This is a genomic window from Paenibacillus spongiae (genome assembly GCF_024734895.1).
Taxonomy (GTDB): domain Bacteria; phylum Bacillota; class Bacilli; order Paenibacillales; family Paenibacillaceae; genus Paenibacillus_Z; species Paenibacillus_Z spongiae.
In genome coordinates this window covers 753,871-869,213 of record NZ_CP091430.1, presented here as the reverse complement: position 1 = coordinate 869,213, position 115,343 = coordinate 753,871, and the positions used below count along the sequence as shown (strand labels likewise).

General features: G+C 49.4%; 82 protein-coding genes and 3 pseudogenes (1 of these 85 running past the window's edge). 9 read left to right on the top strand and 76 right to left on the bottom strand.

The features are described 5' to 3' along the window. The 8 genes from L1F29_RS03770 to L1F29_RS03735 form a co-directional block, all read right to left on the bottom strand. Positions 1–1,090, bottom strand: partial view of an ABC transporter ATP-binding protein gene (locus L1F29_RS03770; RefSeq protein WP_258387054.1) — the 5' portion only. Its footprint begins 773 nt before the window's first position; only the first 1,090 of its 1,863 coding nucleotides appear in the window; it begins with the start codon at positions 1,088–1,090; the stop codon falls past the left edge of the window. After that, positions 1,087–1,689 carry a PadR family transcriptional regulator gene (locus tag L1F29_RS03765; protein WP_258387053.1) on the bottom strand — a complete coding sequence of 201 codons (603 nt, stop codon included), beginning with the start codon at positions 1,687–1,689 and terminating at the stop codon, positions 1,087–1,089. Before L1F29_RS03765 ends, L1F29_RS03770 begins: the two co-directional genes overlap by 4 nt. Before the next feature lie 232 nt (positions 1,690–1,921). Further along, positions 1,922–3,352, bottom strand: coding sequence for a glycosyltransferase family 2 protein (locus L1F29_RS03760; RefSeq protein ID WP_258387052.1), 1,431 nt, complete (start codon positions 3,350–3,352; stop codon positions 1,922–1,924). Between the two features lie 36 nt (positions 3,353–3,388). Beyond that, positions 3,389–4,435: a HEAT repeat domain-containing protein gene (locus tag L1F29_RS03755; RefSeq protein WP_258387051.1), complete on the bottom strand. Its 1,047-nt coding sequence runs from the start codon at positions 4,433–4,435 to the stop codon at positions 3,389–3,391. After that, entirely contained in the window at positions 4,432–7,590 is a 3,159-nt protein-coding gene (locus L1F29_RS03750; protein WP_258387050.1) for a hypothetical protein, read from the bottom strand. The genes L1F29_RS03755 and L1F29_RS03750 overlap by 4 nt, the downstream gene beginning before the upstream one ends. A gap of 34 nt (positions 7,591–7,624) precedes the next feature. Continuing rightward, positions 7,625–9,655, bottom strand: a complete 2,031-nt coding sequence (locus L1F29_RS03745; protein ID WP_258387049.1) for a family 2 glycosyl transferase — start codon at positions 9,653–9,655, stop codon at positions 7,625–7,627. 360 nt (positions 9,656–10,015) lie between these two features. Then, positions 10,016–10,669, bottom strand: a complete 654-nt coding sequence (locus tag L1F29_RS03740; RefSeq protein ID WP_258389600.1) for a M48 family metallopeptidase — start codon at positions 10,667–10,669, stop codon at positions 10,016–10,018. Between the two features lie 72 nt (positions 10,670–10,741). Continuing rightward, the gene (locus L1F29_RS03735) at positions 10,742–11,497 is read right to left on the bottom strand and encodes an MBL fold metallo-hydrolase (protein ID WP_258387048.1); all 756 of its coding nucleotides are present in this window, start codon (positions 11,495–11,497) and stop codon (positions 10,742–10,744) included. 118 nt (positions 11,498–11,615) lie between these two features. On the opposite strand from L1F29_RS03735, the gene L1F29_RS03730 reads away from it, so the two are divergent. Beyond that, positions 11,616–12,026: an Lrp/AsnC family transcriptional regulator gene (locus L1F29_RS03730; protein ID WP_258387047.1), complete on the top strand. Its 411-nt coding sequence runs from the start codon at positions 11,616–11,618 to the stop codon at positions 12,024–12,026. A gap of 98 nt (positions 12,027–12,124) precedes the next feature. Here L1F29_RS03730 and L1F29_RS03725 read toward each other — a convergent pair whose 3' ends face one another. The 9 genes from L1F29_RS03725 to L1F29_RS03685 form a co-directional block, all read right to left on the bottom strand. Continuing rightward, positions 12,125–12,847, bottom strand: a complete 723-nt coding sequence (locus L1F29_RS03725) for an ATP-binding cassette domain-containing protein (RefSeq protein ID WP_258387046.1) — start codon at positions 12,845–12,847, stop codon at positions 12,125–12,127. Then, the gene (locus L1F29_RS03720) at positions 12,844–13,653 is read right to left on the bottom strand and encodes a hypothetical protein (RefSeq protein WP_258387045.1); all 810 of its coding nucleotides are present in this window, start codon (positions 13,651–13,653) and stop codon (positions 12,844–12,846) included. The genes L1F29_RS03725 and L1F29_RS03720 overlap by 4 nt, the downstream gene beginning before the upstream one ends. Then, on the bottom strand, positions 13,646–14,197 hold the full coding sequence (locus tag L1F29_RS03715) for an RNA polymerase sigma factor (protein WP_258387044.1): 552 nt from the start codon (positions 14,195–14,197) through the stop codon (positions 13,646–13,648). Before L1F29_RS03715 ends, L1F29_RS03720 begins: the two co-directional genes overlap by 8 nt. 26 nt (positions 14,198–14,223) lie before the next feature. Further along, on the bottom strand, positions 14,224–14,904 hold the full coding sequence (locus L1F29_RS03710; RefSeq protein ID WP_258387043.1) for a hypothetical protein: 681 nt from the start codon (positions 14,902–14,904) through the stop codon (positions 14,224–14,226). Next, entirely contained in the window at positions 14,901–17,024 is a 2,124-nt protein-coding gene (locus L1F29_RS03705; RefSeq protein WP_258387042.1) for an ABC transporter permease, read from the bottom strand. The genes L1F29_RS03710 and L1F29_RS03705 overlap by 4 nt, the downstream gene beginning before the upstream one ends. A 2-nt stretch (positions 17,025–17,026) precedes the next feature. Continuing rightward, on the bottom strand, positions 17,027–17,902 hold the full coding sequence (locus tag L1F29_RS03700; RefSeq protein WP_258387041.1) for an ABC transporter ATP-binding protein: 876 nt from the start codon (positions 17,900–17,902) through the stop codon (positions 17,027–17,029). Between the two features lie 229 nt (positions 17,903–18,131). Then, positions 18,132–19,031, bottom strand: coding sequence for an aldo/keto reductase (locus L1F29_RS03695; protein ID WP_258387040.1), 900 nt, complete (start codon positions 19,029–19,031; stop codon positions 18,132–18,134). 404 nt (positions 19,032–19,435) lie between these two features. Then, a complete protein-coding gene (locus L1F29_RS03690; RefSeq protein ID WP_258387039.1) occupies positions 19,436–23,140 on the bottom strand; it encodes an S-layer homology domain-containing protein in 3,705 nt (1,234 codons plus the stop codon). Between the two features lie 500 nt (positions 23,141–23,640). After that, entirely contained in the window at positions 23,641–24,543 is a 903-nt protein-coding gene (locus L1F29_RS03685) for a helix-turn-helix transcriptional regulator (RefSeq protein WP_258387038.1), read from the bottom strand. A gap of 106 nt (positions 24,544–24,649) precedes the next feature. Here L1F29_RS03685 and L1F29_RS03680 point away from each other — a divergent pair, with 106 nt between their 5' ends. Further along, complete coding sequence (locus tag L1F29_RS03680; protein ID WP_258387037.1) at positions 24,650–25,483, top strand: phytanoyl-CoA dioxygenase family protein; 834 nt, start codon at positions 24,650–24,652, stop codon at positions 25,481–25,483. A 419-nt stretch (positions 25,484–25,902) separates the two neighbouring features. On the opposite strand, the gene L1F29_RS03675 is transcribed toward L1F29_RS03680, so the two are convergent. The 24 genes from L1F29_RS03675 to L1F29_RS03565 form a co-directional block, all read right to left on the bottom strand. Continuing rightward, positions 25,903–26,400, bottom strand: a complete 498-nt coding sequence (locus tag L1F29_RS03675) for a YlbF/YmcA family competence regulator (protein WP_258387036.1) — start codon at positions 26,398–26,400, stop codon at positions 25,903–25,905. Positions 26,401–26,528: 128 nt separating this feature from the next. Further along, entirely contained in the window at positions 26,529–28,280 is a 1,752-nt protein-coding gene (locus L1F29_RS03670) for an ABC transporter ATP-binding protein (RefSeq protein ID WP_258387035.1), read from the bottom strand. A 188-nt stretch (positions 28,281–28,468) separates the two neighbouring features. Then, positions 28,469–28,714: a glutaredoxin family protein gene (locus L1F29_RS03665; protein ID WP_258387034.1), complete on the bottom strand. Its 246-nt coding sequence runs from the start codon at positions 28,712–28,714 to the stop codon at positions 28,469–28,471. A 189-nt stretch (positions 28,715–28,903) separates the two neighbouring features. Beyond that, positions 28,904–29,899 (bottom strand): NAD(P)/FAD-dependent oxidoreductase, encoded by a 996-nt coding sequence (locus L1F29_RS03660; RefSeq protein ID WP_258387033.1) that lies wholly within the window; start codon positions 29,897–29,899, stop codon positions 28,904–28,906. 136 nt (positions 29,900–30,035) lie between these two features. Next, positions 30,036–30,269: a ferredoxin gene (locus L1F29_RS03655; protein ID WP_258387032.1), complete on the bottom strand. Its 234-nt coding sequence runs from the start codon at positions 30,267–30,269 to the stop codon at positions 30,036–30,038. Positions 30,270–30,552: 283 nt separating this feature from the next. Next, positions 30,553–30,756, bottom strand: a complete 204-nt coding sequence (locus L1F29_RS03650) for a heavy-metal-associated domain-containing protein (protein WP_258387031.1) — start codon at positions 30,754–30,756, stop codon at positions 30,553–30,555. A 29-nt stretch (positions 30,757–30,785) separates the two neighbouring features. After that, the gene (locus L1F29_RS03645) at positions 30,786–31,406 is read right to left on the bottom strand and encodes an NAD(P)/FAD-dependent oxidoreductase (RefSeq protein WP_258387030.1); all 621 of its coding nucleotides are present in this window, start codon (positions 31,404–31,406) and stop codon (positions 30,786–30,788) included. Positions 31,407–31,453: 47 nt separating this feature from the next. After that, the gene (locus tag L1F29_RS34625; RefSeq protein ID WP_507765289.1) at positions 31,454–31,639 is read right to left on the bottom strand and encodes a DUF8832 domain-containing protein; all 186 of its coding nucleotides are present in this window, start codon (positions 31,637–31,639) and stop codon (positions 31,454–31,456) included. A gap of 2 nt (positions 31,640–31,641) precedes the next feature. Next, positions 31,642–34,023 (bottom strand): heavy metal translocating P-type ATPase, encoded by a 2,382-nt coding sequence (locus tag L1F29_RS03640; RefSeq protein ID WP_258389599.1) that lies wholly within the window; start codon positions 34,021–34,023, stop codon positions 31,642–31,644. Between the two features lie 80 nt (positions 34,024–34,103). Then, positions 34,104–34,304: a copper ion binding protein gene (locus L1F29_RS03635; RefSeq protein ID WP_258387029.1), complete on the bottom strand. Its 201-nt coding sequence runs from the start codon at positions 34,302–34,304 to the stop codon at positions 34,104–34,106. Further along, positions 34,301–34,636 carry a metal-sensitive transcriptional regulator gene (locus L1F29_RS03630; protein WP_258387028.1) on the bottom strand — a complete coding sequence of 112 codons (336 nt, stop codon included), beginning with the start codon at positions 34,634–34,636 and terminating at the stop codon, positions 34,301–34,303. Before L1F29_RS03630 ends, L1F29_RS03635 begins: the two co-directional genes overlap by 4 nt. A gap of 120 nt (positions 34,637–34,756) precedes the next feature. Next, positions 34,757–35,089 carry a metal-sensitive transcriptional regulator gene (locus tag L1F29_RS03625; RefSeq protein WP_258389598.1) on the bottom strand — a complete coding sequence of 111 codons (333 nt, stop codon included), beginning with the start codon at positions 35,087–35,089 and terminating at the stop codon, positions 34,757–34,759. A 257-nt stretch (positions 35,090–35,346) separates the two neighbouring features. Beyond that, positions 35,347–35,805 carry a YlbF/YmcA family competence regulator gene (locus tag L1F29_RS03620; protein WP_258387027.1) on the bottom strand — a complete coding sequence of 153 codons (459 nt, stop codon included), beginning with the start codon at positions 35,803–35,805 and terminating at the stop codon, positions 35,347–35,349. 107 nt (positions 35,806–35,912) lie between these two features. Beyond that, entirely contained in the window at positions 35,913–36,170 is a 258-nt protein-coding gene (locus tag L1F29_RS03615; protein ID WP_258387026.1) for a hypothetical protein, read from the bottom strand. 81 nt (positions 36,171–36,251) lie between these two features. Beyond that, positions 36,252–37,055, bottom strand: a complete 804-nt coding sequence (locus L1F29_RS03610; RefSeq protein ID WP_258387025.1) for a PSP1 domain-containing protein — start codon at positions 37,053–37,055, stop codon at positions 36,252–36,254. Between the two features lie 210 nt (positions 37,056–37,265). Then, positions 37,266–37,616, bottom strand: a complete 351-nt coding sequence (locus tag L1F29_RS03605) for a metal-sensitive transcriptional regulator (protein ID WP_258387024.1) — start codon at positions 37,614–37,616, stop codon at positions 37,266–37,268. Positions 37,617–37,822: 206 nt separating this feature from the next. Continuing rightward, positions 37,823–39,262 (bottom strand): DHA2 family efflux MFS transporter permease subunit, encoded by a 1,440-nt coding sequence (locus L1F29_RS03600; RefSeq protein WP_258387023.1) that lies wholly within the window; start codon positions 39,260–39,262, stop codon positions 37,823–37,825. Between the two features lie 718 nt (positions 39,263–39,980). After that, positions 39,981–40,733: an alpha/beta hydrolase gene (locus tag L1F29_RS03595; protein ID WP_258387022.1), complete on the bottom strand. Its 753-nt coding sequence runs from the start codon at positions 40,731–40,733 to the stop codon at positions 39,981–39,983. Then, a complete protein-coding gene (locus tag L1F29_RS03590) occupies positions 40,730–41,788 on the bottom strand; it encodes a Gfo/Idh/MocA family protein (RefSeq protein WP_258387021.1) in 1,059 nt (352 codons plus the stop codon). Before L1F29_RS03590 ends, L1F29_RS03595 begins: the two co-directional genes overlap by 4 nt. 21 nt (positions 41,789–41,809) lie before the next feature. Beyond that, on the bottom strand, positions 41,810–42,682 hold the full coding sequence (locus L1F29_RS03585) for a class II fructose-bisphosphate aldolase (RefSeq protein ID WP_258387020.1): 873 nt from the start codon (positions 42,680–42,682) through the stop codon (positions 41,810–41,812). Next, positions 42,669–44,132, bottom strand: coding sequence for a xylulokinase (locus L1F29_RS03580; protein WP_258387019.1), 1,464 nt, complete (start codon positions 44,130–44,132; stop codon positions 42,669–42,671). Before L1F29_RS03580 ends, L1F29_RS03585 begins: the two co-directional genes overlap by 14 nt. 14 nt (positions 44,133–44,146) lie before the next feature. Next, a complete protein-coding gene (locus tag L1F29_RS03575) occupies positions 44,147–44,872 on the bottom strand; it encodes a 6-phosphogluconolactonase (protein ID WP_258387018.1) in 726 nt (241 codons plus the stop codon). A gap of 11 nt (positions 44,873–44,883) precedes the next feature. Continuing rightward, positions 44,884–45,177, bottom strand: a complete 294-nt coding sequence (locus L1F29_RS03570) for a Dabb family protein (protein WP_258387017.1) — start codon at positions 45,175–45,177, stop codon at positions 44,884–44,886. Then, a complete protein-coding gene (locus L1F29_RS03565) occupies positions 45,177–46,040 on the bottom strand; it encodes a sugar phosphate isomerase/epimerase family protein (RefSeq protein ID WP_258387016.1) in 864 nt (287 codons plus the stop codon). The genes L1F29_RS03570 and L1F29_RS03565 overlap by 1 nt, the downstream gene beginning before the upstream one ends. A gap of 243 nt (positions 46,041–46,283) precedes the next feature. Between L1F29_RS03565 and L1F29_RS03560 the strand changes: the two genes are divergently transcribed. After that, positions 46,284–47,027, top strand: a complete 744-nt coding sequence (locus tag L1F29_RS03560; protein ID WP_258387015.1) for a GntR family transcriptional regulator — start codon at positions 46,284–46,286, stop codon at positions 47,025–47,027. 95 nt (positions 47,028–47,122) lie between these two features. Here the strand turns inward: L1F29_RS03560 and L1F29_RS03555 are convergent, their stop codons facing one another. Beyond that, on the bottom strand, positions 47,123–47,383 hold the full coding sequence (locus tag L1F29_RS03555) for a deaminase (RefSeq protein ID WP_309252406.1): 261 nt from the start codon (positions 47,381–47,383) through the stop codon (positions 47,123–47,125). A gap of 102 nt (positions 47,384–47,485) precedes the next feature. Here L1F29_RS03555 and L1F29_RS03550 point away from each other — a divergent pair, with 102 nt between their 5' ends. Together L1F29_RS03550 and L1F29_RS03545 are read left to right on the top strand one after the other, a co-directional pair. Next, on the top strand, positions 47,486–47,785 hold the full coding sequence (locus tag L1F29_RS03550) for a hypothetical protein (protein WP_258387014.1): 300 nt from the start codon (positions 47,486–47,488) through the stop codon (positions 47,783–47,785). 579 nt (positions 47,786–48,364) lie between these two features. Beyond that, positions 48,365–51,712 (top strand): GH36-type glycosyl hydrolase domain-containing protein, encoded by a 3,348-nt coding sequence (locus L1F29_RS03545; RefSeq protein WP_258387013.1) that lies wholly within the window; start codon positions 48,365–48,367, stop codon positions 51,710–51,712. Between the two features lie 318 nt (positions 51,713–52,030). Here L1F29_RS03545 and L1F29_RS03540 read toward each other — a convergent pair whose 3' ends face one another. From L1F29_RS03540 to L1F29_RS03480, 14 genes and pseudogenes are all read right to left on the bottom strand, one after another. Beyond that, a complete protein-coding gene (locus tag L1F29_RS03540) occupies positions 52,031–55,093 on the bottom strand; it encodes an S-layer homology domain-containing protein (RefSeq protein WP_258387012.1) in 3,063 nt (1,020 codons plus the stop codon). Positions 55,094–55,637: 544 nt separating this feature from the next. Then, entirely contained in the window at positions 55,638–56,861 is a 1,224-nt protein-coding gene (locus tag L1F29_RS03535) for a chloride channel protein (protein WP_258387011.1), read from the bottom strand. A gap of 429 nt (positions 56,862–57,290) precedes the next feature. Then, positions 57,291–59,729 (bottom strand): glycoside hydrolase family 38 N-terminal domain-containing protein, encoded by a 2,439-nt coding sequence (locus L1F29_RS03530; RefSeq protein ID WP_258387010.1) that lies wholly within the window; start codon positions 59,727–59,729, stop codon positions 57,291–57,293. Positions 59,730–59,769: 40 nt separating this feature from the next. Further along, positions 59,770–61,992 (bottom strand): glycoside hydrolase family 3 N-terminal domain-containing protein, encoded by a 2,223-nt coding sequence (locus tag L1F29_RS03525; protein WP_258389597.1) that lies wholly within the window; start codon positions 61,990–61,992, stop codon positions 59,770–59,772. 491 nt (positions 61,993–62,483) lie between these two features. Beyond that, positions 62,484–66,818 carry an S-layer homology domain-containing protein gene (locus tag L1F29_RS03520; RefSeq protein WP_258387009.1) on the bottom strand — a complete coding sequence of 1,445 codons (4,335 nt, stop codon included), beginning with the start codon at positions 66,816–66,818 and terminating at the stop codon, positions 62,484–62,486. Positions 66,819–66,837: 19 nt separating this feature from the next. Then, positions 66,838–67,890: an Ig-like domain-containing protein gene (locus L1F29_RS03515; RefSeq protein WP_258387008.1), complete on the bottom strand. Its 1,053-nt coding sequence runs from the start codon at positions 67,888–67,890 to the stop codon at positions 66,838–66,840. A gap of 299 nt (positions 67,891–68,189) precedes the next feature. Beyond that, positions 68,190–68,708 carry a hypothetical protein gene (locus L1F29_RS03510; protein ID WP_258389908.1) on the bottom strand — a complete coding sequence of 173 codons (519 nt, stop codon included), beginning with the start codon at positions 68,706–68,708 and terminating at the stop codon, positions 68,190–68,192. Further along, a pseudogene (locus L1F29_RS03505) lies at positions 68,624–69,144 on the bottom strand (hypothetical protein); the annotation flags it as partial. The gene L1F29_RS03510 and the pseudogene L1F29_RS03505, both read right to left, overlap by 85 nt. Positions 69,145–69,211: 67 nt before the next feature. Then, a pseudogene (locus L1F29_RS34315) lies at positions 69,212–69,316 on the bottom strand (phosphotransferase); the annotation flags it as partial. Positions 69,317–69,398: 82 nt separating this feature from the next. Further along, a complete protein-coding gene (locus tag L1F29_RS03500) occupies positions 69,399–69,881 on the bottom strand; it encodes a protein kinase family protein (RefSeq protein ID WP_258387007.1) in 483 nt (160 codons plus the stop codon). Positions 69,882–70,331: 450 nt separating this feature from the next. Then, positions 70,332–71,222: a carbohydrate ABC transporter permease gene (locus L1F29_RS03495; protein ID WP_258387006.1), complete on the bottom strand. Its 891-nt coding sequence runs from the start codon at positions 71,220–71,222 to the stop codon at positions 70,332–70,334. Between the two features lie 45 nt (positions 71,223–71,267). Beyond that, on the bottom strand, positions 71,268–72,167 hold the full coding sequence (locus L1F29_RS03490; protein WP_258387005.1) for an ABC transporter permease: 900 nt from the start codon (positions 72,165–72,167) through the stop codon (positions 71,268–71,270). Positions 72,168–72,259: 92 nt separating this feature from the next. After that, positions 72,260–73,873, bottom strand: a complete 1,614-nt coding sequence (locus tag L1F29_RS03485; protein ID WP_258387004.1) for a type 2 periplasmic-binding domain-containing protein — start codon at positions 73,871–73,873, stop codon at positions 72,260–72,262. Positions 73,874–74,145: 272 nt separating this feature from the next. Beyond that, the gene (locus tag L1F29_RS03480) at positions 74,146–76,434 is read right to left on the bottom strand and encodes a helix-turn-helix domain-containing protein (RefSeq protein WP_258387003.1); all 2,289 of its coding nucleotides are present in this window, start codon (positions 76,432–76,434) and stop codon (positions 74,146–74,148) included. Positions 76,435–76,756: 322 nt separating this feature from the next. Here L1F29_RS03480 and L1F29_RS34170 point away from each other — a divergent pair, with 322 nt between their 5' ends. After that, positions 76,757–77,110 carry a helix-turn-helix domain-containing protein gene (locus L1F29_RS34170; protein WP_309252376.1) on the top strand — a complete coding sequence of 118 codons (354 nt, stop codon included), beginning with the start codon at positions 76,757–76,759 and terminating at the stop codon, positions 77,108–77,110. A gap of 105 nt (positions 77,111–77,215) precedes the next feature. Here the strand turns inward: L1F29_RS34170 and L1F29_RS03470 are convergent, their stop codons facing one another. The 9 genes from L1F29_RS03470 to L1F29_RS03430 form a co-directional block, all read right to left on the bottom strand. After that, the gene (locus tag L1F29_RS03470; protein WP_258389596.1) at positions 77,216–77,551 is read right to left on the bottom strand and encodes a sigma factor; all 336 of its coding nucleotides are present in this window, start codon (positions 77,549–77,551) and stop codon (positions 77,216–77,218) included. A 49-nt stretch (positions 77,552–77,600) separates the two neighbouring features. Next, complete coding sequence (locus tag L1F29_RS03465) at positions 77,601–77,819, bottom strand: hypothetical protein (RefSeq protein WP_258387002.1); 219 nt, start codon at positions 77,817–77,819, stop codon at positions 77,601–77,603. Further along, positions 77,803–79,191: a hypothetical protein gene (locus L1F29_RS03460; RefSeq protein WP_258387001.1), complete on the bottom strand. Its 1,389-nt coding sequence runs from the start codon at positions 79,189–79,191 to the stop codon at positions 77,803–77,805. Before L1F29_RS03460 ends, L1F29_RS03465 begins: the two co-directional genes overlap by 17 nt. A gap of 660 nt (positions 79,192–79,851) precedes the next feature. Next, the gene (locus L1F29_RS03455; protein ID WP_258387000.1) at positions 79,852–89,652 is read right to left on the bottom strand and encodes an S-layer homology domain-containing protein; all 9,801 of its coding nucleotides are present in this window, start codon (positions 89,650–89,652) and stop codon (positions 79,852–79,854) included. A 151-nt stretch (positions 89,653–89,803) separates the two neighbouring features. After that, positions 89,804–93,970, bottom strand: coding sequence for an AAA family ATPase (locus L1F29_RS03450; protein WP_258386999.1), 4,167 nt, complete (start codon positions 93,968–93,970; stop codon positions 89,804–89,806). A 691-nt stretch (positions 93,971–94,661) separates the two neighbouring features. After that, complete coding sequence (gene rlmD, locus L1F29_RS03445; protein ID WP_258389595.1) at positions 94,662–96,173, bottom strand: 23S rRNA (uracil(1939)-C(5))-methyltransferase RlmD; 1,512 nt, start codon at positions 96,171–96,173, stop codon at positions 94,662–94,664. Positions 96,174–96,262: 89 nt separating this feature from the next. Then, positions 96,263–97,177 (bottom strand): diacylglycerol kinase, encoded by a 915-nt coding sequence (locus L1F29_RS03440; protein WP_258386998.1) that lies wholly within the window; start codon positions 97,175–97,177, stop codon positions 96,263–96,265. A 139-nt stretch (positions 97,178–97,316) separates the two neighbouring features. Further along, entirely contained in the window at positions 97,317–98,216 is a 900-nt protein-coding gene (locus L1F29_RS03435; protein WP_258386997.1) for a sirohydrochlorin chelatase, read from the bottom strand. 4 nt (positions 98,217–98,220) lie between these two features. After that, complete coding sequence (locus L1F29_RS03430) at positions 98,221–98,511, bottom strand: YerC/YecD family TrpR-related protein (RefSeq protein WP_204820683.1); 291 nt, start codon at positions 98,509–98,511, stop codon at positions 98,221–98,223. 704 nt (positions 98,512–99,215) lie between these two features. Between L1F29_RS03430 and L1F29_RS03425 the strand changes: the two genes are divergently transcribed. Together L1F29_RS03425 and L1F29_RS03420 are read left to right on the top strand one after the other, a co-directional pair. Then, positions 99,216–99,731 (top strand): hypothetical protein, encoded by a 516-nt coding sequence (locus L1F29_RS03425; protein ID WP_258386996.1) that lies wholly within the window; start codon positions 99,216–99,218, stop codon positions 99,729–99,731. 723 nt (positions 99,732–100,454) lie between these two features. After that, positions 100,455–100,667, top strand: coding sequence for a hypothetical protein (locus L1F29_RS03420; protein ID WP_258386995.1), 213 nt, complete (start codon positions 100,455–100,457; stop codon positions 100,665–100,667). Positions 100,668–100,959: 292 nt separating this feature from the next. Here L1F29_RS03420 and L1F29_RS03415 read toward each other — a convergent pair whose 3' ends face one another. The 8 genes and pseudogenes from L1F29_RS03415 to L1F29_RS03380 all read right to left on the bottom strand — a co-directional run bounded on the left by L1F29_RS03415 (position 100,960) and on the right by L1F29_RS03380 (position 109,472). Then, positions 100,960–101,955, bottom strand: coding sequence for an inorganic phosphate transporter (locus tag L1F29_RS03415; protein WP_258386994.1), 996 nt, complete (start codon positions 101,953–101,955; stop codon positions 100,960–100,962). Positions 101,956–101,975: 20 nt separating this feature from the next. Then, entirely contained in the window at positions 101,976–102,587 is a 612-nt protein-coding gene (locus L1F29_RS03410) for a DUF47 domain-containing protein (protein ID WP_258386993.1), read from the bottom strand. Positions 102,588–102,963: 376 nt separating this feature from the next. Next, the gene (locus L1F29_RS03405; protein WP_258386992.1) at positions 102,964–104,052 is read right to left on the bottom strand and encodes a DUF3048 domain-containing protein; all 1,089 of its coding nucleotides are present in this window, start codon (positions 104,050–104,052) and stop codon (positions 102,964–102,966) included. A gap of 385 nt (positions 104,053–104,437) precedes the next feature. Next, positions 104,438–105,862, bottom strand: a complete 1,425-nt coding sequence (locus tag L1F29_RS03400; RefSeq protein WP_258386991.1) for a HAMP domain-containing sensor histidine kinase — start codon at positions 105,860–105,862, stop codon at positions 104,438–104,440. Then, entirely contained in the window at positions 105,859–106,059 is a 201-nt protein-coding gene (locus L1F29_RS03395; protein ID WP_258389594.1) for a winged helix-turn-helix domain-containing protein, read from the bottom strand. Before L1F29_RS03395 ends, L1F29_RS03400 begins: the two co-directional genes overlap by 4 nt. Before the next feature lie 567 nt (positions 106,060–106,626). Then, a pseudogene (locus L1F29_RS03390) lies at positions 106,627–106,995 on the bottom strand (response regulator transcription factor); the annotation flags it as partial. 27 nt (positions 106,996–107,022) lie between these two features. Further along, complete coding sequence (locus L1F29_RS03385) at positions 107,023–108,447, bottom strand: FG-GAP repeat domain-containing protein (protein ID WP_258386990.1); 1,425 nt, start codon at positions 108,445–108,447, stop codon at positions 107,023–107,025. A gap of 56 nt (positions 108,448–108,503) precedes the next feature. Continuing rightward, positions 108,504–109,472: a polysaccharide deacetylase family protein gene (locus L1F29_RS03380; RefSeq protein ID WP_258386989.1), complete on the bottom strand. Its 969-nt coding sequence runs from the start codon at positions 109,470–109,472 to the stop codon at positions 108,504–108,506. A 283-nt stretch (positions 109,473–109,755) separates the two neighbouring features. On the opposite strand from L1F29_RS03380, the gene cysK reads away from it, so the two are divergent. Further along, positions 109,756–110,685 (top strand): cysteine synthase A, encoded by a 930-nt coding sequence (cysK, locus tag L1F29_RS03375; protein WP_258386988.1) that lies wholly within the window; start codon positions 109,756–109,758, stop codon positions 110,683–110,685. Positions 110,686–110,749: 64 nt separating this feature from the next. On the opposite strand, the gene L1F29_RS03370 is transcribed toward cysK, so the two are convergent. The 3 genes from L1F29_RS03370 to purD form a co-directional block, all read right to left on the bottom strand. Further along, on the bottom strand, positions 110,750–111,988 hold the full coding sequence (locus L1F29_RS03370; RefSeq protein WP_258386987.1) for an MFS transporter: 1,239 nt from the start codon (positions 111,986–111,988) through the stop codon (positions 110,750–110,752). A gap of 368 nt (positions 111,989–112,356) precedes the next feature. Continuing rightward, on the bottom strand, positions 112,357–113,769 hold the full coding sequence (locus L1F29_RS03365; RefSeq protein ID WP_258386986.1) for a stalk domain-containing protein: 1,413 nt from the start codon (positions 113,767–113,769) through the stop codon (positions 112,357–112,359). Positions 113,770–114,011: 242 nt separating this feature from the next. Beyond that, complete coding sequence (gene purD, locus L1F29_RS03360; RefSeq protein ID WP_258386985.1) at positions 114,012–115,280, bottom strand: phosphoribosylamine--glycine ligase; 1,269 nt, start codon at positions 115,278–115,280, stop codon at positions 114,012–114,014. Between the last annotated feature and the right edge of the window lie 63 nt (positions 115,281–115,343).

The window sequence follows — 115,343 nt, the reverse complement described above, 5'->3', positions numbered from 1 at the left end:
GCGGCAGGGAACGCGCATCTTGCTTCTCCACGATCTCCGCTTTCGTGTTCATAATGTCCATGACGCGCTCATAGCCGGCGGCCGCCTGCTGAATCGTATTGATGATCCGGCTGAAGTGGCGAATCGGATTTTGCAGCAGCCGCAGATAAGCAATGAAGGCCACGATGGTCCCTACCGTCATCTGCCCTTTCATCGCGAGCCATGCGCCGAATACGAGCACGATCGCAAGACCCGCGAAGTTAAGAAAATCGATTATCGGTTCATATGCTGCCCGCAGGCGGACAACCCGGATATTCGCATCCCTATTCTTCAGCGTACGGGCGGAGAACCGCTCGGACTCGTAGTCCTCGGCCGTGAACGATTTGATCAGACGGATGCCGGTCAATGCGTTCTGCAGATGGTCGCTCACATCCGCAACCGATTCCTGCACCGTACGGAAGGAAGCGCGCATCCGCTTGCCGAACAGCTTCGTGGTGAGGATCATGAACGGGAAGGTGGCGAGCAGCAGCAGCGTCAGCCGCCAATCGATCCACAACATATATAGCGCGATTCCGGTAAAGGTGAATACATCGGTTATCAGTTGCATCATGCTGGAGGAAATCATTTGCTGAAGGATATTAACGTCGTTCGTCACCCGGGACATCAAGTCTCCCGTGCGATTGCTGTCGAAGAAGGAAACGTCCAGGCTTTGCATATGGCGATACAAGTCATTGCGGAGCTTATAAAGCACCTTCTGTCCGATCGTGGCAATAAGCGAGGTGCTTATATAGCCGAGGATACCGAGCATGGCAGCCGCGCCGAGAACGCCGATGCATACGAGGAACAAACGGTCGAAGGCACGAGCTGGAATGATGTGGTCGATCGTGATCCTGGTTAATTGGGGAATGGCAAATTGCAGCAGCGATATGGCAATCAGGCATAGGACAGCGGCGGCCAACGACTTCCAATCCTGCCTGACATGCGCGTAGATACGCACGAACATGCCGTATATGCTGGCTGGCTTCACCTTCTCGCCGGTTCCGAATCTTCGCATCCCGCCCATTCCTCCGCCTGGCCGGAACATGTTGGGCGAGCTATTCCTCTCGCTCATCGGTACTCCTCCCCTCCGCGGTCCGCGTCCTCCGTAATTTGCCGAAGGGACTCGAGCAGATGGCGAAGCGAAGCGCGAAGCGCCTCCGCCTTGTCCGGGTCGACAAGCGCCGCACGCTCCGCAGCCTTCAGCAGATGCAGCAGTTCCTTGCCCTTGGGCGTCAACCTGCGGTTCCTCCGAACGCCCTCCGGCCTGCCCTCTTCCTCGTCTGCAAAACGCTGATCATCGCGTTCATTGCCCTGTTCGCCTGCGTCCGTCTTCTCTTCGTTCTCCTTCTCCTCGAGCAGATAGGTCCTGCCTTCATCGGTAATCCGGAAGACCTTCTTGCCTTCTACCTTGGATGCGGTTACAAAGCCCTGATCGCGCAGCATCTGCAGCGTCGGATAGATCGAGCCCGCACTCGGCTTATAGGTTCCGCCCGACTGCTCCTCCAGCGCCTTCATCATTTGATAGCCGTGCATGTTCTCCTGCAGGAGCAGCTCCAGCAGCGCATACTTCACCCCGCCCCGGCTGAAATACCTTCTTCCTGAGCCGCCGGTCTCCCTCTCATTGCCCAAATGCAGAAACAAACGTTCTTCCTGTTTCCATGATTCTGTCATGTCTTGATCACCTCCATATTACGATATATCGCATTAATTAGATTCTATACGATATATCGTAATATGGAAACCTTTTTTAGTAAAAATAGGCAGCGTGTCACTGCCTTTACTTCGTTTTATAACGGTCAGCGTGTGCCTCGATCTGGCGTAAAATAGAAGAAAACCGCATGGACAGTGTCCTTGCGGTTACGTTCGCGACTTAAGCGGCGTCATGATGCGGAATGTAGGGTCTCTACATATTCACGCTTTTTTCCTTCTCTTTCGATCCGAATTGCTTCCTATTGATCGTTCCCCAGGAATGGCGTCCCTTCCTGAATTTGAAGATGCCTTCCACGCGATAAAGGATGGTCAGCTGCCGGTAACCCAAATTCTCGATTAGCGCGAACAAGACCAGCAACATTGTTTCCTTGAAAGTGGAATATTTGCGAAAGGTGACCTGCTCCAATAAGATACTGCCCATGGATAAAGTCGTTCCCAACATGAAGGCAACCGCAATAAATAGGATAAAACTATCAAACTGCAGCAAACCAAACAGGTAAGCTAACGGTATGATAATGTAGCCGAGAGATTCGACGATCGGGCCGATCAATTCGAATATCCAATAATAGGGCAGCGTTACCATGCCAATCGTGCCGTATTTGCGGTTGAACAGCATCGATTTATAGTTCATTAACGTATCGAATAATCCAATTTGCCATCTTCTGCGCTGCGCCCTGAGATCCTTCAGCGATTCAGGCGCTTGGGTCCAACAGATCGGGTCCGCCAGAAACTGTATTCTGTATTTTCTCTTCTGGTCTTTCATAAATTTATGCAGTCTTACGATAATATCCATATCTTCGCCGATTGTGTTCACCTTATAGCCGCCGCATTCGATAACAGCCTTCTTATTGAACGCGCCGAATGCCCCGGAAATAATCAGGATCGAATTCAACCTGCTCAAGCTGGTGCGGCCCGTAAGAAAGGCACGGAAATATTCAACGATCTGAAAGGTGGCGATTTTGCTTTTAGGAAGCTTCATCTCCATAAGCTTGCCGTCTTTGATGACGGAGCCATTGGCGATCCTGACGATGCCGCCCACCGCGACCGTCTCGGGCTTCTCGACGAACAGCATCGTCAGCTTGATCAGCGCATCATTCTCCAGGATCGAATCGGCATCGATACAGGCAAAGATCGGATACACCGAAACATTAATGCCGGCGTTGAGCGCATCGGCCTTGCCGCCGTTTAATTTATCGACGAAGATCAATCGCTCGTATTCGTTGTTGCGGTAGATGCCGAGCACTTCCTTCGTCGCTAAGCTCTGCATAACGGGCTGATTGACTTTCTTCAAATTAAACTCGTTGATGATCTTCTCTTTCGTCGAATCATTCGAGCCATCATTCACAATAATAATTTCGTACTCGTAATAATTTAAGGCAAGCAGCGATTTAATATTGTCCACAATGGTCTTCTCTTCATTATAAGCAGGCACGATGATCGAGATCGGAATCATATTCTTCGATTCGACATACCTTCTATAATCCGACACTTTCATTTTCTTGAAATAACTAAAGATATCGAAGAAAGCGATGAGCATCTGGCCATTGTAGAACGTATAGATCCCGATTGTGTACAGCATGCAAAATTCACTAAAGTATATGATAAGCATTCGGAGCAGGTACATGGATATGTATACCACCTTTAGTCCACCGTATTTGGATCACATCAATTCAATCACGCTGACAATTGCTTCCCGCGCGTATTGATCATCGCCGTCGATGATTCTAGAAGCATATTCCTTCCCGCCCGGGATGAGGATGAGCGTTTTGGCGGCATTATGTCTTACCCACCAAACACGATCCCCGGTGGTTTTCTCCAGTGCCGTGAAGCTGCTGCTCGTCCCGAGCTTCTCCAGCTCCTTTGCCGCGGCAGCCCGGACCTCCCAATCTTTGTCCTCAAGCAGCGGAATAATATGCCGTTCGTCATCCCGATCTTTAAGCTCGCACAGCGCCCGTATCGAGGCGATCCGGATGTTCTTATCGTCGCTCTTGAGATGGTCGACGAAGTACGGTCTCAAACCTTCGATTCGATAATCAGCCGCAGCCTTGATAAGTACTCCACGGATATAATCGTCGCTCGAATCGAATGTTTGTTTGAATAAATCCTCGACCGAACCATTGAACACGGAAATAACCTCGATAATGGCTCTGGAGGAAATGTTAATATTCTCGGAATGATGCGTAAATATTTGCACGAACCCTTTCGTATCCCCAAGCTTTGAAAGGGCGAGCAATACGTTGTAGATGACATCATTATTCTTGGAACTAATCAGTTCAAGAATATAAGGTTCAGTGTCCTTAACCTTCAATTCCCCTAAATACCGGCAGGCCAGAGACTTCCTGTTATCGCTCTTTGCATGAAGCCCCTTTATTAGGAAAGCTTTGATTCCTGCCGCGTCGTAAAATTCCATGAGCTGTTCCTGATTGTTATCCATGAATTCAGGACCGTAACCAATAAGGACATGAATCAATATATCTTTTCTTCCGGCGCTTCTTCCGACATAGGCATTGATCCGCTCAAGCACTTTGGGTTTGATTTCATGGTTTGCTTTGAAGTAGGAAGAGACCATTTCTACCAGCTGCCTTCTTACTTTATTTGTATTTAATTCACGGAAGTAGCTATAGAACCAACTACAAATAATGGCTAGAAAGAAGAATGCGAATAATCCCCCTGATATGATTAATAGCAGTGTGGCTTCTCTTGTCATTGTTCCCCTCCTCCAAAATAGGCTTGAATCATGTCATAACTCTTTTTATGCCGTGAAACGTAATGGGGCACTTCCCAGGTATTCCATGTAAACGTTCTGTAGCCTGAAGAAGTGACGCTTTCCGGAAAGTGGTAGTCCACCTGTAACGTAGCTCGGTCCATAATGACCAATGAGGCCACGATACCATCCGTCATCCTGACGGTAAGCGTATCTTTGGCGTTCTCGATTAAGCCTTTGTTCTTATCGTCATTCAAGACCAGCAAGCTTGACGGATCCGTGAAATTCAATCTAGCCCATGGAATTCTTACATAGAGCGTATTTCCTTCAAAATAAAATTGGCTGCCGCTCTCTTCGAAGCTGCCCGGAATTAAGGCGGAACCATCCTCGTATTTGGCCGGGATCGTTTCACCGGCGGCGGTTTTATATTCGTCCGAGAGCTTCCGAACCATTCGTTCGAAAATGCCGGATGTGGACACCGAAGTGAAGTAGGACCCCTTGCTCGCATTATAATCGGGTACGACCAGCAATTCGGCTTCCTGTTGATTTCGTATATGGATGCTGAACTCGGTACCGGACCAGTTCTCATTCACATCGGGGGCTAACATATATTCGCCGTTCTTTCTATCCACAGTATCCAGATAAATCATCATGTTCTTCTTGTTAAAGTCCGGCAGCTTGCTGAAAGCGGCCGTTATATAGAAGAAGGATTCGTCAGAGGCATAAGCGATCGATTGCAGGGGATCCGATGCGTGCAAAGTCATGGCATACTCCTTAGGTGCCTCGGACTCCAACGCTAGGATGCCATAATTTTGTGCAGGGTCGATGCGATTATGCCACCGGCTTCCCTGTTTGTAAGGGATCATCAACGAGGACGTGAACCGGCTGCTCTTCCCCCATCCGTCAGCCCATTCATAAATAAGGCCGCCCATGCTGCCGCTCTCTCGGATGATGTCCAGCATCGCAACGATGCCTTCTCCTTGCTGCGACTCGCTATGCTGGCCGTCCCGATAGCCAGTTGCGGCGATCTCCGATGCTCCCATGCTGGTTGAAAGCCCGAATTCGCTAATTAAGACCGGATATTTCTTCTGCGTCTTCATCAAATCGTTCAAGTATTGCTTGTAGCCGGCATAGGCAGGCTTTGCAAGGTCCGTATCGCCCGTCATGAATCCGGGACGGTCAGGGTAGATATTGTACGCTCCGAAGAATCCGCTTATCGCCTTGCTTGAAATATCAATATGATTCATGTCGACCGCAACGGCATCGTCCAGCCGGATCGGGTTGGATTTAACATGGTTAAGCGTGTCCAGCTCCGGAATGCTGACGATGGCTGCGGGATGCTGCATCTTGTAATTCGTCTGCTCGTATTGATAGATGGCATCGCTTACCGATGCCAGCCACGACTCGGTGGGCGTTGCGTTAGCGCCGGATGAAACATACTCGCCTATATACTTGAATGACGGATTGGCGGCATCCGTTGCCATGACATGACTTGGGCTGAGGCCCGGGTCAACGAAGTAGCCAAGCATATAACCGGAAACATCATTCCTATATAAATCAGCGTCTTGACCATCATCGATGCTCAGCCTGGCATTCCCGTGAATGGCGTTAATAATATCCTCGGCTTCCTTGCCGTAAGCTTCGTTGTACCCTTTGTCAAGGAAATTGCCTGACGGCGGTTCACTGCTCGGCGATATATTCTGGAAGAAGTAAAGCTTCTTGTCCGGATGATTGGAGTTATAAATATCAAGCGCACGGTAAAATCCGGCAGGCATCAATGTATATACGCGTATGGCGTTGGCATTCATCGCGCCGATTTCCTCCAGCCACTGCATATATAGGGTCGGTTCATCCGGAAAGCTTCCTTCGGCCGTACCTGGCAATGCGTTGCCTATATTAACGCCCTTGACATACAGATCATTCCAAGCGCCATCTTGATACACAGCCAGCTTATTATTCGCAATCTTCGATACTAGCCGAGTACCGTCTTGAGCGGTCGCTGTCTCGGCCTTGAATTTCACGCTTCCATCCATAGGCTCTATATCCTTTAACACCTTGGACATCAGCGGCACATAGAAATTCCAATAAAAATAGGTATTGTCCCCTTCGCTCTTCACGCTGAACATTCGATATAACGCGGCCGCGCCTTTAAAAACCTTTATCTTCTCAGGCTCCTTATAGTCGCTGAAATCGCCGGCAAAGTAATAAGACGACTTATTACCCGTTTGATTGGCGATGATGGCCGGGAACTTACTATTCAGTCCCAGCCGCTTGAGCTGTTCCTCTCCTGCTTTGGTCACATTCAAATCGTAGGAAGCGATGACCGACTCTTCATCGGTCGGCTCGACAATTTCAAACCAGTTATAGTAATCAATCGTTTCCGTATTATAGGCCTTGGCCTGCTCCTCAGACATGGATAGCTGGATGGATTGCTTCGTAAAGTCCTTGCCGCGCTGCAGGATTAGGATTCGATCATTGCCGGCGATTACGATTCCCCCGCCCGTCAATCGCCATTCCTTGCCGTATTGCTGTTCATAGATCATTCGGATCCAGTTCGGAACATCCTCTGTAGACGATAAGTCGGAGAAAAACTTGCCCGCCCATCCCGTAAAGCGAACGCCGAATAGGTCCTCTAACTCTTTCGATACATTTGGCTTCGTGGGATCTCCCGCAATATTGTACTCTCCTATGACGGTCGCACCCTTGGCATAGCTGGTCGTAATGAAGCTGATCTCATCGACGGTCAAACCGGAGATCCCCTTCGGTTCAACGCCGTTCACTCTGGAATTACCTGTCCCGTAGGCATCCGATATATAGATCAGATCCGGTACATGTTCCGCTTTCTCCAGCGGTCTTCCCACCAGTTTCCCATCGGAGAGGAAGTTTCCGTGGTAATCTTTTTTGCCGTCATACGCTTTATCCGTGGCAGGATTATGGATGCGCAGATAGCTTGCAAGCCAGAACAGTCCGCGCTGTTTGCTGTAATCGAGCTCCGTCGTTGTACCGGATGCATTGGAAACGGCCGGGAAGGTTTTATTGATCACAACCATATCAAGATTTGTCTTGGGGGTAAGGAACCATATGATGAAAGGTGCTGTTGCCCCGATTAATATTGCTATAAGAACGATATATCGAATTTTGATCGGTCTTTTCTTCATGCTCTGCTCCTTATTGTCCCAGTTATTCACACGGTCAATCGAACCCCAAGAACCCTTGCTGCAGTATGAAATAGGAAGGCTTCAATCTTTCGTGGAATGTGGGATGCTCCCATTCCTTCCAGTCATATTCGGTCATGGTCAGATTCTGAGCGCCCTTTGTCATGCCCTGCTTGATATGCTCCACCCCAAAGCTCATGCCCTTCACCTTTAATTCCGTTATTTTTCCGCGGGCGTACATATCGTCGATGACATATTTCTTGGAGGGGTCCATAACGTTGAGCAGCTGCCATGGAATTCTAATTTCCACTTTCCCATTGTTATGGTAGAAGTCGCTTAAGGAATTAAAGTCAGGGCTGTCCGGATTCGCGATCCCGTATTTGAGAAGTCCTGTTTCATATCCGGTAAACGGAACTTCTGTATTGAGCCCGGGAACGACGAATTGTTTATTCAAGCCAAGCCTGATCGGGTTAAACACCCCTGTATTCTTCTTATGAAATGACGGTACGGCGTCAATCAGATCGGTTTGAACCGCATAGCGGAAATAGTAATTATCGTAATAGGCATCGACCAGAACGCGGGAATCGTTCGGCCCGTGAATTTTCACGACGAAGTCCGCATCCTTGCCGAACGTTGCTCCATATTGCGGGAAGCCCTTATTCCCCTGACCGTCTATCGTATCGATCGGGATTAATATGGTGTCCTTCTCAAAGTCGTAATTCTCCGCATCTACCATCAGATATACATAGCCTTCGTCGTTCTTGACATATAACTTGAGCTTATCGTCTTCATAAAGCGGCGTATCGTCTTTCCAATCCTCAAACTCGCCATCGATATAGCTGACGGTTCTCTCGCTTCCGGGATCAAACGCCAATAGGCCGAAATGCTGCTCATTCGTCTGGGTATTCTGCCAGTATGGACGCGAGTCCGGCATATCCAGATCATTGTTATTCCACGTTCGCTTAAACCATTCATCCTGCCACGAAAAGACGATCCCTCCGGCCAGCTCGGCAGCGTGTATATCTTTCATCATGCTTACCAGCATTTCGCCTTGCGTGCGTTCATCGATGAACCCTTGATTGAAGCCCGTTATTCGGTTTTCATGCGCCTTGCCGCGTGAAGCCGGAATACCGAATTCCGATATCACCACAGGCATCGAATGGAATTGTTTAATCTCCTCTAAATAGGCCAAGTAGGGGTTTAGTTTCCCATCCTTATCTTTATATGTAATGTAGTCCGTCTGATAGCTGAACGTATCGGGATAATAGGGATAAACATGATAAGAGGCGAACATGCCGGGCTTATAGCTATCGCGCCATTTGATATGTTCTACGTTAACTTCGACCAGATCTTCGTTCTTATAGGGCTCATTCGGATGCTTCAATGGATCTGTCGTTACCCAATTCGAGAACGCAACCGGACTCTGCATGTTGTATGTGGACGTTTCATAGTCGATAAGCTTGTCTCCCACTTCAGCAAGAAATGCCTCGAAAGGCGATGCACCCTCCGTATAAAGGTATTTGCCGTTATAGTTGCTGCGCTGAGGGTTGTTCGTATTCGTGTTTACGACAAGAGAGGGTTCCCACTCTAAGCCTAGAATCCATCCGATGACATACTTGGACACATCCGAAGTATAGTTACCGTCTGCATGTCCTTTATTAACGGGCAAATAGTTGTTCCCATGCAAAATATCAATGATATCCGTAGTGGTCGCAATCATATCGTTTAGAATTTTGTCATCATTGCCAAACGAATCATCGATAGTTATAATGTCGGTCTCATCGATCCAAACCCCATGGAAAATATAAATAGGTTTCTTGCCCTTTTCTTCAGCATTTCGATTGAAATCATAGAGAGCATTATAGAATTGAGGTCGTTGTATCGTGTAAACTCTGATTGTGTTTGCATTCATTTCGGAGATATAACCAAACCATCTATAATATTCATCATAGGTAATCGCAACTTCTCCCGGGAAAGCTCCCGGTTTGCCGGCACCCAAATTGACGCCCTTCACAAAAACTTTATTCCACTGGCCATTCTCCAAAACATAAAAAGCATTCTTATCCACCTTGCTTACATAATCTAAAGTATTCTTTACGGTAGTTGTCGAATTTTCACCTGATTTGTCTATTTTTGGTAAAATAAACAGTATAGAAATGGTTATTATTAGAAAAAATATTACTATAGAACCAATAACAAGCCTCATTTTACCTATTTTCATCTTCTATCCGCCTCCCCGCGCAACATTATACGCATTGATTTGCAATAATGTCCAATTATATAATGCAACAATCTTCTCCATTATACGACAAATAAGATAGCTGCCATATATAAGTTATTGAGTAATTTTCAACAAAAAAAGGAACGTATTAGATACGTCCCTTACAGAGGTCTCCACAAATCCTTCGGCTGCATCCCAACCTTCTTCTCAAAGCGTCATCGCCTGTCCATACCTGGCCAGATACGCTTCCTTCTCTTTATAATCCGGCATGATGCTTCCGACTCGTCTCCAGAAGGAGCGATCATGATTCATATGAAGCAGATGGCACAGCTCATGGATGATCACGTAATCGATAACTTCAATGGGCGCCATGGCAAGACGATAGTTGAAGGTTAGTTTCTTATCCGAGCTGCAGCTTCCCCACTTGGTTGCCGACTCCACGATCTCAATGGACTTGGGTTTAACTTTCAGTTGAACTTGATAGCGGCTGATCCGTTCCCCGATCATTTTCTTGCAGCTTGCGAAATAGAACCGCTTGAGATTGCGCTTGAGCTCCTCTTCATTCAAATCGCCGGTCTCGATTAACTCATGCAGGAAATACTCTTTCCCCAGATGAAGGAACTTCCCTTGATCCTGATACTCTTTTGTCTTCGTTGTTTCTCGCGCCTTCGCAAGGAGCTGCAATTTCTCCAGTATCCATTTGCCGTGATGCTCCACGGCTCTTGCAATCGTCTCTTCGCTTGTGCCGTTGGGGGCTTTAATCGTTATGAAACCTGATACATCGATATGGATTGAAATCTTCGTGGTATTCCCATATTGAACATTACAATCGATGTTGTTATTTTCAAACTCAATTTTCATCATGACCATCGTTTCTGTAAGGTTATTTCTGACTTTACTCCATCCCATCAGATATTACCCTTCCATTATAACTCAACGAACGATGGTCTCTCCATCGGCAGGAACCAATATGTTCGCCGTAAGCCCCTTCTCTTGAATAAAGCCGGTCAATTCCTGTCTTGTCAGCAAGCAATGATTGAGCGACTCCATATGGGATACGATAATCGTGGATTCGGGAGCTTCCCTATACGTCCGATAGATGTCTTCTTTATTCATTGTAATGGGATCGCCCTGCAGAAACTGCGCTGAGCCTCCGTTTACAAGAATTACTTCAGGATGATGAAGATGAATCGCTTCTGCAACATCATCGCACCATATGGTATCGCCTGCAAGGTATAGCGTCTTCTCCTCCGGATGTGTAAAGACCACTCCCGAAACTTCGCCCATTCGTTCTCCGATCTCGCCTTTGCCGTGCTTGCCGCTTGTACGGCTCAGACAGACATCGCCTATTCGGGTTATCTGATTGAAGGCTTGTACGTTATGGAACCCTTCCTTCCTGATTGCTTCGGCGTCTATATCCGACTGGGCGATCATGACCGTATCCTTGGGAATGGCCTGGATCGCAGCCGCATCGAAATGGTCCGGGTGCAAGTGCGTCACGATGACCGCATCGGCCTGAATGATTTCCTCGACGGGAACCGGCAAATCGACAGTCGGATTGCTAACTTGATAGAGCGTATTGGGAAAGGGCGGATAGGCCCCCTTGGCCGCTAAGAATGGATCGATTAGAAACGTTATGTCCCCATAATTCAAAACGATTGTCGCATTGCGTATTTGTCTGATCTTCACGATGAATACCTCCTTTTCTAACCTTCTTCAATAGGATAATATTATTAAAGAAATTGGGGCATATATAAAATCACGAAAAACGACAGAATCACTTGAATAATGAAGGAGGTTTTCATTCATGCTGGATCATACCGATAAACGAATTCTAGAAGAACTCAAACATAATGCTAGAATTTCAATGAAGGGACTGGGAGAAAAAATTCACATGACCGGTCAGGCGACGGCCAATCGGGTGCTTAAATTAGAGGAAGACGGCGTGATTGAAGGCTATACGATTAATCTGAATCACATGAAAACGGGATACCCCGTCCATTCTTTTATTAATATTTTTACGATCAGCTTCGACCACAAGCCCTTCTTGTCTTTCGTCGAAATGCAGCACCAGTATGTCGTGAATAATTTCAAAATTAGCGGAGAGGGTTGTTATCTTATGGAATGCAGGTTTCCGTCTAATGAAGAGCTCGACAGATTTCTAAGCGAATTAAACCGATATGTCAATTATAAACTTTCCCTCGTTATTAGTAAGTAGAATTTCGCAGCTTAATTTCGGCAGATAAGCCTGGAGGCTTCAAGCGACATCACTGCCTCAGCGGATCAACGTTGGTCGGATGAAAAATTCCTTTCTCGTCATAAATCACCAAACCTCTCCAAGACGTTATCCACCTCGTCCACCCCGCCGCAATATCGTAATGTCCCCTCATCGATATAGACTAGGCTATTGTTCTCCGACCGCTCGATTTCTTCCAGCAAATGCGTACTTATGATAATAACGCTATGAAAAGCCAGCCGATTAAGGGCATGTTTAAAAAATGACTTCTCGTGATTGTCCAGGCCTTCAAACGGTTCATCCAGAATACAAATCCGCGGCTGATTCAGAAGCGCTTGGATCAAGCCTACACTTTGCAATTGCCCCCCGGACAGCGTCCGCAGCTTTCTTCTTCGCAGCTCATGCAAACCGCTCTCCTGCAGCCACTTCTCTATGGAAGATTTCACAAGGCGATATGGGATTCCTTTATGATAGGCGATGTAGGTTAAATACCGCTCTATTGTCATATCCGAATGACCTCTAAAGTGCTGGGGCATGAATCCGATCATCGTTCTAATTTCCTCGACGCTTAGCTGCTTCCGATACATCCCTGCTTGATCATCTCTTATTAATTGGGTGTAGATAATGTTACCTTGATCAGGCCTGGCTGCAGTGGCAATGAGCTTTAGGAGCGAGCTCTTGCCCGCTCCGTTTCTTCCGACAACATACGTGATTCCCGTCGTAAACGTACATGTCGCATCGTTTATGAGTTTGGTCGTCCCTTGTGAATACGCTACATCGTTTAATGCGATCCTTAAGCTCATCCGAAGTCCCTCTTTGCTCCATTCTTGTACAGCAAGGTGCTTAGCAGCAGGCAGGAAAGCCCCAGTATGCCGGCATTCATCCATAAGAAATGCTCATCCCCGGGCAGCTGGAACATCGAAGCCGCTTTGTATCCCTCATCGAGCAGCATTTGACTAAACCACACGAACAGCGTAAGCATAACGCCACGTTTAGGTCCAAGCCACATCGCGCTTATAAACCCGGTTACGCCAAAGAAGAAAACCGGCATAACGGAGCCTACTATTGACAACACTGAACTTTCTTTTCCCAGAATAACGATCGTTAGAGGCAGCGTGATCACGACTTGCAAAACCATGATGAGGATAAACCGGACAAACATTTGATGAATCAGGGAATAATAGCTTAACTGTTCGATGATGTCGTTCCCTTTGTTTTTCGAGCGGAAGGCGTAGCCCATCACGGCAATCATCACGAGCGAAATCCACTTCATCCATGCCAGCAGACCGGTCATTTCATTCTGCGCGCTGACATTAATCATAACGGTTAATAGAAGCATGACGATTCCCGTCAGCAGCCAGCTTCTCACCCCATAGAAATTCCATTGGGACAAAAACAAATTCGCAAGCTTCGAAGATGAGGGCTCGGCGGCTTGGACCGTCTCCAGTTCAGCTCGCAAATCCGCCGGTTTCATCTCATCCGTCTCTTTGATCCTTGCCAGCAGTTGGAACGTGTTCTCTGTCGTCGGTTGGGGGGACGTATAACGGTCAAACCGGTTCTTCCATTCCTTTTCTAAGCGCGATAACTCCTGGTCTTGGTCTTCACACATTTGCCCCCACCCCTTTAGGTTCATCTTCTCTTAAGATGCCTTCCAAATATTTTAATCCGCGCGCAATTCGGCCTTTAACGGTATTAATGGGGATATCCAAGGTCAACGCAATCTCCGCATATTTCAAATCCTGATAAAACCGCAAATAAAGGACGGAACGATGTTCGAAGGATAATTGATTCAAGGAATCGATCATCCACCTGCGTTCCAGCTGGCGGTCGATAATGTGATGGATTTGCCCCTCTTCTTCTACGTCCCGATCCGTACAATGCTCCCGCTTCGTGGAGGCCTTCTTCCAGTAATCTTTGCAGCTGTTCGTAGCTATTTTGTACATCCATGGCTTGAACTTTTCCGGAACGTAGCCTTTCTTCCCTTGCTGATAAATTTTAAGAAAGGTCTCCTGCACGATGTCCTCCGCCAGCTTCTCGTCCTGCAGCAATCGATAGGCATAACCGTACAAAAGTCTATGGTACCGGAAAACAAGCGTGTCCAGAGCCGAGTCATGGCCGTTTGACAGCTGGCTCATATAGTCTTCATCCTGCATTCCCGTACCCCCCTTCCCTGCCATTCTCATACGGACTTCCGGTTAAAATGTAAGATCGCTAACACGATTAACAGCAGGCCCAAGCCGATATAACACAAGCGATTATAGAGGATCCAAAGATCAGGGCTGCCAGCCAACAGGTTACCGTTCAAATATTCATGCACGCCAGGCAGCTCTAACAAATTCGGTCTGTAAACCTGCAAGGACGCTGCATGATTTAATGATATAATCCATACGACCAATCCCGCAAATAATCCGCCAAGAGAATGTCTTCCAATGACGACAGCAAGGACGACGATTCCTCCTGCCCCCATATAAACGGGAATCGAAAACAACAGTGCCTTCCATACCAAACTGCCTGCAAAGGGCGTCAACCCGGTCGTGACCAGGCACAATAAACCGGTAAAGAGAAGCGAGGCCAGCAGCACCCTCTCCGCAATGAGCTTCCATCTGGCAATCGGATACGTTATCAATTGGCCAGCGAATTTGGAGTCAAAGTCAATGGAGAAGCACCATTGCAATATGAATACATAGACGAGCATCGCTGCTTGTTCATAGAACATACTCGTGAAGGAAGCGGGCCTGTACGATAAAGTCACGTAGATGACATACGCCGCGGCTGGAAGCAGCAGCATGAGGATAATAGCAGGCAGCGACGTGAACCAAAGCTTCAACCAAAGTCGCAATCGAATGGAAAATCCGCTCATTGGCTTATTTCTCCTTCATACCTTTCCAATTCAGCTTCCAGGTTGAATTTGGCTTTATCCTCAAGCCCCTCGTATTGGGTAAACACATACTTAACCACTTTCCGGAACTCTTCGTCGCCGATCTCATCATAGCGATTCAGCCGATCGATTCGTTTACCCACTTCTGCAGGCATTTCAGATGACCAACCTAATGAAGCATACCACTCGCCAAAATATTTATAGCCCGTCTCCAACCGTGCATGCTTCATCAGTTCCCATGTTATAGCGCGCTGCAGCACCTGCACATCCTCGCCAAATGATGCATTGTCATGGATAAGATCATTTGCCAAAGCATAAACCATAACCGATGGGTCCACATACTTAATGTCATAAAAGCTCCATGCGGTAAATTCATGGCTGGGTGTAGCTTGTGTCAGATCACTATGATCGTCATCCAACATATAGATCACGTCAGGCGCCACTGGAACCTCCAGCCATTCTTCCAAATAACTCCAATAGCTCTGATAGATTTCAACCGTTGTTCGGGCACCGTCCAATATTTCGGGATGCCCCACGATCCTGGTTTGATCGACCGTAACCTCCGCAAGATTGCCGCCGATCAGAGATAATCCATATTGGGATATTCCCCTATAGGAGCCGTCCGGTTCACGCGGTATCGTGAGTGCCATAGGAAGATCGTCTTCTTCGCCCTTAATGGTAACGGCAAATTCAGTCGGGTGATCCTCGACCAGTCCTCCGTTCTCAACTTCAAAGTTTACATACCTCTCATCAACCCTGCCAGAAACGCTTCTGGCCAAATAACGTTCGCCTATTAACGGATACCAGCCCGATTCCTTGGGAAGGTAGATCCGATCGGATTCAATAAAGGCATGCTGCAGCAAGCCATCGGCACGATATTGCTTCATGTCCCCCTCGTAATTCAATGTCAAGTCGAGTCTTTCCTTGGGTTTCATGCCGTCTTGAACGTGAATGCGAATAAAATCATTCTCGCGTGAACACGTTATCTTCGCATCGCTTGAGCAGTCCGTTACCTTTAACTGGCGCTGCAAGGTGAGGGAAATATCGTTGACCGGCGCATCTCCGTTATACGTGACGGACAGCTTGCTTTCGACCTTGATCCGATTATCGGACGACAGCTGTACATCCAGCTGGGTACGGTCCATCGAGAAGGCATAGTTCGGCCGATCTGCTCCAGCGACACGGTTCTTCGCGTATGCCTCCTCTGTTAACGCGTATTGTTCGCCCATATCGATAAATTGTTCAAGCGCACTATTGTATTGCGTATACCGGATTCCGCCTAGGATGACAACAGGAACCATTAGAGCGATCACCAGCGTCAACAGCGAGCGCTTCTCTCTTCTCAGCCTGCGATGGGGATGAAATAGCAGGATCGCCGCGAATATTACAATTGCGCCTAGCAAGAGTACAGCTGCCTGATGGAGCATGGCCTCCTCGAACACGCCGTTGATCCCCCATATGCTTTCATAGGGAGTCGCGATATACATGGAATCATACGGCGTGAGCAGATTTAGCCTTGGATTGACGAATGCAAACCCGTAGCTGTTAGCTTGAAGCATGAAGACGACGCCAAGCAAGGCTGTCATGCCGATATAGGACAACATATTTTTCATCCACACACCCAGCAGAAATCCGAGGGATATGATTATAAAGAAAGCACCCTCGATTTGAACAAAAACATAGAAGAGGTGGTTTAGCCATTCCTCCATTTCCATGCGGCCGTTCAAAAACCATATCCCCTGAACAAGCAGCGTCATCACGGTGAAGCAAAGACCGTACGTTTGGGCAACCAGCCATTTTCCCAATATCCATTCCGTATTGTTCACCTTATAGGTGACGACTAAGCATTCAAACTCGCTCTCGCGATCCTTCCCAGCCATATAGACGGCATACAAGCCCACCAGCAATAAATTCACCATCGTCATCCATTGGAAGTTGTTATAGAAAACAGCAGCAATCTCTTCATAATGAACCGATTGAGTCTCATAAGAGAAAATAATGTAGCCCCAGCAGATGAGTAAAAGAACAAATGGGATCGCCAAAAAAGGGTTGCGGTACTGCAAACGGCTTTCATTGCGATAGATGAGTTTGATTCTGCTCATGTTCATGAGGACACCCCGTTAATCACGGCCATATATCCATCCTCTATTGTCGGCTGTACGGCCTTGGCATGAATATGCGGCGGCTCCTTCGCGATCACTCGAAAGACGGCGTGGTTCATTTCTCTTCTGCTGGAAATAAACGATAGCTCCTTCGCGAATTTGTCATATTCGGCGTACGGCACTTGAAACTCCCACACGCCATCTACCGCTTTCTGCGCCAAGCCTTCGGTCGTCCCTTGGTATAACAGGTTGCCCTTATTCAAGACCGCCACTTTCCCGCAGCTGGATTCAATATCGCTGATAATGTGGGTGGATAGGATGACAGTATGATTCTCGCCCAGCTGTTCGATCACGTTGCGGAACCGAATGCGTTCGGAGGGATCCAGCCCGGCAGTCGGCTCATCCAGAATGATGAATCGGGGTTCCCCGAGCAGCGCTTGCGCGATTCCAAGCCGCCTGATCATGCCTCCCGAATAGCTTTTTATTTTCTTATCGGCCTGCGGCAGAAGATTGACTTCTTCCAACAAACGTTCCACTTGGCTGGATCTTGTAAGGTGATCCGTCATCCCTTTCATCGAACCTACATAATGCAGAAACTCTCTGCCCGTGAATTGCACAGGCACATGAAAGTGCTGCGGCAAATATCCGAGCAATCCCCGTACCTGATCGCCATCCTTCGCCAAATCCAAGCCATAGATCATCACACGCCCTTCTTCATAGGGGAGGATCGTGCTAAGGATTTTCATCAGCGTCGTCTTGCCTGCGCCATTCGGTCCAAGAAGACCGAATACGCCCGTTCCCATTTCCAGATGAATATTCGTCAGCGCCGGAACGCTTCGATACGTCTTGTTTAATCCGTCTATCATAACCGTGCTCATATGCTGCTCACCCCAATAATCAATTTGCTCATCTTTACACGAGCAGGGGGAGGGAATTGTTCCATGGCATAAAAAAAAAGACTCCAGCCCGTGGTTGGCGTGAGTCTCGATAGGTTCAGGAGTTGCGCAGCAGCAGACTCCGTCCGCTTGTTTTAAGCAAGTCGGATATCGTCATCCTTGCAGCGCATCCGTATCCTCAATGATCACAGCGTCGACTTTTCGCAGTCCTTCATACGATGTCCAACGGCATTCTTCTCGTAGGTGGGAAGAAAACCCCATCCAGCCGGTTCAAATCCTCATTCGTCAATTCGATTAAAGCAGCGGCGGCATTCTCGAGAACATGCTGCTCCGTCGAAGCTTTCGGAATGGCGATCACGTCACCGTTACGAATGCACCAAGCTAACAACAATTGAAACGGATTGGAACGATGACGATGGGCGATTTCGCTGACTACCGGGTGCGTAACGAGCCCCGCTCTCAAGGCACCTGCCTGAGCCAATGGGCTATAAGCCATGAGAGGCAGATGATGCTCTCTCATCCAAGGCAGTAAATCATATTCGATGCCGCGGGAGCCCAGATGGTAAAGGACCTGATTGGTCGTGCAATGAGTCCCATCAGGCAAGCGGAACAACTCCTTCATATCCGCCGTATCCAGGTTGGAGACTCCCCACCGCATGATTTTCCCCTCTTCGACCAGTTTCTCCATGCCTTCGATCGTCTCGCTTAGCGGCACGCCGCCTCGCCAGTGAAGCAGATAAAGATCAAGTCGGTCGGTCTTCAGCCTTCTTAAGCTTTCCTCGCAGCTTTTGCCGATTTGACTTCGTCCTGCATGATGCGGGTACACCTTGGATACTAAGAACACTTCGTCCCTGATCCCTTCGATCGCTTCCCCGACCAAGGACTCGGACCGTCCATTACCGTACATCTCCGCCGTATCGATCAGGTTCATCCCGAGCTCCACCCCGAACCTCAACGCAGAGATTTCTTCTTGGGCGGTGGACGGGTTATCTCCGATATTCCAAGTCCCTTGACCCAATCTTGGCAGCAAAGCCTCGTCCGGAAGCTTCACCCTATGCTCGTTCAGGCTCTTCTGTATTCGGTCTATAGCTTTCCGCTCGATTGTCGCCATTCTCTCATTCCTTTACACGTAGAATCCTTTCGTTTATGAAAACTGCTTTTCACGGAGAAAGCTGCTCTTCGTCATCAAGATTGTAACCGAAAAGCGGGATATATACCACGATTGCCATCTATCCCGGAATGATCGACACGCAAATGCAAGCTGAGATTCGTTCTACAAGCGAGAAAACTTTGCTTACGTGGATCAATTCATTCAGATCGCCCAAGAAGGAAAATGACAGTCACCCGAATATACCGCAGGCCGATTAATTGAAATCCTGTTCAGTGAAGATTTTGGCCGTACCGTAGTCATCGAAGAGCTGTAAGTTACACCTTCACCTCCTACGGGCATGCATTAAGCCGTCACCCTGCTAAGAGTGACGGCTTTGTTGCGAATGGCATATACAATGTCAGTGCTTAGGGATTGCTTGCGCTCTCGATATCCTTAAAAGCCCAATGGCTGAGGGGGACGTCTGTCCAGGAGGATTGGACTAATCCGGATTCCTGGAGCTTACGTTCGAACAATCGATTCAGGAACACGATGCTCTCCGCTCTCGTTACTCCCTGATCAGGAAGAAACTTGCCATTCGGATGTCCTCTGAGAATATTCGCTTGCTGGACAGCCGCTATTACTTGCTCAGCCCAGTGCCCCTTAATGTCCGTGAAGCTGGATACGCTTGAATTTAGCGGGAGTACCTTGAGCTTCTGCGCGATTACGGCAATCTCCGCCCTCGTAATCACGGCGCCGGGACCAAAGGAACCATCCGGGAACCCATTCATTAACCCGGCTTGACTTACCTTGGCAATAGCATCCTCCGCCCAGTAGGAATCAAGAACATCCGCGTATTGTTGCCCCTCTGCCAGCTCCTCCGAGCTCGCAGGCAGCAATCTGGCGAGCATTGCAGCAAACTCCGCTCTTGTCACCAATTGGTCTGGCTTAAAGCTGCCATCCCGGTATCCAAATACATAAGCTTTTCCCGTGTATTCTTCCAGTGAAATAACGGTGAAGATGCCGAATGCAGTCACTTCGATTTCAATTCCTAGCGGGCTTCCCTGCTTATCGTATTTGATTACACCCCGCTGCAGCTTCTTCTCGCCGTCACTCTGCTCGATATAAACGGCGAGGGAGTCCAGAAAGGCTTGCCTTTGCGCAGCATGGCCTGGCAAGGAGTTGATCGGGAGCATAACCTTGATCGCATGATCCTTATCATTCGTCTCGATCCTCATCGAGCTTCCTATAACGTCTACTTCTTGACCGCCGGCAATCTCTTTAACCTCATCCGCATTCACGACACGGTCTGTAATGACTTGCTGCTCGCCCGGATTACGGACCGGGATAAACCGAAAATCAATATCCTTCCCCTCTGCGTGCAAGGCTTTGAGCGACTCTTTCGTCAGTGTAACGAAGGTGTCCCCCACTTTAATTTCAAGAACGAGCCCTGCTTGGCTTAACTCGCGCAACGATGTGCCGGGCAGATTAACCCTGACTTCATCAGCCTGACTTCCCGGTAACAGAGGGTCCGCAATGATAATTCGCACGGCCTGATTAGAAGACCGGCCAGCACGTGCAATGATTTCCCTTGTTTTACTTAGATTTATCTTAACGTTGTCCGCAATGACCCCGTTCGTTGTCATTCGGACAATGTCGAATGTGACCGAAGGATTCGTGAGCTCTTCATCCCCAATGAGCACTTCGCCTTGTCTCGTTTGACCTTGCGGAGGTACCGGCAGCACCGGCCCAGGTGAGGGGACCGCTCTGATATTTGATATCGCTTGTAACTCTTCCTCGCTCCAGTTGCCCGCCTGATCCTGTCCCCTCGCATACAGCGTGGTATTCGCATGGATCGCTATAGGCCCGGAATAATTCGTGTAGACCCCATTTGATCCGAGTTTATATTGCCGCACAACAACATCATTTGCGTAAGTTATCGTGGCCGTAACATTCTGATAGGTTACTTCCGTCGGTGTAACGGTTATCGTAGGCGCAAGAGGCTTTGTCGTATCGTAGATGATCGTGGATTCACTGGATCTGGCACTGCTTAGTCCAAATGCCAAATCCGTTGCCATTGCACTGTACTTGTTTTCCCCTTGCATCAAGGAGCTCTGATCAAACGACCATTGCCCTGCGGCGGTCACAACCGTAGTCCCTGCAGTTACACTCATACCCAACTCGTTTCTCTTGTACACTGTAATCGTCGACCCTGCATCACCCGTTCCATGAATGGTGATCGGTCTTTTATTCGTTGCCCCATCAATGGCTACAGGAATAACTACACCGTCATCCATTACACTGAAGCTTGTAATTACAGGAACCGAAGGTACTGATGTCTTGATCCTCACGGCAAAATCAGACGAAGCCAGGCTAACATTCCCGGCAATATCCGTGGCCGTAGCCTTGAACGTGCGAATACCGTCAGCAAGCGTTGTCCCCGTGTAGTCGAATGACCATGCTCCATCGGCAGCTGCCGTTGTCGTACCGATACTGCTGCTTCCGCCATCCAAGTATATCGTGACCATACTTTCCCCTTCCGCTGTACCCTGAAGGATTAAAGTATTGTCTGTTGTTATACGGTCGTTATCCGGATCGTCCAGCACCTTCGTTATCACCGGAGCAGAAGGAGCGACCGGATCGATCTCCACGACTTGCGACAGAGATCTGGCTCCCGTGATGTTCAATGCATTCGTCGCCGTTGCGGAGAATGTGCAGCTTCCTGAAGCTAATGGGGACGCCGTGTAATCATAGCTCCACGCTCCGCTCGCGTCAGCGGCAGTTGTTCCCGCTATGACATTGTCCAGATATACCGTAACCGTTGCAGAGGCCTCGGCAGTCCCATGGACATACAAGGTTGTATCACTTGTAATATAGTCCGATTCCGATCTCCCGCTATCCTCTGTAATACCCGTTATTACTGGCGGCGGCGGTGCGAGATTCGGATTTACCTTTGTTTTTACCAGATACATCTGCGATGAATTCGTGCTTCCCACCATGACATATTCATTGTTAGGAAGAGCTTTAATATCATAGGCAGTATCGAAGCTCGCACCTCCGAAATTCGTTTCCCACAGCACATCGCCTGAAGCATTGGTTTTAAACATATAGATGTCATTGGGACCGTTGGTATAAGAGTAGGTTCTGCCCGCGACCATATAACCGCCGTCCGCAGCTTCAATGACAGAAACGCCAACATCGCCGGAGCTGCCCCCGACTGCCTTCTTCCAAGCGGCCTCACCAAGGCTATCCGTCTTGATCAGATAGGCATCCCCGTTAAATGAACCATTAGGCTTCGTCTCTCCCGCTAGAATAAATCCACCAGCCGATACGGCCGTAACGGAGTTGAAGAGCTCCGTCTGTCCGCCTTCATCATAGGTTTGTTCCCAAACGAATTCCCCCGCAGCATTGTATTTCATTAGAAAGGCGTCAGACGTGCTTGGCGCAGACATCGCTTTCTTGGATCCGGCAACGACGAATCCATTATCTGCTGTCAGCGCGATGTCAAATACGTCATAGCTATCATCCGCTGATAAGTATTGTTTTTCCCAGAGGATCTCTCCATCGGCAGCAAGCTTGAACACCTGAATATCATAATTATTCGCTCCGGTATTCGTTCTACTGAGGACCAGATACCCGTCAGTTGTCTCAACGATTCCCCGGCCGGCTTGTTCTCCGCTGCCTCCGAGATGCTTCTCCCACAGCATGTCTCCGGATGCATTCGTCTTCACAACAAAAGTATCAAAGTAGGTTGACGCCGAGTACGAATATCCGGTCATCAGGTAACCCCCGTCGGAGGTTGCGATGATAGAATGAAACATATCATTGCCATCCGTACCGCCGAACTGCTTGGGCTCGCCGACGAGATTGCCGATCAAATCCGTCTTCAGCCAGACGGCATCGGTATGGCTGGATACAGGATGAGAAACGATCTTTTGCCCTGCAATCACATAACCGTCCACTAAGGGTATAACTCCGTAACCTATATCAGAGCCTGAGCTTCCCAGCACCTTCTCAAGTTCAAGCACCTGTTCGGGTACGGCCGGTGCTGCTGATAGTTGTGCCCCATACGGGGTAAAGCTAATAGATAAGGCAATCAGTACAACCATAAATAAATTGAGATTCCTCTTCACTGTGCTTCCTCCATTAGTGTCCATCTAAATAACTTATTGATTTCACCCTATCAAAAACACCCTATTTCGACGTTCATCTTAACTACTATACGTATAAATATCCCCTCGTCATAGTGAGCGTTGTCATTAATTTTGTCATATGACAAAATAGATTTTTTTGTAAAATACGATGTTCAATATCAAATCCTAGTCTTTTCAATGTGGAATTAAGTGCTTGACGGGTCCAGGCTTGACCTCAACGGACCTAGAAGCCTCTATTTACAATGATTAAAGCCAACCTGGATTCTAACGGACACAGAATCCGTTATGGGGGTGAAACGGGCCTAAAACCTGACCGTTGAAGCCCAATAAGGTCCTCCATGTCCGCAAGTCCTGCAAAAAGCAGAGAATCGAGGCAATAAGGTCTCTGGTGTCCGCACATTCTTCATGCGAGTAACCACCGTGCCTGTAAATACGGATAACCGTAATCCAACCCGATCATCGAGGCCGCTCCGACAAATCTATTCTGATTTTAGTCGTTTTTTTTCAGAATAACGGTTTAGTCCCCTCCACTGAGTGGGCGTTTGGCCTATCGCTCTTCCGAAAGCAGTGGCAAAATGCTGTGATGAACTGTAGCCCAGCCGCAATGCGATCTCTGTGACAGACATCTCCGTATCCTTCAACAGTCTCACTGCTTCCGATATTTTAATGTGCTCCATGTAGCCTTTAGGCGTAAGTCCCGTGTGCTCTTGAAATATATGATGGAAATAGGAAGGGCTTACGTTGGCAATCGCTTCCAGTTTATGAAGCCGTGGATTCCATTCCGGTCTTAACGTCATTTCGCGCAGGATGATATCCATGCTTTGAATCAATTCCGGGGAAGTCTCCTTGCGCTCCCGTATATCGGTGAGGCTTAACAGCAAATCCAAGAGCGCCAGCCGAATGTTTAAGGCGGGCAGATTGCTGCCTTGCTCCATCGTCTGCTTTATTCGGCGTAAGCTTCGGACAACCTGTGTCCCCGGTTGTGTTACACGCCGAACCTTCTGCAGCAGATGAAGCAAGCTCAATTCCTCCGGCCTGCTTAAACCGAGCCATCTTCCGTCTTCATCGCGCTGCTGCACATTGAGCATAACCCACCACAATCGGCATGGCTCAATCACATCGAATGATCCGCGATGCTTCTCGTTCGGGAGGGTATGGAACACTTCCCCTGTCCGCGTCTCATGGATTTCTTCGCCTACGACCCAGCTGGCCCTTCCTTTCTCCATAATGACGAATTCATAACAGTCTTTATGATAATGCTCCGTAAGCATTAGCGCTTTCTTCAAATCGTCGAATCCGATCGTCTCCAATTGCGGTACTCCAAAATCTGCGCCGTCTCGTCCCCATCGCACGGAATGGTTCTGTTCATTATTTATTTTCATGTACAAAATATTGCTCTTCAATTTTTCGAACGTCAACGCGCGTTCAACCCATTATGATTAGGGTGTTTCAAAACGGAATCCAAACGAATCAAGGAGACAACAGACCATGGAACGCATAAAAGTTACGCAAGAAGATAAACAAGCATTTGACAGAGACGGGTATTGGATCAGCCCGAAGCTGCTTACAGACGAAGAGATCGCCCGGCTCCGCGCAGCGCATGAGCGCGTATGGATGCGTGATTTTGATCGAGAAGGATTGCCTTTGTTCCACAGTTATGCGCCTTACACCCACGACTTGCCCCATCTGCGCAAGGTTGACAACGCCTGGTTGATTAACGATACCGTTCGAGAGATTGTGACCAGCCCGGCATTAGGTGAAATGGCGGCAGACTTATTAGATGAAGATTCCATCCGGCTTTGGCATGACCAAGTCATATATAAGCCCGGTCTTAACGGAAAAGTGTCGCGTATCGGAAATGTGGGATGGCATCAGGATTACGGCTACTGGGAGAGCTCAAACACGACAAATATGGTGACCGTGTGGATTGCGCTCCAGGATACGGATTTGACGAATGGAGGAATGATGACGATCCTCGGTTCGCACAAGTGGGGAGTAATCAAAGACAGCAATACGTTCTTCGAGCCAAATCTGGATTTACTGCGCGATAAATTCGCGACGGAGAACAGGGAGTGGGTCGAGGAGCCTTGCATCATGAAAGCCGGTCAAGCAAGCTTCCATCACGCGCTTACGTTTCATGGCAGCGGACCGAATCTTACGGCTGATCCGCGGCTCTCGATCGTAGCTCACCTCATGCCGGGAAATACGGCTTACCATGAAAGCGAACAGCGGCATCCCAACGTACAGCTGCTTGGACCCCATCCGTATAACGGACAGAAATTCGACAACGAGTTTTTCCCGCTCTTATTCTCAAGATCGTAACTGACATCGAGTTTTCGTGAATGTTACGGATCGCTGGCGCTGGCGAATACTCGATAAATTAGTATGAGCAAAGAGATGGTGTCGAAAGAACACCATCTCTTTGCTTATTCAATTTTACCTCCTCAGCAGGTGAGGATCAGTTCAAGCTGTTCAAGAGTGTTTTAATTGGATCATTGAGATTCAATGCATTCAGAATGATCGTCATAGCCTTTGCACATGTGGAGCTGCCTTTCGGATCAACTACTCCATTTGGCTTCGCACTTTGCCGTTTCGGATCAAAAGACAGACATAAACATGATCGACAAAATGGTCGTGGCGCACCTGCAATTCGGCCGAAGGAATCGAATGATGTCCCTCTATCATCCATTTCATTTTCGAGGCATAATCGGCCCCCGTGTTGTCAGTGTTGTGAGAGCAGCTCAATCGCATTTCTCCGGCGCTTCTGCCTTCACCGCAGCCTCCAGATCCAGCTTCTCGGCTACCACATCGCGAATGAAGGACACGATCAATTGCAGCAAATAATTCACGTCGGTCTGGCTCTGCTGGAACTGTTGGACGACCGGTATCTCGTCGAGCTCGTCTTGCAGAACCGAGATTTCTTGCTCGATTTTGTCCACCATGGCTTTGTTCTTGAACGCATTCTGGAAGGCGACGAGTTCCTTCTGCTTCTTCTTGATCTTAGCGATCAGACCTTGGATCTTCTCATGTCCCTGAACCAGCTCTTCGGACTTCTGATAAAGAGACACCTCTTCCGTCGTCGTGATCAGATGAGCGAGCTCGCGGGTGCGAGCCAGAATGTCCTCCCGAACGAAAATTACCCGATTGTCGAAACGGGGGATGACATCTTCTTCGTTGTGATGGCAATTCTCATGATCATAGTCGTGCGAATGCGCGTTGATAGGCTTCGTTGCAGACATGTCGATAAGTCTCCTTGTATGGCGAATAGCTCGGCTATTCGTCAGTAGGTTTTATAGTCAATCAGTTTAAACTCCATGAGATAAAGCGGAGAGACGAGGAAGCTCTAATCGTATTCAACCGAACTTCTCTAAACAGCGTCTCTCACTTTTTGAATATGATTTAATCGTGCATAAGGACCGTTGGCCTTTATTAATTCTGTATGCGTACCCTGCTCCATAATTTCGCCGTGTTCAATTAGAATGATCCGATCTGCATGAGTAATCGTTGAAAGACGATGCGCAATGATGATCGTTGTTCGATTTTTGACCAATTTTTCAAGCGATTCTTGAACCAAATGTTCCGATTCCAAATCAAGTGCGGAAGTTGCTTCATCCAAAATGATCATACCGGGATCTTTGAGAAAGACGCGTGCGATGGCAATTCGTTGCTTTTGTCCTCCGGAAAGCTTGACGCCTCTCTCCCCTATTTCCGTATTGTAGCCATGCCGCAATTGCAAAATAAAATCATGAGCATTTGCCGCTTTTGCCGCCTCGATAACTTCCTCGTCAGTCGCTTCAGGTCTGCCAAATAAAATGTTTTCACGAATCGTTCCGCTGAATAAAATATTGTCCTGAAGCACAATCCCAATTTGGCTTCGTAAGCTTTTTAACGCTATTTTTCTAATATTTTGATTATCAATATAGATGGCGCCCTTTTGTATATCGTAAAACCGCGGGATTAGACTGATGATAGAGGATTTCCCCCCACCGCTCATGCCAACAATCGCTACCGTTTCCCCGGGTGATATGTCTAATTGAATATCTTTTAATACCCAATCCGCGTCATCCCCATATTTGAACCAAACCCCGTGAAACTGGATCCTGCCTTTCAAGGCGTTCACGGGTTTAGCATCAGGAGCATCCGATATATCATAGGGTTCGCGCAAAAACTCAAGTACACGCTCCAGCGATGCGCTTGCTTGGGTTAATTCTGTCGACGAGTTCACAAGGCGGCGCAGAGGATTATACAATCGATCCAGAAACGCAAAAAACGCAACAAGGGATCCTACCGAGAGGTTTCCTTGAATGACTTGGTATCCACCATAGGCGATGACCAGTAACGGGGAAATATCTGTTAACGTATTTATGATTCCATGTGTCAGTGCATTCCAACGGGTATGAGCCAATGACTGCTCTAGGAGTTGCTCATTTTTGCGGCTGAATTGTCCCTTTTCATGCTGCTCCAATGTAAAGCTCTTAATAAACGGTATGCCGTTTACCCGTTCATGTAAGTACCCTTGCATTTCCGCAAGCGACTGGGATCTTGCTTTGGTCAAGGCACTCATTCTTCTGTACAATACTTTAACTGCAACTACATATAGAGGGAGAATCGCAATAGCGATAAGCGTAAGTGAAGAATCCATATAGCTCATGATTCCCAATACAATGGATAGAGTAATAATGTCCAGCCAAATATTCATCATACCCGTTTCCACCAAACTTTTCGTTTGTTCTACATCATTAATCATTCGGGAAATAATTTCTCCCACTTTATGATTTTCATAATATCGCAAGGAAAGTTTGTGCATATGGTCGTATAACCGGTTTCGAATATCAAATAATGTCCGGTTCGTAATGAGTTGAGCAAAGTATTGGCGATAATATTCAATCGGATACCGAATGATTACATATAGCACGAATGCTCCGCCGATGATGAAACTAAGCTGTACAACCTTATCGTTATGCGTAAGCGAACCTAACAACAACGAATCTACTACATATTTTAAGACTAAAGGCAATGTTAACGGGATGCCGAATTTGATGATCCCGATTAAGACCGTGATTAATACAAGGTGCCAATACGGCTTTACAAATGAAATATACGCTTTAAGACTCGACAATTTAGATACCTCCTAGCTAGCACGAATGCTGGGATTTTCATAAACCGCAAATTACTTATTAGGAACCTCATTGTAAATGTCAGTAGCACTTATCCGAGCCGCATCGTTAAACGTTATTCACCGAAAAAGCAGCTCAACTTAAACGCGAGCTGCTTTTTCGGTGAACAACATATAATCGGAAAGTCACCTTACGCTTTATTCAACAATCCGCTTATTTCACTGAGATTCTCCGCAAAGCCGATGAACACCTTATCGCCAATCACAATCGTCGGCACGATTTGTTTTCCAGTCAAGTTCCAGACTTCTTCTGGATACTTTGGATCTTCCGCGCAGTTAAAGTCTGTATAGGGAATCTCATTCTCTTTGAAATATCGTTTGGCATAACTACAGTCACTACAGGTCGGGATCGTATAGATTTTAACTGTTTCTTCCATGCTCGATACACCCCCTTACTCGTCTTGAATCATCTTACGATACAACGTTATATCCCTTTTTCCGAATGGCTTCCTCAATTTCAGAAATTTGAACTTTTTCTTCCTCAAACCTGACATCTACAGAACCCCTAACCCTACCTTCTCGTATGAATGCAGCCCAAGCTGCGAAGGCATACGCCCTTTTTTTGCTTACAGTTTCATGTTGCTGCTATGTCCGGGTGACAGCTTGGCTTCCGGATCGATGTAGACTTTCGCGTTGTTGACGGCGGTCGGTGCTTCTCCAAAGCCGACGGCGATCAGCTTCAGCTTGCCCGGATAAGTTGAGATATCTCCGGCCGCGAAGATGCCCGGAATGTTCGTCTCCATCTTCGTATCGACAACGAGTGAACCGCCTTCGACGACAAGTCCCCACTCTCTGATCGGTCCCAGGGAGCTGACGAAACCGAAATTGACGATAACCTCGTCGACATCGACCAGCGTCGTCGCATGGGTCTTCACGTCGGTCAGCTCAACCCGCTCGATGCGTTCCTCTCCGTGAAGCGCCGTAACCTCGGTCGGCACGACGACGTTGACTTTGGATTGCATCAGCATCTCGACGCTATGCTCATGAGCCCGGAATTTATCGCGGCGATGAACGAGCGTCACCCGCTCCGCGATCGGCTCTAGCATCAGCGACCAATCCAGCGCGGAATCACCGCCTCCGCTAATGAGCACTTTCTTACCGCGGAATCGCTCCAGATCGCTGACAAAGTAATGAAGATTTGAATTCTCGAAGCGCGTCGCTTCCGGCAGCTCTAGCCTGCGAGGCTCAAAGGCTCCGACACCTGCAGTTATGATGATGGCTTGCGATTGGTGAACAGCGCGATCTGTGATGATCTCAAACGATCGTTCGCCAAGCTTGCGTACAGTAAGCACCTTCTCCTCAAGTCTGACGTCGGTTCGGAACAGCTCCATCTGCTTCTTTAAATTGTCGACGAGCTCCTGGGCTTTCACTTTAGGGAAGCCGGCCACGTCATAGATGTACTTCTCCGGATACAAAGCGGCGAGTTGGCCGCCTAGCTGCGGCATGCTTTCTATTAGCGTAACCGACATCTGTCTCATGCCGCCGTAGAAAGCGGCGAACATGCCGGAAGGACCGCCGCCGATAATGGCTACGTCCGAGTTCGTGATGATCTTGTCGTACATTCTTATACCTCCGAAGCGATTCTTTCTTCTCTATTTGCATCAACGCAAATGCGTAATCTTTTGTCCCATAACGCTCTGCATCGGCTTTGACACGGAGCGTTGTTCTCGCTATTGGGTTAGCGTGCATTTCTTGACGTTAAGAGAACGGTTTGTCAGAAATCTTGATTGAATCGGTCGGGCAGCTATCTTGCGCATCCTGCAGCTCTTCCCACAAATTCTTATCAATCGACGCGATCCCGCGATTATCGTCTCCCTCGAAGATAACGTGAGCCAAACCCTCATCGTCGTAGTCGAAAATATCGGGCGCCGCAGCCCCGCATGCTCCGCATGCAATGCAAGTATCCTTGTCCACGCATGTATATTTGGCCATCTCTAACTCCCCTTCAGATATTGATGTCATGAACTTTGAATTCTCGATGCCCGGAATCAATCCACATCGCGTTTTACCTAGTGAAACTTTGTATAATTTAGCAAACCCGGTCGAGGTTCGACCGGGTTTCCTCTTTAAACCACTGATTTCAGTTAGATCCGCAAAACCAATGAAATCCGTATAAACGGTTCTTCATAATAGCGTTTGGCAAAACTATAATCATAGCGGCAAATAGGATTACGATAGATTTTCTTTCTTTTCTAAGTTCATCCCTTGCTCACTGTCACTCCACAACGTTATATCCCTTTTTCCGGATGACTTCCTCAATTTCGGAAATCTGAACTTTTTCTTCATCAAACCGAACATCTACAGTGCCCTGCTCAAAATTCACGTGGCCTTCAGCTCCGATCGCATTGATCGCACCTTCAATTCTAGGAATACAAGAACGGCAAGTCATGCCTTGTACTTGAACGGTTGCCTCTTTCATAGTTTTCACCTCCTTTCAGTGGATTCGGGTTATTCTGCGATCCGTTGCAGCTGCTCAAGCGAAATCCGATCCACGAATTTGCTGAACTTTTCCTTGCCTTTTGCATGCTCCTTATAAAAATCAATGATGGCCGTAACAGCGGGAACAAGCTGATCTTCCGCGATTCCTGAACGAAGCAGCTTCGCGAAGGAGGTTTTAAGCCCCTTTGGTTCACCGCCAACATAAATGTTAAATTTATCACGCATTTTGACAACGCCGATATCCTTTATCAGCGGTTCACTGGTACCTAACGCACAACCGGCGTATCCAATCTTAAGCGGTGCAGGCATTTCAATGCCAGCTATTGCTTTATTCAAGGCTTTTGCTGTTTCAAGTCCCGCTTCTTCAGCACCTTTACAGAAATTGCAGGCGATCAGACTCTTGGTTACAACCCCCGCAGGATTCACTTCAAGACCATTACGCTCAAGTTCTTCCTTGATTGCTTCCTTTTGTTCGATCGGCACTTCTGCATAGAGCTGCTTGAAGTTGGTCATTTCCACTTTAGCATCTGTTCCTATAATATTGCCGATTTGAACAAGTTGGTTTGGCGTGAATACACTGCCGCCAAGTTGAATCACTGGGCTTATAGCAATTTTGACTTTTCCCCCCATAAATTATCCTCTCCTCCGTTCAAGCTTAACGAATCATTTGATATCGACTAAAAAAGGTACGGTAAAAATTTCCCCTTGGTGTTAAAATTGGCCCCGTATTTTATAGGTTCCAATTTTCGAAAAAAAGTCACAAACTCCGCTTTCGGACCGTTCGCTTTTTCGTTCACTGGATGAACATGGAGATATTGCTCCGCATCATCTGATAATATAACGACATATCCCAATCTGCTCATGTTTAGTGTCGCACTTTCACACGTTGCAAACGGAGCGCATTGAGGACAACGGAAACCGAGCTCAATGCCATCGCTCCGCCGGCAACCCACGGTGCCAATAAGCCGATCGCAGCAATAGGAATCCCTAGCGTGTTATATCCAAGCGCCCAAACTAAGTTTTGCTTTATATTTCTCATGGTCTTGCGGCTCAGATATATCGCATCGGGAATGCTCGACAGGTCGCCGCGCATAAGGGTGACATCTGCAGCCTCCATGGCTACATCTGTCCCTGTACCGATTGCCATACCAATGTCTGCCGTCGCAAGGGCAGGCGCATCGTTAATACCGTCTCCGACCATCGCCACTTTTTTGCCTTGTGCTTGTAGTTTTTTCACTTCTTCCGCTTTACCTTCAGGCAGAACCTCAGCGCGTACATGGTCAATGCCCACCTGAGCCGCGATTGCCTTGGCCGTCCGTTCATTGTCGCCTGTGATCATGATGACCTGAATCCCCATCTCTTTCAGACGACTCACTGCAGCCTTCGACGTTTCCTTAATTGTATCCGCCACCGCAACCATACCTGCATACTGGTTATCAATCGCAACCAGCATGGCGGTTTTGCCCGCCTCCTCTAAACGAGACATCGGTTCGTACGCAGCCTTCGCGTTAACCCCATACTTTTCCATTAGTCGGCGTGTACCAATCAGCAATTGTTTCCCTTCTACAACGGCCTTGATTCCGAATCCCGGAATGGCTTCGAACGATTCTGTTCTCGGCAGCTCGACATTTCTTTCCTGGATGCCTACTACGATCGCTTCAGCAAGCGGATGCTCCGAATTTTTCTCAGCTGCGCCGACTAGTCTGAGGAATTCCGACTCGTTGCCTTCTGCTAATACATCTGTCAATTCCGGCTTGCCTTTTGTAACCGTACCGGTTTTGTCGAGAATGATCGCATCGATCTTATGCGTTTGCTCCAGATGTTCTCCGCCCTTGAACAAAATACCGAGTTCAGCCGCGCGTCCCGATCCCGCCATGATCGATGTCGGGGTTGCCAATCCAAGCGCACATGGGCAGGCAATGACAAGAATGGCAATTGCTTTTTCCAAAGCTCCTGCGAAATCACCGGGCGTGACGAAGAAATACCACACCAGGAAAGCAATGACTGCGATGCCAACGACAATTGGAACAAATACACCCGAGATTATATCCGCTACCCGTTGAATTGGCGCTTTGGAGCCTTGCGCTTCTTCCACAACTTTAATAATTTGCGCAAGCGCCGTTTCCTTACCGACTTTCGTTGCTTTAATCCGAAGAATACCGTTTTTGTTGATCGTGGCCCCGATGACCGCATCTCCGGCTTTCTTCTCCACAGGGAGACTTTCGCCCGTAAGCATGGATTCGTCTACCGATGACACGCCCTCAAGCACTTCCCCATCCACCGGCACTTTATCCCCCGGACGGACAAGAACGACATCCCCTACGATGACTTCATCAACCGGAATCGTCAGCTCTTTACCATCGCGAATAACCAAAGCCGTTTTCGCTTGCAGCCCCATCAAGGATTTAATCGCTTCGGAGGTCCGGCCTTTCGCGTTTGCTTCGAAAACTTTCCCCAAAATGACCAACGTAATCAGAATCGCACTTGTCTCGTAGTACAAGGACGGTCCATGATGCATGCTGTCACCCATCGCATACCAATCGAGGGTCAAGTACAGGCTGTAGAAATAAGCAGCCGAGGTTCCAAGTGCAATCAGAACGTCCATATTCGCACTGCGATTGCGCAGCGCCTTATATGCGCCTACATAAAACTGTTTACCAATATAAAATTGCACCGGAGTGGCCAAAATAAGTTGAACCCAAGGATTCATCAGGAAATCCGGCATGTATATCCATGAGGTGAACGAAAAGTGAGCAACCATCGTCCATAACAGCGGTAAGGAGAAAATCGCCGAAATTAACAACTTCCGTTTCTGCTGGCGTATTTCATTAAGGCGATGGTCGCCTGCATTTTGATTCTCCTGCTTGATAATGGCTTTATAGCCAAGCTTTTTGACCTTGTTTTGCATCTCCTCGATCGACACGTTGCCCGATGAATATTCCACGCGCGCCGTTTCCATCGCGAAGTTTACAGTTGCATTTGTAACGCCTGGCAACTTGCTTAGTCCCTTTTCGATTTTGTTGGCACAAGCAGCGCACGTCATGCCTTCGAGGTTAAACTGTGCAACTTCCGTAACTGTGCCGTATCCAAGCTTTTTAATGGTCTCCTCTAGATTCTTCCTATCCACTTTTGCCGGATCGTACGTTACATTCGCTTTTTCCAAAGCAAAGTTTACGTTAGCGGAAGAGACCCCCTCCATTTTATTGAGGCCTTTCTCAATTCGGTTTGCGCAAGCGGCGCAAGTCATACCCGTAATTTGCAAAGTTGATTGCTGCTTCTGGTCGGCTGTTGATTCCACAATGATTCACTCCCTCGTTGTCCATTGACTTACACCGTGTCGTATCCCTGATCTTCTATGGTTTCCTTAATAAGCTCAATTGTTATTTGATTTTCATCGAACGACACATCCACCGAGTTGTTCTTAAGATCAACTTTTCCTTTGGCCCCAATTTCTTTAAGTGCACCTTCAATGGAATTGACACAATGCTGGCAGCTCATGCCTTTAACTTGAAGTGTAATGTTATTCATCTTTCCTCATCCTTTCGATTCATCAAAATAGATAGTGTTTTTAGCATTTCCTGTGCGATGGAATCGCTATTCTTTTGTTCGGCGCTTGCCGCGTATGTCTTCAAATAATTTGACATGAGCAATATACCGACTGCGTTCAAAGCGGAATGGATAGCCTCGACCTGGTTAAAGATTTGATCACAATATTCATCCCTTTCCATTTGCCTCTGTACTCCGCGAACCTGACCTTCAATTCGATTCAATCTCATCTGGATGGAGAGCCGATCCTTCGGAGTCAGGTAATTAGATTCTTGATTTTCAGGAAATGATTTCATTGATTCCTCCGTATTCATTCCCGTCCGCCACCTCGTTTTTTAGTATACCCCTCTACCCTATATATAGTCAATATTTTTTTACAATACCCGTCTACCCTATATAAATAATCAAAGAAAAAGCAGCGTGCGCTGCCCGATTTATTTTATTAACTTGTTCATCGTTACCATAAGCTCTGTTAATACTTCGGAATCCCCTTCTTGGATCCGCTCGATGACACAGCTCTTGAGGTGATGCTCGAGTAATAGCTTTCCAACCCCATTCAACGCCGATTGCACCGAGGAGATTTGGTTCAGTACGTCATCACAATACGTATCCTTTTCAATTAGTCCTTTAATGCCGCGTACTTGCCCCTCGATCCGATTCAATCGGCTTATCAAACTATTCTTTACTTTATCCGAATGATGACTTTTTCTTCCTGCTCCATCAATCGAGCAGCAACTCGAATCATTCTCGTCTTCATGTTCAAGCATTTCTGTATCCACGTTCAAATCATTCGCCTCCTTCACATAAGATTATACTATACCCTACTATACCCATATACCGACAGGGAACACGGTTGACTTAAAATAGGATAGGGATTCACGCTGGATTGATTATAGATTTATAGTATTACAACAAACATTCAAATTTAATCCGAAAGGACAATGAAAAACAAAAAACTTGGAGTGGCGACGAAGTCAGAACGGTCTTGCCCGAGTTAGCGCTTTGCAAAGCGTATTCTCTTGCTTCAACTGCAACTGCTGCACGTTCCGCTGCCGGTGCACGTATCGCTTCCGCAACTTTTTTTGGCCGGAAGCGGATTGTTGCTTGGAACCTTGATCGATTCCGACACGGCATTCGCAATCGTCATCGAAACTCTGTAGAGTAAATCATCAATACGGGACTCTGCTTCCTTAAACCGCCGGACGACATCGAATGCATCCAACTGTTGTTGTTCTTTATTAACAACCTCCAACGCGGCGTGATAGTCCGGATGAAAATGTCCGAATCGTTCACATTCCTCGAAAGACTGCTTCGCTTTGGCAAAAGCCACGACGGCTTTCTGGATTTCGGAATCTTGTTCCACGGCGTTTTTCCATCGTGTATAGTCCGCTACTTCCTCGGAGCAGTTGATCATTTCTCCAACCTCGTACGCGTGCAACAGCAAATTCGCCATATCATTCTCTTGTGTCGCCGTCATACTCATCGCTTTCATCTCCTTCTCATCCGATCTCTATAAGGTCAGGCAATCCTCGAGTTCGAGACGCCCTACGGAGACGGCTTTATCTAAAATGCGGTTGATCGAACTTCTCATCATAGCTCGAACGCTCCTTTTTCTTGTTCCTGTCCTTCTCCTAAACCCCATTCCGAGAAACGTTCATCAGTAAAAGGCTGATAATGATACCCTCTATCCAGCTTCAAAACCCTTCGATTCTGTTTGCGGATCAGGACAGTCGTGTCATCCCATGCCACAACAATCCCTTTTACATCATTTGCGGGGTTCGCATCACGGACTACTCTCAGCTTCGTACCCCGCATTCGATAATGATCCAACTGTTCTTCGCTGATCATGATAACGGCCTCCCCTATTTGCAACAAATAGATTTCGATTACCTGATAGAGCCTATATAACCAGAATCATAATGGAACGGGCTATTTAACGATGACATCATCCATCGGGAACTCATTAGGCTTACTCCCGATGTCGAGCAGCTGTACAAACACTGTTTTGCTCCCCGCATTAATTCCTGTTACTTTGCCTTCGCCAAGCGAAGTAATGACAATTTTACCGACAGTCGGAAGTTCCACTCGGACTTTCTCATAGTTGTCATGCTCATATTTCAAGCAGCACATTAATCGTCCGCAAAGACCCGAAATTTTCGTCGGATTCAGCGAGAGATTCTGGTCCTTCGCCATCTTGATCGATACCGGTTCAAAATCACCCAGCCATGACGAGCAGCAGAGCACCCTTCCGCAAGGCCCGATCCCACCCAGCAATTTCGCTTCGTCACGAACGCCGAGCTGGTAAAGCTCAATCCGCGTACGGAACACGCTGGCCAAGTCCTTAACCAGCTCACGGAAGTCAACCCGACCTTCAGCGGTAAAATAGAAAATGATTTTGTTGCGGGCAAACATATATTCCACATCAACCAGTTTCATCTTAAGCTGGTGGTTTCGGATCTTCTTTAAGCATGTCGTGTATGCTTGCTTCGCCAACCGTTCGTTCTCTTCTACCACCTTCGCATCGGCTTCGTTTGCGATCCGTATAACTTTCTTAAGAGGAAGGACAATATCCGATTCATCGACTTGCTTTTGTCCCACTACAACTTTGCCATACTCGATGCCGCGTGCCGTCTCGACGATCGCATATTGATCCTTCGTTAAGCGCAGATCGGCGGGATCAAAGTAATACATTTTGCCCACTTTCTTAAAGCGGACCCCGACGACATTATACAAGGCATTAGCCCTCCTATAGATTCACCATTATTTGCTCCAGCGCCTTCTGCGTCGATAAGTGTGCGCGTATTCGCTTACTTGCCTCCCACACTCGTTAAACAATATTAGTGTACCCCACTACCCTATATTAAGTCAAATTTTTATCCCTCCCCTCTATTGAGGATTGAACAAAAAAAGCAGCATTTCTGCTGCTCGATCATGGTTGCCCCGTCATTTCATCAGTTTATTCATCGTGGTCATAAGTTCCGTCAATACTTCCATATCGCCTTCTTGAATCCGCTCGACGACGCAACTTTTCATGTGATTCTCAAGCAAGAGCCTTCCGACGCCATTCAGAGCCGATTGAACCGAAGCAATCTGATTCAGCACATCGTCACAGTAGGCGTCCTTCTCAATCAGTCCTTTAAGGCCACGAATCTGTCCTTCGATCCGATTTAACCGGCTGATCAAATTGTTTCGTGCTTTTTCGGAATGATGGCTCTTGCGCTCACACTCTCCTTGAGAGCAGCAATCCGACTCCTGATTTGTAGTTTGATCCAAAAGTATAGTTTCCTCGCTCATATCGTTCCCTCCCTTTATTGCTATTATAACATCCCCCCTTACTAGGGCAATCGCTTACGGATTTGAAGGAGTTGAAGTACTTTCAGCAAATAATTGTGGTCGAGGCCATAAACCTTCAGTTTTTTCCGCATGCTGCCTTTCCGAGATGGCATTTATGAAATAGCAAGCTCCAGCCAAATCCAATTCGGCTGGAGTGAGAGCTTTAGTTACATCGCTACAGGCCCGTTTGTTTCCCCCGGCTTAGGAGAGCGGATAAACAGAATTGCCAGGATAGCACCTGCGAAAGCGATAATCCCTGACCACAGGAACGCTTGCTGGAATCCTTCGTTCAATGCAGTAACCGGATCAGCGCCAGCTTGGGAAGCTGTACTTGCTGCAGCAATCGCAGCCATGATGGCCAGACTTATCGCTGAGCCGATCTGATAGCTTGTATTGGCAAGGCCGGATGCGAGCCCTGCCTCTTCCGGCTTGGCTCCCGACATGGCAGCCATGGTAGCCGGAATATAAGCAAGCGACATACCGAGCGCGCCTAGCAGTGCGGCTGGAAGTACATGTGTTGCGTAATTACCATTAACCGGCGTGTTGGTTGCGAAAAGTAATAACGCTCCTCCAAGGGCTATCAATCCGACGACCAAATTGGCTTTCACGCCAAACTTTCCGATCAATTTGCCGGAAATGAACATCATACAGATGGCAGTGAGTATGGTCATAGGTAACAGACCGAACCCACCTGCTAAAGCAGAAAACTTCAATACTTGCTGCATATAGAGATTAAGGAAAAACCATAACGGAATCCATCCGGCGGACAGCATAATGAGTGCGATATTACCTGCAGCCAAGTTTCGCGCCTTAAAGATCCCGAGTGGAACAAGCGGTTCTTTCTTTACGGCCTGAATGATCAAGAACAGGATAAACAATACGGCACCCGAAATTAGTGTCCATAAGGTGGTCGGTGCGCCCCATCCATTGTGTTCTGCAGTAACAATGCCGTATACCACCAATACCAATGCTGCTGTTACGAAGATAGAGCCGATAACATCGATGCTTCCTTTTTCTCGTACCCCTTTCGATAAAACTGCAGGGGCTACAAGCATGGCGAGGATGCCGACCGGTATGTTAATCAGAAATGTCCATTCCCAGCTTAACCACTCGGTTATGACACCTCCTAGAAATACACCAGCCGATCCGCCGGCAGCAGCCGAAGCGCCCCAAAACCCTAGTGCTTTACCTAACTCTTTGGGGTTACTACCAAACAACATCATGACTATGGTTAATGCTGAGGGGGCAATTAATGCGGAACCGAATCCTTGCAATGCACGCCCCATGTTAAGCGACTCCTCGTTCCAAGCCACGCCCGCAAGCAAAGAGGCTAACGTTAGGATCGCAAATCCCCACATGAACATGCGCCGCTGCCCAAACAGATCGGACAAACGACCACCGAGTAACAACAAACCGCCAAAGAAAATGACATAGGCATTAAATACCCATTGCAAATTAGCCTGTGAATATCCTAGAGCTTCTTTTATTGCCGGCAGCGCAACCCCAATAATCGAGGTGTCCATAATAACCATAAAATTTGCAAGGCATAACAAAACCAGTGCTTTCCAACGCCTTGGATCCGGTTGAGAAAGAGCTTGGTTCACCATAAATTTATCCTCCCGTAAAATATCTTTTGAAAGCCTTTTGAGTTCAGTTTCCCGCCCCCGGGAGGGCGGGTGATTCTATCGCTCCTGTAGCTTCGACTACTACATAAGTTTGCTTCTCCGGTACTCGTTTGTGCTTCTTACCCTTACCCGCTGGATGTTCTCTTCGGCAACCTATGCCTGGTCTTAGCAGAATCGGGGCAACTCATGGACCGAAGCATGTTCTTATATGCGAGGGCGATTGATCTGCCAGCGCCGGAGGCATCCCGGAGAGTCTGCTCCTTGAATCCCTCAGCGAAAGGAGAAATTCCACCTGAACGGCTCGAATGAAGGCGACGAACGCGAAGGATTAACGCCTCCTTAGCTAAAGCCCTTCACGAATTTCGAGTAAAAGACATTAATCCGAATTGTCCAGATAATTCTGGAAGCCAATTTGCTCCGACGGCCGTCAAAAGCGAGATCAAAATTGTTCCAAAAATTTACGTTGACAACAACTATATAGTATAGCCCCCTATACTATATTGTCAATTATTTTTTAGCATCTATCTGCTTGATTTGTTTTAGGCTTGTACCTGTGCATCGGGACAACTGCACTAGAATACGTTTTCAAGGTGTCGCACATAGCTTGACAATCCGTCATTATAAAATTTTCAAATGGGTGTTTTACAAACGAAAAAGCCGGTCTCCCTATTAGTAAGGAGACCGGCTTTTTACTTATGATTCATAGATACGCAAGGAACCACTCACAGCTGCGGCTTATTATCGCTTTCTTTTGGAGCACGGATGAGAATGGATGATCCGCTCCTTCCATCCAGTTCATATCTGCACCCTTGTTGGCGAATGCAGCACCGTTCTCTGTTGGGACTTCCGTATCCTTTGACCCGTGAAAAACAATGATCTTTGCATCTACCGTATCCATGGCTTGTAACGGATCCAGATCACGCAAACTGTCCAAAAACCCTTTTCCTACGGGCCATCCAAGCCAATCGATCCAACCTCGATCACGGGCTTCCTTGAAATGATGAGGTTCAAAAAAAGCAGTGAAAACTTTTTCCGGATAGGCGACGGGTCCGAGCAGGGATAATGCTTTGACTTCATTCCTTTCAGAAGCTAGCTGTACGGCCAGCATGGCTCCCAGACTGAAGCCGACAATACCAAGCCGATTTGCATCAACCTGTTGTTGTCTCCGAAGATACGCTAGACCTTCTCGAGCGTCTTCAAGACCGCTCTTTATCGTAAACCTGCTAAAATCTCCATCGCTTTCTCCTTGGCCGCGGTAATCGAAGCGAAGCACGGCAAATCCTTGCTTTACGATCGCTTGCGCCATTTGTACGTGCAAATTATGAGGTCCGACGGCCGTATCTGCAAAGCCGGGAATAATCATAACAGCAGGTACGGGTTGTTCGATAGGCTCAGGCAAGTGCAGCGTTCCACGAACCGTTTCATCTTCAACCTGAAAACGGATTGGAATCACTTCGTGATTCCTGCAACATGTTCTGCCCAAGGGAACGTGGATTCAATTTTGACGCGCCGTCCCGTTTCAGCAGCTTTCAGAGTCGCAACCATAATTTCAAGCGCATGCAGCGCATGTTCGCCATAGAAAATAGGTTGTTTGCCCGCAGCCATACATTCGGCTACATAGGTTGCTCCTCCTGCCCAGTGATAATCGCCTTGATCTTGAGCGATGGTATCCCACTTTCCGGATTCCGAAGTAAATACCCGAACGCCTTTAGGATCCCAGTCATAGCCTTCCATGGCGAGCGTTCCTTCCGTTCCGATCACTTGAATCGTCCAGTCGTCCATTTGATGCTTGTACACGAAACCGGTTTGAACAACCGACATTACCCCATTGCCGTGATCCATAATGATCGCGGTATTGTCGTCCGCCTCTACCTTCGTTAATTCTCCATCGACAATTCGTTCAGGAATCGCCGCTTCCGCCATGGCCACTACGCTTTGAACCGGGCCGAGAAGTCCTGTTAGTGTCGTAATATTATAGATACCTAAATCGAACAGGGCGCCCCCGCCTTTTTTATAAAACCACTGGCCCCAGCTCGGTCCTTCCCAGCCATAGAGTCCATGGGCCGTACAAGCTTTTCCGATCTGGCCGGACGAGATTATTTTAGACATTTGCTTGTATTGAGGGGATAACAGTGTGCATGGCGCTCCCCACATGCCAACGCCTTTTTGTTTGGCGATGTCGAGCAATTCATAAGCATCACTCAAATTGGTAGCGATCGGCTTCTCGCACCATACATTAATTCCTTTTTCCAATGCTTTCTTATTGAAAGGAGCGTGCATATTCATCGAAGTTAAATTGACCATGAGGTCGATCTTTACTTCTCCCAACATCTTGTCAATATCGTCAAAATAAGCATTTACGCCAAATTCGTCAGCATGCTTCTTCGCTCTCTCGATCTGGTTATCACAAACCGCAACTACGTCAACAGAGGCGCTCTTCTTTAACTGTGGAAGATAGGAATGCGAAACACTGCCACAACCTACAACAGCAACACGTACTTTACTCATTGTAAATCCTCCTCGACTATCTTAGATGAATGAATACTTATTGTCGCTTCCCCATACTTTAATTCTGGATTCAACTCTCTCTTGTACGGAGGGTCTTATTCCCGCTAAAACTTGCGTAATATTGGTCGTTTCCGGATTGCGATTCAGGTTATTCTGAATGGACTGGACCGCCGCTTTTGAAAGCTCGGCATAAAAATTAATTTTTGCCATTCCGCATTCGATTAATTTCTTATACGTTTCCTCGGATAAACCTGAGCCCCCGTGAATGACGAGCGGAACAGATACCTTGTTATTGATGGTCTGCATCCGATCAAGATCAATGCGAGGCTCCCCTTTAAACAATCCATGAACGGTCCCGATCGAAACGGCTAAGCAATCAATACCGGTTTCTTCAACGAATCGAAGGGCATCCGCCGGGTCTGTATAAATAGGCTCGTCTTGGTCAAATCTGGATTCGCCATGATCCCCTTCGTGTCCTGAAACATAGCCAAGTTCTCCTTCAACGGAGACATTGACGGAATGGGCGATTTTCACGATTTCCTTCGTGACTTTTACATTTTCCTCAAAAGGCAGATGCGCCGTGTCCACTTGGACACTTGTATATCCTAAGCGAATCGCTTGAACCGCCATTTCCAGACTAGATCCATGATCCAGGTGAAGCGCTACCGGTATGGGCGCATCTTGGGCAAGCTTCACAAGACTTGGGGCCAGCGACTCCATATTGACGTAATCGAAATGAACGGCCGCTGTGCTTAATATGACTGGCGCGTTCAGTTTTGCCGCTCCTGCAAGGATCGCTTCGGCAAACTCCATATTAATTAAATCGAATGCTCCTACCGCATACTTCTCTTCCTTAGCGCGGATTAGCATTTCGTCCATATTAACGAGTGCCATAGATATCCTCCCTCTTAACAAATAGTTCCTCCATCGCACAAAAACGACGATATTGGGTTTGATACATGTCTTTCACATCCGGGTTGGGAAGATAACGATTGTAGTTTACCGTTTCATCAATGTTCAGCTTTGTCCCATTCGCCTTGGCAGCCGTCATCGCAGCACCGAGAGCTGTGGTGTCATGCAGCGTGACAGCCTCTAGCGGAAGGCCGAAAATATCCGCCTTGATTTGGTTTAATAATGTATTTTTCGTTCCTCCGCCACAAGCAACAACGCTGCGAATCGCATGATGTCCAGAACGCTGCAGCAGCTCTATTCTTTGCAACAGCGCGTATGAAATTCCTTCTAGGACAGCTCTGGCCAAGTGTCCGGCTGAATGGTCCAGTCGAAGTCCGATGAAAGCGCCCGGCCTCTCCGGCAGATCTCGTTCCCCTCCTGACAAGTGAGGCAAGAACAACAAACCGTCACAGCCTGGATTTACCTGCCCGGCAGCTTCAATGAGTGATTCGTAGGATGCATTCAGCATGGTTGTCAACCAAGAGAACGCAATGCCGGTTGTGTTGATACCCGCTTCCGCACACCATCGACCATTCTCGATGTGAGGATACGTATTGACGGATAGATGATGGACAGGCTGTGGAACGGAGAGATGAAGGCAGGTCGAACTGCCTGAAACATCGCATAATATTCCGTAATCCGTTGCATTAGAGCCATACACCGCGCATATGCTGTCCGCACCGCCAGCTACGATTGGTATACCTGGCGGGAAACCAATCACGTTAGCGATGTCATCCAGTAACTCTCCGACTTTGCTGCCAGGCGTTAAAACTTCTGGCCAATGCAGGTGATGAAGTTCCAGCTCTTCCAGCCAGTCTTCCGTCCAATTTCCCATATTCAAATCGAACGCTAACGTACATGCAGCATGAGTCTGATCAGTCGCGATCTTGCCCGTTAAGCGCCAACCTACGAAATCGCTTGGCTGAACAACGGCTGCTCCTGGCACTACATGTTCAGGATGGTGTTCCTTCAACCATAGAAGCTTGGGCAAAATGTAGAAAGAGCTTGCGTCCTGACCCGTTCGACGATGAATGGCCTCTCTCCCAAAGATGCTTATCAAGGTCTCTGCTTCTTTCACGGCCCGGTTATCCTGGTAAAGAATCGCTTGATCTAACGTCGTTCCATCCTCATACAGCAGTGTAAACGTTGGACACTGTCCAGTTATACCGATCCCCGTCACCTTGTGGACCTTGGAACCTAGTTGATGAGCTACTTGCTGCAAGGATACGACGGATGCTTCCCACCAATCATTCGGATTCTGTTCAAATCCGTCTTGCACAGAAGAAATGACTTCAATTCTCGCCCTTCCTTCCGCTAACAATTGGCCCTGCATGGAGAAGGCAACGGCTCTAACACCCGAAGTACCGATATCCAATCCGATTACGATGGACATGCATCAAGCCTCCTTCAATCCTCTAGTAATTCAGCGGCCTCTCGGTCAGCAATGACAGTAAGCTGTTTGGCTAATCGCAAGAAGGATGCTGGAACCTCAGCGGTTATTTCACCTTGCAAAGTCTGTGATAATGCTTTAGCCTTGTGCTTTCCGGAAACCAGCAGCAAGATTTGCTTAGCGGATAGAATATTTCCCATTCCGATGGTCAATCCATAGCTTGGGACATTATCGTTCCAATACTTATAGTTATAATCAATGGTTTCTTCGGAAAGGGCTACGATTCTCGTCTGACTTTCTTTACTTGAACCAGGCTCGTTGAAACCAATATGACCATTCTCGCCTAATCCTTCAACGATTAAATCGATCCCGCCCATTGCCGCAATTTCCTGATCGAAACGTTCACACGCCAACTGGGGTTCCGGGTCTTCCCCTCGTAATCGAACCACTTGCTCCATCTTGACGTCACAGTGAGAAAGGATACTACGATCAAGCCACTTATATAAACTGCGGTAATCTTCCGGTCCGACTCCCAAATATTCTTCCGGGGAAAAAATGGTAGCCTTGCTTAAGTTAATTTCCCGTGACCAATGGGAACGGACCATTCTCTCATACAAACCTTGTGGCGTATTCCCCGTCGTTAAACCTAAATTAGATGAGGGATTGTCTTTCAAAAAGCCGCATACGATTTCTGCAGCTCTCGTACTCATCTCCTCATAATTCTCCGTAATAATTACGTTCATATGCACCCTCGTTATAGAATTTCGTAGTCTGTTGTGATGCGATCGACAGCCATCGGCCGGAAATCTTCATCTGCAAATTTGACATGAATCGGATGGTGCTTGTAGGTTTCAATGACACTTTCATTTTCAAACAAAGCTTCAAATGTATACTTATACTTCGCATTAGCGGCAACCGCGACCCCGTAAGAAACCTTAACAACACCCGGGATTTGCGACAGTTCCTTCTTGCCTTTGGCCAACATGGCCAGGCAATCTTCATGCGTTGCTTGATCATGGGGGTTAAATACAATTAAATGTTTAATCATTATACCAAACCACTTTCTACTTTTTTCTTCGCCTCGTTCCAATGCTTCAAGACGTATTCTCTTGCGCCGGCAACTTCATCTTCATTCAAATGTTCCAGAATAAGCGGACCTTTATATCCCGTCCGTGCGACTTGCTCCATAAAGATGGTGTAATCAAGCATACCATGACCTGACCCTTTGAACAGGAAATGTCCATTTGGATCTGGCAGGCAGTCTTCAACGTGCACCAGGCCAAGATGAGGAGCCATGGCTTCAAAAGCTTTAGGGATTTCTTCTTCTTGCTTCGTCAAAGAGATTTTGTCCAAAAATCCTGCAGGATCGGCTACAAGCTGTACATTGTCCGCTCCCAGCTCTTTAACAAAACGGGCGGCTCTTTCCGCGCTATAGGCAACGTTCATGACATAAGGCTCAAATCCCAGGATAACGCCGTACTTCTTGGCCGTCTCGGCTAAAGGGCGAACCGTTTCAATTAACGCCGTTAAAGCTCCTTCATTTGAATTCGCAGGATCCCAGTCCCAATCGCTGCTCGGATGGAACGTGCCGGTTTCCGAACAAAGCATAGGTGAGCCAACTTGTTGGCACAGCTTCATCAGGCCCACGAAACGCCGATGCACGTTCTCACGAGCCTCCGGATCCTGATGAAGTAAATTGCTGTATCCGCCAATCGCGGCAATTTCAACTCCCGCTTTTGCAAATGCTTGTTTAATTCTTTCGCCAAGCGCTGGCTCCGGATCGTCCAAGTTTATATCAAGCCCAGGGTAAGAGTCGAGAACAACACATTCTAAATTATAGCTCCGAACTTTCATCGCCAATTCTTCGATTGAATCCGCCTTAATCCACTGTGTAAAAACGCCTAATTTCATTCTGTTCCTCTCCTTAAGCATTATAATGTGGTTAATCTTTCACATTAGGAACGATGTATGATTTATTTGTCCTAATGTCCGTACATATTAGCCTGCAATTAAATATTACATCAGGGTTTTATCTTCGTCAACTCCCTTTACAAAAATTTGTCCGGACATTATAATCTATATATTCTTATGGTGATATTCGTCACACTTTATTTAGTGATTCCAATAGAAAATCCCGGTTGGGAAGAAGTAGGGATGAAGATCGTGAGCGTATTAAAGCCGGACAGTAAACTTCCTTTATATGCACAATTGAAAGAGATTTTGCTGGGTCAAATCAAAGAAGGCGTATGGCAGCCTGGGGATGTCATTCCGCCCGAAACTGTACTCATGCAGCAATATTCCGTCAGCCGCGCAACCATACGTCAAGCGATTAACGAGCTTGTGCAAGAAGGGTACTTTACACGGCACCGAGGGCGCGGAACCTTCGTCAATAAGCAGAAGTTAGATGTGAAGCTGCAATCCCTTTATAGTTTTACCGAAGATATGATGGAGAAAGGACTTAAACCCGAATCTCAGGTCCTTGAGCTTGCTGTCGTCGTTGCCGACAGCAAAGTTAAAGAAGCATTAGATTTACACGAGCATGACCTTGCAGTCAAACTCGTAAGACTCCGTTTGGCAAATGAGGAAATCATGATGTTGGAAACGACCTATTTGCCTTATCATCTTTTTAAAGATCTAACGATTGTAGACGTTACAAATTCACCTTTATACACGGTGCTCGAACAAAAATATAACCTGACGATCGATCGTGCCATCGAATATTTCGAACCCATTCTTGTTGAAAAAAGAGAATCGAAGCTGCTTCAAGTTAAAGCCGGTTCCCCGGCTTTATATTTAGAGCGAATCGGCTCATTGGCAGACGGGACACCTGTAGAACTCTCCCAATCCATTGTAAGAGGCGATCGCAGCCGTTACTTTGTTGAGTTGTGGCGTAAATAACACCCTCTTCAATGGAGGCGTCAAATAGCCCACACCTTGTCCTCAAGATGTGGGCTTAGCTATGCTCTGGTGTTGTGGTTTAATTGCAGATGGTACTATTTCTGCTCCTGAAGCTGATGAAAATGTTCAAACAGATGGTCGCACTCCGCCCGGTGCGGAACCTTAACCATGTTAATCACGCTCTTGTCTTCGCCCTTCAAATAGCTGCGCAGGTGCATATCGCTGAATCCGTACTTATCCGCATCCTCGGCCGTATTGCAGTAGTAAACGTCCTTGATTCCCGCCCAGATCATGACGGAAACGCACATCGGACAAGGTTCGCAGGTGGTGTACACGGTGCTGCCCTCCAGATTCATCGTGCCCAATTTCTTGCATGCTTCCCGCACGGACGGACACTTCGTCCAGCGCCCGTCGTCTTTAAAACCGTTCGTAATCTGCTGGAATTCGATTATCTGGCATTGGAAAATGTCTCTACGATCCTGACGCTGGACCGGATCAAGGCGCGAGAGATCGAAGAAGCGAAGCAGACGATCCGGCAGGACTTCTTCGATGTCCTGCTATCCGGTAATCTCATCTCGGCGGAAATGTTGACTACGCTGTCCGAATCGCATGGCATGCAGAAAAACTACGCCTACTATTGCTTGCTGATTCATATCGTGCCTGTGGATTCGGAGAGTTATCCGAGCATGGTCATTCGCAAGTATGAATTGGAGCACGTCGCCAAGAAATGCGTTCATCTTATTCATGAGATGTCTTAATACAAGAGCTACTACGAGGCGCAGGAAGTGATGCGGCGGCGGCTGCAGCGCTTCAAATACAACCGGACGATATCCCACTTCGAGGATTTCTCTGTCTATCATTTTCTCGACTCGAATATTAATCCCTCCGAGATGGAACGCTTCTTCCATAAGACTTTAGAACAGGGAATTGCCCGGATGCCGGATAGATTCCCTGTTTTTTAATTAACCGGCTGTATAGTTAACACCATAGATCCGTTCAAGCTCGCCGGTTAGGATGTTAACACGGTTACTGATTCAATCACGCTGCTCTATACCTTGAGGCTCGTTGGAGCTCGCCGCTGATTTGCACTGCCGCGCTCGTCTTGCACCGAAAGATTCTCAATAAACTCGAAACGTTTCGAGTTAAATGCAAGATTCCAAAATGAATGCGCTTTAAATTTTCTATGCAGCAGGACTAGTTTAGGCTGTTTGGTTTATTGACTGGAAGAATTTTGGCCGATATAATTGGCTTTGATATCTACATAGAAACGTTTCGAATTATGGAGTGGAATCATACGCTGATCGAGCAAGAAAAAACAAATGAAGGAGTGTAGGTAAGTGACAATAACCAGCGATAAATCATTCCATATTCAACATGGAAGCTTGCAATTCTCGTTCTGTGAAAGCGGAGACATTCGCAATATGACTTATAATGGTCTGATGATCAATCAATGGTTGGCCAATTCGATCGACGGAGCACTGAACAATTTGTATCTGCGTCTGCATGAGCCATCCGGTATCCGGGCCCTCCCTCTGCTTGGCGTTCATTCCGCAAGTCTGGTCGGCTTCTCGGATCAACAGGCTGTATGGCAAGGCTCTGTGGAAGCGCTTCAGTACAAAGTCGTGCTGACGCTGGCATCCGATGGTATCTGGTTCTGGGACGTAACGGTTGATGGTCAAGGTCAGGAAGTCGATCTTGTATACGGACAAGATGTCGGTATCGCCTCTCTGGGCTTTATTCGTAATAACGAAGCTTATTTATCCCAATATATCGATCACGCGGTGTTCGAGGATGAGCAGAAGGGCTATGTGGTCTGTTCACGCCAAAATCAGCGGCAGCCAGGCGGGTTCCCTTATTTGCAGCAAGGCGCGTTAACAGGCGCGGCTGGATTTTCGACGGACGGATTTCAATTCTTCGGCTTGTCGTATAAAGAGACCAATGTGCCCGAAGCACTGAAGCATGATAAGCTGCGCAATGAAGTTTACCAATATGAATTTGCCTATACGGCCCTGCAATCGGAGCGCGCCGTATTGGACGGCAAGGCCCGCTTCGTGTTCTACGGCCTGTTCCAGGAGGATCATCCGAAGGCCATCACGGAATTGGAGCATGGAATGATGATCTCGGAAGCTTGGGAGCAAGTAAGCAAGCTGCCAGAACCGTCCGTTCGCCAGGCTGCCAAAGTAAGCCGGAACGCATTGATCGGCGCTCCTCTCGAATCCGAATCTATGACCGCAGAAGAGATCGCGCAATATTTCCCGCAGCGTATTCAGGAAGAGAAGGATGGCGAGACGCTGTTGTCCTTCTTTACGAACAGCTACGAGCATGTCGTGCTCAAGGAGAAGGAACTGCGGGTAGAGCGTCCGCATGGCCACATTCTGATGACAGGCCAGAACGAACGGATGAAAGAGAACGTACTGACGACAACATCGTACATGTACGGGATATTCAACTCCCAGCTGACCGTCGGCAATACGTCATTCAACAAAATGCTGACGAATGCCCGCAGTGCATTGAACGTGATGAAAACATCGGGCCAGCGGATCTATATCGAAGTAAATGGCGCCTACCGCCTGCTCACGCTGCCTTCGCTGTTCGAGCTTGGATTCAACTATGTGAGCTGGTATTACAAGACGGCAGACGATACGATCATCATCACGAACTTCACTGCTGTCGATACGCCGGAGCTCTGTCTGCAGGTTCGGTCAACGAAAGGCCGTTCGTACCGTTACATGGTAACCAATCAGGTCTCCATGAACAATTCCGAATACGAAGCACCGTTCCATATGGAGCAGCAAGGCGATGTTCTTGCGTTCCGTGCCGACGCTTCTTCCAACAGTGCGGCTATATTGCCGGAGCTTAGCTACCGGATGAAGCTTGCCGGGACGGGTATGAAGGTGACGGATGAAACCGTATTGGCGGCTAACCTGTCGGTACCGAGCGCATCTCTCGTCGTTCTGGAGCTGGATGCATGCAGGGAATGGACACTGACGGTACAAGGGCTGCTCAGAGGCGAGGAGCTTCCGTTCCAGACGCTGGATGCTGCATCCGAAATTTCCCGTTATCGTGAATTTTTCCGCGAGGTCATGAGAGGCTTCCGTCTATCCCAACAGGAAGGCGGCAAGGAAAACCTCGAGAAGATCAATGCGCTGGCATGGTGGTATACCCACAATATGCTTGTCCATTATTCCGTACCTCACGGACTTGAGCAATTCGGAGGTGCGGCATGGGGAACGCGGGATGTTTGCCAAGGTCCGGTCGAATATTTCCTGGCCACGCAGCAGTATGAATCCGTTCGCGAAATTTTGCTGACGGTATACACCCATCAATTCGAGGACGACGGCAATTGGCCGCAATGGTTTATGTTCGATGAATATGCGCATATCTATGCGTCGGAGAGCCATGGCGACATTATCGTATGGCCGCTCAAAGCACTGAACGACTATTTGCATGCAACACAGGATTTCCGTCTTCTTGAAGAAACCATCCCTTATACCAGCCGGGATAACGGTAAAGTGACGGAGACGCCATCCAGATTATTCGACCATATGAAGAGAGCCGTCGAGTACATCAAGGATAACTTCCTGCATGACACTCATCTCTCGGCCTATGGCGACGGGGATTGGGATGATACGCTGCAGCCTGCCCGCAAGGAGCTGAAGAAATTTATGGCGAGCAGCTGGACGGTAGCGCTGACTTATCAAGTATTTAGTCAATCGTCCAAAGTGATGGCCGCATACGATGGAGCTTTTGCTTCGGAGCTGAAGGAATTGGCTGAAGGGATTCAGGCCGACTTTAACCGGTATATGCTGAATACCGGCACTATTCCGGGCTTTGTCTACATGGAGGAGCCGGGCCAAGCAGAATTGATGCTCCATCCGACGGATACGAGCACAGGCATTCAATACCGCTTATTGCCGATGACGCGCAGCATGATCGGCGAGTTGCTGACCAAGGAGCAAGCAGATTCCCACCACGAGCTGATTAAGCGGGAACTGTATTGTCCGGATGGCGTACGCCTGATGAACCGTCCAGCCAACTATGAAGGCGGCGTCAGCACGCATTTCCAACGGGCCGAACAGGCTTCCAACTTCGGCAGAGAAGTCGGATTGCAGTATGTTCATGCGCATATTCGCTTTGTCGAAGCCATGGCCAAGCTGGGTAAAGCCGACGAGGCATGGAAAGGTCTGGCGATGATCAATCCGATCGGCATCCAGGATGTCGTCCCGAATGCCGAAATCAGACAGAGCAATACGTATTTCAGCAGCTCGGACGGTAAATTCAACACGCGTTACGAAGCGCAGGACCGTTTCCAGGAGCTGCGTAACGGGTCCGTTCCGGTTAAGGGCGGATGGCGCATCTACTCCAGCGGCCCTGGAATCTACATGAACCAGCTCATCTCGAACTGCCTCGGCATTCGCCGGGAGAACGGCGATCTGGTTATCGACCCTGTACTCCCTCGTGAGCTGAACGGGATGCAATTCGATTATACATTCGCAGGACGTCCAGTCCGCTTCGTCTATCGCCTGGGTGAAGGCCAGTCGATCCAGCGCATCACGGTCAACGGACAGGAAGCGGCCTATGAGGAGACGGCAAACCGTTATCGTCAAGGCGGCGTCCGCGTGAAGCGCGAACTGCTTGACGGCTTGCAGCCGGATGGCGTGAATGTTATTGAGATTTATATGTAAGATTTGGAGAGATTTCAATCAATACGAAAAAACGCCGCTGCTTGCAGGACCGCAAGCAGCGGCGTTTTTAACTCTAGTTATACCATAGTTGCTCAAGCTCGGCTGTAGTCTGCACTTTTCCTCTACCGTTGTTCTGTCGCTCTATTCTGATAACGATTTCGTCACCACCTTTCGGGAATTTCCCTTTCGGCACGGACTGGTCGAGATCCTGTACCGTACGCTTATTGGGCGAATGACAAAAAGGGCGACCTCCTCTCGTTCCGAGATTCGGTCGCCCTTTCATTAGTCGTGAATATTACCGCTCAAACAAATGACACTCTATGGTGCCACAGGGGGTGCTACAGGAGGTGCTACAGGGGTCAAATTACTGTTAGACACGGTGAACACTCTATTGAACTTGTCCGTGATCTTGATGACAGCTTTGGCCGGTTCTGTAAAATTATAATCTGTGCTATCCCAATATTCATTCGAAGCTGCTGCATCGCGTTGAATAAAGGCTGCGCTGAGCTGGCCGTCCAAGCCGCCGTATGTCACGTCATCGGCTTTCAATTTAGCCAGCTGAGTTTCCGTTGCCGCCAAACGCTTTGCCAATACATTTTCATCCTCATCTAGAAGAGACACTTCGATGCTCGCAATGTTATTCCATGACAGCTTTGTCAGATCAATCTTGAACCCGACGTTATATGCTGGCACTTCCCCTCCCATGTAGCCGAAGTCCTGGGGCTGCACGTATTCCTCCGGATTCGTTACATTGACTGGTCCTGTAGGAGCCTTAGGGTTCAATGTGTCGTTAAACACCGTATAAAAGTTATTGTCCTTATCCGTGATCTTGATGACAGCCATTGCTGGTTCGGTGAAATTATATGCCGTACTTTCCCAATAATCATTCGAAGCTGCTGCATCGCGCTGAATAAAGGCTGCGCTGAGCTGGCCGTCCAAGCCACCGTATGTCAAGTCATCGGCTTTTAATTGATTCAGACGAGCTGGCGTTGCCGCTAAGCGCTTTGCCAATACATTCTCATTCTCATCTAAAAGGGACACTTCAATGCTCTTAATTTCATTCCATGGCAGCTGGTCCAGGTCGATCTTGAAGCCGACGTTATAAGCAGCTTGTTCCGTCCAATAGGCGAAGTCTTGCGTCTGCACATGTCCTAAGTTGGTAGCCTCTTCCGCCTCTGGCGCCTCAGAGTCCAAAGTGCTGTTAGTGACGGTGTAGACGTTTTTATTATCGTCCTTAATTGTAATGACAGCCTTTGCTGGTGTAGTGAAATCATACGCTGTGCTTGCCCAATAATCATTCTCGGCTCCTGCATAACGTTCGATGAAAGCCGCGCTGAGCTGTCCGTCCAAACCGTCGATTGCCTCGTCATCAGTTTTCAATTTATTCAGCTGAGCTTCCGTTGCCGCAGTGCGCTTAGCCAATTCTCTGCCCTGCGCATCTTGGAGGGACACCTCGATGCTCGCAACGTTATCCCATGGCAGCTTGGACTGATCCATCTTGAAACCGACGTTATAGGCATTTTCTTCAGCCCAGTAGCCGAAATCCTGCGTCTCTACGTATTGTTCAGGATTCGCAACGTTAACAGGACCTGTAGCGGTTAAATTGCTGTTCGATACGGTGTAAACCATATTGCTCTTGTCTGTGATCGTAATGACAGCCTTAGCTGGAACAGAGAGTAGATCATACGCTGTGCTAACCCAGTATTCATTCTCATCTGCCGCATCACGTTGTTTAAACAGTGCGCTGAGTTGACCATCCAAACCGCCGTATAACGCATCATCGGCTTTCAATTTATCCAGACGAGCTTGAGTTGCCGCCGTGCGCTTTGCCAATTGTCTGCCCTGCGCATCTTGAAGGGACACTTCGATGCTCTTAATGTTATCCCAAGAAAGCTTGGACAGAGCAATCTTAAAGCCAACGTTGTATCCTTCTTGGTCATCCGCGTAACCGAAGTCCTGCGTCTGAACGTATTGTTCCGGGTTGGTGACGATGCCACCGTTATTGCCGCCATTGCCGCCGCCGATAGAGCCACCGCCTGTAAACGGAGGGAACTTGTTGATGATCGTAATGTTATCTTTCTTCGGACCGTCTACGCTAGCCGGTGCATATTCGAACGAAGACCCTTCGGCTCCTTCGCTGATCGTAGCCTTCTTGATCTGGCCTGTACCTAATATTTTGGCGATGGATTCCAGTACAAGTTGATTTATAAGAGCTTCTCTATCAACTTCAATGGTATTATTCAAAGCCGTCTGCGCAGCAATCAACTTCTCAATGGAACCTTTGCTCAATTTCACATGGATTTGTGTTGCCTGAATATCTACATCATCGAATGTACCGATGATTTCAACTTTCGAGTCCGCTGGAAGCTGCTTGGACAATTCGACATCCGTAAAACCTTCGCCCGTCACGCCGCTCTCTTCAAGCTTTACCGAAGACTGAAGAATGACGCTTTCTACCTGCGTAGATCCTTTTGCTACAACGCGAACGGTACCGTCCTTCTTGTTTACGATGACTTCTACCAGAACGGAATCGACAAGGTGGATCGAATTAGCGCCTCCGCCCTTGATGTAAGTGGTGCCTTTAACTGTCACGTTCTGCAAAGTTACATCGCCGTCGCCGACACCTTCCGCTAAAATCAGGTCGCCGTCGATTTCCATGTTCTGAAGCGTCACGCCTGGCGCGCTGACAGTCACATTGCCTTTAACATTCTCCGTACCGCTTTCCGGTCCATAGGTTCCAGCTTTGTCATAGGTGACGGAATCCAAAGCAGTCTTAGCATTCAATGCCGCTTGAATCATGACAACTGCTTCTGCCCGTGTGAGAGGTTTCTTAGGACCGAAGAGCGCTCCCGGCAAACCGTTGGCAATTTCATATTGGACAAGCGCAGCAACGCTCTCTTTGCTCCACGCAGCGATTTCTTCCTCGTCCTTGAACGATTGCAGCGTATTCTCTTCCGTGGATTTCAAACCAAGCAGTCTTGCGATCATGACGGCGGATTCTTGCCGAGTAACGGAATCATTGGCGCGGATGAGATTATCATTGGAACCGACAACATAACCGGCTTTCACAGCCTTTGCAATTTCGCCATATGCCCAGTTAGTAGCCGGCAAATCTTTGAAATTAATTGTCGCTTTTTCTTGCAATTCGAATAAACGATTTACCATGGCAATGAATTCTGCACGGGAAATAACTTGATTCGGACGGATCGTGCCATCATCGAAGCCCTTTAAATTACCGGCTGCGATCCATTCTTGAATCTGTTTCTCTGCCCAGTGGCCCTTGAAATCAGGGTTCGATTGATCTGCGAATGCGCTAGCAGGGGATAATGCGAGAGTAAGCCCTAGAAGTCCGATAGATACTTGGCGAAATTTGGGTGACATTGTCTCTCCTCCATGAAATCATTATGTAATTTGACTCAGTTCTTTGTACCTATTTTATTAGATATCCTGAAGAATACAAAGACAATCCTATCATAAATTGAACATTATTTCCAAATCTTTTTTATGAATTTTCTATTTTTATTTCTATCAATCGAACTCTCTATTTCTAGAGTCCTATACCCCTCCAATCCACTGGAATTCCTTGTATTTATTGTAAACGAGCATCTGCCGTCAAAAACATAGTGTAAGACTGGTATGCTATAACTAGCAATTATAAAATCAACGGAGTTCTCCACTCGTTGCATCACTTCTCTGAAAAGAGTTAATAGCTCATGCCTAAACGGCATGAGCTATAATAATTAAGAAATATATAGATTTGAGTATTCCCGTTTACTCGCCAAACCTCTATTATCCTGTTAACTGAAATCTTGCGGACAACACTTAGCGGACCTGCTGAATGGACTGGTTGATCCATTATGAATGTCCGCCAATCGCAATATACTGGCTGAACTTGATCTTACTGCTCAACGAACCCAGATTCGAGTTATCTCCATTTGATCTTCAATAGATACATTGGCAAATATGCTGCTAATAGCAGTGGTATAATAAGCTTTACCGGGAATATCATGATTAAAATAAATACAACAGCTATTGGCTTTTTGAGCACTCCGCTTGTGAGTGAAGTGGTGATCACGGCAATGGAGGTTACCGGATCTAATGAAAATAACAATGCAATTCCATATCCTATGCTTACCCCTGCGAAAATAATAGGAAAGATATGTCCTCCGCGCCAACCGGAGGCTAAACAAAATTCCGTTAAGAATAACTTTACAATGCCTATTATCAATAAGAGATAAATCGACATCTCCGTCCACTCTGATGCTACTTCCGTTAGCTGATGCTCCCCTGAGAATAAAGTAATAGGAAGAATAGTACCTATTACTCCCAGAACTAATCCGCCAGTAACGGCTTTAATTACTTTATAATTCTCAAGCGGTTTAAGCATCTTATGCAAAATGTATCCAAAGAACTCATACAATTTTGCCAGCAATACTCCTGCAAGTATAAGCGGGATTATAGCTACTATTTCATGTTTGCCTATCGTCGCCTGACCGAAATCAGCTATAGAAAAATGCCTGTTATCGATTTTGGACAATAGTAAAAAGACACCAAATCCTGCAGCAGTCGTTATTGAATATACAAGTATTTTTATCGACTTTATACGCCGAGAATCTTTCCTATCTTCAAAGAATGTATTAGCTCCAAGAAGCGGCGCTCTAAAAATCATGCCGACCGTAGCTTCAATGCTATACTCGATTATGATTTCTCCATATTCATTTTCTATAGCTTTTTTCTTAACTAAAGATTTAATAACATCGCCTGCCCATGTAGAAAGACCTCCTACAATGCCAACCAAAGCCGCCTCTGGACCAAGACTGGCTCCAAATGAAAGAACGCACAGCGCGGTTATTGCGCTCTTATATCCTGAACGATAATCAATTCGTTTTGTTTCCTTGAATTCCGCTACTACATCCTCCATTTTACGCGGGTAACTGCCAAAGTACTTTTGACATAAACCTACCAAAACTCCTCCAACTATACACACGATCAAGGTCCAATATCCAACATCGATCGAGCGAGGCAAATAATCCCATAGGAAGCGAGTCGTTAAAGAAGTCACAGCTAAAAAACTCCATGTCAGAAGCCCTGTGACCCCTCCTATAATGATGCTGTATAGAATTAAATTGCGTAATCCTAAAAATTTCATCTTCTTCTCGTTACCCTCCGTCTTTCTGAGCTCAGCTCCCGAAAAATTATAATTCCGACCGCTGGCGCAGGAGCATGAATGCCGCTCGCAGGCACTGTTTGCTATTACTCAGCGCCGTCCGTGCTTATGCTATCTATACTATATACTTAACAAGTGTCGAGTATCCAGTTGCGCACAAATCTATCTATTAATATAATGTGCCTGGCCTGCCTCCCTTTAAACATAGGAAAATGAAATTACAAAAAAAAAACCCTCTCCGCTTTCGACAGAGAGGGTTAGCCACCGTTACTTCTCGTTTTTATTTTCCATCCCACACTAACAGTGAATAGCACTCCACCTGACTGGTAGGATGGCCCCAATTATCTCGCCGATCCCGCTCCCGAATGAACAGAAGCTGCTATGATCAGACCAGCAAGGCCGGATCAAGGATTATTCCTTGACCCGCCAAGCCAGCACGCCAGCATTCATGCTGCGGCATGCTTCCAGCGCCGCATCCGGTTGTCCGAACGCTTCGCCCCAGGAAACGAGGTAACGAAATTCGTAGAAGCCGCCTAGCGTCGCGCGGAAGTTCGTCTCCCAGTAGTTGTTCATCGGCCACGAGTACAGATGAGCCGGATCATCCTTCATGCCTTCGTCATCTTGCAGCATACGGAACTCGTGCTTCAGCGAGCCCAGTTGAATGAGCGGCGTGTCCGGCATAGCGATGGCTACACCGCTGCCGCCTTCGGTATAAACCGCTCCTTCGCCAAGGCAGTAGTAGTCAATCAAGCTGCCCGGAAGCTGATCAATGCGCAGACGGGTCGGCGCTTGCAGCTTATCAACCCACAGCTCCCGCTTGCCGGCTTCGATCGATCCGCCGAACGGGATGGAGACGTAGATGTTTTCCGGATCCCATACGCTGTTCTTGTGCATCCGCACTGCAACGTCCAAACGCGGCTTATCCGCATAGGCGGTCACGAGCAGCGAGTAGTGCTGGCAGCCGTCCACTTCATAGGTAAAGCGTACGCTTGCGTACAGATCGCCCTTATCAGCCACCTCAACCTGCGTCAGCTTGCCGACGGAAATGAGTGCGTGCGGCCCTTTGCGGTTGCGGCCCATTTTACGGCGGTTATTGGTCATTTCCTCGACTTTGGCCGATTTCGTCACATCGTAAACCGGCGTAAACGCATTGTGATTGCGGTCGGCGCGCAGCAATTCTTCGCCCGTCTTCTTGTCTTTCCAGGAAACGATGCCGTCGCCCAGATTCCATTCCAAACGCACGAACGGCGTTTCAAGCGTCGTATACGTCACTTTAATTGCGGAAGTGTCCTGTGGATCCGCAATATCGACGATGCCGTCCGCGCCGAGCAAATCTGTGCTGTGCGCGGTACGGGTGTTCGGCTTCTCAACGGGGCGAATGCGCATCATGCGCTCTTCGCCCGGCTGCAGCGTAACCGGTACGGTGACGATAGCGCCGCGGTGAGCTACGCGAAGCTGGGCTGGATATACTTCGCCGCTGGCTTCGTCATAAACCTCGAACCCGTTCTTGATTTCTTCCAAGTGCCAGAACTCCATAATGAAGTGGGCATAATCCTCCTGTACGAAGGAGTACGGGTTGCGGATTTGGAAGCGCATCGGACGATTCGGCGCCAGCAGCGCATCGCCTTTTGCTTCCAGAATATCATAAAGCGCCGAATGAGCCAGCGTGCTCGCATTGGCGGCAAAAGCATCCTTGCGCACGCCCAGCTCTTGCACGAACGGGTTCCATGGCTCCGATACGGAGGAGTGGTAGCCCCAAGTGTGCTCAGCGAACAGCATGAGTTCGTTTTCCATTTGCTTGATCCGTTCTTGAGGTACGATTTCAAAGGCCGGATCCAGACGTCTTACTTTCTCGTAGACGCGCTGAGCTTCGCGGAATACTTGCACATGCATCGGCGTCGAGCCGGTGCCGTCTGTCCACCAGTCCGGCCAATCGCCGCGGTGTACCGGGATGTCGTCCGCGTACTTCCGTACTTCGGCGAAGAAATCGTCCAGCGTCGCCGGTTGAATGCGGATGTTGTCGCCATGCTTCTCGTTCCACTTGTTCACAAAATCCATCATTTCCGGGTTCGGCGAGCTGTTATCCGTCGGCAGACCCGACAGCATGGCCGGGAAGAACGGAAACTTGAAGCCGTCCGCTTTCAAACGGTCGATATAGCGGTTAATCCGGATTTCGGCCATTTCAAACGTTACGCCTTTGGACGTATCCATGCCGTCACGGATCGTATAATTGCCGCCCAGACCCGGCTGAATGCCGAGATCATTGCCGAATACATAGTGCTCCCCGTTCCAGATCAGGATGCGGTCGCCCTTCTGCGTCTCCCACCAGAATGGCGTTTGCTTCTTGCGCAGCGGAAACATGGAGTGATGCGTATGAATACATGTGATCATATTGCGGATGCCCATTTCGTGGAGCGATTGCCCGTAGCCCCAGCTAAAGCCGGTAATGTCGGCCGTCATCGCCGACTCCAGCTTGACGTCGATCGACTTCGCATAGTCGCGGATCCGGCCCAGCATGGAATCAAGCAGTTCCTTGCCGACCAATTCACTCATGTTAAGGTACGTGCCGGACAGGCCGAAATCGCCGTTGCGGAACGCATCCGCCAGTTCTTCGCGCTCTTCTTCCGTCGCTCTGGCCAAGAACGTCTCAACCGGCCAGAACGTTTCGCACACCCATTTGTATCCTTGCCATTCCGGGCGGCTGCCGGCACGAACTTCACGAATAATGCCCAGCGCTTGACGAATGAAATCGACGTGGTATTGACAGATTTTCTCCTGACGCTCGGTATACCCGATATCGGTGTGAGAATGCTGGATTGCGTAAATTGTAAAGTTAGCAGGATTCGTCATCTCTCGCACTCCTTCTTCCTATCTCTTCTTAATTATCTTTCTATTTCATCACAGTGAAAGGCACTTCAAGCAAGTCGGCTGAATTGCCGCCAACCAACAGCTTGAACTCGCCCGGCTCCACGACGCGCTTCAGCTCCCGGTTCACGAGCTGCAATTGATCCTTGCCGATTGTGAAGCTGACGGTTGTCGCCTGCCCCGGCTCCAGCGCGATTTTGTCGAAGCCTTTCAGCTCCATTACAGGACGCGTCACCGAACCGACTTCGTCGCGGACATACAACTGCACGACTTCCTTGCCGGCCATGCCGCCCGTATTCTTCACTTCGACGGACAGCGTCGCTTCGCCGTCAGCCGGAATTTGCGCCGGCTCGACTGTCAGGTTCGAATATTCGAAGGTCGTATAGCTCAGCCCGTGGCCGAACCGGTAAAGCGGCTCGTTGTCCATCTCCAGGTAACGTCTGCCGTTGGTGCGACGAACCTGATAGTACACCGGCAGCTGTCCGACATGCTTCGGTACGGAAAGCGGCATTTTGCCCGAAGGGTTGATGTCGCCAAACAGTACATCGGCAATCGCATGGCCGCCTTCCTGTCCCGGGTACCACGCTTCAAGCACGGAATCGATATGGTCGGCAATCCACGGCTCGCTGACCGGACGGCCGTTGATGTAGATGACGACAACCGGCGTGCCCGATTCATGCACCGCTTTAACCAGATCAAGCTGGACGCCCGACAGGGTAAGGTTGATGCGGTCGATGCCCTCGCCGGTATCCATGTCGGAGTCGCCCTCCGCGATCAGATTGGCACCGGTCACCTGGTCGATCGTGTTGTCGCCGAACTGGCGGGCGCTCGATCCGCCGACCACGACGACCGCTACATCGGCGCCGCGCGCCGTCTCGACCGCTGCGGCGAAGCCGGAACGGTCATCGCCCAGAATGCGGCAGCCTTCGGCATAACGAACATCGATTTCCGCGCCCGCTTTTTCGCGGATGCCCTTCAACACCGTTACAATCGCTTCAGGCGGCTGCGGCGAGGTGTAGTCGCCAAGCTGATTGTACCTATTGGACGCGTTCGGCCCGATAACCGCGATGCTCTTCAGCGATCTGGACAGCGGAAGCAGCTGATTGCGGTTATTCAGCAGCACGATGCCTTCCTCGGCCAGTTCCCGCGCAATGCTGCGATGTGCCGACGAGCCGACGATTTCTTCCGCCCGCTCTGGGTTTGCATACGGATTCTCGAACAGACCCAAGCGGAACTTTATGTTCAGATTGCGGGCGGCCGCCTGATCCACCACGTCGATAGACACTTGGCCCGACTCGATGGCGTTCATCAGGTGGCCCTGGAATACTTCCCCGCACATTTCCATATCGACGCCCGCTTCAAGCGCCTGCTTGGCCGCTTCTTCATAGTTTGCCGCCACGCGATGGCCGCCCGCAAGCATGCCAAGCGCTCCTGCGTCGGTAATGACGAAACCGTCGAAGCCCCATTCATCCCGCAAAATATCGGTCAGCAGCTTGCGGTTGGACGTGCACGGCACGCCATCGACATCGTTGTATGCCGTCATGAGCGACATGGCGCCTGCTTCCACCGCTTTCTCGAACGGATACAGATCCTTCTCCCGCAGCTCGATCGGACCTAGCGGAGCCGGAGCGCCGTTGCGTCCGCCGTGAGAGGCGCCATAGCCGACGAAATGCTTGACCGTCGCCGCGATGCCGCGCTCCGGAATCTGGCCTTGCATGCCGCGAACGGCCGCTGCGCCCATCTCACCGCACAGGTACGCATCTTCACCGAACGTCTCCTCGGTGCGGCCCCAGCGGGGATCGCGCAAGACGTCAAGAATCGGCGAATAGGTCGCTGCGCCGCCGCGCGCGCGCGTCTCGTCGGCTACAGCCGCATTCGCCTGCTGGAACAATGCCGGATTCCACGTGCTGGCCGAAGCGATCGGCACCGGGAATACCGTGCCGCCGATCGACATATGGCCGTGGGCGCACTCTTCCCCGAACAGAATCGGAATGCCGAGCCGCGATTGTTCAACCGCGATCCGCTGAACCATATTCACCGCTTCGGCGCTCTCGCCGGGCTGCATCCCCGTCTCCAGCGTAACGCCTGTCCACGGATCGGCCCGCAGGAAGCCGTAGAAGGCGCCAACCTCGCCTTTCTCGATCTGTTGTGCAAACTTGTCGTCTATATGCAATTTACCGTCAGTCCGAGTATAAGCATGCCAGCCGAACAACTGAACGAGCTGACCGATTTTCTCGGCGGTCGTCATTCGGCGGAGAAGATCATTCACCCGTTCTGCCGTCGGCAGCGACGCGTTGCGATAAGGATAATCCGTCACTTGACACCCTCCAATTACTAGATAATATTTCCACATACATACTACAGCTGTATGCCTAAATGCGGCTTGTCTTCATTGTACAAAATACGGCTTCAAAAAGCTTTGAACAGTTGCGTCATCTTTTTGCACAATTAGGACAGAACATTGCGCGTTGCAATCGTACTGTCGATAAGGATAACGTGACAAACGGTCAATAAAGCTTTACAGGAAGCCGATTAGGATGCTTCTAACACATAAGTGACAAACTTTTCATCCCAAATGCTCGTAAAAATAGCATGAAAAAGACGACGCTTTATGAAACGTCGTCTTTCAAAGGGTTGGCACATGGCACTTTCATTATACATAAAAAGGTACAGCTCCCACAAAAATCCGGATGAGCTGTACCTTTGCTTGTTAAATCTTACCTCCTCAACAGGTGAGGATTAGTTCAAGCTGTTCAAGAGTGTTTTAATTGGATCATTAAGGTTCAATGCATTCAGAATGATCGTCATAGCCTCAGCACGTGTGGAGCTGCCTTTCGGATCAAATATCCCATTTGGCTTGCCGCTAATGATGCCAGCTTGTGCCGCATCCTTAATTTGATTCATGGCAAAGGAGCTCGCGCTTGACATATCCGTGAAGTTGCCTTTGGAATCATCTTTGTCAACTTCATTCAAGCTGACAATACGGGACAGAATGATGACCATTTCTTCGCGGCTGATCGTTTTGTTCGGCTTGAACGTTCCGTCACCGTATCCGTTAATAACGCCTGCACTTGCAAGGTTATTAATCGCGTTTTTAGCCCAATGACTGTTAATGTCGCTCAGTACAGCCGCATCTTGAGCGCCGCCGCCGTTGATATCGAAGACGCGAGCGATGATCGCTGCAAACTCAGCGCGTGTGATTGGACTGTTCGGACGGAACATGCCATCCTCAAACCCAACGATCACTTGCAGTTTCACAAACGTAGCAAGGGTCTTTTCAGCCCAGTGTCCTTTCAAGTCAGCCAGGTCAATCTTATCATTAGATTTCTTGGCTTCCTCTACCCTGGACTTAATCGCATCAATTAAGTTTGCTGCATTAATAATATTGCTGTTGAATATATGATCTGTTGGTTCTGGCGTTGGTTCTGGTGTTGGTTCAGGCTTAGGCTCAGGTGTTGGTTCTGGCGTCGGCATCGACGGCGTATAGCTCTGAGTGCTTACCGTTACCGGTGTGCTCCATTCACTAGCTCCTGCCGAATTTTTAGCTCTCACCTTATAGGTGTGGCTTGTGTTTGCTGCAAGACCTGTATGTGTGAATGGATTTGCAATATCCGTTTGAATAACTCCATCCACCATCAAGTCATAACCTGTTGCGTCTGCTGAATGGTTCCATGTTACGTTGATTTGCGACATACTTGCTGCTGTCGCTTTCAAACCTGTAGGTACGGCAGGAATTGTGCCAACTTGACCGCCTTCCTCTGACACGGTTACCTCATGGGAGGCACCGGCTACCTGCAGCTCTTTCCCCTGTTCGTTTGCAATTACAACATTATCGATCGATACAGTCGTCTTAGCAGAAGCTTGCGCTCCAGCTTTAGCCATAAATTTAAAAGCTAGCATTTCGCCTTGGGCAGGCACATTCACACCCAAGCTGGCAGCCGTAACCCAGATTTGTCCCGGCACTGTCTCCGATTGATCGATGACTTGGAATCCGTCTTTCAGTGATGTAATCGAATCAAGATGCAGCATCGTCGGATCATAGTGAAGCGTAAACTCTTGGGAAAACACCGACTGGTGCTCGTTTTTCATATCGCCGTTCAGTTCCATCGTCAGATCGAACGCTTCGCCAGCTTTCACCTGTTCCAGTCCGGTAATAACCGCGTGCGGTTTTTCAGAAGGACCCGGTTCCAAAAATACGTTGATCTCTGCAGCCGATGCCCAACCATTAGCACCTGCCGTTGCTTCGAGCTTGATAAATGATGCATCTGTCGGATCAAAAGTCGCTGCTTTCTCCGCATTGTCCTTTGCCCAATCTCCGCTTGCAACCTTGGTAAAGGTCACTCCATCCGTACTTACATAGATATTATAAGTCGTAATAACCCCATTAAGCGCAGACGCTCGCGGCAAATACGTCAACTTACTAATGTTGTAAGTTCCCCCGAGGTCCAAAGTGATCGATTGAGGAAGTACATCCGATTTATCCCACTTTGTATGCCAGAAAGTTTGCGAATTTCCGTCAATCGCCAGGGATGCTGAATTATTTTCTTCAACTATTTCCTCACTTGTCGCCGTTGCCGTCATTTGCGACTGCGGGATCTTTTCAACCGTTACTTTAATGCTTGTTATCAAAGGTACGTTATTCGGATTTGCCACTCCAACCGGCAAAGTTACCGTTCCGTTTACAGTGAAAGTCTGTACAGTCATTAAAGCAGGATCATATTTCGAAGACTCTACATCCCATGTCACTTTGGCATCGCCATCGCCGCCATCGGTAACCAATTTCACCGTTTTCGGCAAACCAAGAGCGTCTGCCGTCTTCGCCGCTCCGACTGCCGCACCCGTTTTGTCAGCAGGTGCCGTGATGCTCTCTAAATTAACCCCTTGAGGCGTAATGTCAACGTCCTGCGACGAACGGTTATACATGGAATCCGCAGCGAATACTCGCAGTGTATACGGAGTAATCGGCGACAAGCCAGTCAGCTTGTATTCTCGATATTCATCGAATGGCTGGTCCATCGGCAGCGAAAGACTGTTGAACGATTTGTCCACTTCTCCCGTCAGCTTGTTGATCAGCTGAACATTGTATTCCAACACACGAACATTGTCAGTCGCTTGCTTCATTGTAAAAGTAAGTTCGTTGTTTTCGAAGGATTTGATCGTAATACCCTCATCAAATTGCGGCGCGATGAGTTCTTTTGTATCGCTCTTGTTGTACGTAAAGGCATCCTTGCCTTCGCCAACAGTTGCTACAAAAGGTACGCCTACAAATTGTTCGGTGCTCAAATTATACTGTTTGATAATAATCTTCGAACCGTACACCTCTAAGAAATTCGCGATGCGAGGTGTGACTTTGTAATTGATATACGCGCCTTCAATATAGCCGCCGTACGGACCGCCATCAATATAGCTGGAATATGACGTTCCGCCGGCTTCGAAAAACGTAGCCGCACCTTGATAGATAGAACGTTCGTCAGTCGGGTCGTAATGCGTATGACCGGACATATAGAATACTTGCGACAAATGATTGTCCGCAATATATTTGCCTACATTATTACTTGCCCCGCTGCTCCATGCCGAGGACCACACTGTTCCGCTTACAGGGAAGTGAGAAGAGACAAAGATCGGTTTTGCTGGATCGTAATCCGGTTCTTTTGTAATTTGGTCAAGGAAGTTTTTGGCTTTTCCAGACGTGTTGTTGTCATCATAGTTTCCGTCAAAGCCTACAAAATTAAATCCTTTTACATTGACCCGATAAGCATCTTTAAAGAAATTGTTATCATATGTTTGCGTAGTTTCGTTCCACGCGCCCGCCGAACCGACAGGAATAAATTTTTCTGCGCCGCCCATATCATGGTTGCCTCGAATCATTAACAGCTTCGTACGGTCAAATAGGCCTTCATCCGCAAGTTTATTGTAGACGCCTGTCAGCTCATTCATCCACACATATTCGTTCGCATTGTTACCGCCGGTAACGTCGCCGGGAATAAACAGAACGTCCGCTTGCGGGAATAATTCCAGCTCTTTTCTAAAGCCTTTTTCCACGCGCTCGACGGCAGCAGGGTTAGCGCTGATTTCCGTGTCGCTGTCCACAATCATGTTCAAATCAGCCGGGGTTGATGTTTTGTTGCTTTTTTGATAGATAAAGATTGCGTTGTTTAGTTCACGTTCGTAGTAATGGATCGTTTCCTGTGTATATAATTTCTCGTTTTGCGATGTTGAAACCGTACTTGCGGTCGTAAACACCTTGTTCAAATAATCGAAATCAGTTTGGCTGTAGCCATTGCCGAGGCCGCCTGTAATGATTGCATTGGCTTCTGCTACTGCGTCGTTAAGTGCGGTCAAATCTACTTTATTTACACCATAACTAGTATAATGCTCTTTCACTACATCGCTGCTGAATGCGTCTTTCCAGATCTTCAGCTCCGCGATATCGAATGCATTACCGCCAAGGTTGCCCAATCCGTCAGATCCGATATTCAATGGGTTCGACGTATCCAACGAGCCGAGCTTCAGCGTCGTTTGAGCCATTTCGTAACCATCGATATACATCGATGCGAGCATTTTTTCTCGGTCTACTACATAGGTGACATGACGCCAATCGGAAGCATTGAATGTGTTGCGTCCGAAAGTAATGTTCTTGTCTTTTGCGGTCGGGAAGCCCAAATTCATTTTGATCGAATTCGCTGAAGTATGAATCGCCCAGCCTGCGTTAGAGCCGTTACTGAAATCCTTATTGGATAAGATGACCTGATTATCATTCGTGTCCCCCTTATACCAGAAGGATACGGTAAAACTATCATCACCAAATTTCAAGCTTTGCTTCGTACCGACATAATTGCCGTTTCCACTTTCTATGTGCAGCGCTTTTGTTCCAGGCCATACACCGTCTACAAAGCTATAATTTCCTTTTGCAATCAAATCCTCTTGATCAACATCGTTCTTCAAGTCATTGTCGAATTTAAACGATGCCATGAGGGAGTCTGCATTTGTGTTGAGGACTTCTGCGCTTGCGGCAGGCGATAGCATAACGACTATCATCGCTAATGCGAGCGTAAAGGATAACATTCTTTTCATTAGAGTGAAACCTCCATATTTATTTCTTAGTCGCTTTTGCTACGATTTGAAGGTCTGCAAGATCAACCTTGCCGTCATGATTCACATCGATTTTTTCATTCCAGCCCGCTTGATCGGGTTGCTTGCCATATCCTCCTGCAACAATCGCCACGTCTCCAACCGAGATTCTTCCGTCTCCATTGATATCTGCGCTGATTTGCTGCTTGTTAAACCGTTGAATAGCTGCTTTCAATGCCGCTTTCGCACTTTTCACCTGCTCCTCGGCAGCGTCCGCATCGTTTGCTGTCTCATTGGCTGCGGCGATAGCCGACTGCAATTGCGCTTTGGAGCCAGCTGCGTACAGACCGTCCTCGTTACCTTCCACTGCTGCATCGTACTTAGCCTGAGCGCTTTCAATAATGCTTTGCAGCGCCAAATCGGCCTCTACCGTCACATTGGCAGCAGCTGTAAAATTGCCGTCAGCCGTTGTGACCGTTACTGTCGCCGTCCCGGGACTAAGGCCAATCAGCGAAGCGCTGCCGCCTGCTGCAGTTACAGATAATACAGCAGAATCGCTGCTTGTCCACGAAACTTGAGGATCGTTCGCATTAGCCGGCGCAACCGTTGCCGTCAATGTGATCGTTTCGCCTTCCGTCATGATGACGTTCTGCTGATCCAGCGTCACCCCGGTAACAGAGACGCGATCAACGACTTCGAATGTCTTGCGATCCACGATCTCATACCCGTCATCGAGCATGAACAGCGCATCATACGTACCTGGGGCCAGCCCATTGCTTACACTAACTTTCCCGTCTCCAGTCTTTAAATAACTCCATCTCAACGATGCTCCGGCACCTGGAGGAACATCTCCGGTTTTGTAGATTCCGATCCAATCCGTCCCGCTTGCGCCGGCACCTGTGTAAGAAAGCGTGATGGCTTCCCCTTTGAGGTAGTGAAGCTTGTCCAGAGTTAACGTCTGCCCGGAAGCTGCTTCGGCAACAGGCATGAAAGATGCTGCGTTGAAAATCAACATCATGCCTAACGCTAAACAACCGATTAGACGCAGCATGGTTTGGTTTCGTTCGTTGTTCATTAGCCAATCCTCATTTCTACTATTTTTTCATCTTAACTTGTACGTTGTTATGTCATGGAAACAAATGAGTCCTATGAATATACTCACATCCCTTCGGAAAACCAACTAGCATATTGAAAGCGAATGTTCGCTTCAACTCTTTCGAGATAGCAAGATTTGGCTCAAACAGCGATTTTCATGCATGGAATCACCTTATATTTTGTTCAATTTTCATTAAATACTTGCTACAATTTATTTAAAACAACCCGAATTCTCTTTTCGTACAAAATAAATTGTACGTTATTCCCATATTCAATAGGTTAACTTAATGTAAGACTGCAATGAAGTTTATGTAAAGATCGATTATCGGAATGTAAACACACAAAAAAATTAGGCCCAAGCATATGATTGCTTGAGCCTTTGATGCATCTGGTAATGTGGCTTTGAAGCACAACTCCAAAAGGAGTGAAGTCATCGTTGACATATGCAGCCGCGAAGATCAAGGCGGGCGACAGCACGCGCAGGCAGACGCCCGTGATTAGAGAAAAGCGATAAGTTGGTGCGTAAAGGACTTGGCTGCGCTGAAGCTCCATTTTTAGCGCATATGGCAACTGAAAACCTTGCTCCAGACTCTTGAAGCCCGCAAGCTTTATTCCGCTGTGAATGAACATCCCGACTGCCACGGTGAACAGCATGAACATTCCGACCAGCCCCAGCATCATCGTGCCCATGTCCATCGAACCGTTATTCGACATCATCGTATTATTTTCGAATAGGGTATCAAGAACAAGCAGCAGCGCCACCCGCTTGCGCAGAGAAAAACGCCGAGACCAATCCATAGTCCGGAGCTTCGTCTTGCAGCCGTATAGGCGTAAACCTCTTGTTCCGTCAGCACAGGCACTGCCTGCTCCGGTCTGGCTGAATGGCCTTTGGAAGCGTTCAGAAACTTGCTTTTGGGCTTGTCCTTATTGACTTCGACCGGACCTACCGCCTTCGCGGTCTCGATCGCCAGATCATGAAGCGGCACATAGGATACGCCCACCGTGTAAATAAATTGATTCATCGCATATTTCGTTCGTTCGGGAGCATCCTGCCCAGAAGCCAGCAGTAACAGCTCCAGCCCGCCGACATTTTCAGTTCTTTGCCGCTTGTGATCCATTTGTCGGCTACTTCTTGTGCGATATACGCCTCCGCCAACGTAACCGCAACCACGAAATCCGACAGCATGTAGAAATAAGCCGCATCGATCCAACGCTCGAAATCCGCCTCCGTCATCATAGCCAACTAAATCATATTCAGGAGGTGCAAGAATCGCTGATTCCCAATCAAGAAAATACAGCTGATTTTGATGACGAATCAAATTCCCTCCCCAAATGTCACCGTGACATAATACTCTTTCTTTAGAATCAGTAATTGCTAGGCTGCGCAGTCTACGAACATCATTCATAAGAAGAAATATCTGCTCTTTCTTTTCCAAAACATGTTCTCGCATAGCCTGTTTGATATCATTTTCAAAATTTATCGTATTTTCAAGCACCATCATCAAATGTTTCGGTTAGCAGCATGGTATGGTCAATGTAGGGTGTCATCCGATGAATTGAAGCCACTGATCTAGCAATTTCTATAAGGATATCCTTCGAAAAAGGGTATGCGTCCGCCAATGTCTCTCCTTCGATAAAATTAAATAAGACGATGGTTATGTTTCCGACATGAATTTCAAACTCTCCCATGAGTGTTTTTATTGGGAATGTAAGATTTTGAAAAAGCTTATTATGATACATGCTCCACGTGAGGGGTAAGTAATGCTGCAGCCGTTCAATACTTCTTCTTTGTCTATCATTTTGATAATTAAATAATTTTAGATAGTACCGTTCCCCGTTCCCACAATTCACCCAGTAAGAATAAGCCGAATCCCCGACTGGAATGAAATGGATGCTTTCTGCCTGTATCCCATATTCCTTTTTAAGGCTAGACATAAGAACATTATCTTCGATACGATATTTTATTTTCAAACGTTACACCCCTCCTGGGTCATTATTTTACTTGACTCTTGACAATTCGCCCCCGCGATTACGCGACGATTTTCCGTTTGCTTCAATGATTTGAGGGATTTTATCTCTAACTAGTTTTTGTTGTATATAAGCATGTTTCATCTGCTTATTTGGATAATACTTACATGGTAAGTTTAACACATCTGGAAAAGTAAAGAACCCGAGCGTCCTCGCCTAAGGGTCGGAAGCATCTTCCTTTTTTATAAACAAAAATAGCCTAATCCTCCGTCATTGTACAGAAGAGATTAGGCTATTGTCGGTATTTTTCTCGGTTTGGCTTCGCCAAACCGAATGCCGAATCCCTATCCTTTTCCCGCCAAATAATGCGGCGGCGGACAACTTAGTATCCTTCAAAGGAAAAATATTACTAATAAGGCATGTCTTTGTATCACTAGTACCAGTTTACACAATTTAGCCCTTAACACTTCCAAGGACTAATCCTGTAGTGAAATATTTCTGGATGAATGGGTAAACCATCAAGATAGGTATTGTTGCAAGGAACAACTGAGCCGCCCGGCCTGTGCGGACATTCATGTAAGCAAGAATCTTAGCAGTGTCGCCCTGAGCCATACGTATGACTTCTTCAAAATTAATGATCAGCGTATGCAAATAAGTCTGCAAAGGATAATTTTTGCTGTCTTGCATGTAAATCAATCCACTAAACCAATCGTTCCAGTGATTAACGACTGAAAACAGACCTACTGTCGCCAACGCTGGAGTCAACAATGGCAGCATAACACGGAACAAGGTAGCAAACACTCCGGCACCATCGATCATCGCAGCCTGCTCTATTTCTTCCGGCAGGCCTCTCATAAAGTTCATCATTATGATCATGCTGAATATTGGCAGCGCTCCAGGCAGAACCAACGCCCATATACTATTCAAAAGCCCAAGTTTTGTGACTACTATATATGTAGGGATCAAACCCCCATTAATAATTATTGTTACGACAAAGTACATCATATATATATTGCGCCCGAAAACCTTGTCCTTATTCTTTGAGAGAGGATAGGCGGTTATAACAATCAGCACAAGGTTTACGATCACACCAAGCAACACCCGCCAAATGCTTACCCACAAAGCTGGTAAAAACTTACCACCCCGGAAGGCGAATTCATACGATACGATCGTAAAGTCCACAGGCCAGAAAACAACCCTGCCAGCTGCAACAGCGGAAGATCCACTGAATGATATGGCCAAAAGATGAATGAAAGGTATAATACATGCAATAGCTGTAAGAGATAAAAAGATCGTATTAAACACAACAAAAGCTGTACGAGCCGGTGATCGAAAATACACCATGTCTTAAATCCCCCCATTTTCAAAATCCTATGAATAGACAAACAACTATAATACCCTGTAACCGGCAAACCTGTCAGCAAGATAATAGGACATCGAAATCATAAAGGCTGCAATCAAGGACTTGAACATTCCAACCGCCGTACCGACTGAATACTGAGCCTGCTGGATACCCAAACGGTACACATAGGTGTCAATGATATCACCAGTAGAATAAACGATCGGTGAGTATAGGTTGTAAATCTGATCAAAACCAGCGTTCAATATGTTTCCCAGTGATAGAATGGTCATCAGAACAATTATGGGCATGATCGAAGGAATGGTGATGTACCATGTCTGCTTCCATCGTTTTGCCCCGTCCACGATAGCTGATTCATACAGACCGGGGTCTATACTGGTCAGCGCTGCCAGAAAAATAACAGTTCCGAAACCAAAGCTTTTCCATATCTCTGAGACAATCATCGTCCATCGAAATGTTTTCGGGTCACCTAAAAATGAAATAGGCCCTATGTCAAATAAAGACAGGAAAGTATTCATGATCCCCCCACGACTTAGAATATCAATCATAACGCCTGCCAGGATAACCCAAGACAGAAAATAAGGCAAATAGATAACTGTTTGAAAAACACGCTTTGCCGAAACTTTACGCACCTCGTTGAGCAGGAGTGAAAACACAACAGGCACAATAATACCACCTATAATTTGGAACCCTGCTATGAATAAAGTGTTCCAAATTGTCTGTACAAAGTTGGGCTGGCTAAACACACGTATAAAATTGTCGAGACCGACCCAAGGAGACTTAAAGCCCATGGACGGATTGTATCTTTGAAATGCAATGACAAGTCCATATAGAGGGATGTAATTGAATATAAATATCACGACAACTGCGGGGATTAACAAAACATGATATTGCCATTGCTTACGTAACGTAAACAGTAATGATTTCATCGCTGAATCCTCCTAGAATACGGACTTTATACTGTCAGCGATCTCCTTGCGTCATATGACGCAAGGAGATCGCTGACAGTGTAATTATTTCATTACTTTCCGTACATCTTGTTGACGGCTGCCGTTACTTCGTCACCGCCAGCGTGTCTCCAAGCTTCAATCAAGGTATCGTAATAGCTGATATCTTCAAGACCCATGATAATTTTTGTATAACCCTCAGTCAGCAGGTCATCGAGTGTGGTACCGTAATCAAGCATGGCCTGTGGCATTGCACCCCATACCTTGGTTTTGTTGATCTGTTCATTGTCAACATGAGAGTTTCCCAGGACGAGAGATGCTGTTTCATGACCCATCTGAAGATAACGGCCTAAACCAACCAAATCGCCCTCATTCTTCCACTTCAAGATTTCATTGTAGAACAACACCGCATTTCCTGATCCAAGAAGCTTATTACCTGTAATGACCGAAGAAGATACATCCTTGATGTCTTGATAATGGGCGAACTCAACCTTGAACGGACCGGTGATATGGTGCATGTCATTGGTGTTAAAGGGCAGGACTTCCTCAAGGGTCATGGTTCCGTTGCCAATGGAGTCATTCAGAACATCAATGTATGTGTTTATCAGCTCGACAAGCACCTCTGGGTGTTTATAGCCCTTACGGACAACACTATATACGCTGTTGCTGAATTGTCTTGGATAAAGGATTTTATTGTCATCTACACTGGGCAGGTTCATGGACACAAAGTAGGTGCCTTCTCCTTTATTCTTAACCATGTCTGCACCAACTTGCCAGCCAGCCCAGTTTTGCTGTGCATATGTCCCGACTTCTCCATTATATGCATCCCGCAGCATGGCAGCGCTGTCCATTGTGGCAAAGTCCTTCTTGATATAGCCTTTTTTATACCATTCAGCCCATTTGGCAAGAGCATTTTTAGTCTCGGGCAAGGTTGCACCATGGACGATTTTACCGTCGGGGCCATCCACCCAGATCTTGGGATAAGCGTGGAATGAACTAGCCATTTCGAAGAATGCACTGAGGGTTTTATCGAGCATGGTACCGAATTTAGCGCCATTGTTCGTTTTAAACGCCTCCATCATTTTCTCAAAATCCTCAATAGTTTTGACTTCTTTAATGCCGTTTCCCTCTAACCAGTCTTTTCTTGCCCATAGGAACGAAGTGGAAGTTTCATCACCATAGTGCAGTCTGGGTATAGCCAATAGCTTACCATCACGCATGGCAGTTTCAACGATGTCCCGGTTTGGTTCAATCATCTTTATAAGAGATGGTGAGGCATATTTCTCGTAAGAACTCGTTAAATCCTCAAGCATATCAGCTTCTATAAGCTGGTTGAGTTGTACTATGTTTACCGTGAACATATCTGGCAATTCGCCGGATGCAATCGCAAGGTTGAGCTTTGTGTCGTACTCAGTCGTTATCCAATCCACTACCACATCAACATTGATTTTTTCCTTGAACAATTTGGTCCAAAGATTATTGGAGTAATCTTCGCCTTGTGCGAACTTAGCGTTTACAATCTCAGGAAGTCCCACTCTAACCTTGATGGGTTCTTGTTTCGTAGTATCCTTGGGTTCTTGATTCGTAGTATCCTTGGGTTCCTCGGTGGTAGGGGCAGAGCTTGAACATGCTGCCACTGATATAATAAGGGCAATTGTCAATACAATACCAAGTACACGTTTGTACATTCTTCTTCCTCCTTTAAGAATATTATTTTTGAAATCGCTTTCAAATTGAACTCTTGAACCACTTTTAAAACGTTGAAAATGGCGCGCCTTTAATCAGACTATATGATTCATTTATAAAATGGTAAACAAACACTTTTTACTGGTTTTCATTATTTGTAATGCTCTCTATATATCCAATTTACATTTATAGTGACAAATGTCCTCAAAAGAAAGATTCATTTCTTGCTAACATACAATTTTTGTCCTCTGCACAAACATTGAGATTATCTATATTACTTCATGATATTCCTATATGCTCCTGGTGTAATACCTTCATATTGTTTAAATACTCTTGTAAAACTTACAGTACTTATATATCCTACCTCAGTAGAAATATCCCTTATGTTCGTATTCGTATTTACCAATAACTCCTTAGCCTTATCAATTCTTATCATCTGTAAAAACTTTAAAGGTCCCATTCCAGTTCCTTTCTTAAAAGACTTTGATAAATAGGGTACGTCTATTTGAAATTCATCAGCAATCTTGGAAACATTAAGCTCCTGCACACTATAATGCTCTTTGATATAAGACATAACCTTTATATGAATTTCTTCCCTCTTATAAGGATCATCCCTCTTAAAATACAGCTCGATTCGATCCATCATTTCAACAATTTCATGTTTCAACTCACTTAAAGATTCACATTGTAGTAAACTATCGATAAGCTGAACATTCTGAATAAACTCTTCCCCATACGATTTCTTCAGTTCTTTCAGGGCAATTATAAGAGAATTAATAATGCTATACATTCTGCATTTGGCTAGTTGTAATGAAGGCATATCATTAATGAACCATTCCTGTATGATGGTATTAAATACCCTTTTAGCGTTATCGTAATCCATAACTAAAACATAGTTGATAAACTGATGCTCATCATGAAGTAAATGATTTTGATGAATCGTATTATTATATCGCTGCAAATCACTATACGATAAAACTTCACTTCGGCCCATTAAAATATGATATTCCATAACCTCTACAGCTTCTTTATAAGCTTGGGATATGCCAGAAAAACCTTTTTCATATTGACTAATAGCAACAGAAAGGGAAATTCCGAACTTCTCCTGAGTGAATTTTTTAATCTGTTGTACAATAGCTTTTATATCTCTTTCCGAACCATGTAAATCTTCTTTCCCAATATCAACCAAACAAATACTGTAGTCATCATCTTGTAGATAAAAACCTCGAAATTTTTCGTTTACTAATTCTTCCGCAATATTTTGCACAATAAAATTAGCCATATCCAAGTTGTCCATATCATCATCCTCACCATTTTCAAAAAAAAGATTACTGATATCAAAAAATACCATTACCACATAAAAGTTATCATTGGAGATCTGAATGTCATATAATACAAGCATTTCCTCAACCCCGTCAAAGTGAAGCTTCCCCTTAACCATCTTAGTCATAAACTGGTTTCTTAACTTGTCCCGCTGTTTCGAGATTTGTACATTAATCACTTCTTTTTCTTTGAATACTTTTTCCAAAACATTTTTTATAAAGTCATATTCGTTTTCTTCTCTAGTATAAGAATGCTTTATATCACTCCTGATAAATTGGATTAATTTATTCATTGGTTTATAATTTCTATACGCAAAGAAATATGCAACGAAGCCTCCAAATAGCAAACACAAAAACAGGGATACATATATTACACTCTTTACTTGTTTTACCCTTCCGAAATATATATGTCGTGGTATAACCGATATATATTTCCATTTGGTAATATTTGATGAGACATGTGAAGTGACGTATTCTTTACTATTATTAGTCGATGTAAGATTATCGAAGTTTTCCTCACTTATTAAACCAAAAGAGTCGTATTTTTCTCCAAACAGAAAAGCTCTATTATATTTATCAACAATCAAAATTTCATTTTCATCAATCCATTTTAATCCCTCGATCAAAGGATTTATTATCTTCTCATCGAAAACAACTATTAATTTTCCTGACATATTCTTTTTTCTGGGACTGGGCAGAGACTCCATAAAAACAATTTCATTTTGTAAGTTATTATCCTTATATGGTATAAACCCAGCTTCCCTTCCTTCCAACCATTGTCTGGTTAAAATGGGATTTCTGTGCAATCCAGCTTTATCCAGTGCATCCAATGGAATTTTCCCATTATCGTATAATATAATTTCGTTATTGCCAAAATAAATATATATCTCTTTAATTATGGGATTTGTTAGTTTATACTTTAGTAAATCCTTTTGTATCTGTGCCAAGTTGAAGATTTCGCCGGGCTTAAGGCTGGCACCATAATTCATGGCTATCTGGATTCTTTGATCCAAACCCATCTGAAGAAAAAGTTTGCTGACTTCGCTTAGTCTGTCATCCACAATTCGCTTAACTTGATTTAATGAATTATAGTGTGCTTTATCTATCTCATCCTGGATGATCTGCACAGAAATAAAATAAGCAGCAGTACTAATTATGATACTTATAAAGATAATTAAGAAGTATGAGAATAAATCCTTAAGGAACGTTTCATTCCTATTAGCCCGGTACTCTTTGTCCATATTCTACACCTCATCTCTTAAGCTAAGTGGATGCTCAGCAAATAGGCCACAAGATACACTACATCCTTTATTGGTGATGTACCTTGCAGGATTTCATTCCATTCATGGTTTACTTCCATGCTCTTTGGAAAAGTAACCTCAATGATATCCTGTACATACATAACTATTAAGAATCTATAGGATATGGTATTCTGTAACTTGTTCTTAAGTATGGATTTGAGGGTGTTTAATGGATGGATGTATGTTACAACAAGCTTTTCAAGTTGTTGATCGATGAAGGAATGAAGAGAACAGAATTACGGAGGGAATCAGTCCCAATACCTTGACGAAGCTCTCGAACAACGAATTGGTTTCGATGGAGGTTCTTGTTAAGATTTGCCGTTCATTGGCTTGTGATATCGGTACCAAGGGATATGATCATAACTTTGACAAATATACTATGGGTATGGCCGCCACTTTGCAGCTGGACCTATGGCTAATAATACTTTGTACACTCTTTCATTTTTCTTATTTCGCTCTGTTTGAAGTCACCGCGCAGAAGATCTGCAACACTCTAAATAAAATACGCCTTTTCCATGAAATTCATCATATATCTGCTTCTTCGGCCTTTAAGAAATTCTGTTACAGGCCGATATTCCGGCGTGAAATTAGCATATTATTACCTTTTTTCACTTGACCGCCTCGCTTTCTTATTTACTCATACTATATATACCATTTGTTGATAAATTTGTATACATAGTAACGGAATTGTGCAACAAACGACTTAGTGTGGTTCGCACATCTACACTGTCCGTGCGCTGGCTGCCAAACTTCCGGTGGTGGATACTGATCGCCTCGCCGTTTGGTGCAAGCGGTTCGACCGTATGTGCCGCGATCCGAACGACGATCTCTTTGCCCGACCATGCTGTACGAGCGGTTCCGGCAGCCACGAACCGACGTATACCTCTCTGTTCTTGCGGGCAGATTTCAGGAAGTCAAGGCAGCGGTTAGTAACTATTTTGCACAGATACGCTTTCAGTTTAAGAATACTATCGCCTTCCGCATCCATCTCCCATTTCCCTGCTTTGACAAATACATCCTGCACCAAGTCCTCGGCATCGGATACCGATCCGAGCATCCGGTACGCAATGGACAAAAGCAACGGCCGATAACTTAAGTAAGCAGAATCAAGTTCCATCCGTATCCCCTTTCTTGCTTACATCTTTATCCTTTATTATACATAGCGCGGCGCTTTTGGCGCTAGACAGCGATGCGTTGAGCAGCATGCCTTCTGCACCCACCCAGTCTCCCGCAACGAACAGTCCTGCCCTTCCTTTGACGACAGGGCCGGGTCTTCCCGAGTATCCGCCTTTTTCCGCAGCGACGACATCATGTGATACGAGCATGTGCGGCAGAAAGCGTCGTTCCAGCTCGCATTCGTCCTGCGATGCGTTCGAATCCTCTCCTGGACGCAAATATTTCATAACGTGTACAACCGAGTGCTTTGGGTGATCGGTAAAATGCGCGACTGACGGCGCTGCCGCTGGTAAAGGCTGAACCGTGGAGCGTGGCCGTGCCTTCATTGAATGTGATTGTGCGGGTGGTATTATACAAACTGCCGTTCGTTACGCCGCTGACGATCGGCGCCGTTTTATCGATCGTGAAGGTGACTGTCGTCGAATTGCCCGCCGCGTCCGTTGCGATCACCGTATGCGCGCCCTCGGCACTGACGATGCTGCCGCTGGTGAAGGCTGCGCCGTCCAGCGTCGCGGTGCCGTCACTAATCGTTATCGTGCGGTTGATGCTGTAGCTGCTGCCATTCGTTACACCCGTGATGGTCGGCGGCGTTTTGTCGATCGTAAAATGCACCGTCGTCACATTATTCGCGGCATCGGTAACAATTAGCGTGTAGGCACCTTCCGCGCTGACGGTCCCGCCGTTGGCAAACGCAGAGCCGTTTAGAATCGCCGTACCTTCGTCAAACGTAATCATGCGGTTGGAGTTATACAAACCGCCCTCCGTTACCCCGGTAACAACGGGAGGCGTCGTATCCGCTGCGCCGGTAAAAATCAGTACGGGTTTATACGTTGAATTTTCACGGGGATACACGGTAAAATAGGCTGTTTTATTCGTGCCTAACCGCCCGGTCAACATAAAGGTAAGATCCGCAGCCCCAAGGGAAGCTTTGTTGGTCACGTAGGAGGTGACGTCAAAGTTTAAACATCCGAGCAGCGTATTCGGGATTGGCGCACAACCTTGTGACGTCGTATCGACATTCGTCGTATCGAGAATCCCGGTGCTGCTGGCCACCGGGATGTTTTGCGAGCCGTTCAGCCGGCTGTCACCGTTGCTTAAAGGAAAATTGGCGGTATTGCCGCCCAGATTTTCCGCCCAGGTTGTGTTGTCGGATGCAGTAAGCGTAGCGCGAACATCAAACGAACTGGAGTTGGTGTAGACATAGGGAATGTATACCCTTAATACCACCTTGGATATGGAAGACGGCAAGCCCGTATTGAGCTGGTCAAAATTAATTACCGTTTTCTGGTCGCCGGCATCAAAGTCCGGTCCGACAACGTTGACGTTGACATTTGCCGCTCCTGAAATAAAACTGCTGGCTGGAAAGCCTGATTGATACGTTCCGTAAAGGTCAATAAAGACGTCTTTGTTGGCAGGCTTGATCACATCGTCGCTGGCTTGGGCTCGCGGGACGCTCCAGGACGGCTGCAGCCAGGAAAACATAAATGCAAAAACCAATACAATGGATAACCTCTTGGCCAAGCTGTTCACCTCATCATCTTATTAGGAATTTTTGTGTATTTTCGCAGTCCAAAAGGATTACCACGCGTCAATGATAAAGACCTGTGCTGTGCCAGCCAGGCCGCGACTCTTCAAGATAGGCGAATCCGACCAATACCCCATAACCGATACGAACGCCTCTCTACTCCTTCTTTCGGCTACGACTCTCAACAATCAGACGGCTCCTACGTATCTACTACCGCCGGTTGGGCATTCGCACTTGGGACGGATAGTCATATGAAGCTCTCCACAGGCCGTAGTATAGTTGTTCTAAGAGAATAAGGAATCATACGAAAGTAGTAGAATTGAGATTTTATCAAAATCCATATGACGCACAAAAAAAGACCAGCCATGTTTATTATTGATTTATTAGGCTTTTCTCCTTTGGAGTATGGTTCTATTGGTTACTATTACGGTTCGAATGACAGCTTTGATCTCCAATTCGTCCCCAAACGGATCCACTAAGAAATTACGATCTGCGTAATGGAGCGCAAAAAGGCTTCTCACGAAGTTCGCATCCGAACCTGTGAGAAGCCTCTTTTATTGCGATATAGTCAATATGCGTTCAAACCGTGTTGCTTGTGAGGAGACCACAAGTCCGATCAGCGATTCCAATGGCTGTCAGAACATTGCAGTAGCTTGTTACGGTTCCAGGACCTCTTGCAGTCTAGGCTCCAGCTTCAGCAGGTTCAACAGCATCGTCGCCGTCTCCGCGCGGCTCGCATTTCCTTTAGGGTTAAGGGAATTTCCGTAGCCCTGAATTACTCCAGCCTTCGCCGCTGCCATCAACGAATCCCTTGCATATTTTCCTGCCAGGGATAAATCCTGAAAGTCCGTGCTGCCGGATTGCGGAAGTGTTGCTTCATTGATCAGTCTCATCAGGATGACGATCATTTCTTCGCGCGTGATCGCCGCATTCGGCTTGAAGGTTCCATCTTGGTAGCCTTTAAGGATACCGTGCTTGGTCAAGGTATCGATTGCCCCTTCTGCCCAATATCCTTGCACATCCGCGAATTTCGCAGGCTTGGCATCTGTTGGCGCAAACACGAACAACCGTGCCAGCATCGAAGCAAACTCCGCTCTGGTGATCGGGTTATTCGGTTTAAGGCGGCTATCGCCATATCCCTTTATGACCTCTAGTCTTACAAGCTTATCAATGGACTTCAGCGCCCAATGCTTCTGAATATCCGTAAACATTGCCGCAGTATCCAAGTTTGCCGTGGACTGAAGCTTCTCTTTGATCGAGCGCAGCAGTTCTTCGAATGCAATCAGCCCTTTTTTGAAAAGTAGGGATGAAGAGTCATCCGGCTTTGGCTTTGGCTCAGGATCGGTTCCCGGGTCCGGCTTCGGATCGGTTCCCGGACTCGGATCCGTTCCCGGATTCGGATTCGTACCGGTTCCCGTTCCCGAATCTGTTCGGCTCTCAAAGCTTACCTGTACGGGTGACAAAGTAACCCCGCCGACTGCATCCTTCGCTGTGTATCGGACGCTTTCTACTACCGTATTCGTCACCGTAAAGCTCGCTTCGCCCTTAGCATTCGTTGTATCCTCCACGGCTGTAATCTTGGAGCTGCCGCCGTCCGCAGTCAGTATGACTTGACGCCCGCTTAGCGCATTGCCGCCTGCATTCTTGAAGATCACCTTGATCGTTGCCTGATCCTTCCCGTCGGCAATGACCTTTGTTTTGGAAGCCGTCGCGCTAGATGCCGCTGCATCCACAGGTTCGATGACGGGACCGCCAATTTCAAGCGTCACGGGATCAAGCTCGTAGGCCAGACCGGATGCCAATATTATTTTAGCCGCTATCCTGTAGCTTCCTTCTCCCGATAGGGTCGTCAATTTCTGTCCGGTTTTTCCGTTGTAAGCAGCCGTTGTCCAATTCCCGTTATTGATCTGATATTGCGCTTTGTCAATCTCAAAGCCTTCCACGTCATACGGAGAAAGCGAAAGCTCGACATCGTCGGCGTACTTGCCGTCCGCCCCCTTAGTACCCTTAACCTGCACTTCAAGATGCGGTTTGGACGATTGGGTATTCGTAAGAGCAATTGGATAGGCCATTGCCGTTCCCGCTGCGCTTGCCGGCTGTACAGAGATCGTAAACTCATTCAACGCGCCGCCGGTCGACAGCTCTAAGGGCTTATCCACGGACACGAAGCCTTTGTTCGAACGAATGACGTTGCCCTCGCCATCAAGGAGAGAGACAGTTGCCCCGCTGTTGGACGCCACCGCAACGATATGCGTTCTCTTCAAGTCGCTGGATTGCAGCGCATATGCCGTTTGACCGGGATCGAAGTCCAACTCGATTCCGCTGAGCGCAACCGTGCTTAACGTTGCATCAAGCGCATCTGCGCTTTCCTGGAAGAACATCCCTTGAACGGAATGCCCAGCCTTGCCGAACTGTATTGTTGCCGTCTTCTTCTCCTCTGCGGAGAACGACAGCAGCCCTGCCGCATCGGTCGCCACATACTTCGTCTCCAGGATTTGACCCTCGGCGTCGAGCAGATTGAGCAGTACGTTTCCGGACGAGATCGAAGCCATATTCATGTTCTGCATGGTCAGGTCCACATTCGTACGGGAAGCCGTATTCGTCTGCTCCATCGTCAGCAGCACCTGGTTCTCATTGTACTTCAACGCCAAATTGTCGAGCGTCACTTTCGCTTCGTTGTCAGACTCATCAAATTCCTTCAACGGCTCGCCTTGCGCATCCTCTGCCCAACTGCGCAAATAAACCGTAATCCCGTTATCCGGTATTTCCTGCAAGCCATGCTTGGTCAAATAAGCGCGGACATCAAACTCCACCGTCTCGACATATGCGCCTTGATCGACCAAGCTCAAATCGTCCGCATCCGATATCTCAATCACATTTCCAATTCTCGAATCGTCCGTGAACTGGTTATCTTCATACAGCGCAAGCTTAACGACGCGTCCCTTGTTGACTGACGTCGTGCCATTCTTATTGTAGACCGGAATGGACAAGATGCGCTTGCCGCCCTCTTCCTTCATGACCTTAATCTTCGAAATTCCCGTATCCGGCACATCGAGCCGCAGTATGCCTGCTGTCGACTGTCGTTCGCCATCGGCAAAAGCAACCTCGATCTGATAAGGCGCATCCGCAATCGGCGATGGCACGGTGTGATAGGCAATCAAGCCCTTGGCGCTGTTCGGCACAAGTGACAGATTATTGTAATTCGTCAGCTCTCCATTAATCGTAATGTCCACCGATTGAATCGCGGATAAGCCTTGATTGACGACATTGAACTGAATCGGCAATTCATAGCCGGCTACGATCTCGCCGGGATTATAGACAACATGCTCCGCATTGAATTGATTATGGTACGTTGCGCTAGCGGTATACATAGCGCTAACCGCCTTTGATACGGTAACGGGAATCGCATTTCCTCCCGCTTCCCCTTCCTCCTTCGGCGTAATGGCACCCACAACCTCCGTATCGGTCGTATACGTCGTGCCCAGCAACAGCGCATTAATTTCTGTACCCGAGCTGTTGCCGATATACGCTGCAATCGTATCAATAGCGGTATCTTCCGGCATCGCTCCTAGCTCCATAACACCCGACAGATACAATTCCCCGCCGTTCATGCCGAGCTTCACTGCCTTCAACACATCGCGGCTAATCACATTCCCGGATGTCGTCTCGACCTGCGCTTCCTTCCAAATTAACGACAGATGCTCAAGCTTCCTGTCTGCCTGCGGCATTTTAGCAAACACAAAGTTCGGATTAATTCTGACGTTATTGTACGCCTTCACAGCGCTCAGGCTGTCCACAAATTCCGAATAGACTTCGCCGTCCCGATTCACCGCCAGCATCCTGATGTCTTCCGCAGCGCTGTCGTCCTCGCCGCTTGTCGCATACCAAGCCATAACAAAGCGTTCAATCCCATCCGGGAAAATGGCGCTCGTTAACTGCGGGTTCTCATTGGCGTTGCGGTCATGGGTCACTTGCAAGTTTTTCACGACGCCCTTCGTCTTCCAGCCTGACGTCTGGGCTGTCGGATCCGGCGACGTATCGATGACCGCATACACAATCTCGTTATCCGTTCCGGCGACGTACTGCTCTGCCGGAATTTGATTCGTGTTGCCTTTGTTGACCGTATAGACAACAGCCGCTGTCCCGTCGGTCAACGTTTCTGCCGACATGCCCATTACTGTACCGTTCGTACCGTTGTACAGTGTCTCGGTATCGCTCCAAACGCCGCTGGCTGTATCATATACCTTGTATACAATGCTGTCCGATTCGGAGAAATCAAGCGGATTTTCGACATTGGACGAGTATACGCTGCGGTAAGCGACGACAACCTTGCCATTGCCCACCGAGACGATCGGCGCCACATCCGGGCTTTGGTTGTTCGTTAGCCGATGTGTCGTCCACTTCGTCCCGTCATAGATGGAAACCATCACCTCGGCGCTGTTGTTCATTAGCAGCATGTCGGCGCCAGTTAGCTCTTCTCCGGCTTCCTTGTTGATTTTATCCTTCTGTCTGACCCAGACAGCGGCGATCAGATTGCCCTCGCCGGCAAGCTGCAGTCCTGTATCTCCATAGCCCTTAAGCGCAGCATCGGTAACAATCTCTCCGCGCTGGTCGTAGCCGCCCTGGCCGTTGCGAACCGCCCAAGAGGCGACCGTATCTTCCACATTTGCGCTGTTGTTGTCGGACAGGTAGACGAACAGCGAGCCGTCCGCGGCAACCTGCGGGTTGGAATACGGATACGCATTGGATTGCAGCACCTGCGGTCCGCTTGGAGCTGCGGCAAGCAAGCTTCTCTTCGCGCCGGTTGGCGCTTGCTGCCACGCGCGATCGTATTCGTTCAAATAGCTGCGATCCTCCATCGTCTGCGAGCTAAGCACCTGCATCGGATCTTCTCCGATGGACCTCATGTAAGCCATAATGGCAACTTCTGCATTGGACGCCATCAGCGGCATGGTCGCATTTTCTTTCCAGTAATCCTGAATTTTGTTCCAGTTTTTCGACAGCCATGTATGACTGTAACGCAGAGAAGCAAAGTCATGCTTAATCGAGATAAACAAGAACTTAATCACGACGCGCACGCCGACAATACTTTCCATCGTCAGCTTATTGCCGTACAGCACGCGATCGTTGCTGTTTTTCAAATAGTCCCGATTCAGCCATGTGCTTGTGTTTTCCAGCGTAATCCTGCCGAACACGCCAATTTTGGCCGCGATAATCGAATAATCAAAGCCGATTCCGCCGAACGCTTCGATATAAGCAATGACGCGCAGCGAGGTCAAATAATCGTTGACGCTGTCCAGCTGCGGATTGCTCCATGGATTGCCCGGCACTTCATCGAACAGGACGGAAGCTCTGAATCCGACCTCGACGCCGCCGCCAATCGTTAGCGAGAACGTAACCGGTACAATACCCGCCTGAATGTTCCAGGCCCACGAATACTCGAAGCCTCCCCCCGCATTGAATCCGCCGCCATGCACGACGGCTTCCCAGGCATCGGTTTTCAAATTATACTTGATTTCTCCAATGTAGTATCCGCCGGCGCTAAACGGGATGTTCTTGCCGGAATGCTGGTCTTTATTGACTTGCGAATACTGGCGTTTCTGGTCTTCCACAAATTGGCCCATCGCGATCTTATACAGGTCGCCGGCTCCGGGAGCAAAGTTGTTCTTTGATTGAAAAAACTGCACATCGCTGCTGCCCTGCGTCGACGCCATCTTATTCAGGGAAGCCGACATAATCATCTTGAAGACCGTCGGGTCATCCGTTGGATACACTCTCATGGAGAGCGGACCGACATCCATTTTCAGATTCCCTAGTAAGCTCAGCGTCTCCAGAACGACCTTATCATTGTTGCTCGGTCCGTTCGTGCTTCCGTTGGTGCTGTTCATATCGTTCTTCAGCTTCTGAATGCCGGAACGCAGCTCCGAAACGCTGACCTCGGATACGCCGATCATATTGACGAGCGTTGCCGTCGACGTGAAGCTTTTGCGGAAGCTGCCCGGCTTGTCGTACAGCTTGAAATGAACCGATCCCGATCTTGCCTTGTCGAGCCAGATCGTATCCTTATTCAGTACTTGAACGTGCCGCGTCAACCACAAATCCGAGAACGGATACTTGAGGGTCTGGTAGGATTGCCCTTGCGGAACAAGGCCTGTGCTGCTTTCCAGCTGGGCATAAGCCTCCTTATCCGCCTCTTCTCCCCACCACAACAATTCGGTCGTCAATTGAATGCTCGGGTAAGTATTATTAGGCCCGAACTTGCCGCGATAATCCCGAATATCGGTTTTGGAACTCTGATCACTATTCGCGACAACCTGATTCACGATCACAGGCGTCGGCTGCTGCCGATCATTGCTGATCATTCTTGCAATTTTGTCGCCGATGACGATGCGGTCGACCGGGCTCGCATCTCCGTCCAGCGAGATTAAACTTGGATTGTAGCGGTCGTCATCGAATCGGGTTTCGATAATGAACTCAAGCTTGTCCTTAGCGGATAAATCCGCGGCATTCTTTTCCCCGGCGGCAACGGAATAAAAGTCCGTCGTATCGAAAATGATCTCCAGCTTGCCGTCCCCTGCCAGAGTCTCCGTAATGCCCGCGCCGCCGATCTCTGTCGCTTCGGCGTAATACCCGTTCTTGTATACGCCGCCGCGATAGGTCACTTTTCCGGTGTACGGCTTGCCATCGGGCGTCTTAAAGAACACTTCGACCTTCGACAACTGACGAAGCTGCAGGATATTAATCGGATACAGCTCCAGCTGCGCTGGATTTCCTTCCTGCGATAGCAGTCTGTCCTGGCTGAGCACGCCTGTGTAGGTCGTGCCGTTAAAGACGGAAGTCACATAGACATCGCTCGCAATGCCGCTTTCCTCATATAACGCCAATTCTCCGTTGGCATCGCTTTTCACGGATTTTTCGGCGCCCGTGCCGTTCGTATACGTCAAGGTCGTTTCCGTCTTCGGATACAGTTGGAATAAATATAGCTTATCCTTCAACGTCTCGACGGTCAGATCCAGCTCGGCTTTGATACCTGTACGGGCATGAGTGGCTGTAATTGTCGTTTGGCCGTCGCTCAAGCCGCCCAACAGAAATTTTTGCTTCGGCTGGTAGGAAGAATTATTGAACTTCTCAATATCTTCGACATAGCCGTTACTGCGATGATAAATTGCGCCTGTCTTATTGTTGGAGGATTTCCAGGCGATCTGGTCCGTAATCTCTCCCAGATCGTCGTAATCCTTGTTGTTGACGCCCAGCTCATTGTTCAACATAATATTTCGCTTTAATGCAAGAATCTGATCGCTCGTCATCTGCTTAATGCGGTCGATATTGCTCATCTTATAGGAGGCGGTCGGCTGACCGTCAATCTGGATTTGCAGAGCATCGCTCTTATAGACTTGCAAAAACAACGAGTCGTACGACCATGTCGAATCCGTGCTGTTCTTCACGGCCAGCGTAATGGTGTATACATCCTTGATTTGCTTGCTTCCAGTCACGGGAGCAAGGTTCAAATTGTAGCTTCCGCCCGTTGCCGTCACTTGCGCATCGCTGAACTGGCCTGTCGCTTTATCGAATACGATACGGCTTTCTGGAATAAGAACGCCATTCCTTGTCACCTGGAATTCAAATTCACCTTTATTCACCGGATCGAAATTGTCGAGCGTCCATGCAACAGGCAGCGTGCCGACGGAATCGAGCACAAACTGTCCCATCGACTTGTCCAGCGTGACGATTGCCGCTTCCGATCTCACGACGATATAGGATACGGCGGAAAGCGTGGACAGCGCATTTTCCGGATTGACCGTACTGATGCGAACCGTATAGCTAGGCACATTGCTGTTTGAAATGTCCTTGATATAGGAGCCCGGAATCCTAAAGCTTGTGGCATTGATTAATTCGGCAATGGCCGGGGCTTCCCAAGTCTGAGTCGGCTGCTTCCCGGCAAGCTGAGCCTCATCGAAAAACCCTTCGAAGAACTCCAGCTTGAAGTTGGCGTCTTGTACCACGCCGCCCGCGCCGGCCAACTCTTTATAACGATCCATCACATTGGTTGACCAAATGATGTTCGCGTCTTTACTTTTGTTGACGTATACGCGATTGGCAAAGCTCGGAACGACCACGGCCGCTGAGCCGTCCGCGCTAATCGTAATCGTCTGCGAAGTGACTGTCGCTTCCGCCGCTTCTCCATTGTTTTTGGCTGCCAGCGTAAAGATAACCGTACCCGCTCCTTTAGGAAGAATGGTGCCGTCGGCGGTAATCCCAGCGACCGAAGCGTCGCTGCTGCGCCATTCGAACTGATCCGGTGTCACATGCGTAGCATCCAATGGATAAGTGAAACCCAGCTTGGTTGCCGTTGCATCAATCAAATTCACCACATACGGCGTGCCGGACGGCCAAGATGCAGGGTAAGTAATAGACAAATCGGCAGGAGTAATAAACTTTGGCTCTCCCACCTGGAAGTTGACCGTTTGATTGGCCATCATCCCGAAATCGTCCTTATTGCCCGCATCGAGCGCCCCCGGCGTCATATTGCGGTTGTAGTACACTTTGGCCCGAAGCTGCTTGCCGTCCACGTTGGCATCTGCGTCTTTTAACGTATCATAGACGCTTTTCGTAATCTGCAATTCCCCTTCCAGTACAGGAGGGGACAAAGGCAGTCCGTCTCCCCCGAGCTTCCAGTGCAAATCAAGACGGCCTTGATTCTTGTCGCCGATTGAAATCATGACTCGCTTGGCAATTTCCTCGGAAGTCGTTACCCCATCAATTAACCAGTCCGCTTCTCCGTTATCATTGCTCAACTGAAGCGTCGCTTTCAACGTCTGACCGACCGTATAGCTGGGTTGTTCCAGCGTCAGCGATTGAAAAGCATCGCCTCGCGCAGGATTAATAACGATATTGGGCGTATTCGTAAAGTCCTTGCCCCATGAAATGGGGGCAATTTTGCGATATTCATAAGGAGAGGTCGTTGTTCCCCACATGGCTGCCGTTTCATCTACTGCGTCAACGACGTTCATATCAGCAGATGTCATGCCCTTGCCGACAACCGCCATATAACCGCCAATGAGAGACAAGCTTGGATAGGCCAGATTGTAAACTTCCGGTCTGGTAAAATCCGCAAAAGGCATGACATCCGGATAAGCAACGCCGCCTCCGACGAGCGACAATCTTGGCCTGCTCGCCGGATCCCTCGGCTGCTCACGCGAAATAATATTGCTATACAGCACTTGCATCGGTATAATCTGCCCTGTCGTATAGCTGCCTGCCTGCGCCTTGACTTCCTTCATAACAGGCTCCTGCTTCCAAGCCACTCGGTCACCGTACAATGTGTCGCCACGGGAGTAGCAGGCTCCAAAGCCGACGCCATTCAGCGAATCGCTTTTATAGAGCCCTTGTCCTGTACCTAAGGTGAAGGAAAGGTAGCCGCCCCCTTCATAGGCATGGGTAAACGGCACATAATCCCGGGTTGTCTCCAGTTGGTCAAAATCCATCCGATCGAAATTATTAAAGTTGGAGAAATGCAAATAATCGGCCCGCCCATAGCTGGTCCACACATAATTTTGATAGGTGCTTAAAGCGCCTGGATTCGTGCTAAAGTCATTTCTTCCAGATACACAGTAAGATTGAATAATATTTCGTTGAACATACAAACCGTTGAACGTAATCGTCTTAGTCGTTTCGCCCGGTTGAAATTCAACCGTTCCTTTAATGACCTGATTGTTCCGCGGTTGAATATGAAGCGTACTGTCCATCAGTTCGTAGGAGAAGGATACCGGTTTGCTCTGTGCTTTGTTCAACTCGAATGTGAAACTGACCGTTTCCGTGAAGGAAACGCCTGTCGCTTCTACCAGCTTCGTGACCGATACGACGGTCTCATCCTCGTAATCCGTGCCCGCCGCAGCCGAGAGCCCTCTGGCTCCCATCATTGGATTGCCGTTCTCGTCGACAAAACGCAATCCGCCCTCTCCATCGACTTGCGACAGCAAGGAGTCGAGGTTGTCCAGATGCTCGGAGGACAAGCCGGTTCCTCCTTCTGCTCCCGCAGATAGCAGGCTGGACAAGCGTTCCTCAATCGCGATCATCTCCTTGAGCGCCGCAAGCGTAATCGGCTCGCCGTCGACTTCGGCCATTTGCGTCAAGTCGGTGTTCTCATCTGCAAATAGCTGTTTCAGTTCCTCTACCGTATAGCTCTTGTTATTTATAATAATAGAGTAGTTCAGCAGTTGACCGTTCGCATTCGCCAGGCCAAGCTTCTGAATCGTCTCCAGCATCGCGGGCGCCTGCTCTGCTCCGTATTCATCGCTTAACAAGCGAAGCAGCTCCGCATTGTAAGAATCATCCCCGCGTCCTTCCCCCGGCGTCGCAGCGAATGCCGCTGTCGTTATGTTCGTCGCCACCAGCACGAACACCAACAGACAAGAGACTATTTTTTTGAATGCACCGAAATTCATGAAATTCCGCAACTTAATCCTTCCTTTCTTCACAAAAAAATCCCCTATTTTTCGACTCTATAAGACATCTTAGAGCGAATCATAGGAGATTGTAGTCCTACTAAAGTAGTACACGGTAAAAAAAGACGAAGAAAGCGAACGACAAGGCTCGCTTCCCGGCTTGTTACTCTATTAATTGCAGCTCTTTGGCTCGAACAACGGCCTGCCCTCGCCGCTTCGCGCCCAGCTTGCCGAAGATTCTGGTCGTATGCGTCTTAACCGTCGTTTCGGCAATGCCGAACCGTTCCGCAATATCTTTGTTGGATAACCCTTCGGCAATCGCTGCCAACACTTCGACTTCCCGGCTTGTCAATGGCTCGATCAGATCCGATTCGGCTGTACCAGGTGAAGCTGGAGAACGAGCATCCGCTACCTCCGCTTCGTCCACCAGCATGCTGAAATAAATAATTCGTGTGGCGAGGAGCTGCAGCACGTTCAAGTCGCGCTCTGTAAACACGCCAGGCACGTGCCGGTTCTCCAAATACAACAAAGCAGGAGAACGTTCCCCCGGAACCGGAACAGGCATGACGAGGAGCGATCTCGGGCGCCGCTCCCGAATGTAACAATCTTGCAGGAAATGGCTTTGAAGCGCATCCTGAAGCACGATCGGCTCCTGCGTCATGACGGTATGACGCAACACGCTCACCGCGCACGCATCGGCTCCCCCTCCGTCATGCCAGCCTGAGCTTGAAGCAATGTCAAAACCGTTATTCCGACAACGAAGCACAGCCCCTCTATCGGCTCCCGCTTGGCGGATCGCAGCCTTCAGGAAGCTTACCGGCCAGTCGGCCTTGTTCGGCGTGCCCGGCCAATCGAGAATTTGCTGCAGCTCGTCACCGTTTGCCGATGCGCGGATTTCTCCGCCAACGTGCGGATGCTCCAATTGCAAAGGCGTGCCTACCTTCTCCTGCTTCTCCTCCAGAACCGGACCTCCATACGTCTTCGCGGCCAAATGCAGCAGATCGGCATGCTTATGCCTGATTTGCGTTAACTTGGAGGTGATCCCCCAAATAGAATAAGCGGTACAAGCATCCATCGCGGCGATCATTGCTCCCGATTGGCTTAACATGTCGTTCTGATAATAGGAAGCAAGCCGTTCGCAAGCGATCCCTTCCATTAAGCCGTATTTCTCGGCTCTTGCCAGCTGAACCGCCTCCGTATAGCCGTGCAGCGCGCCCCACTCATCCCCTGCGATTCGCAACCCTTCCGCTTTCATCAGCAGATACGCAGAGGAATCTGCTCCGAGAAACCCCTTCCTCATCTTCATCAATCGCAATTGCCGGCGTATCGTTTGCCGTATCCGCTTGCGTTCTACTGCATCAGCCTCCGGATATACAGCGGCTAAAGCCAATGCTTCATACAAACGATGCTTCCAGACTCGCCCGAAATCCACCGCCAGCTCGTTCTCCCTACCCCGCTTGGCCCAGTACAGTGCCTCTCGATACTTACCTGACAAATAAGCGACCTCAAGCTTGCAGATAAAGCTGTAATTGTCTTCGCTATCCCAAGCCTGATCTCCGCTGCTAGGTGCGGGAATCGCCACGAATCCGGCTTGCAAAGATTCATCCTGAAGCGCCGCCAAATAACTGCCGGCGATCCGTACCAATTCCAGCGTCTTGTCATTCGCGTGGGGCCGTATGTGATCGTCGAAGTAATCTAACAGGTCGGATAACACATATAAATCTCTGCTGTGTGTAATGAGACAAGTAATCATGGCTATATTGGCAAAGGCTATCTCTCCAAGCTCCAGACCATGACGCAAGGCTTGACCCAAATAAATGGAGGCGTCAATAGGATGATCCAATTGCTCGGCCATTCCTCTTTTATAGGCGAGAATATGCTGCAGCCTTGCGTTGGCAAGAACCGAGCTTCCGATGGAATGAGTATCGAAGAGGGGATCTGCTTGAACATAACGCGGTGACATCCGCTGCACCAACAGCTCATAGCCCCATATAATACCCATTAGCGACTCATTTACCCCTTTGCGTATCCCGTAACGAATAAACCTCGCGTACAAATAGACAAGCGCCTCCGGATTGTGTACAAGCAGCGGGTAGAACAGGCACTCCACATAGCCGCATAGTGCGGCATACTCCGCATCGTGATTGGACATGATGGCGTTCAGCTTATCCCGCTTTTGATGCAGAAAGAGCCGGGTATGCATCACTTCCTTGATGATGGATAGCTTAGATACCTTCTCTCTCAGCTTCCATCCATGGGCCGCCAAGGCTTCTTTACCGTACCTTATCGATATTTCATTCTCATCGAAGGTGTGGAATTGAATCAGTCCCTCCCAAAGCTGCGAACGGTCCGCCCGATTTAGCTTACCGCCGCGTTTATCCATGTCCAGCAGCAGCTGCTTCGCCTGCTCTTTATTGCCGCTCCTATACTCTAGCTGCACTAAGGCTTTCTTAATCCGTAATAATAGCGACCCCGATTGGATTTTTGCTTCTTCCTCAATGAGCCGAAGACCGGATTCCGCATAAGATTTTCCTTTCCAATAATGCCCGTCATCATTAGCTCTCATTGCGGCCTCAAGGTTATACTCGGCCAGCTGCCTCATCTCTTGCGCGGACATGCCCGCGATCCCCCGATTCAAATGATCGACCATCTCCAACAGGGTGCCGTAGCCGCCTTCCGACTGACGGCGCTGCAGCAGCCGTCCAATCTTCAGATGCCTCTGGGGATTCCGATCCGTATCGCATGTATACGCCAGTTGATGCAGATGATCGTGCACGAACATATACAATCTCTCTTGCCCGTCTTCGGTCCCGGTCTCCTCCTCCCAGCAGATGATTCCTTGCACTTCTGCATCGTGAAGCAAACGTAGTGTCATTTCAGGTACATATTCACTTATTTCGGCAAGGAGTGACAGACGAAAAGCGGGGCCGATGGCAGCGGCCATGGCCAGCAGCGTTCTCGTTTCAACCGGGAGCTGGGCAAACCCCTTCTCCCTCAGATCGCGATTGGCTTCTATGTCGCTCATCTGCCGCACGATTTCTGTATCCCATATCCATTGCCGCTGCTTATCATCAAAGAAGAGTTTCTTCTCCCGTATCCATCCTTCCAGTAAAAGGCCTATCGAACGGGGGTTACCGCCCGTCTGATCATAAAGGAATCTGGCCAGCAGGCGAATACGAGCGGAATCTTCATGCATCGCATCGGCGACATACTGTCTTACATCCGCATATTCCAACGGATGGAGAACAACCTGCTCCGCTGCAAAAGCGCGTATCCTGTCAGCAAGCCAGGGAACTTCCAGTTTGAGGTTGCGGTCACTGACATCCACTTCACAATCCAGTTCAGTCCGAAAGGCACCAATCAGGAACAAGCCAGGGATTGCTTCTCCTAGCAGAAGTGCACGTATTACAGCATCCGTATCTTCGTCGGCCCTTTGCAGATTATCCATAAACAGAACAAGCGGCGGCTTGCAATACGCGAAACAACGAATCAGCAGCGGCAACAGCTCGCCAAGCCGTCTCCAGGTATCCGCATCCGGCGCGAGCGTCTCATCCGCCTGGCTTACGAACAACGGCTTGGCCTCAGGCAATGCCGCAACAATCGTCTCCGCCTCTTGCCCACACTCGGCCTGCAGCCTTCCCTTCAGCCGTGCGATCTCATCTTCCGGTTCGCTCCAAAGCTGATGGATCCACTGCCGCAAGGCTTGGAGCAGCGGTTCGAAGGGTTTTGCCGGAGGGAGCTGTCCGCTCCTCCCCTCGATAAATCGGCCGCCTCTTTCGGCAATGTCCTGCCGGAGCTTCTGAACGAGGGCGGTTTTTCCGATTCCCTCAGCTCCGCTAACCCACCGAAACACAGGCAAGCCGTTCGCTGCTTGCTCAAGACCGGCTTGCATCTGCTCGATTGCCGCGCTGCGTCCGTACAAAGTGTCCGTTAGGTGAAAGGAGCGGATGGTGTCCATACGGCCAATCTCCAAAGACGTCAACTCGCCGCTGCTCTCCAGCATTTCCTCGCAAAGCTTCAAGTCGTCAAGCAAGCCGAATGCGCTTTGATAACGTTCATCGGGAGATTTGGCCAACAGCTTCAAGATGATGGCTTGCAGCGGTCCATCCCATTCCGGTCGAATCTCGGACAGAGGAAGGGGCATCATCCGAATATGCGCGTCAGCCCACTCCTCGCCGTCTTCGGGAAGAAACGGCAATTGTCCTGTCCGCATTTCATAAAAAAGGATACCCAAACTATAAAGATCGCTACGACCATCCGGCACACGATTGATACGACCTGTCTGCTCGGGAGATTGATAGACCTCATCCCATTCCATGTTCGCAGACAAGTGCGCCTTCTTTCCATCCCGTTGAATACTTATGCTGGAGGGGTTCAAGCACCCGATTACCGCAGTCTGTTGATGTGCGCGGTATACCAGATCCGTCAATAGAATAGAGAAACAAATGAAATCCTTCAGTTCCATAGGCGAATCTACTACATAATCTCTCAATTTCTTGTTGTAGCTAATAACCATACACACCTATCTAAGTTGAATTATCCATTTCCCCAAAGGAGGAAACATCCGCTTATGATCAAATCGGCTGTTTATTTATTACTTAAATATGCTATATAGCATAATGTATACCAATACTTCATTCGTATGCGGTGTACCGTTAGCATTATATACAATAATAAATACTTCGGGTATTAACATCTACTCCAACTTTCTTGTGATAAAAAGTTTTCAAAATCTCATTCCTTCATTATAAGTAAAGCTTATGTTATTAGCATACATAAGAATCAATATATATTCCGTAATCCGAATTACATTTGGGGATTAATCTTAATAAGCTGAACTCCTAATTAACAATCTGGCTCTGACTATTTAACTTGCGAGGAATGATTCTGCAAGTATTTTAACCACAATAAATCTGAATTCGTGATCTTGTATTACAACCTACAAAGGTACAACCGAGTCTTTCAAGAAACTAAAAACCCAAGCGATATATCCACTTGGGTATAAGAAGACGATATTATATTCAGGTATATGTGGCATTAAATCCATACTCACTCACTAGCGACACTACCGCCTCCACATGAACCGTATGCGGGAACATATCCACCGGCTGCGCCTCGACGGTCCGATACCCGCCGTCCTCCAGGACGCGCAGATCCCGGGCGAGCGTCGACGGATTACAGGACACGTACACGACTCGCTTAGGCTTCATCGCCAGAATCGTCTCCAGCAATTCGGCGTCGCAGCCTTTGCGCGGCGGGTCGACGACGATGACGTCGGGCACGATGCCTTCCTTCCGCCAGCGCGGGATAACAACCTCGGCCGCGCCGGCCTCGAAATCCGCGTTCGCGATTCCGTTCAGCGCCGCATTGCGCCGAGCATCCTCGATCGCCTCCGGCACGATCTCGACGCCATACACATGCCCCGCCTGCCGCGCCAGCAATAGCGAAATCGTGCCGATGCCGCAGTACGCATCGATGACGTTCTCCGTCCCAGTCAATTCCGCGTATTCGACCGCCTTGCGGTACAGGGCCACCGTTTGCAGCGGGTTCACCTGGTAGAACGATCTCGCCGAGATCGCGAAGCGGATCCCATCGAGTTCGTCATAGATCACTTCGCTGCCCCACAGGACACGCGTCACATCGCCGAAGATCACATTCGTCTTGCGCGTGTTCACGTTCTGCACGATGCTCGTCACGCCCGGCACGCTCTGGCGGATGCGCTCGACCCAGCGCTCAACCTGCGGAATACGCTGGCCGTTCGTGATCAGCACCACCATCGTCTCGCCGGTAATGAACCCGACTCGGGTCATCACATGGCGCAGCAAGCCGCGGCCCGTCTCTTCGTCATACGCGGTAATACCGAGCTCGCGGCCGATGGCCTTGATGCGCGCAACCACCTCGTCGTTGCGCTCATGCTGGATCAGGCATGCATCCATATCGATGATGCGGTGGCTGCCGCGCGCGTAGAAGCCGCCAATCAGCTGCGCCGCACCCGCGGCCCCAATCGTCTCAGACGCCGCCGGTCCGCTGCTGCTTCCCATCCCCATGCCCATCGGTACCTGGGCCTTGTTCCGGTAACGCCAAGGCTCGTCCATCCCGATGGTAGGATGCACCACGACTCCCGTCGTCTCAACGCGCCCTGCTTGAGCATTGCTGCCAGCCTCGTCCTCCTCTGCCGGCTCGCCACCCGCGACCCGGATCTTCCCGATCCGCTCCAGGTTGTCCACCACATGCTGCCGCTTCCAGCGCAGCTGGGCGGCATAATCCATATGCTGCAGCTGACAGCCGCCGCATTGCTTGTAGATCGGGCAAGGCGCTTCGACGCGGTCGCCGCTTGCTGCCACTAGTTCCAGCAGTTTGGCGTAGCCATACTGCTTCTTTACCTTCAGAACCTTAGCCCGCACCTGTTCGCCAGGAAGCGCGCCCTGAACAAAGAGGGTAAAGCCGTCTACGCGGCCTACCCCCTCTCCCTCATGCGTTAAGCCGACAATGTCGACGATGACTTCATCATTCTTGCTTACCGGTACACTCATCGCTCTTTCTCGCTTTCTGTGTCTCACTCATCTATCCGGCCGGAGTTTACCCGGCAGGATGCCTTAACCTGCCTTATATTTCACACTGACTACCGATATGTCGACTGCCCCGCTTCATCCACGAAAATCTGCAGATGCGACGGCAGCATCGTGAACGTACACGGCAGCGTGCCGCCGTATTCCCCGTCCAGATTGAGCTGGACATATCCAGGCGTCGTCACTTGAAGCTGCTTCGTCTGAAAATGAATCACATGCGGGTCGTTCAGATGCTCCCCGCGCAGCGCAAGCGACGCAAGCCGGATAAATTCCGCCAGGTTGCACTTGCGGAGCACAACGACATCGAATAGTCCGTCACTCAGGCTGGCATCCGGCGCAAGCCGTTCGAAGCCGCCAACCGAGTTGCTGTTGCAGATGAGGAACAGCATGATCTCCTCGTGAATTTCGCCGAACCCGTCCGCGACGATCCGAAGCTCGGTCGGACGCAGCCGGGTCATTTTCTCCAGACCCTTCATATAGTAGGCGAGCTGTCCGATCATCGTCTTCAGCTTGCTCGGCACCTCGTACGTCAGCTCCGTCAGCGAGCCGCCACCGGCAATATTGATGAAATACCGCTGGTTCGCCTGCCCGAGATCAATCGTCTGCGTATATTGCTGCGTAATGAGTTCGCACGCATACTCCCAATGCTTCGGGATACCCAGCGCCCGGGCAAAATCATTCGTCGTTCCCAGCGGCAGAATGCCCAGAGGCGGCCTCGACTGCTTATCCGCCAATCCGTTAATGACCTCATACAGCGTGCCGTCTCCGCCCGCCGCGATGATCAGGTCGAATCCCCGGTCCGCGGCTTCGGCAGCCGCTATCGTCGCGTCGCCTTCGCTCTCCGTCGCGTGACAGCTGGTTTCGATGCCGCCCCGGTCCAGCTTCTGCAGAATATCCGGCAGACGCCGCTTAATCTCTTCACGTCCAGATGTCGGGTTATAGATTAACCTTGCTCGTTTGATCGACATTGATTGGCACCTCCAGGGCCCCTTCAACCGCTTCTAGCAGCTCGCCTGATTCTACTTCAGTGCTTCCCGCACGGCTGTTCATTACACAACTGTTGCTTGCCGCCGGGCGGTTGAACCCGCCTATCCCATTTCTACATCATTACCCACTTGTTCCCAGTCTATGTGCGCCCAGTCTGTCCAGCCACCGACGGATTTGCTTTACCATCCATCGCGCTACAATCGGATGCGGCAGCATCGCCCGCCCATTATAGCGGTAGGTGAAGCCTTCGAGACGCTTCGGGATGACAGTCTGTGTAAAATAACCGCTGCTCAAAAACAAAGGCACGACAATGACTTCCTTGTCCTGCCGCTTCTTCTGCAAAGCGCCCAGCTTGCATGCCGCCTGATTCGGCAGCAGCATCGCGATGTCCGCCCGGGCGAAGCCGCCCAGCGTCTTCATCCGCTCCGCCAATCGCTTCATCCCTCGGCGCCAGCGCTCATGGAAAACCGCTTCACGCGAGCCATGCGCGATGAGCAGCAGCATCTCCCGCTCCGGCTCCGCCGACAGCTCGCGGATATTCGAGAGCAGCAGCTCCGCGATATCCGGATCGTCGTCGATCGGTTGGCCGACATGCACCCGCATGTCCGCTGCAACACGGAATCGGGCAAGCTCTCCTTCGCGCTCCCCGGTCACCGGCGGCAGGCCGAACGCCTGCCCGATGTCGTCGACATGCGTGCTGCCGGACGACACAAAGAGCGGAAGGACGTACAGCTCCGTGACGCCTTCCGCTTCCAATTGATCGATCCCGTCTTGTATCAGCCGGCCTTCGACGATCTCCAGAAAAGCCGACACGACCGGCACCGGAGCCCCCTCCGGAAGCTCCGTACCGTCGCCAGCTGATGATCGGCTGCCTGCCGCGGCCGGCTGAACTGTCTCGCTCACGCCAATCGTGAAGCGCGATTCAAGCAAAGCTGCGGCTGTCTTGACCGCATCGTCGACAAGCTGCACCCAACCCGCTTCGCGCGAGCCGTGGCTGATGACTAGAATGCCCGGCTTCATCCGATTAGCGTCCTGAGCGCTCCAGCGCCATTTTGTACCCGTCGTTGCCGTAATTCAAGCAGCGCTTCACCCGGGAGATCGTCGCCGTGCTGGCACCCGTCTCCGCTTCGATCTGATTGTATGTACTTCCCTTGCCCAGCATGCGCGCTACTTCCAACCGCTGCGAGAGCGATTGAATCTCGTTCACGGTACATAAATCATCAAAGAAAATATAGCATTCCTCAACCGTCTTCAGCGTCAGTACAGCCTCGAACAGCTGGTCAATCGTTTTATCGTTGAGCTTCTTGAGCTGCATTGGTCAGGTCACCCCTATTAGAACTAATAGTCTGATTGTAGCGGCTTTCTGGTTACTTATCAAGCATTACCGCTGTACCGAAGAGAAGAATGCCCCTAAACATTCGCTGCATGCCGATCACACTCTTGCGAGATTCCCTGCACTGCAGAAATTACGATCTGCGGATCAAACTCAACTCCCTTATACACGTAATTGGCGGCACGAATAATCTTTTTCATATGCCTAGAAAATTATGGTACACTTTACGAAAGGAGGGGATATCATGATCATAAAAATCATCGGTCTGCTTGCTGCGGCCGCATTTTCCGTCTATGTATCGATTCGCTATCGCTTATGGAAACGGCTCTAAGCCTTCCGATTTCGCGATCGTCACGTACCTTAGGCTCCGAACTCTTCCCAGGCTCTTCCCAGGCTCTTCCCAGCCGTTTGGCTTTGACCTTTGCATCAGTATGAACCTACTTCTTCACTTCTGCCTCTTGTCCGTCATGACGATTCTCTCGTACTCCTATCATTACCCGTTTCTCCCCCCGCGACACACCGTTCGCCCTATCATCGACCGAATCGCCCTATCGGAACAAACCCGGCCATCCTCCGGTCCGACACCCCCATCTGCGGAAAATAGCCCGTGAACCGGGCATCCGTCCAATCCTTATAGTCCCGTATCCCATACACTATAAACAAAACGAATGAAGGTTGTGATCCGCGTGAAGTACCGCAACGATCCGTCCGTCAGCGGCTTTCAACAACCGTTCGGGGGACAGCACCAATTTCCGGGCATACCTGATCCGTTCTTTAACGGGGGAATGGGAGGTCCTCTTATACCCTTCAATCCGGCAATGGAGTCGAATATGCCTCAATTTGCCCTGCAGCCGACAACCGAGGTCATCCCGAAGGCCGCATCGGCCAAAGGCGGGGGATTCTCGCTTGCCAATTTGGGCGGCAGCTTAAAAGATTTACAAGGCATTGTCGATCGTATGGGAGGGCTCGACGGGATCCTCACGACCATGACCAAGGTCCAGAAGGTCGTCGGCAGCGTCCAGCAGATGGCCCCTCTCATTAAATTGCTCGCCGGCTCACTCAAGAAGGGCTCAGCCGCCACGGCTTCCGACGACGGCGACGCCGGCCTGTCGCTGCCCAAGCGCAGGAGACGCCGCCGCCGCACCACCAAAGGCTCGGGCGCAAGCTCCGGCAGATCTCGCAAGCGCAAGCGCAAACGTTAATCGCGAAATGTACGCTGCAGCCCCCGCGGCAAGGGAAGACTGGGCTTCCACCGCAGGGGCTGCGATGCGTTTGGAATGAGCTCTGCCCGTAGTGGCTGCTTCGCGCTCCGACTTCCAGCATCTAAGCCGAACGGACCATTTTCTTGCGGATTTTCTTTTGTCCGCTATATTGGTTACAGAGGCGACTGCACCGATCCCCTCTATGCCATCCGAACCGATACGTTCGACGCCTTGGAGACATCTTTTGAATTTGGCGGACGCCGGAGAGAAGTAAGCGAGATTGCCTGGGCGGGTATCAAATAACGTTCGCCTAAAGTTTACGCAATGAACCATTAATGTCGTGGACCATGGTATTCGCATCCTGCGGTCCACGTTTTTATAGGTGCGGATTCGATAACCGTGGAATTTAATCCGGTTAACATTACATGCTGCACATAGTGCCCTATGGCTTCTTTTTGGACTAATCGTATTGTTTTCACGACGCGACTCCTCCCTCCAAAACGCACAACACATCTTACTTGCAACTGACAACCCTCAGCTGAGGTAGTGAAAAGCCGGACCCCGCTATTTAGAGAAAACCATTTTGAAACTAACTAGCAAAAGCCATTAACAGCTTCCCTATCACAGCTTCTAAGTCGTGAAGCACACGCCGCTGGTTCGAAAACATGCTCTGTTTTCGGATGCAGCGGTTTTTTCGTTATCTGGAGGGAGGAGAGGTTCGATATGGTGGCGGAGTTTCAGTTTTTGTACGAGCAATGGTTGGATGGGCATACGAGAAAACGGAGGGGCGAGAGGAAGCGAAGGCTGGCGGAAGGTCACGGTCATGCTGAGAATGTTTTTGTTGAAAAGGTGTGGCTCCCCGCATTCAGAGAGTTAGAACATCTGCATCCGGAGTATGAGGCAGCGGATTTTCGGAACGGCGGACCTAGGCTGTAACGCCCTTTTTCGGCTTTACAGCCCCACTCCGCCTCGCTCTGCACGCCCGACACTAGCTGTAAGTCCGTATACGGCCTTACAGCCTCACCCCCCGGCGCGGACCTAGGCTGTAACGCCCTTTTAGGGCTTTACAGCCCCACTCGGCCTCGCTCCACACGCCCGTCTTTACAGCCCCACCCAGCTGGAGGTCAGACGGCAAGCCTTGTTCTGCATGATGCCAAAAAAGCAGCGCCGCCATCCGACGATCCGAAGACCGCCGTCAAGCAGCACTGCCTGCTATCCAAACGATTGCTTACATGAAAACCATCAAAATGCGGTAGATGATCATTGCGAGGAGCCCTGTTATCGGAATCGTGATGATCCAGGATATGACGATTTTGCCGGCCAACCCCCACTTGACGGCAGAGAAACGCTTCGCGCTGCCTACCCCGAGAATAGACGATGTAATAACATGCGTCGTACTAACGGGCAGATGGATCAAGGTGGAGGTCAGAATAACGGAAGCCGAAGAAATATCCGCGGCGAAACCGTTGACCGGATCGATTTTGAAAATTTTCGTCCCCATCGTCTTGATGATCTTCCAGCCGCCGACCGAGGTACCGAGCGCCATCGCCGTTGCCGCGGAAATCTTGACCCAGAGCGGTACATCCAGCGTATCCTGCAGGCCCGCAGCGACGAGGGCGAATGTCATAATCCCCATCGCCTTCTGCGCATCGTTCGTGCCGTGCGTGAACGCTTGGAATGCCGCGGTCACGATTTGACCTTTGCGGAAATGCTTATTAATCTGATGCGGGCTGGAATTGGCGAATATCTTCTTGAATATCCACATCACGATAAAACCGATGGAGAATGCAATAAGCGGCGAAAAGATAAGCGCCTTAACAATACTCGTGAACCCTGCGGCATTGATGCCGTCTAGTCCTTCCGAACTGATAACCGCGCCTGCAAGGGCGCCAATGAGCGCATGGGAGGATGAAGAAGGGATACCGAACCACCAGGTAATAAGGTTCCAAATAATCGCCCCCAGAAGCGCGGCGATAACGATCTCAACGCCGTGTTCCAGCTTCGACGGGTCAGCGACACTTCCGCCGATCGTCTTCGCCACGCCGGTAAACATCATCGCGCCGATAAAGTTCATCGACGATGCTATGATGATCGCCATTCGCGGCGACAGCGCACGCGTCGAGACCGAAGTCGCAATCGCATTGGCCGTGTCGTGGAACCCATTAATAAAGTCGAATGCAAGCGCCAGAAAAATAGTGATACCAACTAAAATATATATATCCATGACCGTGGTCCACCTGCTCCTTAACTGTTGCGCATAATGATTGTTTCAAGTGTGTTGGCCACGTCTTCGCAGTAGTCGGTCGTCTGCTCCAGCCGCTCGTATATTTCTTTCCGTTTGATCAATTCAATCGGATCCTTGACGTTCGCGAATAGGCTCTTGACGCACACGCGGAGCAAGTCGTCGGCCTGGTTCTCCAGCTCGTTAATGTGAATAGCCGGCTCGCGGATCGCCAGCAGCTTCTTCTCGGTAAGCAGGTAGATCGCTTTCTTGATTTGCTGCGCGCTGCGCACCAGGATATCGGCGAACAACGTGATATACTCGTCATGCTCCTGAATGTGATACATCTCGAAGCGGGATGCGCATGCTTCAATGCCGTCCAGCACATCGTCGAGTGACGTCGTAAGCTTCATGATATCGTCGCGCTCGATCGGCGTAATGAATGTCTTGTTCAACTCGGTAATAATCGTATGTACATGGCGATCGCATTTGCTTTCATACTCTTTCATATCCTTAGCAAATTGCGTTACATCCTTAAGATTCGAAACGTTCTTTGCAAAGTACTCCACTGCTTCCAGCATTGTGTCCGACATCGATTCAAGCGTCGTAAAAAAAATGTCTTTTTTCTTAAACATTGTTATCCCCTTCACCCTCGCGCAAGATTAGCATTGCCGTACCATGTACATAAACCGACAATATCTTACCATAGTATAACTGCCTTTTGTTAACGTATTGTAAAGGAATTGCGATTTTTTCAAAATTATTTTCAAAATTTCGCCGTGAATTCCCTTGTCATCTTTTAGTGTTTTCTGTAATCGCTGATTTTAACCCTCGTATAAATAATTTAAATATCGCGCTTTTCTTGCAATTATTTCCCATTATCTACACGGTATTACACCATTCCTGGCACAAATAAACCGCCCGGCTTTCATTGCCGGACGGTCCTGGATCATCTTATGCTATTAATGCCGGACGCTCGCTGCTCCCGATGCAAATCCCCTGCCTCAGCTGCTAGCTGACTGTAATGTGCTCCGCAAACGAAGGCGTCATCGGCACGATATGATAATACGTCTTGCCTGGAACGAACGGCAGCTCTTTGCCGTCCTTCATGATGCGGATAACCCCGTCGCCGCTTCGTTCCCACGTACATTCGACCGCTTGGCCGAGCTGTATGAGCATCGCCGGACCGCCCGATTCCAGATCCACCTTGAGTCGGCCGATATCGTCATATACGGTATGCTTGGCCCCCAGCACGACAATGTTCGTCGTCGTCAGCTGCTTCTCCGTTGTCAGATCCGTGTGCGGCTTGCCGTTGATCGAGCGCTCATAGAGGCGTGTCGCAGGATTGTACGCGTATGAAACCTTGTAATTTTTCAGAAGGAAGGAAATGCCTACCTGCGCTGCAGGCGATCCGCCTGCCGTCGCTCCCTCGTCCGAGAATGGGTAAGCCGGAACCGGCGTATCCGAATCATACTTCTTCTTGTCCGCTCCCTGCCGCAGCTTCTCCAGGCTGGAATACAGATTATGCGGAGCTTTGCGGGATTTGTCCCGCCAGAAATAGCCGCCCGCATTCGTAATCTCGTCGAGATACGGCTTCTTCTGCTTCTGAAGGATCGCATAAGCGTCCGGACTGCCTCCAGCGTGGGCAAGCAGCCCCCCGTATGTTTCTCCCAATTCAATTAAATACGGCCGTATGCTGCGGATCGGTCCGATGGTATCGGTGAATGAATCGCTTTGAAAAATCGCCACCAGCCGCGTAATTCCGCCCTCGGCCAGCACTTCCCAGACCATGTCGGCATGAGGCAAACCCGATTGCGGCCGCGCCTTCGACATATTATTGATCATGACGGCAACAGCCCGTTTATCTGCCGCCGTGTCCTGCTTCAGCCCGGTTAACGGTGCGGTGAATGCCGGCTCGGCCGGAACGACGATGCCGTCATCCTCTTCCGGAGCTGGTTCGGCCGGAGGTGCGATTACGTCTTCCACAGGCTGCTCCGGCTGCTCCTTGCCGCTGCACCCGCCCAGCAGGACCGCGAGCAGCAGAATTGCGAAGCCAAGTGCTGCCGTTATGCGCAGCCTTTTGCGGCTTGTTTCCTTCATGCGCGTTATTTCCACCTTTTCTCTATGAATTCGAACGTTGTCCTAACCATATTAAACCATATACAAGGCCGGCTTGTCTGCCGCTGTTCGCGATGAACCTTACAGAACGCACGTAACTGCTGCGTCCGCGTTCGCAGAATACGGCAATAAAAAAGCCCGCACCTCTTGCTCCCTACATAAAGTTACCGGGGGTCAAGTGTGCGGGCTATCCATATACTACATTTTAAAATCGACCGTATCGTGCCCATCCTTACTCAACCAAGGAGGTATCCGAGCGTATGCCCGCATGGATGGAATGGATCAAGCAGCATTGGTTTGCAATCGCCATCGTATTACTGACATTAGTCGCCATCAACTATGTGATCCGCAAGCGAAAATCGTTATTCTACAAAGAGTGAGCGTCCTCCGCTCCGCCGGGTTCACAGATCAGGGGAACTCGGATCGTAACTGTCGTCCCCTCATCCAGAACGCTCGTAAGCTCAAGCGTTCCGCCATGCAGCTCCACGATCTCCTTGCAGATGGCAAGCCCAAGACCGCTTCCCGCACGCTGGCTCTCGCCTTTGTAGAACTTCTCCGTCACATGCGCCAAATCCTCGGGCGCGATTCCGCAGCCGGTGTCCGCGATGGACACGCGCGCCAGATCCGCCTCCCGCTCGGCCGTTATCAAGACGGATCCGCCGCGCGGCGTGAATTTGAACGCATTGTCGAACACATTGATCATCACCTGCTTGAGCCGGTTCGCATCCGCCTCCACCAGCATCGGGCCGTCCACGGTCAGGCGGGCCGTCAAGGCAATCCCTTCCCGCTGCGCCCTCGCCTCGTACTGCCTCACCGTCTCCTTCACCGGTGCCAAGAAATCCAGCATTTCCGGATGAAGCACAATATTCTTCGCATACAGCTTGGAGAAGTCGAGGAGATCCTCCACCAGTCCGGATAGCCGGTCGGTCTCCCGATCGATGACCGACAGCCCGAGCCGTACCTCCTCGACATCTTCCGGGTCGCCGGAGGCGAGCGTCTCGCTCCAGCCTTTAATGGAGGTAAGCGGCGTGCGCAGCTCATGGGAGATGGAAGAGATGAAGTCGTTCTTCAGCTTCTCCCTTCTCGTAATCTCGGAGGCCATCATATTGAGCGTATCCGCCAGGCGGCCGATTTCGTCGCGGTCATGGCTTGCCGCCCGCCGGGTCCAGTTCCCTTCCGCCATCTGCTCGGCTACTTTTGTCAAATTGCGGATCGGACGGGCAATTCGGTTGGCCAGCCATATACTCATGGCGAAGAAGAGCAGCACAACCACGAAGGCCACAAGGAGAGTCACCCCGAACAAGTTCCGTAGTGTCTTATCCACGCTTTCGAGCGAAGCCGTGTAACGGAACAAGCCGACGACGCGCTGCTCCGATTTGAGAGGCAGCGTAACGGCGGCAACCCGCTCGTTCGTAACCGGATCAACGCCGCGCCAGACGCCTTTCTCCCCTTCCACCGCCTGAATGACGTCTGGGGTCGTTAACATCCGCCCCTCACCCGGCATGCCGTTGGCGTCGATGACCAGCATCCCGGTATTATCGAGCAGCTGCAGATGCTCCACCCCGTCGGTCAAGTTCTGAAGCATATAGCGGCCCTTGTCCCGCATTGTTTGGTACGCGAGGTTGCGGCTGTGCAGCGTCACCTCGGTCTCCGCCCGCTGCAGCACCGATCCGACGGCGCTGCTGTAGTAATAATTCCATACCAGCGTCACGAACATGGAACCGAGCAGAACGACGACCAGAACGATCAGGATCCCGTAGCTCCAAACGATTCGTGTCCGGAGACTGCTCATTGACCATCGCTCCGTTTCCACCGGTATCCATAACCCCATAACGTTTCAATAAACCGCGGATCGGACGGCTCATTCTCGATCTTCTGACGTATGCGCCGAATATTGACGTCCACAATCTTCAAGTCTCCGATAAAGTGCCTGCCCCATACCGCATCCAGAATATCGTCCCGGCTGAGTCCTTCGCCTGCGCGTTCCATGAGCAGCTTCACAAGCGTCCATTCGGTCGGCGTCAAGACAACCTCCTCGCTTCCCTTCCACAGCCTTCGCTGCGTCGATGACAGCCGGAATATGCCTTCATGCAGATCGTCAGGCGACCTGCGCAGCACGGATGATACCTGCACGGCACGCAATCGGTCGATGTTCTCGAGTCCAGCGCGTTCACCTGCTTCCGATCCGCTCTCTGTCTCTCTGTATACGGAACCGCCAGAGCTTGGCGAGCCGATCCCGACACTGCCACTATTGACTCCTGCAAGTCCGTCGCTTGAAGTGACCGCCTTGCCCTCGCCCTCGCTTGCTTCCGCACAGAAGCTGCTCCGACTCCGAGTATCCGCCAGCCGGACATCGCCGGTTGGCGCTGCGCCGGCCCCCTTTTCGCTCAGCTCAGGATTAGTCTCACTTATGGCTTCGGCTATGAACGGTGTCTGCCCTTCAGCAGCGACCGGCCTGGCCATGCCAGCCGAACCTGTATTATCCAAGCTTCCGCTCTCCACGCGATCACCGACGGCTTCAACGCTCCCCTCCGGTTCAAGCCACGATAAGCCGCCAGGCATCATGCGGCGGTGCAGAGCACCCAGCCGGGCAATGAGCTCGCCAGGGCTGAACGGCTTCTGCACGTAATCGTCGGCGCCGAGCTCCAAGCCGCGGATTTTGTCCTCTTCCTGCGATTTGGCCGTCAGCATAATGATCCCCATCCGGGGAAACCTCTCCCGCAGCTGCTCGCACACCTCAAACCCGCTGATTGTGGGCAGCATAACGTCAAGCAGCGCAACATCGAACGGCGGATCGGCTTCATTCGCCAGCATGAGCGCCGTCTCCCCGTCCTCCGCTTCGGTCACATCCATTCCATTGCGCTTTAAGTTAATGCGGACAAATCCACGTATCGCTTCTTCATCCTCTAGCAGCAAAATCCGCATAATGTCCTCCCAGCTCCATCCGGCCGATTAATTTTCCGGAAGCAGCTTGAACAGCCGCTTCAGCTCGTCCCCATTCAACTGTAGATCGTTATAGAGAGCTAGCTCCTCCGCCGTCCAGTCCTCCATGGGTTCTTCCCATTCCGCCGCATGCACCATTCCAGCCCCCTTGGCCAGCTCGGAATAGCGTACACCTTGATCCTTCCATGCCTGCTCCAAGGCATTCCAATCGCCAAGCGGTGTGCTATGAATAACGAACAAGGGCAGCCGCTTACCCGATGCCTCTTCGTATATTTCTATATATAGTTGACCCTTCTCATCTCCTTCGGGGCGCCTTACTGTAACTTGATCATACCACTTCTCCGGAAAGCGGATCGCATATCGTTTGGAGTAGTCCGCATATTGTTCCATAACAACATGGAAATCTCCCTTCCCATCCCATTGCTTCCACTGCTCGATCAAGACCAATTCGCTCATCGTGGCATTCGACGGCTGACCCATTGCCTCCTTCAAAACCTGAATCTCCAGAATGCCATCGCTGTTTCCATCGCCGCTTTCTGTGGAATAAACATTGAAACTGCTGTCGTATTCACTGCCCCTCATGGGATAGACTTGAACAAGCCTTCCGTTCTCCCAAGCAAGCATGATCGTCATGGAGGAATGGGCCCCTAGCCCTGCATCGGCTACAATGCCGTAACGGTTCTCTGCAATCTTGCCGACAACCAAATTATAGTAACCGTTAACCTCACTGGAAAGCGCAGCCGTTTCCGTATTCGCGATCGATCCCCGTTCCAACCGGTACACATGCAGCGTTCTGTCCATCAATCCAAAGAGCTGATCTTCCTTTCCAAGCTGTTCCTCTCGAATCAGGACGATCTCGTCGCGTCCGTTACCGTCTATATCGCCAAGAACCGACTTGGAATAGGAGAGCTCCGCGATCGGCCTCGGGGCCGTCTTGTATTCTTCCTGCGGTCTGATCTGATACACGTTTAAGGTGCGGTCAAACATCTCATATTGATTCCAGCCGATCAACATTTCCGGATTGCCGTCACCGTCGAGATCCGTCACATCGATCCAGTCAATGCCGTAGCTCGACCTTTCGCCAAAGGTGAACCATAACCGCCATCCTTCGACGCCTTCCTTCAGCAGGAGCACCTGTTGTTCTTCCGCTTCATTGATGAAGGTCACGATTGCTTCCTTGCTGCCATCCCCGTCAACATCCGCTTTACGCACCGCGGACATGGCTTCGTCTTGATCCGGAAGCGATAGCTTCGCCCGGGCCGGCAGCGCTTCGCGAACCGCCGCAGCCAGTTCGGCATTCTCCGGCGTATCCCGCGGTCCCAGCAGCAGATCGGCAGGCGTCGCCGTATACTGGCATCCGGTAATTCCGAGCATGCAGATGACAGCAGCCAATACGCGGAGCCTGACCTGCCTTCCCCCTCGTTGTCGCATCACGTCCGGTTCGAATCTCCTTCCACCCGCAGCCAACCCTACTGGCTTGCGGTCGTAAATTAATGGCCTGCCGCCGCTTTATGCTCCTTCGCCGCCAACAGCTCGTCGACCGTTACGAGCGTATATCCATTCTTCTGCAAATCGTCGATTATCAATGGCAGAAGCTCTACCGTATTCTTCAGACGGCTGCCCCCGAAGGAGTGCATAAGGACGATACCGCCCGGTTTCGTGTTACTGTTAATGTTTTGCCTCATTTTCGCAACGCTTACTCCATTCCAGTCCATCGTATCGACGGTCCAGCCTACCAGCTCGCGGTTATTGGCCTTCATGATGGCTTTGACCTCGGCCGACACCGATCCGTATGGAGCCCGCACCAGATTGGGGACATATCCAACCGATCGCTGGATTAGCGTATCGGTCCACATCACTTCCTGTATAATTCTGCGCTCGCCCAGCGAAGCTAAGTCGGGATGACGGTAAGTATGATTTCCAATGGAATGCCCTTCCTTGGCAATGCGCGCAGCCATCTCGGGATATTTCTTAACTTGCGTGCCGACCAGGAAGAAGGAGGCCTTCACTTTATGCTCCTTCAATACATCCAGAATCGCCGGCGTGTACCGTTCATCAGGTCCGTCGTCGAACGTCAGCGCCACCAGCTTCTGATTCGGCTTCGCCTGAAACGCGACCTTCGGCGCAGTCGGCTTGCTCAGCTTCACTTCCGCTTCCTGGACCGGAACCTTGCCGCCGTCCATGGAGCCGCCTGCCGCGCCCTTATCTACGATTGTGCCCTGGCCGCCGGCAGCCGCCCCTCCTGCAGAACCTCCGGCTCCTGCGCCAGGTTGCGGGTTGCCTGCGGGGCCGCCGCCCGGTCCCCCGCCGCTCAGAATGATATCGCTCTGGGTGCCGGCAGTCTCGCTGCCTGCCCACAGCTGGAATCCGCCTTGCAAGCCGCAACCGGCCGCGAAACCAATAACGGCCATGATGATACCAAACGACAACAATCGTCGTTTTTTTCTAGCTGTAGTCATTGTCTCTTCTCCCCATCCCATGCTTATATGTACATGGTATAGGAGTTCGTTTCGTAAGTTGTTACAAACTAGTAACATCTTAAACCCGATTCGTTCTATTTCGACAAATCCGCGTCAGCCCTGCGTTTCGCAGCTAGATTAATAGACGGCAATCCGTCAAATTACATCGTCATGCGAGGATGATTCTCCCTCGTAAAGTTGAAACCTGATTCCAGCCATGTTAACGTTAGATTACCGACTAAGTTTATAGGATAAACATTACGAGTTAGGAGCAAGAGACAATATGCCCAAAATTGCAAAAAATTTAACGGAGTTAATCGGTAACACGCCCCTGTTGGAGCTTACGAATTATACCGCTACCAAGCATCTTGAAGCGACCCTGATCGCCAAGCTGGAATCCTATAATCCGGGAGGCAGCGTGAAGGACCGGATCGGCTATGCGATGATCAAGGACGCCGAGGATAAAGGCCTGCTGAGCCCGGACTCGGTTATCATCGAGCCTACCAGCGGCAATACCGGTATTGCGCTGGCTTACGTCGCGGCCGCCATGGGATATAAGATAATCATTACCTTGCCAGAAACGTTCAGCGTTGAACGCCGCAAGATTCTGCAAGCGCTCGGAGCGGAGCTTGTATTGACGCCTGGCGTGGAAGGGATGCGCGGGGCTATTGCCAAGGCGCAGCAGCTCGCGGAGACGATTCCGAACGCTTACCTGACTCAGCAGTTCCGGAATCCCGCCAATCCGGATATTCACCGGCGCACGACAGCCGAGGAGATCTGGCGCGATACGGAAGGAGCGGTCGACATATTCGTCGCGGGAGTCGGTACCGGCGGTACGATAAGCGGCGTCGGCGCAGTTCTGAAGTCACGCAAGCCGTCCGTTCGCGTTGTCGCCGTCGAGCCGCAGGAATCAGCCGTGCTGTCCGGCGGTCATCCCGGCGCCCATCTTATTCAGGGCATCGGCGCAGGCTTCGTACCGGAGGTATTCGACCGGTCGGTAGTCGATGAAATCATGCCCGTTCGCGGCCATGATGCGATCACGACCGCGAGGCAGCTGGCCAGAGCGGAAGGACTGCTTGCCGGCATATCGTCAGGCGCAGCGCTTCACGCCGCAACGATTCTCGCTTCGAGGCCGGAGAACCACGGGAAGACGATCGTCGTCCTGCTGCCGGATACCGGAGAGCGGTACTTGTCGACTACGTTGTTCGACTAATCAGCTCCCAAGAACAATAAGAGCTTAAGCAGCCAACCGGCGCCTAAGCTCTTATTCGTGTTTATTATTCGGGTACCCGGTCTCGGGTATCCTTCGGCAGAAGAATCGCCAGCACGCCAAGCAGCGGCAGGAAAGCACATAGCTTCATAATGAAGGCAATGCTCGTCTGGTCGGCAACCATGCCAAGCACCGCCGAGCCAAGACCCCCGATGCCGAAGGCGAGTCCGAAGAACAGCCCCGCTACGAGTCCTACTTTACCGGGCATAATCTCCTGCGCATAGACGACGATGATGGAGAATGCGGATGATAGAATGAATCCGGCCATTACCGCCAGAACTCCGCTCCAGAACAAGCTGCCGTATGGCAGCAGGATGGAGAACGGCGCGGTGCCCATAATCGAGAACCAGATGATATTGCGGCGTCCGTATCGGTCGGCCATCGGCCCGCCAAAGAATGTCCCGGCCGCCGACGCGGCGAGGAATGCGAACAGGAACCACTGCGCATGACTGACGGTAACACCGTAATCATCGATCAAGTAGAACGTGTAGTAGCTTGTGATGCTGGACATATAGACTTGCTTCGTCACGACCAGGAAGACAAGTATGACTATCGCCCACATGACCTGATTGCGGGCCAGACCGCTCTGGGCGTTCTTCTCTGCAGCGCGGGGCTTCACAGCCGTGCGGAGCACGAGCTGCTGCTCTCCGTACCAGCGGGCCACATAGAGCTGAATGGCAATGGCAGCGGCAGCGGCGAATGCGAACCAAATGACGCCAAACTGGCCTAAATGGACGAATAGTACGGCCGTCATGATCGGACCTAGCGAGCTTCCGATATTGCCGCCCACTTGGAAGATCGACTGTGCCAGTCCGCGCTTGCCGCCGGCGGCGAGATAGGCAACCCGCGACGATTCCGGATGGAAGATCGCGGAACCGATCCCTATCGCAGTAACGGCCAGCAGGATAACGGAATAATACGGGGCCAAGGCCAGCCCGACGATGCCGATAAGCGTGAAGCAGACGCCGATCGGCAGAAGCATCGGCATGGGCCGGATATCGGCATAGCGGCCGATGATGGGCTGCAGGACCGAGGCCGTCAAGTTCATCGCCAGCGCGATCAACCCGACCTGGGTGTAGCTCAGACTCAGCTCATCCTTCAGAATCGGGAAGAGCGCGGACACCGTCGATTGCATGGTGTCATTCAAGAGATGGACAATGCTGATGGCAAACAGGATGGGAAATACCGTTGCCGAAGCCGCGGCGGTTTTGGGCGCCGCTTGGTTAACTGCCAATTTGGTACTCATGATTCGTTATGCTGCACTTCCCTCACTCTGATCGTCTGCGAGAACCGATCTAATTTTAATGCTTACTATAGCACAGATTATGGGAGGGCGGCGCAAGTCTGTCATAATTTTATATCAACGGCTCACCCGATTATCGGCAGTTCCAGCTTCTGATACGGAGACAGCCGCAGATCAGGAAGCCTACCTTCTTGGACATATAGACTCGCCGATATAGTGCACGTAAGCGGTAATTCCGTTTCATACGCCCAGGCGATATCGCCTTACCTTTCTCATGCTCAATACAAACAATGAGCATCCCCGTCTCATGACGGAGATGCTCGTTGATGCTCGTTGTTGATCGTTTCATCTTGCTGTGTCCGCCAGGCAGGTTACGGATCGGAAAGGACGTTAAGCTGGATCAGCCTTCCTTTCCCCGGATAACTGGACATAATCATACCTGTCGTCCAGCCTTCAACCTTCATGCCGGTCTTCAGCTCCGCCTTATCGAGCTTCTCCCCGGTCGACTTCCGCATGATAGACGCATCCGCTGTGAAGGATCCCCACAAGGCGTCCGCCTTCGGATTTTCGTAGCCGATCAAGTTATCAGGATTCTCGATCAGTATACTGCCGTTCTCCGCAATCTCCTTGATATATCCGGTAATGCTCGGCTTATCCGCGTCGATGGTCTCCGTCTCGATCCGCAGCGGAAAGAACCTCCCTGTCAGCTCGTAGATCGCTTGCATCAGCCGTTCCTGCTCTTCTGCCGAAAGAGCCTTATAATGCTCGCCGATACGCCTCACATACAGGGTCAGTTCTTGAATCTGCACATCTCCCGCGACCGGCTCCACGCCAAGACGCGCGAACAACGCCCGATTGCCGGGTATCAGCTCAGCGACCGCATTTGCCATTGCTTCATCGTATTGATAATCCGCCGGATATACGGGAATGTTCCTATCGTTGTAAATCGGCGTCGCCCGGAACAAAACATACGAAGCCTTGGCAGGTACGGTAAAATCGAGCGCGATCCGTTCCGTTCCATCCGCCCCCTTCGTTGATTTCCCGTTCCAGTCGATCGTCCGCTCGATCACGTTTCCTTCGATGTCTTTCACGATCACATGGAATAAAGCATCATCGGCCGGTATGTCCTTGCCTTTCACCCGATCCACTGTAAGCGACAGATGAACCGATGATCGGCCTTTCTGATCACGCATTGCGATTTGCTTTAGCCCCGTCGGAATGAACGGGTAAGCGGGATCAGCCATGATATGCGGGTAATCGTCGACAGGATTGTCCGGATCGCCGATCCCGGGCAGCAGCCGCCGCTCGGCCGGATCCATAATCGCCAGAACCTTGCGTCCTGCCTCCGAGCGCTGCTCGTAATTGTAGGAAGGCAGGCCCTGGAGAAGCTGCGCAACAGGTGCGAAGAACGTTCCTCCGATCACTTCGGGGGCCGGATGGAATTGCTGCTGCGGCGAAATTCCTTCCTTGCCCGCCAGCGGCGGATTGCTTCGAATTTCGACCACCTCATTCCGGTTGGACCTGATCTGGGCCGACCTCTCCTTGGCGGAATAAAGCACGGTTGCCCCTAGCGCAGCCGCGAACGAACGGAGCGGCACCATCAGGCCGTTCTCCTTCAAATAAGGTGCGCTATCACCCGGGAACAGCACAAAATAATGGTTCATCAACAGCGGAACCGGCTGGCTTCCATCGCCTGCCGATGACTTCGGCTTGGCAGGCGGCAGCGCCGCGGCCGTCAGAATGAACAGAGATACGATGATTCCCGCCAATATGGCTTTTCTCATGACGCTCTCCTTTCTCCACTAAATTCTTCCATATCCTTTGGACGCAGGAGAACGGGTTATAGTTGCGGCAGGCACTCCTTTGGATGGCGTTATAATGCAGTAGGCATGCACAGAAGCAAAAGCCCGCGTTGTAAATGCAGCAAGCATGCAAAAAAGCCGCAGGCGCGCTTGACGCACCTGCAGCTTATATTGTACCTCGCCCGAGAGTGGGCGTTCCCTCTCTCGGACCGGCTTTTCGCATCTTAACCTCGCAGCGCTTTGGCAGCGATGTCCGACCTTACATGCATGCCTTCGAAGTGAATGGCGGATACCGCCTCATATGCGCGCGCACGCGCCTCCGCGATGTCTCGTCCACGGCCGACAATGCCGAGAACCCGGCCGCCGCTAGTAACGATTTTCCCGTCCTTCTCGGCCGTACCGGCGTGGAATACCAGCGCGCCCTGCGCCTTGGCGGCATCCAGTCCTTCGATTACGAGCCCTTTCGGGTAAGAAGCCGGGTAGCCCCCTGAAGCCGCAATGACGCACACGGCCGCTTCGTCGCTCCAAGCGATGTCGAGCTGATCCAACCGGCCATTCAGCGCGGCGAGAATAATATCGACGAGATCGGTCTTCAGACGAGGCAGCACGACCTGCGTTTCCGGGTCGCCCATGCGCGCATTGAACTCGATCGTCTTCACGCCGTCCTTCGTGATCATCAGACCCGCGAAGAGAACGCCGCGGAACGGCCGGCCTTCGCTGACCATCGCCTTCGCCGTCGGCTTAATAATATTCTCGACCGCATCCTCTACGAGCGCCGGATCGATATGCGGCAGCGGGGAGTAAGTGCCCATGCCGCCCGTATTCGGCCCCTTGTCGTCATCGAATACCGGTTTATGATCCTGTGCCGGCACCATCGCGCGAACCGTTTCGCCGTCTACGAATGCCAGGATCGACATCTCCTGGCCTTCGAGGAACTCCTCGATGACGACCTGTCCGCCGGATTCGCCGAATACTTTATCCACCATCATGTCATGCAACGACTTCTCCGCTTCTTCGAGCGAGTAAGCGACGGTTACGCCTTTACCGGCCGCAAGACCGTCCGCCTTGACGACGATCGGCGCGGATTGCTCGCGCAAGTAGGCAAGCGCCGCTTCGTAATCCGTGAACGTCTCGTATTTGGCCGTCGGAATATTGTACTTTTTCAGCAGATTCTTCATGAAGATCTTGCTGCCTTCAATCTCCGCCGCGTTCTTGCGCGGTCCGAAGGTCGGAATATTATGTTCCTCGAACGCATCCACGATGCCGTCCGCAAGCGGATCATCCGGCCCGACCACAACGAGATCGACCGCATGATCGTTCGCGAACGCAATGAGGTCCGCAAACCGGTTAACCGGAATCGGCACGCATTCCGCCAGCTCCGCGATCCCCGCATTGCCCGGCGCGCAGTAAATTTGTTTGACCTTCTCGCTCTTGGCCAGCGCCCAGACGATCGCATGCTCACGCCCGCCGCCGCCAATGACCATTATCCGCACAGGAAACCCTCCCCATAATTGCCGGCTTCATGGTACCGGCACAAGCCGTAACCCCACAAGCGG

Bases quoted from the DNA above. Each gene is read 5' to 3' on its own strand.
- L1F29_RS03765 (WP_258387053.1), bottom strand. From the start codon at position 1,689: ATGACAGAATCATGGAAACAGGAAGAACGTTTGTTTCTGCATTTGGGC.
- L1F29_RS03760 (WP_258387052.1), bottom strand. From the start codon at position 3,352: ATGTACCTGCTCCGAATGCTTATCATATACTTTAGTGAATTTTGCATG.
- L1F29_RS03755 (WP_258387051.1), bottom strand. From the start codon at position 4,435: ATGACAAGAGAAGCCACACTGCTATTAATCATATCAGGGGGATTATTC.
- L1F29_RS03750 (WP_258387050.1), bottom strand. From the start codon at position 7,590: ATGAAGAAAAGACCGATCAAAATTCGATATATCGTTCTTATAGCAATA.
- L1F29_RS03740 (WP_258389600.1), bottom strand. From the start codon at position 10,669: ATGAAAATTGAGTTTGAAAATAACAACATCGATTGTAATGTTCAATAT.
- L1F29_RS03730 (WP_258387047.1), top strand. From the start codon at position 11,616: ATGCTGGATCATACCGATAAACGAATTCTAGAAGAACTCAAACATAAT.
- L1F29_RS03725 (WP_258387046.1), bottom strand. From the start codon at position 12,847: ATGAGCTTAAGGATCGCATTAAACGATGTAGCGTATTCACAAGGGACG.
- L1F29_RS03720 (WP_258387045.1), bottom strand. From the start codon at position 13,653: ATGTGTGAAGACCAAGACCAGGAGTTATCGCGCTTAGAAAAGGAATGG.
- L1F29_RS03715 (WP_258387044.1), bottom strand. From the start codon at position 14,197: ATGCAGGATGAAGACTATATGAGCCAGCTGTCAAACGGCCATGACTCG.
- L1F29_RS03710 (WP_258387043.1), bottom strand. From the start codon at position 14,904: ATGAGCGGATTTTCCATTCGATTGCGACTTTGGTTGAAGCTTTGGTTC.
- L1F29_RS03705 (WP_258387042.1), bottom strand. From the start codon at position 17,024: ATGAGCAGAATCAAACTCATCTATCGCAATGAAAGCCGTTTGCAGTAC.
- L1F29_RS03700 (WP_258387041.1), bottom strand. From the start codon at position 17,902: ATGAGCACGGTTATGATAGACGGATTAAACAAGACGTATCGAAGCGTT.
- L1F29_RS03695 (WP_258387040.1), bottom strand. From the start codon at position 19,031: ATGGCGACAATCGAGCGGAAAGCTATAGACCGAATACAGAAGAGCCTG.
- L1F29_RS03685 (WP_258387038.1), bottom strand. From the start codon at position 24,543: ATGAAAATAAATAATGAACAGAACCATTCCGTGCGATGGGGACGAGAC.
- L1F29_RS03680 (WP_258387037.1), top strand. From the start codon at position 24,650: ATGGAACGCATAAAAGTTACGCAAGAAGATAAACAAGCATTTGACAGA.
- L1F29_RS03675 (WP_258387036.1), bottom strand. From the start codon at position 26,400: ATGTCTGCAACGAAGCCTATCAACGCGCATTCGCACGACTATGATCAT.
- L1F29_RS03665 (WP_258387034.1), bottom strand. From the start codon at position 28,714: ATGGAAGAAACAGTTAAAATCTATACGATCCCGACCTGTAGTGACTGT.
- L1F29_RS03660 (WP_258387033.1), bottom strand. From the start codon at position 29,899: ATGTACGACAAGATCATCACGAACTCGGACGTAGCCATTATCGGCGGC.
- L1F29_RS03655 (WP_258387032.1), bottom strand. From the start codon at position 30,269: ATGGCCAAATATACATGCGTGGACAAGGATACTTGCATTGCATGCGGA.
- L1F29_RS03650 (WP_258387031.1), bottom strand. From the start codon at position 30,756: ATGAAAGAGGCAACCGTTCAAGTACAAGGCATGACTTGCCGTTCTTGT.
- L1F29_RS03645 (WP_258387030.1), bottom strand. From the start codon at position 31,406: ATGGGGGGAAAAGTCAAAATTGCTATAAGCCCAGTGATTCAACTTGGC.
- L1F29_RS34625 (WP_507765289.1), bottom strand. From the start codon at position 31,639: ATGAGCAGATTGGGATATGTCGTTATATTATCAGATGATGCGGAGCAA.
- L1F29_RS03640 (WP_258389599.1), bottom strand. From the start codon at position 34,023: ATGACTTGCGCCGCTTGCGCAAACCGAATTGAGAAAGGCCTCAATAAA.
- L1F29_RS03635 (WP_258387029.1), bottom strand. From the start codon at position 34,304: ATGAATAACATTACACTTCAAGTTAAAGGCATGAGCTGCCAGCATTGT.
- L1F29_RS03630 (WP_258387028.1), bottom strand. From the start codon at position 34,636: ATGAATACGGAGGAATCAATGAAATCATTTCCTGAAAATCAAGAATCT.
- L1F29_RS03625 (WP_258389598.1), bottom strand. From the start codon at position 35,089: ATGCTTGAACATGAAGACGAGAATGATTCGAGTTGCTGCTCGATTGAT.
- L1F29_RS03620 (WP_258387027.1), bottom strand. From the start codon at position 35,805: ATGAGTATGACGGCGACACAAGAGAATGATATGGCGAATTTGCTGTTG.
- L1F29_RS03615 (WP_258387026.1), bottom strand. From the start codon at position 36,170: ATGATCAGCGAAGAACAGTTGGATCATTATCGAATGCGGGGTACGAAG.
- L1F29_RS03605 (WP_258387024.1), bottom strand. From the start codon at position 37,616: ATGAGCGAGGAAACTATACTTTTGGATCAAACTACAAATCAGGAGTCG.
- L1F29_RS03600 (WP_258387023.1), bottom strand. From the start codon at position 39,262: ATGGTGAACCAAGCTCTTTCTCAACCGGATCCAAGGCGTTGGAAAGCA.
- L1F29_RS03590 (WP_258387021.1), bottom strand. From the start codon at position 41,788: ATGAGTAAAGTACGTGTTGCTGTTGTAGGTTGTGGCAGTGTTTCGCAT.
- L1F29_RS03585 (WP_258387020.1), bottom strand. From the start codon at position 42,682: ATGGCACTCGTTAATATGGACGAAATGCTAATCCGCGCTAAGGAAGAG.
- L1F29_RS03580 (WP_258387019.1), bottom strand. From the start codon at position 44,132: ATGTCCATCGTAATCGGATTGGATATCGGTACTTCGGGTGTTAGAGCC.
- L1F29_RS03575 (WP_258387018.1), bottom strand. From the start codon at position 44,872: ATGAACGTAATTATTACGGAGAATTATGAGGAGATGAGTACGAGAGCT.
- L1F29_RS03570 (WP_258387017.1), bottom strand. From the start codon at position 45,177: ATGATTAAACATTTAATTGTATTTAACCCCCATGATCAAGCAACGCAT.
- L1F29_RS03565 (WP_258387016.1), bottom strand. From the start codon at position 46,040: ATGAAATTAGGCGTTTTTACACAGTGGATTAAGGCGGATTCAATCGAA.
- L1F29_RS03560 (WP_258387015.1), top strand. From the start codon at position 46,284: ATGAAGATCGTGAGCGTATTAAAGCCGGACAGTAAACTTCCTTTATAT.
- L1F29_RS03555 (WP_309252406.1), bottom strand. From the start codon at position 47,383: ATGAATCTGGAGGGCAGCACCGTGTACACCACCTGCGAACCTTGTCCG.
- L1F29_RS03540 (WP_258387012.1), bottom strand. From the start codon at position 55,093: ATGTCACCCAAATTTCGCCAAGTATCTATCGGACTTCTAGGGCTTACT.
- L1F29_RS03535 (WP_258387011.1), bottom strand. From the start codon at position 56,861: ATGAAATTTTTAGGATTACGCAATTTAATTCTATACAGCATCATTATA.
- L1F29_RS03530 (WP_258387010.1), bottom strand. From the start codon at position 59,729: ATGACGAATCCTGCTAACTTTACAATTTACGCAATCCAGCATTCTCAC.
- L1F29_RS03525 (WP_258389597.1), bottom strand. From the start codon at position 61,992: ATGACGACCGCCGAGAAAATCGGTCAGCTCGTTCAGTTGTTCGGCTGG.
- L1F29_RS03520 (WP_258387009.1), bottom strand. From the start codon at position 66,818: ATGAAAAGAATGTTATCCTTTACGCTCGCATTAGCGATGATAGTCGTT.
- L1F29_RS03515 (WP_258387008.1), bottom strand. From the start codon at position 67,890: ATGAACAACGAACGAAACCAAACCATGCTGCGTCTAATCGGTTGTTTA.
- L1F29_RS03510 (WP_258389908.1), bottom strand. From the start codon at position 68,708: ATGGATTGGTCTCGGCGTTTTTCTCTGCGCAAGCGGGTGGCGCTGCTG.
- L1F29_RS03495 (WP_258387006.1), bottom strand. From the start codon at position 71,222: ATGGTGTATTTTCGATCACCGGCTCGTACAGCTTTTGTTGTGTTTAAT.
- L1F29_RS03490 (WP_258387005.1), bottom strand. From the start codon at position 72,167: ATGAAATCATTACTGTTTACGTTACGTAAGCAATGGCAATATCATGTT.
- L1F29_RS03485 (WP_258387004.1), bottom strand. From the start codon at position 73,873: ATGTACAAACGTGTACTTGGTATTGTATTGACAATTGCCCTTATTATA.
- L1F29_RS03480 (WP_258387003.1), bottom strand. From the start codon at position 76,434: ATGGACAAAGAGTACCGGGCTAATAGGAATGAAACGTTCCTTAAGGAT.
- L1F29_RS03470 (WP_258389596.1), bottom strand. From the start codon at position 77,551: ATGCTCGGATCGGTATCCGATGCCGAGGACTTGGTGCAGGATGTATTT.
- L1F29_RS03465 (WP_258387002.1), bottom strand. From the start codon at position 77,819: ATGCTCGTATCACATGATGTCGTCGCTGCGGAAAAAGGCGGATACTCG.
- rlmD (WP_258389595.1), bottom strand. From the start codon at position 96,173: ATGAGTGTACCGGTAAGCAAGAATGATGAAGTCATCGTCGACATTGTC.
- L1F29_RS03440 (WP_258386998.1), bottom strand. From the start codon at position 97,177: ATGTCGATCAAACGAGCAAGGTTAATCTATAACCCGACATCTGGACGT.
- L1F29_RS03435 (WP_258386997.1), bottom strand. From the start codon at position 98,216: ATGAAGCCGGGCATTCTAGTCATCAGCCACGGCTCGCGCGAAGCGGGT.
- L1F29_RS03430 (WP_204820683.1), bottom strand. From the start codon at position 98,511: ATGCAGCTCAAGAAGCTCAACGATAAAACGATTGACCAGCTGTTCGAG.
- L1F29_RS03420 (WP_258386995.1), top strand. From the start codon at position 100,455: ATGGTGGCGGAGTTTCAGTTTTTGTACGAGCAATGGTTGGATGGGCAT.
- L1F29_RS03415 (WP_258386994.1), bottom strand. From the start codon at position 101,955: ATGGATATATATATTTTAGTTGGTATCACTATTTTTCTGGCGCTTGCA.
- L1F29_RS03410 (WP_258386993.1), bottom strand. From the start codon at position 102,587: ATGTTTAAGAAAAAAGACATTTTTTTTACGACGCTTGAATCGATGTCG.
- L1F29_RS03405 (WP_258386992.1), bottom strand. From the start codon at position 104,052: ATGAAGGAAACAAGCCGCAAAAGGCTGCGCATAACGGCAGCACTTGGC.
- L1F29_RS03400 (WP_258386991.1), bottom strand. From the start codon at position 105,862: ATGAGCAGTCTCCGGACACGAATCGTTTGGAGCTACGGGATCCTGATC.
- L1F29_RS03395 (WP_258389594.1), bottom strand. From the start codon at position 106,059: ATGGAACGCGCAGGCGAAGGACTCAGCCGGGACGATATTCTGGATGCG.
- L1F29_RS03380 (WP_258386989.1), bottom strand. From the start codon at position 109,472: ATGACTACAGCTAGAAAAAAACGACGATTGTTGTCGTTTGGTATCATC.
- cysK (WP_258386988.1), top strand. From the start codon at position 109,756: ATGCCCAAAATTGCAAAAAATTTAACGGAGTTAATCGGTAACACGCCC.
- L1F29_RS03370 (WP_258386987.1), bottom strand. From the start codon at position 111,988: ATGAGTACCAAATTGGCAGTTAACCAAGCGGCGCCCAAAACCGCCGCG.
- L1F29_RS03365 (WP_258386986.1), bottom strand. From the start codon at position 113,769: ATGAGAAAAGCCATATTGGCGGGAATCATCGTATCTCTGTTCATTCTG.